This is a genomic window from Aeromonas sp. DSM 116730 (assembly GCF_046581335.1).
GTDB classification, from domain to species: domain Bacteria; phylum Pseudomonadota; class Gammaproteobacteria; order Enterobacterales; family Aeromonadaceae; genus Aeromonas; species Aeromonas rivipollensis.
Genome location: NZ_CP144265.1, coordinates 1,524,306 through 1,637,756, shown reverse-complemented (window position 1 = coordinate 1,637,756; position 113,451 = coordinate 1,524,306). Strand labels below are relative to the sequence as shown.

At 58.1% G+C, this 113,451-nt stretch carries 105 protein-coding genes, 1 tRNA gene and 1 riboswitch (2 of these 107 running past the window's edge); of the genes, 32 read left to right on the top strand and 74 right to left on the bottom strand.

What is annotated here, in order from left to right; genetic code table 11:
- The 3 genes from hda to upp all read right to left on the bottom strand — a co-directional run.
- A protein-coding gene (hda, locus tag Aeroheme_RS07610; protein WP_162520047.1) for a DnaA inactivator Hda crosses the window boundary here: on the bottom strand, positions 1 to 330 show its 5' end (the start). It extends 372 nt beyond the left edge of the window; the window shows 330 of its 702 coding nt (coding positions 1-330); the start codon lies at positions 328 to 330; its stop codon lies off the left edge, out of view.
- Between the two features lie 102 nt (positions 331 to 432).
- The gene (locus tag Aeroheme_RS07605) at positions 433 to 1,461 is read right to left on the bottom strand and encodes a DUF2066 domain-containing protein (RefSeq protein ID WP_168235390.1); all 1,029 of its coding nucleotides are present in this window, start codon (positions 1,459 to 1,461) and stop codon (positions 433 to 435) included.
- A 143-nt stretch (positions 1,462 to 1,604) separates the two neighbouring features.
- Positions 1,605 to 2,231 carry a uracil phosphoribosyltransferase gene (gene upp, locus Aeroheme_RS07600; protein WP_005302745.1) on the bottom strand — a complete coding sequence of 209 codons (627 nt, stop codon included), beginning with the start codon at positions 2,229 to 2,231 and terminating at the stop codon, positions 1,605 to 1,607.
- Positions 2,232 to 2,406: 175 nt separating this feature from the next.
- Here upp and purM point away from each other — a divergent pair, with 175 nt between their 5' ends.
- Positions 2,407 to 3,444: a phosphoribosylformylglycinamidine cyclo-ligase gene (purM, locus tag Aeroheme_RS07595; protein ID WP_106886372.1), complete on the top strand. Its 1,038-nt coding sequence runs from the start codon at positions 2,407 to 2,409 to the stop codon at positions 3,442 to 3,444.
- An 8-nt stretch (positions 3,445 to 3,452) separates the two neighbouring features.
- A complete protein-coding gene (gene purN, locus Aeroheme_RS07590) occupies positions 3,453 to 4,091 on the top strand; it encodes a phosphoribosylglycinamide formyltransferase (RefSeq protein WP_163153701.1) in 639 nt (212 codons plus the stop codon).
- Positions 4,092 to 4,200: 109 nt separating this feature from the next.
- Here purN and Aeroheme_RS07585 read toward each other — a convergent pair whose 3' ends face one another.
- The 5 genes from Aeroheme_RS07585 to Aeroheme_RS07565 form a co-directional block, all read right to left on the bottom strand.
- The gene (locus Aeroheme_RS07585; protein WP_411167011.1) at positions 4,201 to 4,962 is read right to left on the bottom strand and encodes a Nif3-like dinuclear metal center hexameric protein; all 762 of its coding nucleotides are present in this window, start codon (positions 4,960 to 4,962) and stop codon (positions 4,201 to 4,203) included.
- A gap of 142 nt (positions 4,963 to 5,104) precedes the next feature.
- Positions 5,105 to 6,439, bottom strand: a complete 1,335-nt coding sequence (locus tag Aeroheme_RS07580; protein ID WP_025327523.1) for a sigma-54-dependent transcriptional regulator — start codon at positions 6,437 to 6,439, stop codon at positions 5,105 to 5,107.
- A gap of 55 nt (positions 6,440 to 6,494) precedes the next feature.
- The gene (locus tag Aeroheme_RS07575; RefSeq protein WP_163135139.1) at positions 6,495 to 7,529 is read right to left on the bottom strand and encodes a sensor histidine kinase; all 1,035 of its coding nucleotides are present in this window, start codon (positions 7,527 to 7,529) and stop codon (positions 6,495 to 6,497) included.
- A gap of 105 nt (positions 7,530 to 7,634) precedes the next feature.
- Positions 7,635 to 9,056: a sigma-54 dependent transcriptional regulator gene (locus Aeroheme_RS07570; protein ID WP_162627173.1), complete on the bottom strand. Its 1,422-nt coding sequence runs from the start codon at positions 9,054 to 9,056 to the stop codon at positions 7,635 to 7,637.
- A gap of 254 nt (positions 9,057 to 9,310) precedes the next feature.
- Positions 9,311 to 10,159, bottom strand: a complete 849-nt coding sequence (locus Aeroheme_RS07565; RefSeq protein WP_411167010.1) for a DUF2726 domain-containing protein — start codon at positions 10,157 to 10,159, stop codon at positions 9,311 to 9,313.
- A 257-nt stretch (positions 10,160 to 10,416) separates the two neighbouring features.
- Here Aeroheme_RS07565 and Aeroheme_RS07560 point away from each other — a divergent pair, with 257 nt between their 5' ends.
- From Aeroheme_RS07560 to ppx, 3 genes are all read left to right on the top strand, one after another.
- Complete coding sequence (locus Aeroheme_RS07560) at positions 10,417 to 10,929, top strand: glycine cleavage system protein R (protein WP_163153905.1); 513 nt, start codon at positions 10,417 to 10,419, stop codon at positions 10,927 to 10,929.
- Between the two features lie 76 nt (positions 10,930 to 11,005).
- Positions 11,006 to 13,075, top strand: a complete 2,070-nt coding sequence (gene ppk1, locus Aeroheme_RS07555; RefSeq protein WP_106886365.1) for a polyphosphate kinase 1 — start codon at positions 11,006 to 11,008, stop codon at positions 13,073 to 13,075.
- Positions 13,065 to 14,555 carry an exopolyphosphatase gene (gene ppx, locus Aeroheme_RS07550; RefSeq protein WP_411167009.1) on the top strand — a complete coding sequence of 497 codons (1,491 nt, stop codon included), beginning with the start codon at positions 13,065 to 13,067 and terminating at the stop codon, positions 14,553 to 14,555. The genes ppk1 and ppx overlap by 11 nt, the downstream gene beginning before the upstream one ends.
- 58 nt (positions 14,556 to 14,613) lie before the next feature.
- Here ppx and mgtE read toward each other — a convergent pair whose 3' ends face one another.
- From mgtE to Aeroheme_RS07480, 14 genes are all read right to left on the bottom strand, one after another.
- Positions 14,614 to 15,957, bottom strand: a complete 1,344-nt coding sequence (mgtE, locus tag Aeroheme_RS07545) for a magnesium transporter (RefSeq protein ID WP_411167008.1) — start codon at positions 15,955 to 15,957, stop codon at positions 14,614 to 14,616.
- A gap of 124 nt (positions 15,958 to 16,081) precedes the next feature.
- Positions 16,082 to 16,251, bottom strand: a riboswitch (M-box (ykoK) riboswitch).
- Positions 16,252 to 16,405: 154 nt separating this feature from the next.
- On the bottom strand, positions 16,406 to 17,614 hold the full coding sequence (gene flgL / locus Aeroheme_RS07540) for a flagellar hook-associated protein FlgL (RefSeq protein WP_163149759.1): 1,209 nt from the start codon (positions 17,612 to 17,614) through the stop codon (positions 16,406 to 16,408).
- Positions 17,615 to 17,617: 3 nt separating this feature from the next.
- The gene (locus tag Aeroheme_RS07535; protein WP_411167007.1) at positions 17,618 to 19,606 is read right to left on the bottom strand and encodes a FlgK family flagellar hook-associated protein; all 1,989 of its coding nucleotides are present in this window, start codon (positions 19,604 to 19,606) and stop codon (positions 17,618 to 17,620) included.
- A 3-nt stretch (positions 19,607 to 19,609) separates the two neighbouring features.
- Entirely contained in the window at positions 19,610 to 20,710 is a 1,101-nt protein-coding gene (gene flgJ / locus Aeroheme_RS07530; RefSeq protein WP_167402228.1) for a flagellar assembly peptidoglycan hydrolase FlgJ, read from the bottom strand.
- Positions 20,711 to 20,828: 118 nt separating this feature from the next.
- Entirely contained in the window at positions 20,829 to 21,926 is a 1,098-nt protein-coding gene (locus Aeroheme_RS07525) for a flagellar basal body P-ring protein FlgI (RefSeq protein WP_234569703.1), read from the bottom strand.
- A gap of 61 nt (positions 21,927 to 21,987) precedes the next feature.
- Positions 21,988 to 22,659: a flagellar basal body L-ring protein FlgH gene (flgH, locus tag Aeroheme_RS07520; protein WP_111910119.1), complete on the bottom strand. Its 672-nt coding sequence runs from the start codon at positions 22,657 to 22,659 to the stop codon at positions 21,988 to 21,990.
- Between the two features lie 26 nt (positions 22,660 to 22,685).
- Complete coding sequence (gene flgG / locus Aeroheme_RS07515) at positions 22,686 to 23,474, bottom strand: flagellar basal-body rod protein FlgG (RefSeq protein ID WP_033131136.1); 789 nt, start codon at positions 23,472 to 23,474, stop codon at positions 22,686 to 22,688.
- 93 nt (positions 23,475 to 23,567) lie between these two features.
- Positions 23,568 to 24,314 (bottom strand): flagellar basal-body rod protein FlgF, encoded by a 747-nt coding sequence (flgF, locus tag Aeroheme_RS07510; protein ID WP_111910120.1) that lies wholly within the window; start codon positions 24,312 to 24,314, stop codon positions 23,568 to 23,570.
- 146 nt (positions 24,315 to 24,460) lie between these two features.
- A complete protein-coding gene (flgE, locus tag Aeroheme_RS07505) occupies positions 24,461 to 25,819 on the bottom strand; it encodes a flagellar hook protein FlgE (RefSeq protein ID WP_106886358.1) in 1,359 nt (452 codons plus the stop codon).
- Between the two features lie 10 nt (positions 25,820 to 25,829).
- Entirely contained in the window at positions 25,830 to 26,567 is a 738-nt protein-coding gene (locus Aeroheme_RS07500; RefSeq protein ID WP_106886357.1) for a flagellar hook assembly protein FlgD, read from the bottom strand.
- Positions 26,568 to 26,672: 105 nt separating this feature from the next.
- Positions 26,673 to 27,092, bottom strand: a complete 420-nt coding sequence (gene flgC / locus Aeroheme_RS07495; protein WP_005329775.1) for a flagellar basal body rod protein FlgC — start codon at positions 27,090 to 27,092, stop codon at positions 26,673 to 26,675.
- On the bottom strand, positions 27,092 to 27,490 hold the full coding sequence (flgB, locus tag Aeroheme_RS07490; RefSeq protein ID WP_005329774.1) for a flagellar basal body rod protein FlgB: 399 nt from the start codon (positions 27,488 to 27,490) through the stop codon (positions 27,092 to 27,094). The genes flgC and flgB overlap by 1 nt, the downstream gene beginning before the upstream one ends.
- 61 nt (positions 27,491 to 27,551) lie before the next feature.
- Positions 27,552 to 28,376: a CheR family methyltransferase gene (locus Aeroheme_RS07485; RefSeq protein WP_005329773.1), complete on the bottom strand. Its 825-nt coding sequence runs from the start codon at positions 28,374 to 28,376 to the stop codon at positions 27,552 to 27,554.
- Between the two features lie 17 nt (positions 28,377 to 28,393).
- A complete protein-coding gene (locus Aeroheme_RS07480; protein ID WP_411167006.1) occupies positions 28,394 to 29,305 on the bottom strand; it encodes a chemotaxis protein CheV in 912 nt (303 codons plus the stop codon).
- Between the two features lie 237 nt (positions 29,306 to 29,542).
- Here Aeroheme_RS07480 and flgA point away from each other — a divergent pair, with 237 nt between their 5' ends.
- The 3 genes from flgA (at position 29,543) to Aeroheme_RS07465 (ending at position 30,976) form a co-directional block, all read left to right on the top strand.
- Entirely contained in the window at positions 29,543 to 30,148 is a 606-nt protein-coding gene (flgA, locus tag Aeroheme_RS07475; protein WP_411167226.1) for a flagellar basal body P-ring formation chaperone FlgA, read from the top strand.
- Between the two features lie 94 nt (positions 30,149 to 30,242).
- Complete coding sequence (gene flgM / locus Aeroheme_RS07470) at positions 30,243 to 30,563, top strand: flagellar biosynthesis anti-sigma factor FlgM (protein ID WP_163135153.1); 321 nt, start codon at positions 30,243 to 30,245, stop codon at positions 30,561 to 30,563.
- Positions 30,560 to 30,976: a flagella synthesis protein FlgN gene (locus tag Aeroheme_RS07465; RefSeq protein WP_234569711.1), complete on the top strand. Its 417-nt coding sequence runs from the start codon at positions 30,560 to 30,562 to the stop codon at positions 30,974 to 30,976. The genes flgM and Aeroheme_RS07465 overlap by 4 nt, the downstream gene beginning before the upstream one ends.
- Positions 30,977 to 31,009: 33 nt before the next feature.
- Here the strand turns inward: Aeroheme_RS07465 and yfcE are convergent, their stop codons facing one another.
- Together yfcE and Aeroheme_RS07455 are read right to left on the bottom strand one after the other, a co-directional pair.
- Entirely contained in the window at positions 31,010 to 31,564 is a 555-nt protein-coding gene (yfcE, locus tag Aeroheme_RS07460; RefSeq protein ID WP_163135158.1) for a phosphodiesterase, read from the bottom strand.
- 10 nt (positions 31,565 to 31,574) lie between these two features.
- Complete coding sequence (locus Aeroheme_RS07455; RefSeq protein ID WP_411167005.1) at positions 31,575 to 33,212, bottom strand: peptide ABC transporter substrate-binding protein; 1,638 nt, start codon at positions 33,210 to 33,212, stop codon at positions 31,575 to 31,577.
- A 300-nt stretch (positions 33,213 to 33,512) separates the two neighbouring features.
- Between Aeroheme_RS07455 and Aeroheme_RS07450 the strand changes: the two genes are divergently transcribed.
- On the top strand, positions 33,513 to 34,424 hold the full coding sequence (locus Aeroheme_RS07450; protein ID WP_163153919.1) for a DMT family transporter: 912 nt from the start codon (positions 33,513 to 33,515) through the stop codon (positions 34,422 to 34,424).
- A 295-nt stretch (positions 34,425 to 34,719) separates the two neighbouring features.
- Positions 34,720 to 35,709: an IS110 family transposase gene (locus tag Aeroheme_RS07445; protein ID WP_171273969.1), complete on the top strand. Its 990-nt coding sequence runs from the start codon at positions 34,720 to 34,722 to the stop codon at positions 35,707 to 35,709.
- A 110-nt stretch (positions 35,710 to 35,819) separates the two neighbouring features.
- Here Aeroheme_RS07445 and rsuA read toward each other — a convergent pair whose 3' ends face one another.
- Positions 35,820 to 36,512 (bottom strand): 16S rRNA pseudouridine(516) synthase RsuA, encoded by a 693-nt coding sequence (rsuA, locus tag Aeroheme_RS07440; protein WP_368168873.1) that lies wholly within the window; start codon positions 36,510 to 36,512, stop codon positions 35,820 to 35,822.
- 174 nt (positions 36,513 to 36,686) lie between these two features.
- Between rsuA and Aeroheme_RS07435 the strand changes: the two genes are divergently transcribed.
- Positions 36,687 to 37,874 (top strand): HD-GYP domain-containing protein, encoded by a 1,188-nt coding sequence (locus tag Aeroheme_RS07435; protein ID WP_368168874.1) that lies wholly within the window; start codon positions 36,687 to 36,689, stop codon positions 37,872 to 37,874.
- Here the strand turns inward: Aeroheme_RS07435 and Aeroheme_RS07430 are convergent.
- Entirely contained in the window at positions 37,871 to 38,059 is a 189-nt protein-coding gene (locus Aeroheme_RS07430) for a hypothetical protein (protein WP_005331455.1), read from the bottom strand. The two genes, Aeroheme_RS07435 and Aeroheme_RS07430, sit on opposite strands and share 4 nt — an antisense overlap.
- Before the next feature lie 215 nt (positions 38,060 to 38,274).
- Here Aeroheme_RS07430 and Aeroheme_RS07425 point away from each other — a divergent pair, with 215 nt between their 5' ends.
- Together Aeroheme_RS07425 and Aeroheme_RS07420 are read left to right on the top strand one after the other, a co-directional pair.
- Entirely contained in the window at positions 38,275 to 39,168 is an 894-nt protein-coding gene (locus Aeroheme_RS07425; protein WP_005331452.1) for an EamA family transporter, read from the top strand.
- Positions 39,169 to 39,320: 152 nt separating this feature from the next.
- Positions 39,321 to 41,111, top strand: a complete 1,791-nt coding sequence (locus Aeroheme_RS07420; RefSeq protein WP_411167004.1) for an extracellular solute-binding protein — start codon at positions 39,321 to 39,323, stop codon at positions 41,109 to 41,111.
- An 86-nt stretch (positions 41,112 to 41,197) separates the two neighbouring features.
- Here the strand turns inward: Aeroheme_RS07420 and Aeroheme_RS07415 are convergent, their stop codons facing one another.
- Together Aeroheme_RS07415 and Aeroheme_RS07410 are read right to left on the bottom strand one after the other, a co-directional pair.
- Positions 41,198 to 41,590, bottom strand: a complete 393-nt coding sequence (locus Aeroheme_RS07415; RefSeq protein ID WP_005331447.1) for a DUF2750 domain-containing protein — start codon at positions 41,588 to 41,590, stop codon at positions 41,198 to 41,200.
- 94 nt (positions 41,591 to 41,684) lie between these two features.
- The gene (locus tag Aeroheme_RS07410) at positions 41,685 to 42,242 is read right to left on the bottom strand and encodes a hypothetical protein (RefSeq protein WP_041206055.1); all 558 of its coding nucleotides are present in this window, start codon (positions 42,240 to 42,242) and stop codon (positions 41,685 to 41,687) included.
- 248 nt (positions 42,243 to 42,490) lie between these two features.
- On the opposite strand from Aeroheme_RS07410, the gene Aeroheme_RS07405 reads away from it, so the two are divergent.
- Complete coding sequence (locus Aeroheme_RS07405) at positions 42,491 to 42,739, top strand: TIGR02647 family protein (RefSeq protein WP_025327553.1); 249 nt, start codon at positions 42,491 to 42,493, stop codon at positions 42,737 to 42,739.
- Here the strand turns inward: Aeroheme_RS07405 and Aeroheme_RS07400 are convergent.
- The 7 genes from Aeroheme_RS07400 to Aeroheme_RS07370 all read right to left on the bottom strand — a co-directional run bounded on the left by Aeroheme_RS07400 (position 42,726) and on the right by Aeroheme_RS07370 (position 48,635).
- Positions 42,726 to 43,022, bottom strand: a complete 297-nt coding sequence (locus Aeroheme_RS07400) for a hypothetical protein (RefSeq protein ID WP_167402303.1) — start codon at positions 43,020 to 43,022, stop codon at positions 42,726 to 42,728. The two genes, Aeroheme_RS07405 and Aeroheme_RS07400, sit on opposite strands and share 14 nt — an antisense overlap.
- 95 nt (positions 43,023 to 43,117) lie before the next feature.
- The gene (locus tag Aeroheme_RS07395) at positions 43,118 to 43,327 is read right to left on the bottom strand and encodes a cold-shock protein (RefSeq protein WP_005331438.1); all 210 of its coding nucleotides are present in this window, start codon (positions 43,325 to 43,327) and stop codon (positions 43,118 to 43,120) included.
- A gap of 205 nt (positions 43,328 to 43,532) precedes the next feature.
- On the bottom strand, positions 43,533 to 44,633 hold the full coding sequence (locus tag Aeroheme_RS07390) for a dihydrolipoamide acetyltransferase family protein (protein WP_005331437.1): 1,101 nt from the start codon (positions 44,631 to 44,633) through the stop codon (positions 43,533 to 43,535).
- 94 nt (positions 44,634 to 44,727) lie between these two features.
- Entirely contained in the window at positions 44,728 to 45,714 is a 987-nt protein-coding gene (locus tag Aeroheme_RS07385) for an alpha-ketoacid dehydrogenase subunit beta (RefSeq protein WP_411167003.1), read from the bottom strand.
- Between the two features lie 62 nt (positions 45,715 to 45,776).
- Entirely contained in the window at positions 45,777 to 46,874 is a 1,098-nt protein-coding gene (gene pdhA / locus Aeroheme_RS07380; protein ID WP_106886345.1) for a pyruvate dehydrogenase (acetyl-transferring) E1 component subunit alpha, read from the bottom strand.
- A gap of 261 nt (positions 46,875 to 47,135) precedes the next feature.
- On the bottom strand, positions 47,136 to 48,152 hold the full coding sequence (astE, locus tag Aeroheme_RS07375) for a succinylglutamate desuccinylase (protein ID WP_368168878.1): 1,017 nt from the start codon (positions 48,150 to 48,152) through the stop codon (positions 47,136 to 47,138).
- Between the two features lie 273 nt (positions 48,153 to 48,425).
- Positions 48,426 to 48,635 (bottom strand): DUF1127 domain-containing protein, encoded by a 210-nt coding sequence (locus tag Aeroheme_RS07370; protein ID WP_005331430.1) that lies wholly within the window; start codon positions 48,633 to 48,635, stop codon positions 48,426 to 48,428.
- Between the two features lie 523 nt (positions 48,636 to 49,158).
- On the opposite strand from Aeroheme_RS07370, the gene Aeroheme_RS07365 reads away from it, so the two are divergent.
- Positions 49,159 to 50,052 carry a DNA replication terminus site-binding protein gene (locus tag Aeroheme_RS07365; RefSeq protein ID WP_411167002.1) on the top strand — a complete coding sequence of 298 codons (894 nt, stop codon included), beginning with the start codon at positions 49,159 to 49,161 and terminating at the stop codon, positions 50,050 to 50,052.
- A 119-nt stretch (positions 50,053 to 50,171) separates the two neighbouring features.
- Here the strand turns inward: Aeroheme_RS07365 and Aeroheme_RS07360 are convergent, their stop codons facing one another.
- The 21 genes from Aeroheme_RS07360 to rfbB all read right to left on the bottom strand — a co-directional run bounded on the left by Aeroheme_RS07360 (position 50,172) and on the right by rfbB (position 74,485).
- Positions 50,172 to 54,014, bottom strand: coding sequence for a DEAD/DEAH box helicase (locus Aeroheme_RS07360; protein WP_411167001.1), 3,843 nt, complete (start codon positions 54,012 to 54,014; stop codon positions 50,172 to 50,174).
- 217 nt (positions 54,015 to 54,231) lie between these two features.
- Positions 54,232 to 54,885 carry a YceH family protein gene (locus Aeroheme_RS07355; RefSeq protein ID WP_042649459.1) on the bottom strand — a complete coding sequence of 218 codons (654 nt, stop codon included), beginning with the start codon at positions 54,883 to 54,885 and terminating at the stop codon, positions 54,232 to 54,234.
- 171 nt (positions 54,886 to 55,056) lie between these two features.
- A complete protein-coding gene (locus Aeroheme_RS07350) occupies positions 55,057 to 55,509 on the bottom strand; it encodes a glycine zipper 2TM domain-containing protein (RefSeq protein WP_411167000.1) in 453 nt (150 codons plus the stop codon).
- Positions 55,510 to 55,686: 177 nt separating this feature from the next.
- On the bottom strand, positions 55,687 to 57,402 hold the full coding sequence (locus Aeroheme_RS07345; protein ID WP_411166999.1) for a Wzy polymerase domain-containing protein: 1,716 nt from the start codon (positions 57,400 to 57,402) through the stop codon (positions 55,687 to 55,689).
- Positions 57,403 to 57,496: 94 nt separating this feature from the next.
- Entirely contained in the window at positions 57,497 to 58,567 is a 1,071-nt protein-coding gene (locus tag Aeroheme_RS07340) for an LPS O-antigen chain length determinant protein WzzB (protein WP_368168883.1), read from the bottom strand.
- 91 nt (positions 58,568 to 58,658) lie between these two features.
- On the bottom strand, positions 58,659 to 60,629 hold the full coding sequence (locus Aeroheme_RS07335; RefSeq protein WP_368168884.1) for a polysaccharide biosynthesis protein: 1,971 nt from the start codon (positions 60,627 to 60,629) through the stop codon (positions 58,659 to 58,661).
- A 40-nt stretch (positions 60,630 to 60,669) separates the two neighbouring features.
- Positions 60,670 to 61,227 (bottom strand): sugar transferase, encoded by a 558-nt coding sequence (locus Aeroheme_RS07330; RefSeq protein ID WP_368168885.1) that lies wholly within the window; start codon positions 61,225 to 61,227, stop codon positions 60,670 to 60,672.
- Entirely contained in the window at positions 61,221 to 62,162 is a 942-nt protein-coding gene (locus Aeroheme_RS07325; RefSeq protein WP_368168886.1) for a UDP-glucose 4-epimerase family protein, read from the bottom strand. The genes Aeroheme_RS07330 and Aeroheme_RS07325 overlap by 7 nt, the downstream gene beginning before the upstream one ends.
- A 15-nt stretch (positions 62,163 to 62,177) precedes the next feature.
- Complete coding sequence (locus Aeroheme_RS07320; RefSeq protein WP_368168887.1) at positions 62,178 to 63,083, bottom strand: glycosyltransferase; 906 nt, start codon at positions 63,081 to 63,083, stop codon at positions 62,178 to 62,180.
- Between the two features lie 2 nt (positions 63,084 to 63,085).
- A complete protein-coding gene (locus Aeroheme_RS07315; RefSeq protein ID WP_368168888.1) occupies positions 63,086 to 64,216 on the bottom strand; it encodes a glycoside hydrolase family 99-like domain-containing protein in 1,131 nt (376 codons plus the stop codon).
- A 14-nt stretch (positions 64,217 to 64,230) separates the two neighbouring features.
- Positions 64,231 to 65,046 carry a glycosyltransferase gene (locus Aeroheme_RS07310; RefSeq protein ID WP_368168889.1) on the bottom strand — a complete coding sequence of 272 codons (816 nt, stop codon included), beginning with the start codon at positions 65,044 to 65,046 and terminating at the stop codon, positions 64,231 to 64,233.
- Between the two features lie 524 nt (positions 65,047 to 65,570).
- Positions 65,571 to 66,584 (bottom strand): EpsG family protein, encoded by a 1,014-nt coding sequence (locus tag Aeroheme_RS07305; RefSeq protein ID WP_411166998.1) that lies wholly within the window; start codon positions 66,582 to 66,584, stop codon positions 65,571 to 65,573.
- 39 nt (positions 66,585 to 66,623) lie between these two features.
- Positions 66,624 to 67,661 (bottom strand): hypothetical protein, encoded by a 1,038-nt coding sequence (locus Aeroheme_RS07300; protein WP_368168891.1) that lies wholly within the window; start codon positions 67,659 to 67,661, stop codon positions 66,624 to 66,626.
- Between the two features lie 75 nt (positions 67,662 to 67,736).
- Positions 67,737 to 68,987, bottom strand: coding sequence for an O-antigen translocase (locus Aeroheme_RS07295; RefSeq protein ID WP_368168892.1), 1,251 nt, complete (start codon positions 68,985 to 68,987; stop codon positions 67,737 to 67,739).
- Positions 68,984 to 70,087 carry a DegT/DnrJ/EryC1/StrS family aminotransferase gene (locus Aeroheme_RS07290; protein ID WP_368168893.1) on the bottom strand — a complete coding sequence of 368 codons (1,104 nt, stop codon included), beginning with the start codon at positions 70,085 to 70,087 and terminating at the stop codon, positions 68,984 to 68,986. Before Aeroheme_RS07290 ends, Aeroheme_RS07295 begins: the two co-directional genes overlap by 4 nt.
- Complete coding sequence (locus Aeroheme_RS07285; RefSeq protein WP_368168894.1) at positions 70,084 to 70,554, bottom strand: acyltransferase; 471 nt, start codon at positions 70,552 to 70,554, stop codon at positions 70,084 to 70,086. The genes Aeroheme_RS07290 and Aeroheme_RS07285 overlap by 4 nt, the downstream gene beginning before the upstream one ends.
- Complete coding sequence (locus Aeroheme_RS07280) at positions 70,551 to 70,955, bottom strand: FdtA/QdtA family cupin domain-containing protein (RefSeq protein WP_368168895.1); 405 nt, start codon at positions 70,953 to 70,955, stop codon at positions 70,551 to 70,553. The genes Aeroheme_RS07285 and Aeroheme_RS07280 overlap by 4 nt, the downstream gene beginning before the upstream one ends.
- A 9-nt stretch (positions 70,956 to 70,964) precedes the next feature.
- Entirely contained in the window at positions 70,965 to 71,507 is a 543-nt protein-coding gene (gene rfbC / locus Aeroheme_RS07275; protein ID WP_411166997.1) for a dTDP-4-dehydrorhamnose 3,5-epimerase, read from the bottom strand.
- Positions 71,508 to 71,558: 51 nt separating this feature from the next.
- On the bottom strand, positions 71,559 to 72,431 hold the full coding sequence (gene rfbA, locus Aeroheme_RS07270; protein ID WP_411166996.1) for a glucose-1-phosphate thymidylyltransferase RfbA: 873 nt from the start codon (positions 72,429 to 72,431) through the stop codon (positions 71,559 to 71,561).
- Between the two features lie 81 nt (positions 72,432 to 72,512).
- Positions 72,513 to 73,400 carry a dTDP-4-dehydrorhamnose reductase gene (gene rfbD, locus Aeroheme_RS07265; RefSeq protein WP_368168898.1) on the bottom strand — a complete coding sequence of 296 codons (888 nt, stop codon included), beginning with the start codon at positions 73,398 to 73,400 and terminating at the stop codon, positions 72,513 to 72,515.
- Positions 73,400 to 74,485 carry a dTDP-glucose 4,6-dehydratase gene (rfbB, locus tag Aeroheme_RS07260; RefSeq protein ID WP_368168899.1) on the bottom strand — a complete coding sequence of 362 codons (1,086 nt, stop codon included), beginning with the start codon at positions 74,483 to 74,485 and terminating at the stop codon, positions 73,400 to 73,402. The genes rfbD and rfbB overlap by 1 nt, the downstream gene beginning before the upstream one ends.
- Positions 74,486 to 75,440: 955 nt before the next feature.
- On the opposite strand from rfbB, the gene Aeroheme_RS07255 reads away from it, so the two are divergent.
- Positions 75,441 to 76,115 carry a response regulator gene (locus Aeroheme_RS07255; RefSeq protein ID WP_042649691.1) on the top strand — a complete coding sequence of 225 codons (675 nt, stop codon included), beginning with the start codon at positions 75,441 to 75,443 and terminating at the stop codon, positions 76,113 to 76,115.
- The gene (locus tag Aeroheme_RS07250) at positions 76,115 to 77,497 is read left to right on the top strand and encodes an ATP-binding protein (RefSeq protein WP_043131382.1); all 1,383 of its coding nucleotides are present in this window, start codon (positions 76,115 to 76,117) and stop codon (positions 77,495 to 77,497) included. The genes Aeroheme_RS07255 and Aeroheme_RS07250 overlap by 1 nt, the downstream gene beginning before the upstream one ends.
- A gap of 387 nt (positions 77,498 to 77,884) precedes the next feature.
- On the opposite strand, the gene glk is transcribed toward Aeroheme_RS07250, so the two are convergent.
- A complete protein-coding gene (gene glk, locus Aeroheme_RS07245; RefSeq protein ID WP_139744460.1) occupies positions 77,885 to 78,853 on the bottom strand; it encodes a glucokinase in 969 nt (322 codons plus the stop codon).
- Positions 78,854 to 79,198: 345 nt separating this feature from the next.
- Here glk and Aeroheme_RS07240 point away from each other — a divergent pair, with 345 nt between their 5' ends.
- Together Aeroheme_RS07240 and pyk are read left to right on the top strand one after the other, a co-directional pair.
- The gene (locus tag Aeroheme_RS07240; protein ID WP_041204309.1) at positions 79,199 to 80,056 is read left to right on the top strand and encodes a MurR/RpiR family transcriptional regulator; all 858 of its coding nucleotides are present in this window, start codon (positions 79,199 to 79,201) and stop codon (positions 80,054 to 80,056) included.
- Between the two features lie 161 nt (positions 80,057 to 80,217).
- Positions 80,218 to 81,657, top strand: coding sequence for a pyruvate kinase (gene pyk, locus Aeroheme_RS07235; protein WP_106886329.1), 1,440 nt, complete (start codon positions 80,218 to 80,220; stop codon positions 81,655 to 81,657).
- A 66-nt stretch (positions 81,658 to 81,723) separates the two neighbouring features.
- On the opposite strand, the gene Aeroheme_RS07230 is transcribed toward pyk, so the two are convergent.
- The 4 genes from Aeroheme_RS07230 to Aeroheme_RS07215 form a co-directional block, all read right to left on the bottom strand.
- Positions 81,724 to 82,758 carry an efflux RND transporter periplasmic adaptor subunit gene (locus Aeroheme_RS07230; protein ID WP_411166995.1) on the bottom strand — a complete coding sequence of 345 codons (1,035 nt, stop codon included), beginning with the start codon at positions 82,756 to 82,758 and terminating at the stop codon, positions 81,724 to 81,726.
- Between the two features lie 14 nt (positions 82,759 to 82,772).
- Complete coding sequence (locus Aeroheme_RS07225; RefSeq protein WP_411166994.1) at positions 82,773 to 85,835, bottom strand: efflux RND transporter permease subunit; 3,063 nt, start codon at positions 85,833 to 85,835, stop codon at positions 82,773 to 82,775.
- Between the two features lie 162 nt (positions 85,836 to 85,997).
- Positions 85,998 to 88,322, bottom strand: coding sequence for an acyl-CoA dehydrogenase (locus Aeroheme_RS07220; RefSeq protein WP_411166993.1), 2,325 nt, complete (start codon positions 88,320 to 88,322; stop codon positions 85,998 to 86,000).
- Between the two features lie 47 nt (positions 88,323 to 88,369).
- Entirely contained in the window at positions 88,370 to 89,023 is a 654-nt protein-coding gene (locus Aeroheme_RS07215) for a TetR/AcrR family transcriptional regulator (RefSeq protein ID WP_106886326.1), read from the bottom strand.
- 464 nt (positions 89,024 to 89,487) lie between these two features.
- Here Aeroheme_RS07215 and Aeroheme_RS07210 point away from each other — a divergent pair, with 464 nt between their 5' ends.
- Complete coding sequence (locus Aeroheme_RS07210; protein ID WP_103244577.1) at positions 89,488 to 90,228, top strand: phosphatase; 741 nt, start codon at positions 89,488 to 89,490, stop codon at positions 90,226 to 90,228.
- An 86-nt stretch (positions 90,229 to 90,314) separates the two neighbouring features.
- Positions 90,315 to 90,390, top strand: a tRNA-Thr gene (locus Aeroheme_RS07205).
- A 134-nt stretch (positions 90,391 to 90,524) separates the two neighbouring features.
- Here Aeroheme_RS07205 and Aeroheme_RS07200 read toward each other — a convergent pair.
- On the bottom strand, positions 90,525 to 91,016 hold the full coding sequence (locus tag Aeroheme_RS07200; RefSeq protein ID WP_411166992.1) for a hypothetical protein: 492 nt from the start codon (positions 91,014 to 91,016) through the stop codon (positions 90,525 to 90,527).
- A gap of 463 nt (positions 91,017 to 91,479) precedes the next feature.
- On the opposite strand from Aeroheme_RS07200, the gene Aeroheme_RS07195 reads away from it, so the two are divergent.
- A complete protein-coding gene (locus Aeroheme_RS07195) occupies positions 91,480 to 91,983 on the top strand; it encodes a hypothetical protein (RefSeq protein WP_411166991.1) in 504 nt (167 codons plus the stop codon).
- 252 nt (positions 91,984 to 92,235) lie between these two features.
- Here Aeroheme_RS07195 and Aeroheme_RS07190 read toward each other — a convergent pair whose 3' ends face one another.
- The 8 genes from Aeroheme_RS07190 to Aeroheme_RS07155 all read right to left on the bottom strand — a co-directional run bounded on the left by Aeroheme_RS07190 (position 92,236) and on the right by Aeroheme_RS07155 (position 97,978).
- Positions 92,236 to 92,508 carry a helix-turn-helix transcriptional regulator gene (locus Aeroheme_RS07190; protein WP_411166990.1) on the bottom strand — a complete coding sequence of 91 codons (273 nt, stop codon included), beginning with the start codon at positions 92,506 to 92,508 and terminating at the stop codon, positions 92,236 to 92,238.
- A gap of 257 nt (positions 92,509 to 92,765) precedes the next feature.
- Positions 92,766 to 93,719: an ATP-binding protein gene (locus Aeroheme_RS07185; RefSeq protein WP_411166989.1), complete on the bottom strand. Its 954-nt coding sequence runs from the start codon at positions 93,717 to 93,719 to the stop codon at positions 92,766 to 92,768.
- Positions 93,719 to 94,651, bottom strand: a complete 933-nt coding sequence (locus tag Aeroheme_RS07180; RefSeq protein ID WP_411166988.1) for a hypothetical protein — start codon at positions 94,649 to 94,651, stop codon at positions 93,719 to 93,721. The genes Aeroheme_RS07185 and Aeroheme_RS07180 overlap by 1 nt, the downstream gene beginning before the upstream one ends.
- A complete protein-coding gene (locus tag Aeroheme_RS07175) occupies positions 94,648 to 95,232 on the bottom strand; it encodes a Rha family transcriptional regulator (RefSeq protein ID WP_411166987.1) in 585 nt (194 codons plus the stop codon). Before Aeroheme_RS07175 ends, Aeroheme_RS07180 begins: the two co-directional genes overlap by 4 nt.
- A gap of 171 nt (positions 95,233 to 95,403) precedes the next feature.
- On the bottom strand, positions 95,404 to 95,598 hold the full coding sequence (locus Aeroheme_RS07170; RefSeq protein WP_411166986.1) for a helix-turn-helix transcriptional regulator: 195 nt from the start codon (positions 95,596 to 95,598) through the stop codon (positions 95,404 to 95,406).
- Between the two features lie 87 nt (positions 95,599 to 95,685).
- Positions 95,686 to 96,234, bottom strand: coding sequence for a hypothetical protein (locus Aeroheme_RS07165; protein ID WP_411166985.1), 549 nt, complete (start codon positions 96,232 to 96,234; stop codon positions 95,686 to 95,688).
- Positions 96,231 to 97,538 (bottom strand): tyrosine-type recombinase/integrase, encoded by a 1,308-nt coding sequence (locus Aeroheme_RS07160; RefSeq protein ID WP_411166984.1) that lies wholly within the window; start codon positions 97,536 to 97,538, stop codon positions 96,231 to 96,233. The genes Aeroheme_RS07165 and Aeroheme_RS07160 overlap by 4 nt, the downstream gene beginning before the upstream one ends.
- A complete protein-coding gene (locus Aeroheme_RS07155) occupies positions 97,538 to 97,978 on the bottom strand; it encodes a hypothetical protein (protein ID WP_411166983.1) in 441 nt (146 codons plus the stop codon). The genes Aeroheme_RS07160 and Aeroheme_RS07155 overlap by 1 nt, the downstream gene beginning before the upstream one ends.
- A gap of 491 nt (positions 97,979 to 98,469) precedes the next feature.
- Here Aeroheme_RS07155 and Aeroheme_RS07150 point away from each other — a divergent pair, with 491 nt between their 5' ends.
- The 10 genes from Aeroheme_RS07150 to Aeroheme_RS07105 all read left to right on the top strand — a co-directional run bounded on the left by Aeroheme_RS07150 (position 98,470) and on the right by Aeroheme_RS07105 (position 107,259).
- Positions 98,470 to 99,423 carry a DUF932 domain-containing protein gene (locus Aeroheme_RS07150; protein WP_411166982.1) on the top strand — a complete coding sequence of 318 codons (954 nt, stop codon included), beginning with the start codon at positions 98,470 to 98,472 and terminating at the stop codon, positions 99,421 to 99,423.
- An 86-nt stretch (positions 99,424 to 99,509) separates the two neighbouring features.
- Positions 99,510 to 100,490, top strand: coding sequence for a YqaJ viral recombinase family protein (locus tag Aeroheme_RS07145; protein WP_411166981.1), 981 nt, complete (start codon positions 99,510 to 99,512; stop codon positions 100,488 to 100,490).
- Positions 100,487 to 101,431 carry a hypothetical protein gene (locus Aeroheme_RS07140; RefSeq protein WP_270809173.1) on the top strand — a complete coding sequence of 315 codons (945 nt, stop codon included), beginning with the start codon at positions 100,487 to 100,489 and terminating at the stop codon, positions 101,429 to 101,431. The genes Aeroheme_RS07145 and Aeroheme_RS07140 overlap by 4 nt, the downstream gene beginning before the upstream one ends.
- A gap of 264 nt (positions 101,432 to 101,695) precedes the next feature.
- Positions 101,696 to 102,244, top strand: a complete 549-nt coding sequence (locus Aeroheme_RS07135; protein ID WP_270820853.1) for a recombinase family protein — start codon at positions 101,696 to 101,698, stop codon at positions 102,242 to 102,244.
- Between the two features lie 92 nt (positions 102,245 to 102,336).
- Complete coding sequence (locus Aeroheme_RS07130) at positions 102,337 to 104,625, top strand: hypothetical protein (RefSeq protein WP_411166980.1); 2,289 nt, start codon at positions 102,337 to 102,339, stop codon at positions 104,623 to 104,625.
- 85 nt (positions 104,626 to 104,710) lie between these two features.
- A complete protein-coding gene (locus Aeroheme_RS07125) occupies positions 104,711 to 105,289 on the top strand; it encodes a lecithin retinol acyltransferase family protein (protein WP_411166979.1) in 579 nt (192 codons plus the stop codon).
- Between the two features lie 50 nt (positions 105,290 to 105,339).
- Positions 105,340 to 105,765: a DUF2787 domain-containing protein gene (locus tag Aeroheme_RS07120; protein WP_411166978.1), complete on the top strand. Its 426-nt coding sequence runs from the start codon at positions 105,340 to 105,342 to the stop codon at positions 105,763 to 105,765.
- A 114-nt stretch (positions 105,766 to 105,879) separates the two neighbouring features.
- The gene (gene radC, locus Aeroheme_RS07115; protein ID WP_411166977.1) at positions 105,880 to 106,377 is read left to right on the top strand and encodes a RadC family protein; all 498 of its coding nucleotides are present in this window, start codon (positions 105,880 to 105,882) and stop codon (positions 106,375 to 106,377) included.
- Between the two features lie 87 nt (positions 106,378 to 106,464).
- Positions 106,465 to 106,797 (top strand): type IV toxin-antitoxin system YeeU family antitoxin, encoded by a 333-nt coding sequence (locus tag Aeroheme_RS07110; protein WP_411166976.1) that lies wholly within the window; start codon positions 106,465 to 106,467, stop codon positions 106,795 to 106,797.
- A 159-nt stretch (positions 106,798 to 106,956) separates the two neighbouring features.
- A complete protein-coding gene (locus Aeroheme_RS07105) occupies positions 106,957 to 107,259 on the top strand; it encodes a hypothetical protein (protein ID WP_411166975.1) in 303 nt (100 codons plus the stop codon).
- Positions 107,260 to 107,292: 33 nt separating this feature from the next.
- On the opposite strand, the gene Aeroheme_RS07100 is transcribed toward Aeroheme_RS07105, so the two are convergent.
- The 4 genes in view from Aeroheme_RS07100 to Aeroheme_RS07085 are tightly spaced (at most 29 nt apart) and all read right to left on the bottom strand, a layout consistent with a single transcriptional unit that may run on beyond the window.
- Positions 107,293 to 110,133 (bottom strand): ATP-binding protein, encoded by a 2,841-nt coding sequence (locus Aeroheme_RS07100; protein WP_411166974.1) that lies wholly within the window; start codon positions 110,131 to 110,133, stop codon positions 107,293 to 107,295.
- Between the two features lie 2 nt (positions 110,134 to 110,135).
- Positions 110,136 to 110,693, bottom strand: a complete 558-nt coding sequence (locus Aeroheme_RS07095) for a DUF4276 family protein (RefSeq protein ID WP_411166973.1) — start codon at positions 110,691 to 110,693, stop codon at positions 110,136 to 110,138.
- On the bottom strand, positions 110,690 to 111,898 hold the full coding sequence (locus Aeroheme_RS07090) for an AAA family ATPase (protein WP_411166972.1): 1,209 nt from the start codon (positions 111,896 to 111,898) through the stop codon (positions 110,690 to 110,692). The genes Aeroheme_RS07095 and Aeroheme_RS07090 overlap by 4 nt, the downstream gene beginning before the upstream one ends.
- A 29-nt stretch (positions 111,899 to 111,927) precedes the next feature.
- A protein-coding gene (locus Aeroheme_RS07085) for a DUF1156 domain-containing protein (protein WP_411166971.1) crosses the window boundary here: on the bottom strand, positions 111,928 to 113,451 show its 3' portion. 1,377 nt of this gene lie beyond the right edge of the window; 1,524 of the gene's 2,901 nt are visible here — the last part of the coding sequence; its start codon lies beyond the right edge, outside the window; it ends in the stop codon at positions 111,928 to 111,930.

Below are 113,451 nucleotides of genomic sequence, written 5' to 3'. Positions count from 1 at the left end.
ATTGCCGGCGATGGCTTCCAGGCTGTCGAGACAGACCAGGGGCAGGCTTTCGAGGGCGTCGAGCATGCTGGGATCCAGCTGTTCGAACTGATCCAGGGAGAGATAGGCGGCGGCAGCGTCGCGGGCATTGACCTCGGCGCAGGTGGCGTGCAGCAGGTGGGAGCGTCCGGAGCCCTTGGCTCCCCAGAAATAGAGGAAAGGAGCGCCCTGACCGATGGCCGCATTCTTGAGGGCGGTGATCAGATGGGCGTTGTTGCCGGGATAGAAACTGACGAAGGTTTCATCATCCGGTAATTGTACGGCTAAAGACAGTTGGGCCGGTTGCTTCACTCGTTGGGCTTTGACTGTGATATTTGCGGGCAAGTGTATCACCAGAGCGGCAGATAGAGAACCGCCCGGGTCATGCCGGGCGGTCTGGAACTTCCCCTGGGATCAGGGCTGCGACCATTGGTAACGCAGACCGCTCTCATTGTCTTCGATCTGGTGCAGGCGGCTCTCCAGTTGCAGGCCCCTTACCAGCTCGGCCTTGTCCCCCTGAAGCGACAGGTTGAAGGTGACCTTGTCCCCCTCCAGCTTGCCGATCGCCACCTTGGTGACGCTGGCCATGCCCTGCAACATCTTCTGTATCTGGATCATGCCGTCGATGCCGGACAACCCCTCCACCACCAGGGTCTGGCTGGAGACGACCCCGGACAGGCGAGTGCCGTACTGCTGTACCAGCCAGCCCGCCAGAGCATCGGCCATGCCCTGCGCCACCTCGGCCTGGGTACCTGAACCGGCCCCCTTGGTCAGCTCGGTCAGCTCTGCGCCGCCCGAAGCCCCCGGCTTGGCGCCATAGAGCCCCCAGTCGATGCTCCACTTCTCCCCTTCCGGCGTCAGCTTGCCCAGCACCACCATCTCGGCGCCATAGCGCTCGCTCGCCTTGAGGATGGGGTCGGCGAAACGACCCCAGACATCGGTGGCGCTGACCGCCATGTTGTCATCGAGATCCATCAGCGGAATGCTGACCGGCAACCCCATGGCCTGGGCCTGACCGCGCAGGGCGGCGGACCAGCCGTCGCTGGACTGATCCGGCAGTATGCGACGCTCCCCTTCATCTATTACCAGCCAGATCGCCATTTGCGGGCGGACGGGTCCGAGCAGGGGGAACTTGCTCTGGCCTACCAGGGCATTGACCTTGGCCACGTTGAAATCGGCCTTGAGAAACTTGACCGGCCCCACATCCTGATAGCCGTAGTGCTGCACATAGTCACCGGGGGCCGCCAGCGCCTTGGCCACCTCGGGCTGGGTGAGGATGTCGCGCCTGCCGGTCACCTTGACGAGTACCTCCCCCAGAGCCTGGGACTGGGCGGCCGTCATGTCGCCGCTGGTTGGCGCCCTGCCCTGGTAGAGATCGGTCACCTGGGCAGCCGACACCATGAGTGGCAGACAGCAGAGGAGAGTCGCTAAGCGTTTCAGCATAAAGAAGATTCTCGAAATGGGGGATGCTGCTTATGGTAGCGGCAAGGCGCGCATGGCAGCAAGCAGGAGGGCGGGATAAACGACGAAGCCGGCAAGGTGCCGGCTCCGTTTGCGCTCAGAGAGAGCGGCTATGACGTCAGGGGTTACTTGGTGCCGAAGATCTTGTCACCGGCATCCCCCAGACCCGGGACTATGTAGCCCTTCTCGTTCAGCCCCTGGTCGATGGAGGCGCAGAACAGCTCCACGTCGGGGTGAGCGGCTTCCAGCGCCTTGATCCCTTCCGGGGCGGCAACCAGCACCAGCACCTTGATGGACTGGCAGCCCTTCTTCTTCAGCAGATCTATGGTGGCTATCATGGAGCCGCCGGTGGCCAGCATGGGGTCGATGACCAGGGCCAGACGCTCTTCGATGTTGCTGACGATCTTCTCGAAATAGGGAACCGGCTGCAGGGTCTCTTCATCGCGGTAGATGCCGACCACGCTGACACGGGCGCTCGGCATGTGCTCGAGCACGCCATCCATCATGCCAAGACCGGCGCGCAGTATGGGCACGACTGTGACCTTCTTGCCCTTGATCTGGTCAACTTCCACTGGCCCGTTCCAACCATCGATGGTAACTTTCTCGGTTTCGAAGTCAGAGGTCGCTTCGTAGGTCAACAGACTGCCCACTTCCTTGGCCAGTTCACGGAAACGCTTGGTGCTGATGTCGCCTTCGCGCATCAGGCCGATCTTGTGCTTGACCAGGGGGTGTTTGACTTCAACGACTTTCATTATTATCTCCTCGAACCGGCGCCAAAAAATCGCGGAATCATACAACAAAAGCCACGGCTTGTAGAGCTTTTCCACGTAAAAACGCGCAAACGATTTTCTTTCTGCTTTTACCCGCCCGCTGGTAGAATACGCCCCGAATTTTACCCTCCACTTCTCTATATGACGGGGAATACGCGTGACTGACAAAACCTCACTGAGCTACAAGGATGCTGGCGTAGATATCGATGCCGGCAATGCACTGGTTGAACGTATCAAGGGCGTGTCAAAGCGCACTCGTCGTCCTGAAGTCCTTGGTGGTCTTGGCGGCTTTGGGGCCCTGTGTCAAATCCCTGCTGGCTACAAGGAGCCGGTACTGGTATCCGGTACCGACGGTGTGGGCACCAAGCTGCGTCTGGCCATCGACCTGAAGAAGCACGACACTGTGGGCATCGATCTGGTGGCCATGTGCGTCAATGACCTCATCGTGCAAGGCGCCGAACCCCTGTTCTTCCTCGACTACTATGCCACCGGCAAGCTGGATGTGGACACCGCCGCCGCCGTGGTCACCGGCATAGGTGCAGGCTGCGAGCAGTCCGGTTGCGCCCTGGTGGGCGGCGAGACCGCCGAGATGCCAGGCATGTATGAAGGGGAAGACTACGACATCGCCGGTTTCTGCGTCGGTGTGGTGGAGAAGAGCGAAATCATCGACGGCAGCAAGGTCGGCGAAGGGGATGCCCTGATCGCCCTGGCCGCGAGCGGCCCCCACTCCAACGGTTTCTCCCTGGTGCGCAAGATCCTGGAGGTCTCCCAGGCCGACGTGCATCAGCCGCTGGGTGAGACCACCCTGGCCAACGCCCTGCTGGAGCCGACCCGCATCTATGTGAAGCCGGTACTCAAGCTCATCAAGGAGTGCGAGATCCACGCCCTGTCCCACATCACAGGTGGCGGCTTCTGGGAGAACATCCCCCGCGTGCTGCCCGCCAATACCCAGGCGGTGATCGACGAGCAGAGCTGGCAGTGGCCGGCGGTGTTTAGCTGGCTGCAGCAGGCCGGCAACGTCACCCGTCACGAGATGTACCGCACCTTCAACTGCGGCGTCGGCATGATCATCGCCCTGCCGGCGGATCAGCTGGACAAGGCGCTGGCCCTGCTCAAGGCCGAAGGCGAGAACGCCTGGCACATAGGCCACATCGCCAAGGCGGCCGATGGCGAAGAACAAGTCATCATAAAATGACCTCCCCTATGAAACGGATCCTGGTGCTGATCTCCGGCAACGGCAGCAACCTGCAGACCCTTCTCGACCACTGCGCCAGCGGCAAGATTGCCGGTGATGTGGTCGGCGTCATCAGCAACAGGGCCGATGCCTACGGGCTGGTACGCGCCAGGGAAGCCGGGGTGGCCACCGCCATCCTGGCCCAGCAGCAGTTTGCCAGCCGGGCCGAGTATGACGCCGCCCTGCTGGCGCTGATGGCGGACTATCAGCCGGATCTGGTGGTACTGGCCGGCTTTATGCGGATCCTGAGTGCCGATCTGGTGCGTCACTTCGCCGGGCGGATGATCAACATCCACCCCTCGTTGCTGCCGAAATACCAGGGCCTGCACACCCACCAGCGCGCCATCGAGGCGGGTGACAGTGAACACGGCGCCAGCGTCCACTTCGTCACCGAAGAGCTGGACGGCGGCCCGGTGATCCTGCAGGCTCGCGTCCCCATCTTTGAAGGTGACAGTGCCGACGAGGTGGCGGCCCGGGTCCAGGCCCAGGAGCACAGCATCTATCCCCTGGTGGTGCAGTGGTTCTGCGAGGGACGGCTCAAGATGCAGGAGGGCGCCGCCCTCTTGGATGGCGCCGAACTCGGCCCCGCGGGCTATGCCAGCGAGTAACCGCTACTCGCTGCATGCAAAATGTAACAAGGGAGGCTTAGGCCTCCCTTGTCATTTCTACCTATTGCTGCTGTCACGTCCGATTACGCCGCCACGCGGCTAATCGGCCCTACACCGGATTGTCGATATCGATAAAGGTCACATCCAGGCCATGTACGGTCGCAAGCCACTCCCCCAGCGCCTTGACGCCGTAACGCTCGGTGGCGTGGTGACCGGCGGAGTAGAAGTGCATCCCCATCTCCCGGGCCGTGTGTATGGTCTGCTCCGAGGCTTCCCCCGAGATGAAGGCATCTATGCCCTGCTCGGCCGCCTGATTGATGTAGCTCTGGCCACCGCCGGTGCACCAGGCCACCGAGCTGATGAGCTCGGGGCCGCTGTCGCCGCAGTGGAGTGGCTCGCGGCCGAGGCGCTCGGCAATCAGCCTGGCGAAGTCGCTGCCGCTCATGGGGGCTTCCAGCTTGCCCACCATGGCCACGCTCTTGCTGTTCCAGGGCTCCAGGCCGCGGCGCACCTTGATGCCGAGCAGCCTGGCGAGCTGGGCGTTGTTGCCCACCTCGGGGTGCACGTCCAGCGGCAGGTGGTAGGCGAAGAGGTTGATGTCGTGGGTCAGCAGGGTCTTGAGACGGCGCTGCTTCATGCCGGTGATCTGGGGCGGTTCCCCGCTCCAGAAGTAGCCGTGATGGACCAGGATGGCATCGGCATCCAGGGCCACGGCCGCATCGATCAGGGCCTGGCTGGCGGTGACGCCGGTGACCACCCGGCGGATGCGCTCGCGCCCCTCCACCTGCAGCCCGTTGGGACAGTAGTCCTTGATGGCGTGAGGCTCGAGCAGGTGATTGAGCACGGTTTCCAGTTTGCGATGAGAGATCATAGGAGTCCCTTGTAAAGGCGCTGCTCCCCCTTGTCTGCGATCAGGCTCTTGTCTGCAGTCACAACGGGGCCCAGGCTCATGATGCCGAGGGCCCCATGATAATCGAGCCGGGCCGGCAAGGCCATGACACCGGCAACAAGGGCTAGGCGGGCAGCTCTATGCCAGCGTCACGCATCTGGGCCAGCTTGTAGCGCAGGGTGCGCGGGCTGATGCCAAGCTTGTCGGCCACCTCCTTGCGGCTGCCGTTGCACTCCTGCAGGGTGTCCAGGATGATCTGGTGCTCCTGCTGCTTGAGCTCGCCCCCCAGTCCCTCCCCCGACAGGCGCTCGAGAGGGCGCACCAGCTCCTCGTCCGTCTCCTCCAGGATCAGATGCTCGCAACCTATGAGCCCCTCGGGGCAGAGGATCAGAGCCCGCTGCACCACGTTGTCCAGCTCCCGCACGTTGCCGGGCCAGGGGTGGGCCAGCAGGCGCTCGCGCGCCTCATCGGCCAGCTGCGGCGTCGGTAGCCCCTGCTGACTGGCATGGAGCGCCAGCAAGTGCTCCGCCAGCGGCAATATGTCGCCGGGTCGCTCCCAGAGCGAAGTCCAGCGCAGGGGAAAGACGTTGAGACGGTAGTAGAGATCCTCGCGAAACAGGCCATCCTGCACCGCCTTCTTGAGATCCCGGTTGCTGGTGGCGATGACCCGCACATCCAGCGGGATCATCTTGCGGCTGCCGAGCCGCTCCACCTCTTTCTCCTGCAGCACCCGCAGCAGCTTGGCCTGCAGCCCCAGATCCATCTCGGTGATCTCGTCGAGCAGCAGGGTGCCCCCCTGGGCCTGCTCGAACTTGCCCGGGCACCCCTGCACGGCGCCGGTGAAGGCCCCCTTCTCGTAGCCGAACAGGGTCGCCTCCAGCATGTTTTCCGGGATGGCGGCGCAGTTGATGGCGACGAAGGCCTGCTCGGCGCGGCTGGAGTGGTCGTGGATGTAGCGGGCCAGCACCTCTTTGCCCGTCCCGCTCGGGCCTGTCACCATGACGGTGGCCTCGCTTCTGGCCACCCGGGTCGCCAGCTGGAACAGCTCGGCGGTCTTGGGATCCCCGTACACCACGGCGCGCTTCTCCACCTTCTGGGCCGGCACATAGCGGCTGACCTGGTTGAGCAGCACCTCGGGGGAGAAGGGCTTGGCCAGATAGTCGATGGCCCCTTCCCGCATGGCGCGCACGGCCCCGTCGATGTTGGCGTAGGCGGTCATCAGGAGTACAGGCACCTGGGGATATTGCTGGCGGATGTTGGCCAGCAGGGTGAGGCCGTCCATGCCTCCCATCTGAATGTCCGAGATCACCATGTCAAAGCGCTGGCGGGAGAGCGCCAGCAGGGCCCGCTCGCCGCTGTCCACCTCGCGGCACTCGTAACCGCCGAGCAGCAGGGTATCCACCAGCGCCTCGCGCAGACCGTTGTCGTCTTCCACCACCAGAATGCGGGCCTGGGTCATGCCACACCTCCAACCACCGGCCCGCAGGCCTTGCACCACAGGGACAAGATGGGATTCATGCTACACCTCCAAGCTGCACCGCTTGCTGATGCAGGGGGAACGACAGGGTAAAACAGGTCCCTTCTCCGGGGACCGAGGCCACGCTGACCTCCCCCTGATGGGCACGCACCACGGATTGCACCACGGCAAGTCCGAGGCCTGTGCCCTGGGAGCGGGTGGTGAAGAAGGGTTCGAAGATCTGGCTGAGCAACTGGGCAGGCATCCCCTTGCCATTGTCGAGGATGCGCATCTCCACCCGGTTGCCGCTGCGCACCGCGCTCACCAAGAGCGAATCGGCCCCGGCCTGTCTGGCGTTGGCGATCAGGTTGTTGATGGCACCGGCCAGGGCGCTGCTGTTGGCGAGCAGGCAGAGGTCGGGCTCAGGCGCCTCCATGTGCAGCGCGCAGCCCTGCTGCTGGCAGAAGGCCTCGGCACCGGCCTGCACCTCAGCCAGCAGCCCCTGTACCGAGACCGGGGCCACCACCTGGTTGTCGCCGTTGCGGGCAAACAGCAGTATGTCGTTGATCTGCTTCTCGAGATCCTGCAGCCGGGCCATCAATTTTTGCTGGAACTGGGTGCGGGATTCCGGTTTCAGGGTGCGATTCGCGAGGTTGGCCGCATAGAGCATGGCGGCGGAGAGGGGGGTGCGGATCTGGTGTGCCAGGGAGGCCGCCATGTTGCCCAGGGCAGACAACCGTTTCATGTGGTTGACCCTGTCCTGCAACTGGCGCGTCTCGGTGAGATCCGTGATGAACACCAGCTGGCCGGGCTGATCCGGCAGCGGCTGGGTGGAGAGTTGCACCCGGCGCCCATCCCGCAGAGAGATCTCGTGACCATCGTCTTCCCTGGGCTGGAAACAGCGGGCGATGATCTGGCGCCAGGCCTGTCCCTCCAGCGGCTCCCCCAGCAGGGTCAGGGCGGCCGGGTTGGCGCGGGTGATCCGCCCCTCCCCATCGAGCAGCAGCACGCCGGTCGGCAGTGCCGTGAAGATGGCATAAAGCTGACTCACTTCGTGTGACTGGAGCGGATTGTCCTGCTGCGAGATTGTCATAAAGCTGACCTCAAACTGGCGATTGGGTAAGCTTATTCAATTTCCATGCCAGTAAATTACTGGTTATATATCAACACCTTGACTCTGGCCGTCAAAGCATTGACCTCAGTTGTCCTTGCTCATGCCGTATTTTTTCATCTTCTCCACTAGCGTGGTGCGGCGCATGCTCAGCAGGTCGGCGGCCCGGGCCACCACCCCGTCCTGGGATTCCAGGGCCTGACGGATCAGCTCCACCTCGAGATCCGCCAGCATCTCCTTGAGATTGAGCCCCTCCTGGGGCAGTTGCATGGGCAGCGGCGCGGCAAGGCCCGGATCCAGCACAGGAGGCGTCTGGAACACGGCGGCCAGGGCATCCCGCTCGTCCATCTCGGTGAGCCGCTCGTCCCTGGGCTCGCTTGGCAACAGACGGTAGCGACCGGGCAAGTCCGCCACGTCGATGATCTGGTTCGGGTAGAGGATCAGCAACCGCTCGATGAGGTTCGACAACTCCCGCACGTTGCCAGGCCAGGGGTACTGCATCAGGGATTCCATGGCCCGCTGGGTCAGGCGGATGATCCCCCTGTGCTGCTCCGCATGGCGGTTGAGCAGCTCCTGCAGCAGCAAGGGGATGTCGTCGCAGCGCTCGCGCAGGGGCGGCGTCTCTATGGGGAAGACGTTGAGGCGATAGTAGAGATCCTCACGGAAACCCTGGGTGCGGATCATCGCCTCCAGATCCCTGTGGGTCGCCGCTATGATGCGCACATCGGCCTGGATGGGCTTGCCGCCCCCGACCCTGTCGAACAGTCGCTCCTGCAGCACCCGCAGCAGCTTGACCTGCATCGGCAGCGGCATGTCGCCGATCTCGTCGAGGAACAAGGTGCCCCCCTGGGCCAGCTCGAAGCGGCCGCGACGGGCGGCGATGGCGCCGGTGAAGGCCCCCTTCTCGTGGCCGAACAGCTCGCTCTCCAGGAGCTCCGCCGGAATGGCACCGCAGTTGATGGGTACGAAGGGGCCGGCGCTGCGGGCAGAGAGTTCGTGGATGGCGCGGGCCACCACCTCCTTGCCGGTCCCGGATTCCCCCAGGATCAGCACGTTGGCGTCGGTCTGTGCCACCTGGCCTATGAGGCGGCGCACCTCCTGGATCCCCCGCCCCTTGCCCACCAGCAGTCGCAACAGGGTCTGGCCCTTGTCGTGCACCTGCTGGCGGGGATGGAGGGAGATGAAGGCCTGACAGAAGTGCAGGTGACGTGTCAGGGACTCATAGGTATAGGGCTCGTCGCTGCCGCCGATGAAGTTGCTGTTGGGGTGATCCGCCTGCATCAGGGAGAGGAAGGGGATGCGGGGGAAGGCGGCCAGCAGCTCGCCGAGGGAGCGCTCCAGCAGCTTGCCCGTCAGTATCCCTTGCAGCGGGCCGGAGGATTCAATGGCCACATCGAGATCGGCTTCCACCACCTCCTGCCAGGGGATCCCCATGAACGAGAGCACGGTACCCAGTTGCTGACGCCGCTGTTCATCGGCATCAACGATCAACACCCCCATAGCCATCATAATTTATCTTCCTTACACACCTGACGCCAAGTTATTGTTTTTTAAGTGCTTATGATATTGAGCTATGCACTGTGTTGCAGAGGGCACAAAGTGCCAAAATTCTGGCGGTTTGTCAAAACTTGTCGCGATCAGCGCGATCCGACCGGGATGGGGATCACACTCAGACAGCCTCTGTCGGCCAGACGCCCTGGGACGGAGTGGAACGCGGTGCAGGAGGTGCAAGGCGCCGACCGCAGCCGGCGCCAGAGAGGGGATCAGTGCCTGGCCTGCTCCTGGGGGGCGGCGTAACGGCACTCGGGGAAACGGCTGCAGGCCAGGAACAGACGACCGGCATGGGGACCCTTTTTCGCTTCCCGCGCCACCAGGGGCGCAGCGCAGCGGGGGCAGTGGGGCGCCGAGGTGGAGGCGCCCTCCTCTTCCTCGTCCGGACCGATGAAGGGGTTGTCCATCAGCACCGGCTCCTGCTCGTCAAGCTGGGGCGGCTCGGCCTGTGGCGCCCTGGGCATGCGCCCCCCGTGGTGGGAGGCACTCAAGTCCACCCCATCGAGCAGCAAGGGATTGAAGGTCGGCTCGCGGCGCTCCCCCGGCAACAGATCCTCCACCGGAAGGCTCGTCTTGACCAGCAGGGGCAGCAACTGCTCGCGCAGCTCGTCGACCTGGTAGTGGCTGCTGGCCGGGATCTGCAGCAGCGGCAGGCCAGCACTGTCACAGGCGGACTTCAGCAAGAGATCCCGCACCTTGCGTTTCTGGTGGCGATGGGCGCTGTCATCGAGTTCGACGGCGCAGAGGAAGGAGAGATCCGTCGGGTGGCAAAGCAGATAGTCAAAGCGCTTGGCGCTGATCATGTCGAACGCCTGCTGCCACTTGCCCTTGCCCAGGCGCGCCTGGGGGGTCAGCACATCCGCCACCCTGACCTTGGCAAAGACCCGGGCCTGGTCGCCGACCGCCAAGTCCAGCACCCCGAGGAAGGCGCGCTCCGCCGGACTGAACAGGGTCTCCTGCAACTCATAGGGCTCGGCCTTGCCCCGCTTGCTCCTGCGCCAGAGGATCACCAGCAGGAGCAGCACCAACAACACGGATCCCGATACGACAAGGCTATTCATAAACACATACCCCGTTCACAAGACATATCCAGTTCATCAAACACGAAGGGGCAACACTCTACCACGGGGGAACCCCGGCAGGCAGAGCTGAAATCACCGCTGCTCCGGCATTCGCGTTTTTTCACTAAATTTGCGTGGAGCGGGCTTCATATGGCCTGTCGCAGCAGGCACAATGCTAGAGCCTATGGACGTTTCGGCGCACAGAGTCGCAGCCAGACGTCAACCGACCCCAGGCAGTCCCATTCAAGGAGAGCAGGATGCAAAAGCAATTGGTCGTCACCGTGATCGGCGCAGACAAGCCCGGCATAGTCGAGAGCCTGGCCGACACCATCACCCGGCAGCAGGGCAACTGGCTGGCCAGCTCCATGAGCGAACTGGCGGGGCAGTTTGCCGGCATCCTGCACGTCGCCGTGCCGGACGAACACTACCGCAGCCTGTGCGAGGCGCTGGTGATGCTGCCGGGTCTCACCGTGAGCTTCGCCGAAGGCCAGCTCAGCCCCGAGCCCGCCCACCAGCTGATGCTGAGCGTCACCGGCAACGACAGGCCCGGCATAGTCCACGAGGTGGCCAGCATATTGCGTCAGCTCAACATCAACGTCGCCGACCTCACCACGGGGTGCGAGCCAGCCCCCCACTCCGGGGCCCCGCTCTTCTATGCCCATGCCCTGGTGGCCCTGCCGCCCCTGCTCGAACTCGACGATCTGATCACGGCGCTGGAGTCCCTCTCCGACGATCTGGTGGTCGACATCGATCACGATCTGACCGAATAACGCGGGTTGTCATAAATTTGTCATGGTTTGACGCCATAACTTCCGCGCAGACGCAACCTGAGTACAGAGGCACCAGATGAGCACCGACAAGCAGTATGAAGAGAAAGAGCTTAGCTGGCTCTCATTCAATGAACGGGTGTTGCAAGAGGCAATGGACAAGACGGTCCCCCTCATCGAGCGGGTCCGTTTTCTGGGGATCTTCTCCTCCAACCAGGATGAGTTCTTCAAGGTACGGGTCTCGGACGTCAAGCGCCGCATCCTCATCAACGAGGTGCACGGTGGCGATGACGAGGCCAAGGTGTTGCTGCGCGCCATCCAGCAGAAGGTGATGGCGCTCGGCGAGGCGTTTGACAACACCTACAAGGAGTTGCTGATCGCCCTGGCCCGCCACAACATCTTCCTGGTCAACGAGAACCAGCTTTCCGAGTCGATCCAGCAGTGGCTGCGGGTCTTTTTCAGGGAGAAGGTGCTGCGCCACATCATCCCCATCCTCCTCAACAAGGAGGTCAACCCGGTCAAGTTCCTCAAAGACGAGCACACCTATCTCGCCATCGAGATGAAGAAGAACGGCCAGGTGATCCAGTACGCCCTGGTGGAGGTGCCGACCGACGATCTGCCCCGCTTCTTCCAGCTGCCGCCGGAGGGGACCCGCCGCAAGAAGCAGATCATCATCCTGGACAACGTCATCCGCTTCTGTCTCGACGAGATCTTCAAGGGCTTCTTCGACTACGACGAGATAGCGGCCTATGCGGTCAAGCTGACCCGGGATGCCGAATACGATCTCTCAGACCAGCTGGACCTCAGCCTGGTGGACAAGATGAGTGATGGCCTCAAGCAGCGCCTCACCGCCATGCCGGTGCGCTTCGTCTATGAGCGGGAGATGCCCGCCGCCATGATTAGCTTCCTGAAACTCAAGCTGCAGATCAGCTCCTACGACGCCATCATGCCGGGTGGGCGCTATCACAACTTCAAGGATTTCATCGGCTTCCCCAACGTGGGCCGGGACTATCTGGAAAACCCCAAGCTGCCGGCCCTCGATTGCCGCGATTTCGACGGTTTCGTCAACGCCTTCGACGCCATCACCAAGCAGGACATACTGCTCTACTACCCCTATCACAAGTTCCACCACTTCACCGAGCTGGTGCGCCAGGCGGCGTTCGATCCGGCGGTGAGCGCCATTCGCATCAATATCTACCGGGTCGCCAAGAAGTCGCGGATCATCCACTCCCTCATCGACGCCGCCAACAACGGCAAGAAGGTAACAGTGGTGGTGGAGCTGCGCGCCCGTTTCGACGAGGCGGCCAACATCGACTGGGCCAACATCCTGACCGATGCGGGGGTCAAGGTGGTGTTCGGGGTGCCCAGCCTCAAGATCCACTCCAAGCTCTGCCTCATCACCCGCCACGAAAATGGCGAGGCGGTGCGCTACGCCCATATCGGCACCGGCAACTTCAACGAGAAGACCGCCAAGATCTACACCGACTTCTCCCTGCTGACCCGCCACCCAGACATCACCGCCGAGGTGGAGGGGGTGTTCGAATACATCGAGTACCCCTATAAACGCTACAAATTCAACCACCTGCTGGTCTCCCCCATCAACAGCCGCCGCCAGCTCTATCGTCTCATCGACAGCGAGCTGGCCAACGCCAAGGCGGGCCAGCCCAGTGGCATCACGCTCAAGATCAACAACCTGGTGGACAGAGACCTCATCAACCGCCTCTATGCGGCCGGTCAGGCGGGGGTGCCCATCCAGATGATCATCCGCGGCATGTGCGCCCTGCGTCCCGGGGTGCCGGGCCTGAGTGACAACATCCAGGTCATCAGCATCATAGACCGCTTCCTCGAGCACCCCAGGGTGATGGTGTTCCACAACAAGGGCAACCCCCAGCTGTTCATCTCCAGCGCCGACTGGATGAGCCGCAACATCGACGGCCGGATCGAGGTGGGTACCCCCATCTACGACGATCGGCTGAAACAACGCATCCTGGACATCCTCGAACTGCAGCTGAGCGACACCTGCAAGGCGCGGGTCATCGATGCTGACCAGAAGAACGAATACGTGAAGCGGGGCAACCGCCGCAAGATTCGCTCCCAGGTTGCGATTTACGACTATCTCAAACGTATCGAGTCAAACAATGGACAATAGTCTGTACGCCGCTGTCGATCTGGGGTCGAACAGCTTCCACATGGTCATCGCCCGCCTCAACGAGGGGCGGATGCAGATCGTCGATCGCATCAAGGAGCGGGTTCGCCTCGCCGAAGGGATGGATGAACAGCGCCGCATGTCGGCGGAAGCCATGGCCCGGGGGCTCGACTGTCTCGCCCTGTTCGCCGAGCGGCTGACCAACATCAAGCCGGATCAGATCCGCATCGCCGGCACCTACACCCTGCGCCGCGCCAGCAACGCCCGCGACTTCGTGCGCGAGGCGGCCGAGGTATTGAACCATCCCATCGAGATCATCAGCGGCCAGGAAGAGGCGCGCCTCATCTATCAGGGGGTCGCCCATACCCAGCACATCGAAGGCCAGGTGCTGGTGGTGGATATCGGCGGCGGCAGCACCGAACTCATCATAGGCGAGGGCTTCGAACACAAGGCCCTCACCAGCCGCAAGATGGGCTGCGTCAGCTTCACCCAGAGCTTCTTTGGCAACGGCAAGCTGAGCGAGAAGGCCTTCAACAGCGCCGTGCTGGAGGCGCAGCACCAGCTCGCCCCCATCATCAACCAGTACCGCAAGCTGGGCTGGCAGAGCTGCCTCGGCAGCTCGGGCTCGATTCGCACAGTGCGCGACGTCTTGCAGGGGGAAGAGTGGACCGATGGCGCCATCACGCTGGCGGGACTGGAGCGGCTGAGAGAGGAGATGCTGAGGCACAAGCGGGTCGACCAGCTCAAACTCGCCGGCCTCACCGAGGAGCGCCAGGGGGTCTTTGCCGCCGCCGTGGCCATACTGCTCGGGCTCTTCACCTCATTGCCCATCGATCGGATGGAGTACTCCGACGGCGCCCTGCGCGAGGGGCTGCTCTATGAGTTCGAGGAGCGGCTGCAGCACCACGACATTCGCGAGCGCACCGCCCTGGCCCTCAGCTCCCACTACCACATCGACAAGCGCCAGGCCACCCGGGTGGAGCAGAGCGTGCTGGCCCTGTTCGATGCCCTGAGCGATCCCTGGGAGATGCCCATCGAGCCCTATCGCGCCATCCTCGGCTGGGCGGCGCGGCTGCACGAGATTGGCCTGGCCATCAACTACAGCGGCATCCATCGCCACTCCGCCTACATCCTGCAGAACACGGATCTGCCCGGTTTCAACCAGGACGATCAGGCTCTGCTGGCGGCCCTGGTGCGCTTCCAGCGCAAGGGGCTCAAGCTCTCCGAGCTGCCCGCCCTGCCCAACCACGACGAGCAGACGGTGCTGCGCTGCATCCGCATACTGCGCCTCGCGGTGGCCGCCCACCACAGGCGCCAGGACAACCTGCTGCCAGAGTGGCGAGTGCAGGCCGCCGGGGATCAGCTGGTGGTCACCCTGCCAACCGACTGGTGCGAGGAGAACCGCCTGCTGATCCAGAACCTGGAGAAGGAGCACCGCTATTGCCAGGAGCAGGGCTGGCCCCTGCTGTTCCAGCTCGGGTGATCGTTCACCTCAAACGAAAAAAGGCAGCCGATGGCTGCCTTTTTGCTTTCTGTCGTTGTCACTGCAGCTCGGGCAGCAGCCACTTGGCGATTTCAAAATAGATGATGAGGCCGGTGCCATCCACCAGGGTAGAGATGAAGGGGGCCGACACCACGGCCGGATCGATGCGCAGCCGACGCAGCACCATGGGGATGATGGAGGCGACCGTCGCGCTCCAGAGTACGATGGCGATGATGGTGAGGGTGACCACCATGCCGATCTCGGGACCGACCCCCAGGCTCCAGGCCCGCACCCAGGCCGCGATGGCGATGGCCACCGAGATGAGCAGACCGGTGGAGAGCTCCTTTTTCAGCACTGTGCCGAGGTTTTTCAGGCTCACCTCCCCCACCGCCATGGCCCGTACTATGGTGGTGGTGATCTGGGTGCCGCTGTTGCCGCCGGTGCCGATGAGCAGGGGGATGAAGAAGGCCAGGGCGATGGCCGCCTCCAGCTGCTCCTCGAAGGCCCGCAGCACTGTGCCCGTATAGGCCTCCGCCACGAACAGGATGAGCAGCCAGCCCACACGCTTGCGCCACAGCTGCCAGGGAGTGGCCTGCAGATAGGGGGTATCCAAGGGGGATGAGCCCCCCTGCAACTCCGCATCCTCGGTGGATTCGAGCTCCAGGATGTCGGCGGCGTCATCCACGTGGAAGACCCCCACCAGACGTCCCTGATCCTCCACCGGCAGGGTCGAGATGTCGCGATCGATCAGCAGACGGGCGGCCAGCTCCTGATCCGCCCGGGCATTGATCCGCACCGCCTCCCGCTCCATCAGCTCGCTCACCGGCCGCAGGGGATCGGCGATCAGCAGGGACTTGAGGGAGACGCTGCCGAGCAGGCGCCGCTCGCCGTCGACCACATAGAGGTGCTGAAACAGCTGGGCCTTGTCCCAGGCGTCGTGGATCAGCCGCTTGGCGCTCTCCACCGTGGTCCCCTGGTCGACGGCCAGGTACTCGTGGCGCATGTTGGCACCGACCGACTCGCTCGGCCAGTCCAGCAGGGAAGCGTAGATGGCCTGCGCCTGGGTCGGGAAGCGGGCCAGCAGCCTGGTGCGATCCTGAGAGCCCAGCTTGCGCAAGATGGCCACCATATCGCGCCGGGGAATGGCCTCCTGCAGCACGCCCACTATGCTGCCATGCAGGCGCAGCAGCAGCTGGCCTGCGCTCTCCGCCGACAGGGAGGCGAGCAGGGCGGCCCCTCGCGGCGCAGGCAGGGTATCGAAGACGCAGTTGAGCTCTTCCGGGCGCAGGGTCAGCAGTTGATCGGCACGCTGCACCGGGTCCAGGTTGTGGTCTAGCCAGCCCTGCAGGGCGGCGAGATCGAGCAGTTGATGACGGTTGAGCAGGGTGTGTGTTTTCTTCATCACAGATATCCTCATGTGATTTCAGGCAGGGCCTGAAGGCAACCGGCTCGCACCGGTCGCTGTCGACAAGAAAACAGCAATTTGATTGACGAGTAACAGGCAGGAAATGACGCCGTCCGGCGTGTCTTCATCCCCACGTACCAGCTTTAGCACTGCATAACGTATCCGGCACGCCGGAAGCCACTTGGGTTGACACCTTAATCCGATGAAAACTGTCCTGATCTTGGGCGTCTCTGGACGTCGTGAGATCAGTGGCCTGTGTTTATGCAGGAGCCTCGCCTAACGAGATGCTGCGAAAAATGCGCGCCACCTGGGTGGTGCGGGCGGCATCATCTGTCCGGGGCCTCCCCGAGTCAAGGCCATTGGGCTGCTGGCAACGGGTTGTTACAAATTGGAGGGGGAAAGGGCAGTAGGTAGAGCGGACTCCCCCTGCCGGGGGAGCCAGCCATCAGCGGATGTAATCGAACAGGGTCAGCTTGCTTATCTTGCCGAAGGCGAGCTGGGAGGCGCTCATGGCCGCGTCCTCCTTGGAGAGCGCCGCAATCACCTCGTACATGTCCGCCTCGGAGACCTTGGCCCGCGCCTGCTGGTTCAGGGTGCTGAGGCCATCGTTCGACCCCATCACCTGCTCCAGGCTGTTCATCCGGCCACCCAGCTCGCCGAGCCCCCTGTCTATCTTGGTCCTGGCGTTGTTCATGTGGGTGGTGGCATCCGCCACCGCCAGCTGGAAGCCGTCAGCCGAGAGGCTGGGGTCGCGCAGGGCGGTGAGGAAATCGGACATGCCGTTGAGCACGCTGTCGTTCTTCGGCTTGTCCAGCACTAAGGTCTGATCCGCGCCCCCTGCCGGCAGGTCCAGGGTCAGCTCCAGTCCGTTGAAGGCTATCTTGTTGCCCGCGCTGTAGTCCCCGTCCTGGATCAGACCACCGCCGCTGTCCCGGATCTCGTACCTGTCCGGCGGTCCCACCTGAGTGCTCACCGTGAACTGGTTGCTGGCAAGAGACGAATCGTAGTTGTTGCGATAGAAGCTCTCGAAGTTCCCCTGATCCCCCACCCCTACCTTGATGTTGGCGCTGGTGCCACTGGCGGTGCGCCGGGTCGCCACCATCTCGAACAGATCGAAGCCGGAGTCATTGGCCGGGATCTGCACAGTGGAGGAGACCTGGATGCTGCGCTGCCCGGTGTCCCCCTGGAACACATAGTTGCCGCTCGCATCTTTCACGAAGGGCTGGGTCTTGCTCTGGTTGCCGCCGAAGATGAACTCCCCCTGGGAGTTCTTGCTGTTCATCAGATCGAACATCTGCTTTTGCAGCCCCTCCAGCTCGCTCGCGATGGCGTTGCGCTCCTCCGAGCCCATGGCCGAGCTGTTCGCCTTCTGGATCAGGGTCTGGGCGCTCAGCATGGCGTTGTTGAGGGAGGTGAGCACAGTCTCCTCGTGGCCCAGGCTGTTCTCCAGCAGGCTGCCGTTGACGCCGTATTGCTTGAAGAGATCGATCTCCTTGGTCAGCGCCAGCTTCTGGCTCATGCCGGCGGGGTCTTCCCCCGCCCGGGAGAACTTGTCCCCCGAGATCAGCTGCTCATAGGCGGTATTCTGGCGCTCGCTGACCTTGCCCATGGAAGCAAGGTTGCGGTCATAGATCATGTTGGTGGTGATGCGCATGACTTACCTCACGGAAGACAACAGGGTATCGAAGATGGTCTTGGCGGTATTGACTATCTGGGCCGAGGCCGCATAGGACTGCTGGAAGCGGATGAGGTTGGCCGCTTCCTCCTCCAGGTTGACCCCGGAGACGCTCTCGAAGATGGCGGTGCTCTGGGTCAGCTTGGCCTCATTGGCCTGCAGCAGCGTCTTGGCCTGGCTGGCCTTGTTGCCCACCCCGGTCACCAGGGCGCTGTAGGCGTCGTTGAAGGTCATCTTGTCGTTGCTGGTGGCGGCGTTGTTGTTCTTGCGCACCAGCTCCTTGTTCTGCAGCTCCGCCAGCGCCAGCCCGTTGCCGTTGTCGGCAAAGCCATCCTTGTTGTAGCTCAGGGTGAAGCTGTCGTTTGCTTCCACCTTGCCGGTGATGCTGAAGTCGTAGCCCGGGGTCAGGGCCGGCACTATGGGCGTCCCCAGCGGCATCTCGAGGGCGGACATCAGGTTCTGCCCCTTGCTGGAGGCAGGGGCCACCCCGAGCAGGTTGTTGTTCTTGTCATAGACCTCGTAGTTGCCGCTGCCGTCGATCTTGATGACCTGGGGAGCGTTCGGGTCCAGGGCATTGGTGCCAAAGCCAGACCCAGTGCCTGTGTTGTAGACACTGTTCACCTTGATCTCGCCCGAGCCCAGGTTCTGGGAATTCTTGTCCGCCTTGATGGGGGATGCCAGGGCAATGTCTTCCGGCCTGGTAGCGGCCTGCTCCATGCCAGCGGCGGCGTGCTTGGTGGGTTGCAACACTATCTTGTCGCCCCCGACCGGGGTGCCGGACAGGTCGATCTCGATGCCGTGCCCCGCCACCTCGAACTTGGCGGGGGGGGTGGTGCCAGTCGCCACCGAGGTCCGCTGGCCTGAGCCGTCGATGGAGAAGACCTCATAACCGGTGGCGCTGTTGAACTGCACTTCGTAATCGAAGGTGGTCACCTCTGAGCCCTTGCCGGGCACGAAGTTCACGCTGGCCGCCCCGTTGCCCTGGTTGCCGGCATAGGGGAGCCCCTGGCTCCCCTTGAGGGAGAAGAGATCCCCCCCCAGCTCGTTGTCCAGATCCATGCCGAGGCGGTTCTGCTGGTTCATGGCATCGGCCATGGCGACCGCCAACTGGCCCAGCTCCCGCTTGGCGGGCTCCAGATCGTTGCGCGCCGTGAAGAGGCCGCCGATGGCGCCCCCCAGATCCTTGTCATTGATGTTGGCCTGGTTGGCCCCCAGGGTGAGTTGCAGCCTCGCATCCCGGGAATCCGGGCTGCCCGGCACCACCTTGAACTGGGCCACGCCGCCGTCCAGCACCAGGGAGTGCCCCGTGCTCATGTTGACCAGCATGCTGCCGTTGGGCTGGGTCACGGTGCGGACTTCCATCTTCTCGGAGAGCTGGCGGATCGCCTCGTCACGCTGATCGAACAGCATCAGGTTCTCCTCCGGCGAGCCCTGGGTGCGGACTATGGCCTGGTTCAGATCGTTGATGCTGCTCAGCAGGCTGTTCACCCTGTCCGTCTCGTCCCCTATGGTGGAGTTGATGGTGTCGCTCTGCTTGTCGAGCTGGGCGGAGAGGGTGTGGAAGCGATCAACCATGCCGCTGAGCTCGCTCAGGGTGGTCTTGCGCCCGCCCACTTCCGCCGGCGATTCGTTGGCGGTGTGGAAGGCCTTGAAGTAGGAGGTGATGGTGGTGCCCACGCTGTTGCTGGCATCCCCCAGCAGGCTGTCGAGCTGGAACAGCTGATCGTAGCGCGAGCCTGCGGCATGGTAGGCGGAGGTATCGCGGCGCACCTCAGCCTGGGCGTAGGCGTTGATGACCCGCTCGCTCACCATGTCGCCCGTGCCCAATCCGACGGAATTGGTGTAGATCAGGGTGCGTTCACGTACATAGCCCTGGCTGTTGACGTTCACTATGTTGTTACTGGTGGTCTGCAGCAGTCGCTGCTGGGCCAATACACCCGAAGTCCCGATTCCAAGCAGATCGCTTGCCATAGCTTACAGCTCCATCTCTGTGTTCCTGGTCGCAGCGTTGCCGGGCATCGAGTAGCCGGCGATGGCATCACTGCGCAACACTTGTTTAAGTTTGCTGGCGTACTGGGGATCGGTGGCATAACCGGCCTGCTGCAGCGCCTCGAAATAGCGATCCGGACTGTCCACCTTGGCCAGCGCCCCCTTGTAGCGGGTCCCCGAGGTCAGGAAGTCCACATAGTCGTTGAAGCTCTCTTCAAACGACTCGTAGGAGCGAAACGCCGCCTTCTGGCGCGACGCCACCCCTTGCTCGTACTCCAGGGTGCTCACCACGGCCTTGGGCCCTTCCCAACGGGGATCGGCCTTGATGCCGAACAGGTTGTGGCTCATCTGCCCTTCCCCATCCTTGATCACCCGCTTGCCCCAGCCGCTCTCAAGGGCTGCCTGGGCCACCAGTACCGCCGGGCTCAGTCCCAGCTTGTCCGCCGCCTTCTTGGCCAGCGGCATCAGGCGCTCGACAAACTCCTCCGGACTGTCGAACACCTTGGCGCTCTCATCCAGGGCCGAGGCCCGCGGGCTGCTGCCCATGGGAGGCACGGTACGATGGGGGCGTCTGGGCAGGTTCAACGGAGACTCGGCCCCATTCATCTCGCTCTTCATTTCGTTATCAGCAAAATCTTTGCCAACTTTGGAGGCTGCGATCAGATCGTTGGAGGCGCTGGGGGCTTCATAGGGTTTGTAGACCCGCTCGGTGCGCTGGGGCAGCTTGAGAACCCGGCCGTCGTTATGGGTGAAGGTCTTCTCGGGAGAGAACTGCTTGGCCACCATCTCGGCGATGCCAAGCCCCCCCTTGCTCGACATATCGGAGACCCGCTGCTCGTCCAGCATCCCCTCGTAGAACTGGGTGTAGCTGCTGTTCATCGGGTTGTCCTGGGTCAGCACCGAGTTGGCCTGGCGCATCCCCTTGAACAGGGTCTGGGTGAAGATGGACTCGAACTGGCGGGCCGCCGCCATCAGTGCCTCTTGCTTCCCTTCCTTGCTGTGGCTCATCTGGCGCAGCTTGTCCAGGTTCTGAACGTCCTGCACCATGCCAAGATTGATACCACTTTGGGTGTCGAACTCTGCCATAACCTTCCTCTTTGCCGCCCGTGGCAACCTCTTGCCGCTCAAGAAATGACTGTTTTACCTATTGGCTCTCTGGGCTGGCTGCTGCGCCGCCAACCCAGAGACTCGCCGGGACAGCCTGTTACAAGATGACCAGCTGTCCCTGAATGGCGCCCGCCTGCTGCAGGGCCTCCAGGATAGCCATCAGATCCCCCGGGGCTATCCCCACCTGATTCACCGCCCGCACCAGATCGTCCAGGGTCGCCCCCGTGTCGAGCTTGAACATACGCCCCGGATCCTGCTGCACGTTGATGGTGGAGTTGTTGGTGACCGCCGTCTCGCCCCCCGCCAGCGGATTGGGCTGGGAGACCTGCTGGTTCTCGGCTATGGTGACCGTCAGGCCCCCATGGCTGATGGCGGCGGGCCGCAGCTTGACCTCGCTGCCGATGACTATGGTGCCGGTGCGCGAGTTGACGATGATCTTGGCGGACTCGGTGGCCGGATCCACTTCCAGGTTTTCGATGGTCGCGAGGTAGGAGACCCGCTGGCTAGGATCCCGCGGGGCAAACACCTTGATGGAGGTGGCGTCCAGGGCCTGGGCCGTATTGGGACCCACCAGATCGTTGACCACGTCGGCCACCCGGCGGGCCGTGGTGAAGTCGGGCCGGTTCAAGTTGAAGGTGATGGTGTCCCCCTGGGAGAAGGAGTTCGGCACTTCACGCTCCACTGTCGCCCCGTTGGCGATGCGCCCCACTGTCGGGGTATTGACCACCACCTTGGAGCCATCCGCCCCCTCGGCCCCGAGACCACCGACCACCAGGCTGCCTTGAGCCACCGCATAGACGCGGCCGTCCAGCCCCTTGAGGAAGGTCTGGAGCAGGGTGCCGCCCCGCAGACTCTTCGCCTCGCCGATGGCGGAGACGGTGACGTCTATGGTCTGCCCCGGCTTGGAGAAGGGGGGCAGATCGGCGTGAATGGCCACGGGCGCCACGTCCTTGATCTTGGGCTTGATGTTGTCCGGCACCTTGATGCCGAAGTTGTTGAGCATGGTCCTGAAGGTCTGCTCGGTGAAGGCGTTGTTCTTCTCGCCCGTGCCGGGCAGACCCACCACCAGACCGTAGCCGATCAACTGGTTGCTGCGCACCCCTTCCACCGAGCTGAGATCCTTGATGCGGGAGGCGTGCGCCAGCCCGAGCGGCAAGATACAGCACAGCAGGCCGAGCAAACGGAGTCGGTTCATGACATCTCCTAACTAAACCATTCCGGCCCCGGGTCGCCACTGACGACCCGGGGCCCGAGTATTAAATGGGCCACCAGGGACCGTTGAAGAAGCTGGTCAGCCACCCCTGTTCCTGGGTGTTGGCCAGATCGCCGGTGCCGCCGTAATGGATGCGCGCATTGGCGACCCGCTGGGACGAGACGCTGTTCTCCGAACTCACGTCCTCCGGGCGCACCAGACCGGTGATGCGGATGTATTCGTTGCCGTTGTTGAGCATGATCCACTTCTCGCCGCGCACCAGCAGGTTGCCGTTCGGCAATACCTTGATCACGCTGACCGAGATGTTGCCCTGCAGGCTGTTGCTCTGATCAGCCTTGGCCTGGCCCTTGAACGCGCTGCTCTGGCCGATGGAAGCCGACAGATCATAGGCGCCTGCCGTCACCGGCACCCCGCCCAGAGTGACGGGTTCCAGCTCCATCTTGTTGTTCTTGCCGCTCTGGGTATTGGCCTTCTTCGACGCCGAGGTCGATTCCGCCAGCTCTATGGTGATGATGTCACCCACTCTATGGGCCTTGATGTCCGAGTAGATGCCGTTGACCTGTTCGGGCTGGAAGATGGCCCCGGTCGGGCGCACCGACACCGGCTCCGACTCGCCATACACGGGGGCGAATTCGGGGTCGTCGGGTCTGGCGGTATTGGGGGTGCTGGTACAGCCTGCCAGTGTCAGCAGGCCCAGCATCCATAGGGCTTTCATCATGGGCCTCCGCTTATGTTTCAGGATTAGGTGCGCTGGGTCAGGAAGGACATCATCGAGTCTACAGCCGAGATGACCTTGGAGTTCATCTCATAGACGCGCTGGGCCTGAATGAGGTTCACCAGCTCCTCGGTCACGTTGACGTTGGAGGTCTCCAGCATGCCCTGCTTGACGACCCCCAGGCCGTCCGCACCGGCTGTGCCCTGGATGGGGGCGCCGCTCGACTGGGTCTCGAGGAACAAGTTCTCCCCCATGGGTTGCAGGCCGGTCGGGTTGACGAAGTCGGTGGTGTTGATCTGGCCCACCACCTGTGACTGACCATCCCCCTTGAGCTGGACGGACACCTGACCATCCTCCCCCACCGTCACGCTCTGGGCATTCTCGGGGATCTGGATTTCCGGCTGCAGCGGGTAGCCGTTGCCCGGGGTGACTATGGTGCCCTCGTCATTGAGGGTGAACTGGCCGTTGCGGGTGTAGGCCGCGCTGCCGTCCGGCAGCTGGATTTCGAAGTAGCCGCGGCCGCTTATCATCAGATCCAGGGAGTTGTCCGTGGTCTGGACGTTGCCCTGGCTGTGGTTTTTCTGGGTGGCGACCACCTTGGCCCCCGCCCCCAGCATCAGGCCGGAGGGCAGCTCGGTATCCGCCGAGGAGCGACCACCCGGCTGGTTGATGTTCTGATAGAGCAGATCCTCGAAGATGGCGCGGGCCTTCTTGTAGCCCACAGTGCTGGCGTTCGCCAGGTTGTTCGAGGTGACCGAAATGTTGGTCTGCTGGGCATCGAGGCCGGTCTTGCTGATCCAGAGTGCAGGATTCATTTCATCTTCCTTAATTAGCGGATCTAGGGTGCAGGGTCATGTCATCTTTTGATGTGCGAATCCAGAGTGCAGAGTTCATGTCATGCTCCTTGATTAGCTGATACGCAGCAGCTGGGTTTGTGCCTCGTCATTCTCCTCGGCGGTCTTCATGATCTTGACCTGAGTTTCGAACTGACGTTGCAAGCGAATAAGGTTGGTCATCTCGTCGACCACGTTGACGTTGCTCCCCTCGAGGGAGCCGGCGATCAGGCCCACCTCGGCAGAAGCGGCCTCCTTCTGGCCATCCTTGCGACGAAACAGGCCATCCTGGCCCTTCTCCACCGCATCGCTCGGGGGATTGACCAGCTTGATGCGCTGGAAATCCTCCGGCAGGTTGGCGGCGGCCCCCTCGGGACGGCCGCTGATAGTGCCATCCCGGTTGATCTCGATCTTCTCCATGGGCAGCGGCAGCACTATGGGCTGACCGGCGTCATCCACCACGTTGAGCCCGGTGGAGGTCTGCAGATTGCCGGTAGCATTGAGCTGCAGATTGCCCATGCGGGTATAGGCCTCTGCCCCATTGGGATCCTGCACCGCAATCCAGCCCTGGCCGTCGACGGCGACGTCAAGATCCCGCCCCGTGGTCTGCAGCAGGCCGTGCTGCAGGTTCTGACCCGGCCGCTCCGTCATGGCGAACACCCGCGTGGGCAGTCCTTCGCCAAACGCCTGCATGCTGCGCGCCTGCTCGAAGTCAGACTTGAAGCCTATGGTGTTGGCGTTGGCCAGGTTGTTGCCACGCACAGCCAGGCTGTTCATGTTCTCCTTGGCCCCGGACATGGCGATATAAAGCAGGTGATCCATGGGATCCTCCGTCAAACAGATGACTCTCGCAGGACAACTGCAAATTGAGTGCCAAGAGATATGGGAAGGGCGAAACAGCGGAGGAAAAAGCGCCGCATCGGAAACGACAAGGGGCGCATGAGCGCCCCTTGCAACCGCGAAAAACCTTAGCGGATCTGCAGTATGTTCTGCTGCAGTGAGCTGTTCACTTCCAGCGAACGGGAGTTCGCCTGGAAGTTGCGCTGGGCGGTGATGAGGTCCACCAGCTCAGTAGTCAGATCCACGTTGGACTGCTCCAGGGCCGACGACTTGATGGAGCCGAAGGTGCCGGAGTTCGGGGTGCCCGGCAGGGCATCACCGGAGAGCAGGGACTGGCGCCAGGAGGTGTCCCCCACCTGGGTCAGCCCCTGGGAGTTGGCGAACTTGGCCATGGCCACCATGGCCACCTTGACGGTGGTGGCATTGCTGTAGGTCGCCGAGACTATGCCGTCTGCGGTGATTTCGACCTTGGTCAGCCGGCCGACGGTGGAGCCATCCTGGGTCAATTTGTTGACCTCGAACGGCGAGGCGTACTGAGTCACTGTGCCGAGCTTGAGCTCGATCTCCTGGGTGCCATCGGCACCATTGTTGATGATACCGGCGCCCGGGGTGCCCAGCGGCTCTGTCTTGATGATGGCTGGCGTGGTGGGAGTCTGCATCTTGCCGGAGGCATCGAAGGTGACGCGGGCGCTCAGAGGGGCCTGGCTCAGGCCGGTGGCCATGGTGGTGGCGGCACCACCCACGACGTCGATGGGCTTGTCCCCTTCATACATGTACATGCGCCAGGCCGTCGGGCTCGCAGGCTGGGTCAGGTTCGCGGGATCCGCCTCCTTGACGAAGTACTGGGTGATGGTGTGCGGCTCCCCCAGGGAGTCGTAGACCACCACAGAGGTGGAGGAGGAGTAGGTGCTCGAATCCTTGGGGTCGAACTTGGAGGCATCGGCGGCGCCATTGCCCGCTGCCAGCGGCGAGGCGGTGGACGGCAGGTTGAAGCTGGCCTCTATCTGCGAGGTCTGGACCGGCTCACCGGCCTTGTCCGGGATCTGGATGGGCTTGGTCGCGTTGATGCTCACCGCCTTGGGAGTGCCATCAGAGTTGATCTCGTACCCCTGCAGGTAACCGCCGGAGTTGCTGACCATGTAGCTGCTTTCGTTGAGCTTGAAGGCGCCGGAGCGGGTGTAGCTGCGATCCAGGTTGGTCAGGCCATCGGAAGTCACGAAGAAGCCATTGCCCTGGATGGCGAGATCCAGCGCGTTGTTGGTGAATTGCAGCGCCCCCTGATGGAACTGCTGCGCCACAGCCCCCGTCGCCACACCGTTGCCGACCTGGGTCTTGGCATTGACGAAGATGGAGTTGGCGTAGACGTCGGCGAACTCGGCGCGGGACTCCTTGAAGCCGGTGGTGTTGACGTTGGCAATGTTGTTCGCGGTGACGTTCAGGTCTTTTTGAGCCGCATTGATGCCGCTGAGGGCATTGTTGAATGACATGTCTTTCTCCTTAGATCACTGCGTTAGGGGTCGGCGTCGGTGTCGCAGTCGACTTGCCGGTCGTCCCGCCAATTTCCAATACGTCGGTCAGATAGATGCCACCCAGTCCCTTGAGCTTGAGGGTGCTGGGGTTGGTGCTGGTGCCCAGGGTGACGCTCTCCACCTTGGCATAGGTCAGGGCCGGCACGCTCTCGGACTTGCCATTGACGGTGGCGTGCGCCTCTATCGAATACTTGCCGCTCTTGGCCAGGTTGCCGTCCTTGTCCTTGCCATCCCACTCGAAGGCCACATTCCCCTTCTGGTCCCCTTCGATGGAGAACTCCTTGATCACCTGACCGCTTTCGTCCTTCACCGTCACCTTGACGTTGCTGCCACCGTCCCCGGTGGCGATGACGCCGGAGAGGGTGCTCCCCTTCTCCAGATAACCGGTGTTGGAGGGTATGAGCACGTTCTGACCCACCAGGGCCGAGGCCTGCAGCGCCTGGCTGGAGGTCATCAGGCTGTTGAGGCTCTCCATCTGGGTGGAGAGGCTGCTGATCCCCTGGGACGTCGACATCGAGGTCATCTGGGAGAGCATCTGGGCGTTATCCACCGGCTTGAACGGATCCTGGTAGGAGAGCTGCATGGTCAGCAGCTTCAGGAAAGACTCCTGATCCAGCTCCTTCTTCTGGGTCGGGGTGTTGGTGGTATTGGTCTGGGCGGACGACGTCCGGTTGACCCCCAGCAGGCTGTCATAGGTATCTGCCACTTATGATTCCCCCTCTGTCCGGGTTTGCCGGGCGCCATACAGGTCGAACCCATGGTCGCGGTCATGCAGACCGTCACTGCTCTCTCTCATCCGGGTTCACCTCTATCAGGACTTGCCAAGGCCGAGCGTCTGCTGCAGCATCTTCTTGGCCGCATCCGCCACCTGGACGTTGGTCTGGTAACTGCGGGAGGCGGCTATCATGTCCGCCATCTCCTCCACCATGTTGACGTTGGGCTTGAAGATGAAGCCATCCTTGTCCGCCATGGGGTGGTTCGGGTTGTACTCCTTGAGCAGCGGCGCATCGCTCTCGACTATGCCCTTCACATCCACCCCTACCGAGGCCTGCTTGTCTGACATGGCCTGATCCAGCTGGGCGGCAAAGACTGGCCGCCTGGCATGGTAAGTTTTTTCCACGCTGGAGCTGACGCTGTCGGCGTTGGCCATGTTGCTGGCCACCGTATTGAGGCGGACGGACTGCGCGCTCATGGCAGAGCCTGCAATGTCAAAGACCTTGAACAAACTCATTACTGATCTCCTTTCAACGCCTTGAGCAGGCCGCTTATCTTGCCATTCATGAATTCGAGGGAAGCCTGGTACTCGAGGCTGTTGCGCAGGAACTCGCTGCGCTCCTGTTGCACATCCACGGTATTGCCGTCACCTGTATCCGGTTGCAGGGGGTTGCGATACTGGGTCGACCCGGGGGCATCCATCTGCAAGGCGAAATGCTTCTCGCTGGTGGTGGACAGCCCGAACCCTTGCTGGCTCTGGGCATCCTGCAACGCCTGGGAGAAGTTGATGTCACGGGCCTTGAAGCCCGGCGTATCCGCGTTGGCGATGTTGCTCGATAACACCTCCGCACGCTTGGCGCGAACGCTCAGCGTGTACTGGTGAACACCGAATGCCTTGTCGAATGAAATTGCCATAGCGCACCTCCTGCTTCACGAATGTTTAGCAAGAGGTGTGCCAAAGAGGGACGAGGGGGAGTTATTTGACCTTGTAGACGATGCCGGGGTTGCAGCGGATCATCTCGAACTTGTCGGTGAGGCCCGCCAGGGACTCCGAGGCCCCCAGCATCAGATAGCCGCCAGGATTGAGGCTGCTGGCAAACTGGTTGAGGATCTTGGACTTCACCTCAGGCGCAAAGTAGATGAGCACGTTGCGGCAGAAGATGATGTCAAACTTGCCGAGCAGGCTGTAGCTCTCCAGCAGGTTCAGGGGCCGGAAGCTGGTCAATTTTCTGACACGCTCCGATACCCGCATCTTGTTGTCGCCGCAGGGCTCAAAGAACAGCCGCTTGCGCTCGGGTGACAACCCGCGAGCCAGTGCCAGGCTGTCGTAGACCCCTTCCTTGCACTGGTTGAGCATGGTGCTGGAGATGTCGGTCCCCACTATCTGCACCCCGCCCGGCAAGGTGCCGGGACGTTTGACCTGCTGCTCCAGCGCCGTCATGGCGATGGAGTAAGGCTCCTGCCCGGAGGAAGAGGCCGCAGACCAGATCTTGATGGGACGACCACTCTTGCCGAGCTCGGGGAAAATCTTGTCACTCAGCAGCTGGAACGGGTAGGTATCGCGAAACCACAGGGTTTCATTGGTGGTCATGGCATCGACCACGGCCATCTTGAGCTCCCGTTCACGCACGTTCATCGCCCGGGTCACCAGTTCAGACAAACTCTCGATACCAAACTGAGTCATCAAGGGCGACAGACGGCTCTTGACCAGATACTGTTTGTTGTCACCCAGCACTATGCCGCTCTGCTGCGCCAGAAAATTGCTGAATTGCCTGTATAAGTCGTCCGAAAGTGTCTTCATGCAGTTGTTCTTCTTTATTAGAGAGCGCCTTGTACGGCCTTGGCCAATTCATCAGGCTGGAATTTGGCAATGAAGTTGTTCGCGCCAACTTTCTGCACCATGGCCTGATTGAACACCCCACTGAGGGATGTGTGCAGGATAACATGCAAATCCTTGAGGTTGGGATTGTTGCGGATCTCGGCGGTGAAGGTGTAGCCATCCATCTCCGGCATCTCGATGTCGGAGATGACCAGGGCAATCTGATCGAGGATGGGGCCCTGCTTGGTCATCTCCAGCAGCATGTTGAGGGCCTCCCGTCCATCCTTGGCCAGCACGCACTGCACCCCTATGGCCTCCAGCGCCCGCTGTACCTGCTTGCGCGCCACCGAAGAGTCGTCGGCGACCAGCACAGGACGGCCGTGGGGATTGCGCTCCACGCTGGCTTCCACCAGCTCGGCACTCACCTCGGTGGAGACAGGCGAGATCTCGTTGAGAATGCGCTCCACATCCAGGATCTCCACCAGCTCGCCATCCACCTCGGTCACCGCCGTCATGTAATTGATGCGACCGGCGCCCTTGGGGGGCGGCAGTATGGACTCCCAGTTCATGTTGATGATGCGCTCGACCGAATGGACCAGGAACCCCTGAACGGATCTGTTGTACTCGGAGATGATGATGAAGCACTTGGAGATGTCCTGGATGGGACGCTTGCCCATCGCCATGCTGAGATCGATCACCGAGATGGTCTGGCCGCGAATGTGCGCCACACCGCGAATGCAGGAGTTGAGCTTGGGCATGACGGTCAAGGGAGGGCACTGCAGCACCTCACGTACCTTGAATACGTTGATGCCAAATCTTTGACGTCCGTTGAGACGAAACAGCAGCAGCTCCAACCGGTTTTGTCCCACCAGCTGGGTCCGTTGGTTGACCGAGTCCAGAATACTCGCCATAAACACTCCCTAAAAAAACGCTTGGCACTGATCGTGCATGTTGTGTGTGCATGCACATTGGCTTGCATCAGACTATCGATGTCTCGACAACCGAAATCTGCAGCAAGCATAGTTAACTGCGATGGTGTACGTGAACAACTTATCGACCGGTAAGCAAAAATGATTAATAGACTTTTCCTCATCTTACTGCCGTTTTGCAGTCTCTCTCACGCCCTGGCATCCGAGGTGACGGACTATCTGCAGGAGCAGGCACAGACGTTCGTCCTCGACCAGCTGGATGTCGCCCTCGATGCCCAGGCCGAGGTGACCGCCGGTACCATAGATGAACGCCTTCCCCTGAACCACTGCGAAGAGGGGCTGACTATCTCCCTCCCGGCCAAGATGGAGATCCGCCGCAACACCACCGTCTACCTCAAGTGCGAGGGAGACAAACCCTGGGATCTCTATCTCCCGGTGCGGGTCAGCATCCAGAAACCCTATGTCACCGTCGCGGCTCCCGTGGCCAAGGGGGACATACTGAGCGAGTCCATGCTGACCCTGGCCTACCAGGATCAGACCCTGATCCGCGGTGACTATCTCACCGACCCGGCCGCTCTCATCGGGGTGCGCAGCAAGCGTGAACTCAAGCCGGGCCAGCCCATCAGGCTCACCCAGGTCTGCGTGGTCTGCAAGGGGGACCAGGTCACCCTGAGTGCGGAAAACAGCAGCATGCAGATCAAAACCATGGCCCGAGCCTTGCAAGATGGCAGCTTCGGAGACATGATCAGGCTCGTCAACATTCGTTCGGGCAGAGCGGTGCAGGGCCAGGTGAGTGCCGTTGGCTCTGTGGTGGTCACATTCTGACTGCTTTATTAATGCAGCAATTTTTTTCTAAAGTTCTGACCGCCGTCACCGATAAACAGGTAAGCGAACAGCAAAGCAGACGAAGGTAAACCGTATGGCTATCAACAATATCAACAACTTGGCAAACAGCCGGTTGCAAAACAGTGGGACCAGTCAAGGTGTAGCCACCAAGTCCGCGACCTCTGCCGAAAGCAATCGCGCGGCGACCGTCAAGACCGACTCTGTCTCCTTGACCAGTGAGGCGCAGCAATTGCAACAGATGCAGAAGTCCCTCAACACCGCCTCCACCGGTAACGAGAGCCGCGTCGAAAGCCTGAAGAAGGCCGTGGCCAGTGGTGAATACAAGGTCAACAGCGAAGCCGTGGCCAGGAAGATGTTCAGCTTCGAAGCGGATCTGGACAAACGGCTGGGATGATGGAACTGCCTTCGCTGCTGCACGCCCAGGACGACAACCTCTCCCAGATGCAAGGTTTGCTGGCAGAGGAATTTGACCTGCTCAAGGCACACCGGGCCCTGGCCTTGCCGGCGCTGGCCGAGCGCAAGCAGCAACTGCTTGAGGCCATAGAGACCCTGGACAAGAGATTGGCCGAGCTGCCCGATCTGCAGCAACAACTCGGCGCCTTCCCGACCCAGTTGCAGGCCCTGCAAGCCAAGCTGGACGCCTGTCAGGAGCAGAACAACCTCAACGGTCGGCTGCTCGAGCTCAGCATCATCTCCAATCGCCGCCTGGCGAGCTTTCTCAGCAAGTTGCGAGACAGCAACTCCCTGACCTATGACGCCAAGGGCAATACCCGCTCCGGTACCCGCTCCCTGGGGATCAAGGCCTAATTCTCTCTCCTTCCTTCTCTTGATACCCTGCCGTCAGAGCACCAGTTCCATCAGCCTTGCTCCATCGCGGCAGGCATGAATGCTCATGACGCCATCCTCATAACGGCCATAGCTGGCCGCCCATTCTCCCCTCGGAAAGCAGATGGAACCCGGGTTCACCAACACCAGTTCCCCTTCTTGCCGCGCTTCTCGTCGCAATACGGGCAGGTGGGTATGGCCGCTGATGAAGAGGCTGCCCGCCGGCAGGGGCACCGCCTCGGGATCATAGAGATGTCCATGGCTGACGAACCAGCGCCGCCCGTCCACCAGCAACTGGTTGTAGGGGGCCGTGATGGGGAAGTGCAGCAGCATCTGATCCACTTCGGAATCGCAGTTGCCCCGCACCGCCATGATCCGGGGGGCCAGCTGGTTGAGCCGCGCCGCCACGGCGGCAGGATCATAACCCGCCGGCACCGGATTGCGCGGGCCGTGGTTGAGCAGATCCCCCAGCAACAGATAGTGATCCGGCTGCCAGGGTGCAAGCTGCGCCAGTACCTGCTCCAGGGCAGGCAAGCTGCCGTGCAGATCGGAAATGATGGCTATCTTCATCGCACACTCCTCATGGCTGGCTGAAGTAGAGATCCTTGGTGGCGATGGCCCCCTTCAGGTTGCTGCTCGGCAAGCCGCGCAGGGCGGGGTCCACCAGCCTCATCTGGTTGTAGTGATAGACGGGGATGACGGGCATCTCCTCCATCAGCAGCTGTTCGGCCTGGCGGTAGAGCCCGGTTCGGGCGGCGCCATCCAGGGTGTCCGCCGCTTGCTGCAACAGGCCGTCGAAGGCCGGGTTGCAGTAGCCGCTCTCGTTCTGGGGATCCTGACAGCGGAAGCTGCCCAGCATGGACGAGGGCTCGACATAGTCACCAAACAAGAAGGAGCGGGCCAGCATGAAGTCGCCGCTGTCCTTGGCCACCTGATAGGCATTCCACTCCATGTTGTTGAGGCTGACCTCCACCCCCAGCGGCTTCCACATGGCCGCGACCGCCAGGGCCAGCTTCTTGTGGTTCTCCGAGGTGTTGTAGGTCAGCGTCAGCTTGAGGGGGTGGGCACTGTTGTAGCCCGCCTCCGTCAGCAGGGCGGCAGCCCTGGCCAGACGGGTCGGCATGTCCTCCAGGGCCAGCGCCGAACCCAGCTCTTCGTAATCCGGCATGCCGGGCAGCAGGGACCAGGCCGGCCGCTCCCCCTGACCGCTCACCTTCTCGGTCAGCAGGCGGCGATCTATGGCCATGGAGAGCGCCTGACGCACCCGCACATCCTGCAGCTCGGGGCGGCGCAGGTTGAAGGTATAGAGGTAGGTGCCCAGCAGCGGCAGACCCCAGATCCGCTCCGGGGTCTCTTCCATGGTCTTCTGGTAATACTCCAGCGCCACCTTGTTGGTGAGCTGGATCTCCCCCGCCTCGTAGCGCAACCGCTCCGCGTGCTGGGAAGCCAGGGGCAGATAGGTCACCCGCTGGATCCGGGTGTGGGCATCATCCCAGTACTGGGGGTTGCGCTCGGCTTCGATACGCTCGTTCGGCACCCAGTTCACCAGCCGGTAGGGGCCATTGCTGACCAGCTTGCCAGGCTGGGTCCACTGCTTGCCAAACAGGGTGATGGCCCGCTCGTTGACCGGCACGAAGGGGCGCTGGCTGATGAGCTGCAGGAAGTAGGGTACGGGCCGCTCCAGGGTCACCTTGAGGATCTGATCGCTCTCGGCCTCCACCCCCAGGGCATCGAGATCGAGGGCACCGGCATAGATGGACTGGGCGTTGTTGATGCCGGTCGCCAGCAAGAGACCGGCGGAGGGCGAGGCCTGCGCCGGGCTCAGAAGACGCCGCCAGGCGTAGACGAAATCCCGGGCGGTGAGCGGCTCGCCGTTGGACCATTTGAGCTGCGGACGCAGGAAGAAGCGCCACACCAGGCCATCCTCGCGCGTCTCCCAGCGCTGGGCCTGCGCCGGCACTATCCTGCCCTGCCCATCCTCGCTGACCAGCCCCTCGAACAAGTCCACCAGCACCACCTCCCCCGGGAAACCGGAGCGGATCTGGGCAGGGTCGAGGGACTCGGGTTCGGCGCCGTTGCCCTTGACCAGGGTCTGTCTGTCGGAGAGGGCAGGCTGCTGCACCACTGTGGTCGCCTGCAACGGCGGCGCCAGCATTAGTCCGAGCAGCAAGGGAGAGAGCCAGCGACGGGCTGGCCGGGCGGCGAAACGGTAAAGCATGACATCAACCTCGTTCAATTCACTTTATTTCAAGAAGGGGAAGGCCGGCGGCGCGCCTTAAAACGAATGCATGATGCCGCGCTTGTTATCCCCGAAGACGCCCCGTATTGTATCGGGCTTGCCCGGCAGATGGAGTCTTTCGGGCTATTTTTTTCAGGGGATTTTTCCCAACTATCAGCCATGGGTGCGCAAGATCGCCTGAGGGCCCCCTCGACTCGCCTCGCATGAAGGTCAGTCAGGCCGCCATGGCGCTCGATACTGGCATCAGCCCGGCTGATTTTTACCGTTTCAGGGGTCTTTATGGGGTATGAGTGGCTGGCGCTGGCTGCCGCCAGTTTATGGGCCGTCGCGGCCCTGATTTCCGTCAAACCGGCGCGCCATCTGGGGGCCTTTGCCTACAGCCGCTGGCGGATGTTTCTGGTCAGCCTGATGCTGGCCAGCGCCAGCCTGATCACGGGGGGCTGGCAGACACTCACCGAGAGCGCCCTGCCACTGCTGGCGTTGTCGGGGCTTATCGGCATCTTCGTCGGTGACACCGCCCTGTTCGCCTGCATGAACCGGCTTGGCCCCAGGCGCAGCGGCTTGCTGTTCTCCTGCCATGCGCTCTTCTCCGCCCTGCTCGGGCTCTGGCTGTTCGGCGAACAACTCGGTGGCTGGCGTCTGGTGGGGGCCTTGCTGGTGCTAGCCGGGGTCATGCTCGCCATCCTGTTCGGCCGCCGTGGCAACCCGCAGCAGGCCCAACAGCACAACGAGTGGGAGCAGGTGCGCGGCCACCTCGCCGTCGGCATCGCCCTCGGCCTGACCGCGGCTCTTTGTCAGAGCCTGGGGGCCATCATCGCCAAACCTGTGATGATGGCTGGCAACGTGGACGCGGTGAGCGCCTCCGGCATCCGCATGGGGAGCGCCCTGCTGGCGCACTGTGCCCTGCGGGTGCTGCGGGTGCCGCTGGCCATGCCGCACAACCCCATCAACCGCCAGGTGCTGGGCATGATAGGCATCAACGGTTTCCTGGCGATGGCGCTCGGGATGACGCTCATCCTGGTTGCCCTGCGCCAGGGGGACGTGGGCATGGTGGCCATCCTCTCCTCCACCACCCCGGTCATACTGCTGCCCCTGCTGTGGTGGCACTCAGGGATGCGCCCTGCCCTGCCCGCCTGGGCCGGTGCCCTGCTGGCCACCCTGGGCACGGCCATGGTATTGGGAGCGGGGTAAGTCGGGGGTTGATGTTGGGCTTAGCTCCGCTTCGCGCCAACCTACACCCAATCCTCAGGATCGTCCGAACAGGCTTCGCTATTCGAATCTTGTATCTTACTTGCGTGATGATTAGCTCTCATCACATGAGGCTGAGGAAGCCAGATTCGAACCTTAAGGAACTAAACCTTGTGCCGTAGATATGGCCCTCATCCTCACCTCATCGCCAAACCCGACACTGAACGGTAGCCAAGGGCTCAGACCCTGTATGTACAAGGCAAGTGGGCGATTTGGTCATTAACATGAGGAATTTGCCATGCACTATCTCGGTATTGATGTGGCCAAGGCCAAGTTGGATTGTTGTCTATTGCTTGAGCTCTCGAGCTGTAAGCGAAAGACAAAGTCCTTTTCCAACAACGACTCTGGTTTTACCGAGTTAGTCCATTGGCTTGATAAGCAACGGATCTCGGCTTCTGATACCCATGCGGTAATGGAAGGCACTGGGGTTTATCACGAACGAGCTGCCATCGCACTACATGACGCGGGGATGCAGGTATCGATCATCAATCCCGCACAGGCTCGCGATTTTGCCAAAGGATTAGCTATTCGAAGTAAAACGGATGGGCTCGATAGCTTGGTGCTGGCGCGCTACGGCGCATTAGTCCAGCCCACCATTTGGATACCCCCAACGCCACAGGCTCGAGCCCTGCAAGCTTTGCTGTCTCGAGTTGATGCAGTCCACCAAGACCTGCTGCGTGAGAAAAATCGGCAGGAAAAAGCCGACGCAACAGACACGCCAGAACTGATTCGCCAGTCACTGGCTGACTCAATTATGTTCCTGCAAACGCAGCTCAAAAAGCTTCGGCAAGACATAGATGATCACATTAATCGTCATCCGGAACTTCGTGACGATGCCGCATTGCTGATCACTATTCCGGGCGTTGGAATAAAAACAAGTCAGCACCTCTTGTCAGTCATACACCTCCACCACTTCCATACAGCTGAACGCCTCGCGGCCTATTTGGGCGTGGTGCCGATACAGCGGCAGTCTGGCAGCTCGGTACTTGGCAGGCCCAAGCTATCCAAGACTGGGCCTTCGCATATCAGAGCGGTGCTCTATATGGCAGCCGTGGTTGCAAGCAGACATAACCCCCATGTAAAAGCACTTTACGAACGGCTGATCGCGTCTGGAAAAAGCAAAATGTCGGCATTAGGTGCTGCAATGCGCAAGCTGGTACACCTGTGCTTTGGCGTCATTAAAAACCGTCAGCCGTATAACAAAAACTACAGCCAGGAATCTTGCTAACACAGACGGTATCTACAAAATTCAATTGGTTCTGCAGGTTCGATTAGCCGCGTCGCGGCGTAATCGGACGCGGTAACATCATTGCGAACGTTCGCCGTCGGATGGCGCGATTAAAACTGGGCCACTTCCTCGGCGGTCAGCTCCCGGTATTCCCCCGGTGCCAGCTGGTCGTCCAGGCCGAGCGCCCCGATCCGCTCCCGATGCAGCCCTATCACCTTGTTGCCGATGGCGGCAAACATCCGCTTCACCTGGTGGTACTTGCCCTCGTGAATGGTGAGGCGCGCCTCGCACTCCCCCAGGATCTCCAGCTGGGCGGGGCGGGTCTTGTCGGTCTCGTTGCGCAGGTAGACGCCATCTTCAAACAGCGAGATGGCATCCTCGCTCACGGGGTCGGCCAGCCAGACATGATAGGTCTTGGCACACTCGTGGCGCGGCGAGGTGATGCGGTGGGACCACTTGCCGTCGTCGGTGATCAGCACCAGGCCTGTGGTGTCGAGATCGAGCCGGCCCACCACGTGCAGCTTGCCCATGGCGGGCTCATCCAGCAGGTGGAAGACGGTGGCGTGATCGGGGTCCTCGTTGGAGCAAACGTAGCCTTCCGGCTTGTGCAGCATGAAGTAGCGATTCTGCTGATTCAGGGTCAAGGTCACGCCATCAAACTCGATCAGGCTCTGCTCATTGATGTGGAAGGCGGGCTGCTTGACCAGGATACCGTCCACCATCACCTCCCCCTGACGGATCAGCTTGCCCGCCTGGGAACGGGTCAAATCGGAGCAATCGCAAAGAAATTTATCGAGCCGCATGCACAAAACCTCGGAATCCAACGTTATCAAGGGGCGTCATTATATAGGCCGAACCTCACAACGCCAGCACTAAGGGAGAAGTTAGGCAGATGGCGCCTGACGCCATGATGTGCCAGTGATAGACTGCCGACAGAGCGCCGACACCACGCATAATAATAATCCCAGGAAGCCCCCATGAAGCCGACTCAGCCTCATCCCGTCATCCCCGTCAACCAGTTGCAACCTGGCATGTACGTACTAGCCATCGCCAGCCAGACCGGCGCCATGGAAATCGCCCAGACGGGGTTGGTGACCAACCGTCAGCAGGTGGATGCGCTGATCCGGCGCGGCGTGCTGACGGTGAGGGTGGATCTCGCCCGCAGCAAGCTGCCCGGGATAGAGCAGGTCGTCTCCCCGAGCCCGGCCCACAGCGCCGGCTCGGCGCGTCCCGCAGGCAGTGGCGAAGGGCGCGAGCTCAAGATCCGCCGTCTCTATCAGGAGGCCCGTGAGCTGCAGGGCAAGTTCATTCGCCACCTCAAGGCGGGGGAGCCCATCGACATCACCCCGCTGGCGGCGGTCGCCGAGGAGATGGTGGACACCATGTTCACCCATGGCGACGCCATGCTCTGTCTGGCGCGGATCCGGGCCAAGGATGCCTACCTGATGGAACACTCCATGAACGTGGCCATCCTCTTGGCGAACTTCGGCCGTTATCTCGGGCTTGAGCGCAACGTGCTCAAGGAGCTGACCCTGGGCGGCCTGCTCCACGACGTGGGCAAGATCATGACTCCGGACGAGGTGCTCAACAAGCCGGGCAAGCTGACCGACGAGGAGTTTGGCGTGATGCGTCAGCACGTGGTGCACAGCTACGACATCCTCAGCAATACCGCCGGCATCACCCCCACCATGCTGGAGGTGGCCGCCAACCACCACGAGCGCCTCGATGGCACCGGCTATCCCCAGCGGCTCAAGGGGGAACAGCTATCCCTCTATACCCGCATGAGCGGCATCGTCGATGTCTACGATGCGGTGACGGCAGACAGGGTCTACAAGCAGGGGATGCAACCGACCCAGGCGTTTCGCATCCTGCTCAAAGGCATCGATCAGCACTTTGATGCCGAGCTGGTCACCAAGTTCATCAAGTGCATGGGGGTCTATCCGGTGGGCACCCTGGTGCAGCTCTCCAACCAGCGGCTGGCGGTCGTGATGCAGCGCAACGAACAGCAACCGCTCAAGCCGGTGGTCAAGGTGATCTATCACGCCACCCAGCGCCACTACCTCGAGGTGCAGTGGCTGGATCTCGCCAGAAACGGGGGGCAGGAGAGCATAGAGAGCACGGTCGATCCCAAGGAGTTTGGCATCAACCTGGCCAACTTCGTCTAGCGAGCCTGGGACTCAGGTGCCTGCTCGCGGCAGTAGCGGAGAAGGAACTCTTCATCCAGCGGGGAGAGATCGAAGCGGACGCAGGCCTCTTCGATGGCCCGGATGTCGTGTTCATGGTGTTCGCTGAGCCAGCGTACGGCGCGGCGCAGATCCTCACCATGGGGCAGCAGGGTATGGTCGCTCATGGTACACCTCCAGTCAGCCATAGATACTCGCCCGTCACATCGAGCGCTCTCCTACTAGCTTAGTCCTCCCCCGACATGCCGCCCTCTCCTCCCGAACCACCCGGCGCGATCGCACGCCACCCCGCTTGCGGCTTGACGCCGACCACCCCATCGAGGGTATGCTCGTTCCCTTCCGGCGCCATCTCATGGCCCTGCTTCTCACACAAGGACGCTGTATGCAAGCCAAGGACAAGTGTCTGGCCGCCCTGGTCATTCTCTGCTGGGGACTCAACTTCGTGGCGATCAAATGGGGGCTGGAGGGCATACCGCCGCTGCTGCTGGGAGCGCTGCGCTTCGTCGGCGTTGTCTTCCCCGCCATCTTGCTGGTGCCCAGACCCGCCATGCCCTGGCGCTGGCTGCTGGCCTATGGCGGTGCCATCAGCCTGGGGCAGTTTGCCTTCCTGTTCTGCGCCATGAAGTTCGGCATGCCGGCGGGCATGGCCTCCCTGGTGCTGCAATCCCAGGTGGTGTTCACCCTGCTGTTCGCCATGATCTGGCTGGGGGAGCGCTGGCAGCCCCACCACTGGGTGGCGCTGCCGCTGGCGGGGGCCGGCCTCTATCTCATCGCCACCAACGGCGAGGGCAACCTGACCCTGCTCGGCTTCGTGCTGACCCTGTGCGCCGCCGCCTGCTGGGGCCTTGGCAACGTCATCAATCGCCAGATTGGGCTACGCTATCAGACCTCATTACCCAGCCTCATCGCCTGGGGCGGCCTGGTGCCCATACTGCCCTTCTTCGCGCTCTCCTGGCTGTTCGAGGGGCCCGATGTCATTGCCACCAGCCTGCTCAACTTCAGCTGGCAGGGGCTCTTGTGCGTGCTCTATCTGTCGCTGGTCGCCACCTGGCTTGGCTACGGCCTCTGGGGGCGGCTGCTGATGCGCTATCCGGTGGCCCAGGTGGCGCCACTCTCCCTGCTGGTGCCCTGCGTCGGCATGGTGGCGGCCGCCCTGCTGCTCGATGAACACCCCACGACCCTGCAGTGGCTGGGCTCGGGCCTGGTGCTGCTCGGCTTCGTGGTTCATCTGCTGGGCGGAAAAATGAGGCTGTTCAAGGCACAAGCCGAACATTGACCTCGATGGGGAAACTTCCCATGATGGATCAGGCCCTCACGGGCCTCACAGCTTGACCCCGGCAGGACGCCAACCATCAGGAGAGCAAGGACATGCTGCACAGTTCACCCTCGGTCATCCCCACTTTGCCGCGTGTCATACGGGTCGCGGCCATGATGCTCCCCCTTTGCTGGAGCGCCTTCAGCTGGAGCGCCACCCTGCCGGCGGATCTCAAGTGGGAGAGCAACGACACAGACCCCGTCTATGCCGATCCACAGGCCAAACGGGGCGGCACCTTCCGTGACTTCATGTCGAGCTTCCCGCTCACCTTGCGCAAGTACGGGCCCGACTCCAACGGCAGCTTCGCCGGTTACGTTCGTGAAACCAATCTGCCCCTGCTCGCCACCCATCCGGTGACCGGCAATCCCATCCCCATGCTGGCCAACCAGTGGGCCTTCGGCGCCGATCACAAGACCCTCTATTTTCGCCTCAACCCCAGGGCGCGCTGGTCGGACGGCCAACCCGTCACCGCCGATGACTGGCTCTTTACCCTCAAGATGATGCGCAGCAAGGAGATAAGCGACCCCTGGTACAACAACTACTACAGCACCCAGATAAGCGAGGTGACCAGGTTCGACGATCACACCCTCGCCATCACCAGCGGCACCGAGAAGAGCCGGGAGGATTTGCTGGAATCCCTGCCGTTCAGCCCGGAGCCGAGCCATGCCATCAAGCTCACGGCCAACTGGGTCAAGGAGTACAACTGGAAGGTGCTGCCGGTCACCGGTGCCTACCAGATTGGCGAGCTGAAGAAGGGCAAGTCGGTCACCTTCAACCGGGTCAAGGATTGGTGGGGTGACGGGGAGCGCTACTTCCAGCACCGCTTCAACCCGGACCGGATAGAGATCAAGGTGCTCAGGGATCAGAACATCGCCTGGCAGCACTTCCTGCGTGGCGATCTCGACACCTTCCCGCTGGTCATGCCCAACTGGTGGCACGACAAGAGCAAGACAGCCGAATTCGAGAAGGGCTATATCGAACGGCTCTGGTTCTACAACCAGACCCCGCAGTCCCCCATGGGGCTTTACCTCAACACCGCAGACCCGCTGCTCAAGGATCTCAATGTGCGGCTCGGCATCCAGCATGCCCTCGCCTTCGACAAGATGATCGCCACCCTGCTGCGGGGGGACTACCAGCGTCTCAACAGCTACGGCTCGGGCCAGGGGGCCTTCACCAACACCGATATCAAGGCACGCCCCTTCGATCCCAGGCTCGCACGGGACTACTTCGCCAAGGCGGGCTTCACCACGACGGGGCCGGATGGCATCTTGCAAAACGACAGGGGTCAGCCCCTCTCCCTCAGCATCACCTACACCACGGCGGAGCATGCCCAGCGCCTGACCCTGCTGCGGGAAGAGGCGAAGAAGGCGGGCCTCACTCTGGAGCTGAACCTGATGGATGCCTCCGCTGGCTTCAAATCCATGCTGGAGAAGAAGCATCAGAGCGCCTGGATGGCCTGGAGCAGTGGCCGCTATCCCGCCTACTGGGAGCACTTCCACAAGGTCAACGCCAACAAGCCCCAGACCAACAACATCATGAACCTCGATGACGACGCCATCTCGGCCCTGGTGGATCAATACGACAAGGCCTTCGACTTCGGCAAGAAGGCCGAGCTCTCACGCCAAATCCAGCAGCGGCTCTATGAGCTGGCCAGCTTCGTCCCCGCCTATCAGGTCCCCTATACCCGGGCAGGCGCCTGGCGCTGGATAAAACTGCCCAAGATTCCGGCAACCCCCCAGAGCGATCTGCTCTACTGGCCCCTGGATGGCGCCAACTCGGGCTACAGCTTCGGCGGCCTGCTCTGGATTGACGAGGAGCTGAAAGCGGAGACAACAGCCGCCATCAAGCAGGGCAAGACCTTCCCTCCCGTCACCCTGATCGACACTCGCTATCAAAAGCCCTGAGCCCTCTTCACGCTCTGGCTCGGCACAAACAAAAGACCCCGCACTGTGGCGGGGTCTTTTTTGTGGCAGCAGCGCCTGGGCGGGACTTAGCCGCGCTTGGCCTGCTTTTGCGCGATGGCGTCGGCCACGTCGGCCGGATCCAGCACTATGCCTTCCTGCTCCGGGGTCGGGAACACGGCCACGCAGAGCTCGTCCTGTTCCATGCCGTCGACCCAGCGATCCAGCCACACCTTGAGGGTGATGGACTGCGGCTTGCAATCTGCCCACTCGCCTTCGGCCCACGCCTTGGCGTATTCCGGATGCGGCCAGACCGGGATGCAGTCTTCGTCTTCGGTGGTCAGCATCATGACGCCGTGCTCGTCGGTCAGAACAAACAGCTCTTCGTGCTCGACCAGCTTGCTGATGAAGTGATCAAAGCGGTAGTCGGCGTTCAGTTGCAGCGCGGCATTGCGCTCGGTGTCGCTAAGTTCATAGCTCATTGGTCAAGTCTCTCATTCAATAAAGGGCGACATGTTCACATCTTGCTGGCGCCTTGTCCAGCAAGAGTGCTCAGTCGCTCCTGTTTCGGTTATCTCAGCCCAGCGCCGGGGTCACCAGGGTGATCTCCGCCGTCTCGCAGAAACGCTGGCGCAGCCAGTAGGCGGACTCCACCTCCACGAAGCAGAGCTGATCCCGACCGGCCCAAACCCCTGCCATGATCTGCTCGAAGCGTCTCTGCTGCTGCTGCTCCCAGGCGACCGCCAGCTTGGAGCCATGGGCTTCATCCACCACCCCACGGCGCAGCTCGAACAGGTTATCGGTGATCGGGCTATTTATCTTGCCAGGGCTGTGCCAGTACATCAGCAGGTTGTCCAGCATCTCTTCGTCGTAACTCGCCAGCGCGTCCAGCTCGGGCGTCTCACCCTGGCCGCCGGCCCCGAAATCGCACCACCCCGCCGCCAGAGGAGCCAGACTCTGGGCCTCGCGCCCCTTGGCATGCTGGCGCAGGGCGGTGACATCGGCCCCCTTGATGGATGGCAGCCAGAGATCCCCCTGATGCTCATCGAGCAAGGGGAGCAACAAGGACGGTGCATAAACAGGAAAGCGGGGACCTAGGGTGTGCAGCAGAGATACCAGTGTGACAGTGATCATGAGACGCGCCTTGAGCTGGAAGACCTGGGTTCATACCTGGCCAGGAGGACAAAAGAGAGACTATTCTACCATGTTTGCCGGCACGCAGACTCTGCTCGTCCAACCAGCCGGGGCATGACGCTTCCGGCCAAAAAAGCAGCGTTCAGGCAAAGCCGGCCCAGAGAAAGCCCAATACTTTGAGCCAGCGCCCACTAAAGTCAAACCGGGAATGCTAGTTTGCATACATCTTTAGCGTAAGGAGTGCATCCATGAGTGGGATCGACCAGGTTTCTGACGATTTTGTGAATGAGCTGAAAATACTGGCATGCTTTGATCCGGCGAACATGAGTCTGGGGATCAAGTTACGCAGCGACATGTCTGAAGAGTTGTGCCTCGCGGCGCAGCGTCTGCATCAACAAGGCATGATCAGTGCCGTCGATGGCGGCTATCTGACCCCCTTCGGCATGACCATGCTGGAGCATCTTCAACACCTGCTGGTGGCGCTCAAGCCGAATTGAGTTCCTGCGGCGCCCAGAGCGAGAAGTTGAGCAATTCCCAGCGCTTTCCCTGCCGCAGCAGACAAGCAAACAACAAAGGACCTTCGGGTCCTTTTACCTTGCCATCGATCAACCACTCCCCCGCCCGCTTCGGGACAGGCTGCGCCTTGATCTCCTCGGGCTGCTCAGCCTTGCCCAAACGGACCTGCACGAATTGCTGGCACACTGTCACGGCCTCGTTTGCCGCGGGATCCGGCACGGTGGTATTGGCAAGCGCCACTGTCAGCAAGAGTGATGGGATCATGATGATGGTCATTGGCAAACGTGGTTTATGAATATGCCATAAAACAAAAAGCCGTGGCACCAGAGGTACCACGGCTTTCTTAAATTCTGTAAGAATTACAGAGCAGTTACGTTCTCAGCCTGCGGGCCTTTCTGACCTTGGGTCACGGAGAACTGTACGCGCTGACCTTCAGCCAGGGTACGGAAACCGTTACCGCTGATAGCGCTGAAGTGAACGAAAACGTCCGGGCCGTTTTCTTGCTGGATGAAGCCAAAACCTTTGGTTTCGTTGAAAAACTTAACGGTACCGGTGATCATGTTAGACATATCTTTAACCTGTATTCAAAATAATTACTTATGCTTTTCAGCGGATAAAGCTCAAAAACGGGATTAACTTATGAACAACAGGAAAAGATGCAAAACATCATATTCATTGACATAACTAACGCCCTTTCAAGCTGGTTTAGATTATACGTGCCTTTGTCGATTACGCAACCAAATTTGCACCCCGCCGGGGGCAGGGTGCAATCACTTACGCATCCGCCGCTTCCAGTGCCTGAACCAGGGCTTTGAGGAAGCGCGCCGCCTCTCCGCCGGTACAGGCTCTGTGGTCAAATGTCATCGACAAGGGCAGTGCCCGGACCGGCCGTGCCTCCCCATGGATGAAGACCACTTTTTCGAACAGCTTGCCCGCCCCTATGATGGCCACCTGGGGTGGCGTGACTATGGGGCTGGCATAGCGGCCTGCAATGGCGCCAAAGTTGGTGAGGGTGATGGTCGCCCCCTGCAGCATCTCCCGCGGTACGGCGCGCGCCTTCACATCGGCGATCATCCGATCCAGTCCGTGCCGAATGTCCGCCCTCTCCCGCTCAGCCACGTTCTCCATCACCGGCACATAGAGCCCGTGTTTGGAGTCGACGGCAATGGCCACATTGACCTCCCTGAACAGCCTCCTCGACAGGGTATCACCGTCAAACCAGGCATTCATGGAGGGCTCGGCACGACAGGCCACCCCGATGGCCTTGATGAGGCGTACCGTCACGTCTTCGTCTGCCCGCCAGTGACGCAGGTCCACCTCGTCGGTGATGCTGACCGGCACAACAGTCTGATGGGAGTGCTCCATCGCCTTGGCCATGGCCCGGCGCGAGCCCTTGAGGAACTCGTTGCCGCTGCTCTGCAACGCTTCGAAGGCGCTCTGCACGTCCTGCTCGGTCACCATGCCGGCGCTGCCAGTGCCTTTGAGTCTGTCGATGTCCAGCCCCAGCTTTTGCGCCAGCAGACGCACCGCCGGCATGGCCTGCACCAGGGCGCCACCGGGCGCCATGGCACCTACCACGAAGTGATCCTCGATGTGCTGTTGATGGGCGCTGACCTTGCCCACCACGGTGCCGTCGTCCTCACCCCCCTCAAACTCCACCAGGGGAGCGCCGATGTGGAGAATGTCTCCCTCCTGGCCGCACAGCCTGGCGATCACCCCCGCCACTGGCGAGGGCACATCCACCAGCGCCTTGGCAGTTTCCACCGACAGCAGCACCTGATCGACACTCACTGTGTCGCCAGCACTGACCTTCCATTCGACTATCTCGGCCTCGGCCAAGCCTTCGCCCAGATCCGGTAATTTAAAAAATTTCATGACCAGTTCTCCATACACGGGAACATCACCAAAGGTTGACCGACTTCATGGCTCTTCCTTGCTCGTGCGCCTGGGCGCCGACAGTTGAAAAACGTCATAGCCACTTGTTCTCCATCAGTTGGTGAGCCGCATCCGCTATATCCTGCTCGGTGATGAGGTAATACTCCTCGTTGCGGTAGTAGGGAACGGCGGCATCCACCCCGGTGAGCCTTCTTGGCGGCGCCTTGAGGGAGGTCAACGCCTCCTCGGTGACCCGCGCCACGATTTCGGCACCCACCCCGAAGCTGCCACAGGCCTCGTGCACCACCAGCAGACGCCCGGTCTTGCGCACCGAGGTCAGGATGCTCTCCATGTCCAGGGGTTTGATGGTCGCAAGATCCAGCACTTCGCACTGGATGTCCTGCTCCGCCAGCAGGGCGGCGGCCCGCATCACCTCCTGGATGCAGGCCCCCCAGGCGACCACGGTGAGATCCCGTCCGGGCCTCAGGGTGAAGCAGACATCCAGCGGCAGGCCGACGCCGTCATCCACCACGTCCGACTTCATGGAGCGATAGATGCGGTCCGGCTCGAAGAACATCACGGGATCCGGGTCGCGAATGGCCGACAGCAGCAGGCCATATGCCCGCCTCGGGCTCGAAGGGATCACGACCCGTAGCCCGGGGATATGGGCAAACAGGGCTTCGACGCTCTCGCTATGGTGCTCGGGCGAATGGATGCCGGCCCCGTAGGGGGAACGATAGACGATGGGACAGGAGAGCCGGCCACGGGTGCGGTTTCGCATCCGCGCCGCCTGGCAGATGATCTGCTCCATGCCGGGGAAGATGAAGCCCTGGAACTGGAATTCGGCCACGGGCTTGAGTCCCTGGGTCGCCATGCCGACCGCCACCCCGGCGATCAGCCCCTCGGCGAGCGGGGTGTCTATCACCCGCTTGAAGCCGAACTTGTCGCGCAGGCCCACGGTGGCGCGAAACACCCCGCCGTTGACCCCCACATCCTCGCCGAGCACCACCACGTCAGGGTCTCGCTCCATCTCATGATGCAGCGCCAGATTGATCGCTTCGAGCAGCGTTATTTCACTCATGCAGCCTCCCCAGACCCATCTCGTGATGCAATGTCAGGTGAATCGCTTCGCGCAGTGTCATGTCACTCATGGTGTGTCTCCCCGCCGCGCTGCTGCATGCCCTTGGCGATGATGCGCTGACGCTGGGCACGGTACTCCCTCGGCAGCTCGGCAAACTGGTAATCGAGCAGGGTTTCCGGCGCCTGCGGTGCCATGCCTTCATAGGCGGCCACGGCACGCTCGACCTCCCGGCTCGCCTCCGCCAGCAACGCCTGCTCCTGATGCTCGTCCCACCAGCCCTGATCGGCCATGAACTGGCGTAGCCGCTTGACCGGCTCCTTGGCCCAGGCGGCTTCCACCTCGGCGGCCTCGCGATAGCGGGTCGCGTCATCGGCAGTGGTGTGATCCCCGAGCCGGTAGCTGACGGCTTCGATAAGCGTCGGTCCCTTGCCGCTGCGGGCCCGCTCCATGGCGGCGCGGGTCGCCTCATAGACGGCCACCACGTCGTTGCCATCGACCTGCAGGCTGCGCACTCCGGCCCCTATCCCCTTCTGGGCCAGAGTAGGCGCGCTCGACTGCAGCTTGCGCGGCACCGAGATGGCCCACTGGTTGTTGTTGATGATCATCACCATGGGGAGGTGCCAGACACCGGCGCAGTTGAGCCCCTCGAGAAAATCTCCTTTGGAGGTGCCGCCATCGCCTATGGTCACCACGGCAACCCTGGGCTGGTTGCGCAGCTTGAAGGCGGCCGCTATGCCAGCTGCATGGGTGATCTGGGTGGCGATGGGGACGCAGATGGGCAAGTCTTCCGACAACTCGCCATCGGCCTTGTAAAAGACACTGCCCCGCTCATCCCCGCCCCAATATTGCAGGTTCTGCTCCATGGGCACGCCCCGCACATAGAGGGTGGGCATGTCCCTGTAGTAGGGCACATAGACATCCTCTGGCCGCATGGCGAGACCGACCCCGATTCCCACCGCCTCAGCCCCCAGATGGGAGGGAAAGGTGCCGAGCTTGCCGGTTCGCTGCAGTGCTATCGCTTTCTTGTCGTAACTGCGCACCATCACCATGTTGCGGTAGAAGGTGTGCAGCATCGCCTTGTCCAGCCAGGTCGGCAGTGTCGCGACCGGGCGCCCCTCCTCATCGAGGTAACGAAGGAAGGGGATGTCGACATGGGTCATAACTGGCTCCTTGCCGTTGTCAGCGTCACCACCATGAGGTGACACTTAGAATGTAAATAAGATGTTAAGCAAAGGACAAGGTGATTCAGTCAGGTAAGACCAGTAGAAACTTCTTTAATTTCAGAAAGAAGATGAGATTTTCGGCGAGCAGAAACGAAGAAGGGAGCCCTTTCGGGCTCCCTGTCAGGGTGAGTTCGGGATCACGTCCATCCTGGTCACGCCGCCTGGGGCGCAGGGTTGACGTGAAAAGATGGGTTCAGATCACTCCCACAGACGGGTCGGCACCACCAGCAGCATGGTCCGCTGGCCGATGGCCACGTTGGCATTGGGGAAGACCACCGCCTCCCGCGCTTTCTCTACCCTGTACTGCCGATCCCCATCTTCCGCCAGCACAAACCCCTGGGGAAATTCGGTGAAATTGTCCACGTCGCTGGCAAACAGGAAACGAAACGCGGCCGTTTGCTTGTTGATCACCCGATCGATGGCAAAAATCGTGAAGTCATCAGCCCGCCAGGGCTCGAGCACCACCTCATCCTGGGTCACCAGCTCCTGCAACGCCTGACGCGCCTCGATGAAGCGGGTCATGTCGTTCTCGCCAAAGGGGCGCACCTTGCCGAGCTCCACCGTGAAGGCATGGGCGCCATGCTGGTGCGAGCTGTAATAGCTGAAGGTGGTGGTCGGGCCGCTCGAGAGCAGTATGGTGCGCACCCCGCAGGCCCCGAGGAACTGCACCTGCTCCTTGCAGTGCGGCCGCTCGTGGGGGAAGGGGTAGACCGCAAACTTCTCGTGGCGGGAGCCGCGAATGGCGGTGTGCAGATCGTAGTGATAACGGGGCCGGGCGGGATCGGCAAAGAAGCGGCTCACATACTGCTCCAGGCGCATGGCGCGAATGCGCTCCCTGTTGCACAGCCCCTCCCCCTTGCTGTGGGCTCCAGAGAAGAGCCGGTTCATGTTCTCCTCCACCTCGCGCGCCCCCTGGTTCATGGCGGCGGGGTTGCCAAAGAGGAAGAGCACCCGGTGGCGAGCCTGAAGCTCCCCGCCGAGCAGCCGGGTCAGCAACTGGTTGCAGATCTCGATGGGGGCTGTCTCGTTACCGTGAATGCCGCAGGAGAGCACTATGTCCTTGCGCCCGCCAGGCAACTGACCCATGGGCTCCAGGCAGAGCACGCCGGTGTCCCACACGCTCACCCGGGTGCCGTTGGCCAGGTCGAAGGCAAAGGGCTCGAGCTGCCACTCATGGCGGCGGGTCAGGGCCAAAAAGTCATGCTGGGGAATCATCCATCTCACCCTCTTGTCTGGAATGCTATGGCCGGATTATACGCAAGGCAGGCGGGCTTAAAATCAATTTTTAAACAAATTCAAACAGTAAGGATACAAAGTTGGCGAGGGATGATGACAACTCATGCCACAGGGGGCAAACAGAAGGAAAATCAGACAAGGGGAAATGACAGGAAACGGCAACAGGGAAAAAGTGAGGCCCGTTTGAGGGCGAAAAACATCAGGCAGAGCAGTTCAGATCAGCAAGAAAACGAGGCATCCATGCCCGGTATATCAACCACGCCAGAACGGCTTGGTGGTCTCTTGATAGCGGTCAGCTTCGTTCAGACCGATGTCCTTGAGCAGGTATGCGGGCAGCTCGGAGAGCTGGCGACGGCTGCGGCTGCGTTCCAGCCAGGTCAGGACGGTCATCTTGACGCGAGCAACCAGATTCGATTCGCTGGAATCCTGGTAACCGGCTTCGGTATAAGTCATGTTGGCCATGATATGGCTCCTCTCTCTAGTTCTGCGCAAGGCTCGGATTTGATGCGCAAAGCTTAGTCAGGGCGAGGAGGCGCCTCAATTGACGAATTTTGATACATGAGATTAGTAAAAGTAATGGCTGATCTCGCCATGGGGTAAAATACAACCTATTGATTTATATGTGAAATATTAGCTAGAGATTCCCTCCCCCAGCCGTGCAGCATTTTCTCCTGCCCCATCGGCTTCTAACTATGCAGTTTCCCACGTTAGCTATGCAGAGCCCGAGTTCGAGACAGGACGCTGCCGCCCCTGCCGCACCGCCAATTGTTAACCATTGGATCACTTAAAGATCGTTATTTAACAGGATGATACAGACAGGCAACCCCCGAAAGACGGCCACGGCAGCCGCTCTTGCACGGCACTTGAAAGGCGGCACTTGGCGCCTTCCCGTCATGCTGGTATGGTTATTTATACAGTGGTTTAATCATGCCCCCCGATCGCCACCTTTAGGGCGACGGATTGGGGGAACACACAGGATATGCCGATGGACACCTTTACCCCCACCGCCGCCCTGCGTCAACAGATGGACGCGCTGGAAGACGCCCTAGCCCGTCTCGCCAGACTGCTCGGCCAGCTCGAGTTGCTGGAGGCCCATGTCTATCCCCTGCCCGCCGTACCGCAAGGGGAAGAGCATGATCCCATCGAGGCCATCGAGGTGGGTTATCTCTCGGGGGAGGCGGCACTGGCCGCGGCCGTGACGGCCTTTCAGGATCACAGCGCCCGCCCCGGCTGCTCCACCAAGGCGACTCACCGGCTGCCTGGCTGGTTGCGCTTCCCCGCCGCCAGCGCCCCCTTGCTGCAGCCGCTGCTCGACGAGATCAACGGCCACAAGCTCGCCTTCAAGGCCCTGGTGCAGGCCGCCGGCGGGCGAGACGAGAAGTTCGAGCTGGTGCACAGCGCACTGCCCGGGGTCATCACCCTGCAGGTCTATCGCAAGCTGACCCTGCTCACCGGAGAGCTCCATTCCCTCGGTTTCACCTGGGCCGACAAGCAGAGCATCAGCCGCCTCAGCCGCGAGCAGGTGCTGGAGATGCTGGAGCGCAGCCGCCGCTATGTGCCGGCGCTCTCCAGCAACGAGGAGTGGAGCAAGATGGTGGATCAGGAGGTGTATGACATTCGCCGCCTGCCGGCGGATGCGCAGCTGCGCATCCGCCGACCGGTCAAGACCCACCCCATGATCAACCTGCTCTGGCTGGACAGGGAGCCGCGCAAGCAGCAGCTCAAGGCGAGCCTGCCCCTGCTGCTCTGCTCGGACAACCCGCCCAGCGTCACCCACCTCGGCCACTATCCGCCCAAGCTGCGCCAGGCGCGGCGGGATCGCAAGATTGGCGGCGAGGCCATCATAGAGCGGCTGCACCTCTATCGCTATCAGGGCTAGCGCCTCTTAACCAGACCCATGAGAGGGGCCCCAGACGCGGGCAATGAGTCCCTGAAACAGAGAAGGGGGATGGCCACCAGGACCATCCCCCTCTCGCACCCAGGCAGGCAGCACCGCTCCTAGCTCATCAGCAGGGCGCGCAGGCTCTCCACGTCCAGGCCACGCACCTCGGACTGGCCGCTCAGCAGGCCATCGGCCAGGGCCCTCTTCTCGTCGTGCAGCGCCACTATCTTCTCCTCCACCGTCTGCTCGCACACCAGTCGATAGACTGTCACCGGCTGGGTCTGGCCCATGCGGTGCGCCCGATCGCTCGCCTGATCCTCCACCGCCGGGTTCCACCAGGGATCCAGGTGCAGCACGGTATCGGCCTGGGTCAGGTTGAGGCCTGTGCCCCCCGCCTTGAGGCTGATGAGGAACAGGGGAACCGGTTCATGACGAAAACGCAGTATGGACTCCTGACGGGACTTGGCGGAGCAGCCCCCGTCCAGGTAGCAGTAGTCCCATTTTTTGAGCTCGATGCGGGCTCGCAGCAGGCTCAGCAGATCGACGAACTGACTGAACACCAGCACCCGGTGGCCGCCATCGATGGCTTCTTCCAGGAGTGCCATGGCCTCGTCCAGCTTGCTGCTGGTCTGTGACCACTCCGGCATCACCAGCTCGGGGGAGCAGCAGAGCCGCCGCAAGCGGGTCAGGCCGCTCAGCACGTGCATCAGGGCGCGGCCATCGGCGCTTTGCACCTGCTGCACCACCTCGCGCCTGGTCGCCTCGTAGAGCTGACGCTCTTCGGGGGAGAGGCTGATGTGGTGGATGATCTCGGTCTTGTCCGGCAGCTCGGTCAGCACCTGCTGCTTGAGGCGGCGCAGGATGAAGGGGCTGATCACCGCCCGCAGCAGCGCCATGTGCTGGGGATCCTTCACCGCCTTGCCGAAGCGACGCTTGAACTCGCCGAGGCTGCCGAGCAAGCCCGGGTTGATGAAGGTAAACAGGCTCCACAGCTCCCCCAGGTGGTTCTCGATGGGGGTGCCGGAGAGGGCCAGGCGAAAATCCCCCTCGAGCTGGAACAGCAGCTTGGCACGCTGGGTGCCGGCATTCTTGATCTGCTGCGCCTCGTCCAGCACCATGCTCGCCCAGCGGCGGGACTTGAGGGACTGGGCCAGGCTGCCGAGCATGCCGTAGTTGACCAGGATGATCTGGCCCGCCTTGGCCTCCTGGATCAGGGTCTCCCGCTCGGCGGGATTCTCGAACACCACCACCTCCAGCTCGGGGGCAAACCGGGTCACCTCCTCCTGCCAGTTGGTGACCACGGACTTGGGCACTACCACCAGGGCGGGGCCGAGGTGCTGGCGCATGCGCAGCACCATGAGCGCCTGCAGCGTCTTGCCAAGGCCCATGTCATCGGCGAGACAGGCGCCAAAGCCATGGTGGGCCAGGGTCGCCATCCAGCGCACCCCGTCCTTCTGATAGTCCCGCAGCGCCGTCAAGAGCTCGGGGGCACACTCCACCTCCTGCTGCCACTCCTGCTGCAGGGAGTGCCAGGCATCATCCCCGGCCGTGGTCACCGCCGACAGCAAGCGGGCCAGGGGGTAGGCCAGCTTGTTGTTGATGCGCTGCTCGGTATCCAGCATGGCCCCCAGCATGGTGAGGCGCTCCACCAGCTTGTCGCTCAGCATCAGGCTGGTCTTCTCGTCGAGCTGAACGGTGCGCTGGCCCGGGGTCAGCTGGCGCAGGATAAGGCGCAAGTCGAGGATCTGATGTTCGTCCAGTGCCAGTGCCCCCTCCACCTGGAACCAGTCCTGGCGACGCTCGATGCGCAGGCTCAGGGCCGCCTCGTCGAGGCTCTTGAGACGGGCGCTGTCCTGATGCCAGTGAACGACCACTCCGGCGTCCACCAGCTCGGGCAGCGCATTGACCAGGGTCAGTGCCTGCTCACCGTCCAGCTTCCATTCGTTGCCCGGCAGACCTATGGGCAGCTGGTTGCGCAGCAACTGGGCCTCGGCCTTCTCGGCAGCCAGATCCCGTTGCCAGTAGTGATAGTCCCTGACGCCCTGGCGCACTATGGCCTCCCCCTTGCCAAGGGGCAACGGCGGCAGCTCCCCCTCCCGGGTCACCAGCTGGACCAGCAGCTGACCATCCTGCCAGTCCAGCTGGACCGAGGGCACTCCGGGCCAGGGGGTCAACTCGGCATTGCCGCTGAGCCCCTCGACCTGGCTGTGCCAGGGCAGCTCGGGAATGGCGTCCAGGGTGCGTTGCAGCTCGGCGAGCCCGCCCGCTGGCAGCAGCGGGATGGATTCCAGCGCAGGCAGTCTGTCCAGCAGGGCCTGCGGGGTCAGGATGAGCTGCCACAGATCCTGGGCAAGCGGCACTATGTGCGCCCCTCGCGCTGCGGCGGCCGGGCTCAGGACGGCGCTCATGCCCTGCTCGGTGGCGACCACCTGCAGCAAGGGGGCGCTGATGGCCAGTTGCAGCTTCTGCCCCTTGGCGTTGAACAGGCGCGGATGGCTGGCCAGAGGGGCCCAGGCGTCCCGCGGCAGCTTGCTCATGCCCCGTGGCAGGGTGCGCACCAGGGCCCAGTCCGCCTCGTCGAGCAGGGCGGCATACTGGGTGGAGAGCAGGGCAGGATCGACCCGGCGCCCGGCGGTCCACTCCCCCTTGGTGCTCTGCTTCTGGATCTTGCACTCGAGCTCGGGCCCTTCCGCGTGGAGCAGCCATACCAGCCGCTCCTGCGCCTTGCGCACGCCGCTGGAGCGCCCCAGCCCCTGCAGCCAGTTGAGCCAGCTGGCCGAGGCGGGGGTCTTGTCCTCATCCTCTGCGTCGCTGGCCGCCTCGGGGGCCGGGGTGGCACGCAGTTGCTGCAACGGGGGCCGCTCGGCCCCCTCTCCCAGCAAGAGGCGCAACAGATCCTGGCAGAAGGCCATCAGGCGATGACGGGGCTCGGCCTCCAGCACATGGGAGAGATCCCACTTGTGCAGTATGGCGACCTGGGGGCTCTGCTCGCCGTGGCGCGCGAGGGCGCAGAGATCCAGCCAGAGGTAGCCCCAGTGGAGCTCCTCCAGCGGCAGTTGCAGGGTATCGAACAGGCCTATCGCCTGACCGTGGCGATCACCGGCCCACTGTCCCAGCAGATCCGAAAGCAGGGGGAAATGGTTGCCGAGGCTGCGCTGCCACTTCTTGCGCTGCTCGCTGGCGAGCACGGGATCGGCCTGCTGCAGCCAGCCAAGCCAGAGCAGGGCGCTGAACATCCTGGGCCAGGGCTCTTGCTGCACCGCGGCCTGCCACTGCCCCAGCGCGCCGAGCAGCCGCTCCGCCAGGGGCTGTTCATCCCCCTGCTCGGCCAGTTGTTGCAGGGCCGGCCAGTGAGTGGTCACCTCGCCGGCCAGCGGGCCGCAGAGCCACTCCCACTCGCTGGCCAGCGCCTCAAGCCGGCTTGCCAGCGCAGGGGCGCAGGCCGCGGTCACGGACGTCAGCGGCCAGTGCGCTTCGGGCTCGGCATCGAGCAGGGTCTGCAGGGCTAAGTGTTCCAGCAACAGTTGTTGCCAGGCGGGGCTTGAGCCCGGCAGCAGGCGGTGGGCATCGGGCAGGTCCAGCAGGCTCAAGAGATCCGCGCTCTGGTAGTAGGCGGGGATCTGCCCCGCCTCCCCCAGGCAGAGTTCGCGCACCACCCCTTGCGCCATCTCCTGACCCGTGACCGAGGGGACCCGGGTCCAGTCCGGCATGGGGCAGGCTCCTCCCCGCACCGCCAGGATCAGGGTCAGGGTGCCCTCCGCCGTCAGGCTCCACTGCTGCTCGTTGCGCAGCCGTATCAGTCCCTGTTGCTGCAACTGGTTCAGCGCGTCCGTCAGCGCCTGCCCGGGCGAGCGCTGCGCGTACAGCGTGTCTTGCAAATAACGGGTACTGGCGGCGCGCTGCAGTTGCAGCTCGCTGAGCAGGGCATGGCAATCCGAAGAGAGGGTAAAGGCTGACATCAGAACTCGCGGGCAGGTGCAAAGGCGGAATTTTAACGGGAAAGCGGCGGCGGCTCGACCCTTAACCGCGAATTAGTACAAAAAAAGCGGCCAGGCTCATAAAAGCGGGGACAGGGGGCCGGCGGACCATCCTCTGCGAGGCGCTCTGCGGGCGGGCAACGGGCCATGAAAAAAGGCGCCGCAGCGCCTCTTGATAGGGTAAGCAAACTCGCAGGATTCAGCCTTCCAGGTGCGCCAGACGGGCCTCCAGGGCCTGCAACTGCGACTTGAGGCGCTCAACCTCCTCTTCCAGCTGGCTCAGGCGATCGGCGGCAGGAGAGGCATAACTGCTGGCAGGGGCGGCCTCGGCCAGGGCTTCCAGATCGATCTCGCCACCAAACAGGTGGGCATAGCGGGATTCCCGCTTGCCCGGCTCCCGGGGCAGCTTGACCACATAGGGGCCGCGCTCAACCAGCGCGGCCAGCACCGCATCCACCTCGGTCACATCGTCGAAGCTGCACAGCCGGTTGGTGCGCGAGCGCAGCTCACCCGGGGTCTGGGGGCCCCGCAGCAAGAGCTCGCAGATAATGCCGAGCTCCTGGGCGCTGAATTTCAGTTCACCGAACTCGGTGTTGCAGAAACGGTGCTGATAGCGCGGCACCCGGGCATTGAAGCCGGCGGTGTTGACCACCAGACGACGGCGGATCAGCTCGTCGATGACGGCGCGGATATCCAGCTCGGCGAGCTCGAGCACGGGTTCGCGGTTGCTCTTCTGGTTGCAGGCATTGACCAGTGCATTGAGAGAGAGAGGGTACTGATCCGGCGTGCAGATCTCTTTCTCTATCAGGCAGCCGATCACGCGAGCCTCTAATGGGCCTAGTACTATCTCCATTTCATACTCCCTTGCCAAACAAGACGTTAAGACGGTTATCTTAGCCAAGGCGCTCTCGCCGTCCAGCACTGAACCGCATTTTTGCGAGCCGATGAAACCCTTGATGAAACATCGTACAATCCGGCCGCAACCAGGTGGCTAGCCCCTGGCATCATACCGCCAGGCAGCCCCCTAGACGGACTTGTCGACCCGGGTATCCGTTCCCGTGGTCAGGATGCGCACCTTGTCCCCCTTGTTGAACGTGAGCACGGGATCCTGATCCTGCACGACGTTGAGCAGTTTTCCCGCCTCGGTCTTGATCAGCAGCTCGACCGTCTGCTTGCCCTGCACGCTCTGTTGGTTGCCCTGACGGCGACGGGAAGCCTCGGCCCCCGCCACTGCCCCCACAGTGGTGGCGACTGTCTGGCCCGAGCCACCACCAAATTGGCTGCCGACGGCCGCCCCCAGGGCCGCGGCCCCTATGGTGCGAAGTGGCCGGGTTCCGCCCTGCTGGGGCGCCGCCTCCTGGGTCAAAATGCGGCTCTCTTGCACCGTGCCGTATTCCACCTGGGCGCTGGTGCCTGCGAGGGCCGGTGTGCCCATCAGAATGAGCAGGCTGGTAACCATGAATGCAATCTTCTTCACTATGTCGACTCCGATGATGACTGAGACCCGATGGCGCCGGCACCGCGCCTGCGCAGCCCCGCCATCCCCATTCGGGAGACTACACCGCCGATCCTGACTGTGAGCTTGCCTGAGGTGGAAATGATCACGGCCGCAAGGCGGCCGTGATGGGAGAAGAGAAAGCGGTGCCCGGCCTGCTCATGAGGAGGGCTTGGGCTCCAGGGTCGCGGCGACCGACTTGGCCGCCGAGGCGGTGAGCAAGGGCTCACCCGGATAGAGCATCAGCGCCTGGGTCCGCAGGCGGTCGGCCTCTTCGGTCCGCCCCAGTGCATTGAGGGCAATCACCATGTTGGCGTAGATGTTGGCCCTGGGGGTATGACGCACAAATGCCTGTCCCCAGTCGAGATAGGCTTCCAGCTCGGCCTTGTTGTTGGCCTGCAAGCCCACCATCAGGCGCACCGCGTTGACGTCGAACTCCACCCGGGTCAGCCAGGCCATGGGGTTGACGATGTCGAGCAGCAACGCAGGCTGCTTGTAACCACCACGTTCATACTTGGTCACCACCCAGGCGGTATGCAGAGCCGTCAGCATGAAGGGGACGACGATCAGGGGAATGCCAATGGCCAGGAAACGCAGCAAGAGCCAGGGGCGGTAGACATACTCCCGCCAGTTGGCGTGGCCAGCCGTTCCCCCCTCCTCCACTTCCGCATCCAGCACATGGATGAGCAGCAGCAGCGCCCACCACAGGGCGATGGCGTGGTAGAAGGGATACTCGGTCTGGGTGTGCAGCAGTATGGGGATCACCAGCGCCAGCAAGGCCGTCCCCTTCACCCAGCCAGCCCTACCCAGTCGCCACAGCAGAGCCCCGCCCATCAGCACCATGCCGAGCATGGGGGCAAGCCCTCCCTCCACCGCCCAGTAGAGAAACTCGTTGTGGGGGTGATCCAGGTTGTACTCGATCTGCACCATGGCGGGATTGAGCGCCTTGTCCGCCATGTAATGCTGGAGGAACACGGACTCGAAACTGCCATAGCCCCAGCCGGTCCAAGGCGCCTCAGCAATCAGCCTGGCGGCATAGGGCCAGTAGATGGATCTCATGCCGCCGGACTGATACATCTCCAGCCCCCGCCTGGCCCCCGCCATCCAGTACTGGGATGCCAGCCCGAGCGCTATGCCCAGCCCAACCAGCCCCAACACCCGGCCCAGCTGCCGCTCGCGATGCAACTGCGGCAGCAGCAGGATCAGAGCCAAGGCCCCGCCCAATTGGCCCACCCGGGACTGCAGTACCACCAGCAGCAAGGCGGTCGCCAGGATCACGGCATGACGCAGCCCCTTGAGCCAGTGGTTGGCGTGCCCCCGCATCTGAAGCCAGATCGCCAAGGCAAGCCCGGTCGCCATAAAGGTCGCCATCACGTTGGGTTGCTGGAAGATGCCGTAAGGGCGATTGGTCCGGGTGTCGTAGCCTATCCAGTTGCCCGGTACCAGCAGGTAGTACTGTACCAGGCCGAGCAGCGCCTCTATGGCTACTGCCCCCAGCAGCAGGTAGAGCAGCCGATCCCGCATCTGACGGTCCAGTCGCCATTGATAGAGGCAAGCGAGAAACAGCAGACCGGCAAACAGCCCCAACAGGCGGGGGATGGCATAGTCCTTGAGCTCGAAGCCCGGATAGGCCACGGGCAGCAGCAGCAGCAAGGCCCCCAGCCACAACGCCGTCAGCAGCGGAGAGACCACCAGCCGCTGGCTGAGGGTGACCTGCCACAGTCCCAGCGCCATCACCAGGCTCGCGAATATCCAGCCCCAGGCGTTGAAGGGCAGATAGAGCCCGGCCCCGCCCGGGTTGTGCATGAAAAAGTGCATGCCCAGTAGCCAATAGAGGATGCTGAGCATGCCGAAGATCCCTGTTGTTGTCCTCATCGTCCCTGATCCCTGCAGTGTCATTTCCATGTGTCGTCACCAAGCAACCAATACGTAAAAGGGGGCAATCGCCCCCTTGTTCACTTCCTTGCCATCATGCCGACTCTGGCCTACGAAACATATGACGCACCAGCACTATGCCCACTCCCAGCATGCCGCCGAGCAAGGTAGCCAATACCACGACCAAGGGACGCTTGGGCTTGTCACGGCTCAGGGGTTCACTCGGCGAAGCCAGATAGGCGAAGGACTGGAACGGCAGCGCCTCAAGCTTGATAGCCTGGAGACTGCTCAGTTGCAAACGCAGATCGCCGATCCCTGGATTCATGAACTCAGGGTTCTTGATCTCCTTGAGGATCTTGAGCTTCTCCGCCAGGGCGCGAGCCCCCAGATCGATGGCCAGGCTGCCCTGATCCTGCAGGTTCTGCACCGGCGCCTCCAGCCCGGCCGCCTGAGTGATACGCAAGCTGTATTCGGTACGCAAGATGTCGTCTTGCAGCTGTTTGAGGGTATCGGCACGCGCGCTCTCATACTGGGTCTGCAGCGTCTTGAGACGGTTCTGCCAGATAGTGTTTAGCTCCTTGCCCTTGGCCGCCGACTCCTGCAGCTGGATGAAGGCGATGTATTGCTCCAGACGCTGTATGGCATCCTCTGCCGTGCTGGCAGCAAAGGAGAGGGTGATATTCTCACTCAGCTTGTCCAGCACTTTTGCGCTGATCCCCTCTGTCATTTTCTTGAGCAAGCGCCGCTTGTCTTGCGCATCCGTTGCCCCGGACTCCACCGCCTCGGCATCCAGATAGCCTTTCTCCATCAGGAACTGTCGCTTGTTATTGAAGCTGTTGAAGCTGTTTACAAAATCACCGTAAAGTGCCTTCTTGTCAAAGGAGGTAAAGGCTGTCGCCGGTATCTGAGCGTTGATCAGCTGGTTGATATTGAGCTCGAGTGATTCTACCTCCTTGAGGGTGGGCTGCTTGATCTCGGCTTGGCTGACCCAGACCTGGGAGGCCAGCAGGGCATAAGCGATACCTGCCGCGGCAAAGACGCCTGCGACCAGCAGGATCATGAGTTTCTGGCGCCATAACACCAGAATTAGCTCGCGTAGATCAATCTCATCGGATCCAGCGGGCTGTACCCACTGAGATGGTACATCTGGGGTTCTCTCTTTCATTTGCTATCTCTTATCTATTAAATGCAAAAGCCAAAAATGAATTAAAGTTTTAACTACACGAGAAAGTCACAACTGATTTTATAAATGAGCATTAGTTCAGTTGATTGGGAGCGTTATCAGCGTCAACTGTTAAAAAATTAATTCCATGAGAATGAACTTTTGCAGTGTTAAGATTGCCCTCCTGACGCGCATGCCAAACAAGATCACAAATACCATCAGTAGGGCTAAAGCCTGTTGGTGCAGTTAGCAAAATTCGCCGTATTTCATCATGTTCAAAAGAGTGGCAAGCCTTATCAAGTTCAAGAAGAATTTCGCGAAGTTCTTCCCATGGCAGCATGCCTTCATGAGCAGTCATGATTCGGGGATGGTCTGTCCCTTGAACATCATCACCAATGAGTAACTCTTCAAACAATTTTTCTCCTGGGCGTAATCCAGTAATTTTTACTGCAATATCCCCATTGGGATTTTTCTCATTCTTTAATGTTAAACCGCTTAAACGAATCATTCGATGGGCTAGATCCAAAATTTTGACTGGTTGCCCCATATCTAGCACAAAAACGTCACCACCATTGCCCATTGCCCCGGCTTGGATAACCAATTGAGATGCTTCAGGAATAGTCATAAAATAGCGAATTATATCTGGGTGGGTGACTGTGAGTGGCCCCCCATCCAGAATCTGTTTACGAAATAAAGGGACGACAGAACCAGACGATCCTAGTACATTACCAAAACGAACCATACAAAAACGAGTTTTATTTTGAGCAGATGCTAAGGCTTGTAATACGAGCTCAGCCAAGCGTTTGGTCGCCCCCATTGTATTAGTCGGGCGTACCGCCTTATCCGTCGAGATCAGTACAAATGTCTCAACACCGCTCTCAATAGCGGCCTGAGCACAATAGAGTGTTCCAAATACGTTATTACGTACCCCTTCCACCACATTATATTCAACCAATGGCACATGCTTATAAGCTGCGGCATGATAAACTGTTTGAATCTGGAAATTACTCATTACTGCACTTAAGCGGTGCTGGCGCTGCACCGAACCCAATAATGGAATTATTTCCAAATCAATATTTTCACGTAAACAAAGCTCATTCAGCTCTTTATCAATGGCATATAAGCCATATTCTGACAACTCATATAATACTAGCTTAGCTGGCTTGCAACACGCGATCTGGCGACACAACTCAGAACCTATTGAACCACCAGCACCGGTAACCATCACTCGCTTACCACAGATATTGGCATTGATCAGCTCCGGAATGGGGTCAACGGGATCCCTTCCAAGTAGATCTTCAATAGAGACCTCCTTGAGTTCGTCGATCAGAGCCCTACCACCAACCAAGTCAGACATACCTGGAATCGAGAGAACCTCGCATGGAAAATGCTCCAAGCGGTGAATCACTTCCTGGCGCACTGAACGTGGTGCACTGGGCATTGCCAGCAAGATTTTCTTGAGACCAAAGCGAGCGACTAGTTCACCTATCAGATCCGGACTGTAAACATTGATTCCTTGAATGACTGCCTTACGAATTGCAGGATCATCATCCACAAAAGCAACAGGGAAAAATTCATGACCTTGATTAAGAGCAAGCTGTAACTGACGACCAGATGAGCCTGCACCGTAAATTAATACAGGAATCCGGTTATGATTACCACGATTGACCAGCATTCTAAAAAACAGTCTGGCTCCACCCACTAGTAATACAGCAAAAGCAAAATAAATCACAGATACCGTTCTTGGTAATGGGGCTTCCAAAAAGAAGGCCAACATAACTAAAAACATGGTGGAAAGAGACACACCAAGCATAACTGTCCATAACACTTTAAACCCGACATAACGTAATACTGCTCGATAAAGCCCCAAGCGCATAAAAATGATGATAGTAACTGGAATTAATAAAAGCAGTGTTTGCCAATGCAATACACTCTTAATAGGAATTGCGGCATCCAGCCGAACCCAGAACCCTCCCCAGAATGCCAGTGAGAGCAGTACACTATCGACAAGAACACTAATGATTCGTTTGTATAAACGAGGAATGCCAAGAAATGAAGTGAACATTATCACACCATGATGATTATGAAATTTAAATGGTTATAAACTATTTTGGTCTAACAGCATCACCACTACCACTACCACTTATTGTCATGATGATATAACTAAAATAGCTTCGCACATTCAGGGAGTCGATCATGTCACGATCTGTTTTAGCTAAAAGTCTAGGAGTAGACATATCGATATTCTGAATTTGAGCAAGCCCGGTAATTCCAGGTAAAACATCATATACACCCAAGGCATCACGCTCGGCAATAAGTTCATCTTGATTAAATAAATTTGGACGAGGTCCAACTAAACTCATATCTCCTTTCAGAACATTGATCAGCTGCGGCAATTCATCAATCTTTGTTTTACGCAGAAAAGCGCCAAGCTTTGTAATAGAAGCTGCGCTAGCCAAATGACTTGCAACCGACTTGGTATCAACCGCCATAGTACGGAATTTAATGAGCTTGAATGGTTTCTTATGCTTACCAACTCGAGTTTGTACAAAAATAGGAGAACCAGTGTCAAATTGACCAATTATTATAACAACCAACAGAATAGGACAAAGCAATAGTAAACCAAAAAAGGCAGCCAAAAAATCTAGTAATCGAATCAACATGATTTATCCTCGAAAAAACAACGCCCAATGCCTTCTTCCAGCGAGATTGGCGGTAGCCAACCCAAAGTCTCTTTAGTATGTGTAATATCTACCTGCAAGTTACCACACAGCCTATCGATCACCGCCTGCTTACCTGTAAGTCTGCCAGCCAACCTTAACCACCTTACGGGTACTGGCAACAACCGTGGCACTTTCCCTGCCGCTCGGGTCATAAACTCTAGCAACTCAGTGGTAGACACATCACGATCATCACTGACCAAAAAAATTTGATTAGCTGCTCTGGGATGATCAAGACAGGTGATAATCAAATCGACCAGATTATCGAGAGCCACTAAACTACGCTTATTGTGTATCGCACCAAAAGGAAGAGGTAAATTTTTCTTAGCTAAATTCATCATCGCGGAAAAGTTAGCTTTGACGCCCGGTCCGTATACCAGTGGAGGGCGGATGATTACAACCTCCATTCCAGACTCGATAGATATTTTCCTCAACCCAGCTTCAGCTTCAGCTTTCGAGACACCATATGGATCGTTGGCATGGATGCAGTCAGTATTTTTAAATGGGGCATCAATCTCTGTCGATTCACCATTTACTTTAATACTGCTAATGAAAATAAAGCGTCTAACCCCTGAATTCACCGCCTGCCGCGCCAAATTCAATGTTCCAGCCACATTGACATTACGGTATGCAATCAATGGGTCAGTTTCAACGTCATCCATTACATGAGATCTAGCCGCAGCATGAATAATTACATCAACACCAGTCAAAGCCGATGAGTAATCCGTTACAGCATCAATTGTCCCCATCACATGTGATATAGATTGACCATTTATTATTTTGCGGCCATAAGTACGAATGTGCGTGCCAGAAGTACCACTTAAACGCTTCAAAATAGCACTACCAATAAACCCAGTGGCCCCTGTCAATAGAATCATATTGGTTCTCAACATTCAGAATAAATTAAACAGCAATGCGATAGCTAAAGCCAACCTATCGCGTCCCCGCCTTCGCAATTCGTTAATTTTTGTCAGTAAGTATAAATTACCTAAGTAATTGCCAGATAAACCATACTTTATGATAGCAATATCATGTAACTCCAATAAGCCTGCAATGTTTACAACCTGTTCTCTGTACCAATGGCTTTTAATTAATTGCAATCTTTTTTTAGCTGCAAGCCAATTACTATTCGTGCCTACCTGATTATTAGCATGCTGGCGATAGCGCATACTCGGCTCAGAATCTATAATCCAACGATAGCCATGATAACGTGCAAAGGCATACAGTAACCAATCGTGCAACGATACTTTACTTACGACTTCATCATGATTTTTTATAAGCCATCTTTGAAAGACAATAGCCAAGTCACGCTTAAATACATAGGTACAACCCGGTCCAGCAGCTTCAAATAAGAAATCCCATTTTCGCTGCGATTGAGCCTTGTCAATGAGTAACTCTCGGTCGTCATCCCAAAAGGCGATTACGTTAGAGGAATAGCAATCATATCTGTCTAACTTCCTCACAGCACCAATCAACTTATCCGCATGCCAAATATCATCCTGGTCACTAAAGGCTATAAAATCATATCTATTGAAATCAACATCCATAACTAATCTGAAAAAATTCTGCCCTGCACCACCGAATCTCTCTCCATAAGGCAGCAAGGTGATATTATCATACTTGGACGCATAAAAAACACACAACTCCAGTGAGTCATCATTGGAATGGTCAAGGCTAATATATATATGAATATCAACTTGCTTTTGCACTAAGATGCTATCGATCTGCTCCGTGAGCCACTTTTCACCATTATAGGCAGCCAAAAGAACAGCAATACTATAATTGTTGCGACTATCCATAACTAAGATTCACATCTAAAGACATCATTAACAGCTTCGAGATATTTATGCCCGTTGACTGTGTCAGGTTCAAGATAAGCACCTTCAGACCATTCATTCCACGCATTAATAAAGACTATTTTTTCATCATATTCATTAAGCTGTGATTTTATAATCTCTAGTGCCTCAACAAATTTTTCAAGCTTCACATTATAAAAAAACGTTGCGCGCTCATTATACCTAGGAGCATTATCCCAGTCAGGGAATGCGACTTGATATACAGGTTTGTCAAGGAAATTCAAGTCAGAGCGAACTTTCAATGTGTCTAGATATGAATCATAGGAGAATTCACTATACGTCTTATTCTTTAACATTGTTGCAATATTTAATTGCATAGATTCAGGTAAACGCCTAGCTATCTTTCCCAGTACATTTTTTACAACACCATTCTTTTTAAGGTATTTGTTGATGGCATAACGAGGTTGAAAATTAACGATTGCACTGAAGTTTTTATACAGATTCTCTGCATTAATTACATCATATGCTCGGAGTGCAATAAAATGAACACCGTCAAACCCTGACTTTATAGCTTCATCGTTAAAAAAAGACATAAATTTATCTAAATTATTTATCAGCTCAGGCCTATAAATACAAAAAACTGGTTTATTTGAAACCTTAAGATATCTTATATCTTGGAAGTGCTGATTTAAATATTGATAATGTGCTTTCCAAAGTTCAGTGTCGACTATATGCTGCTGTTTTATTAGAATATCTTTTGGCTTACCTACCCACTGACGGGTCCATGTTTCATTCGCCCAAGTAAAAAAGTACTCGATATCAATATCTTTATTTTCCAAAAGATTTTCCGCTGGTTTTTCCAAGATTAATTTCCCATCAAACCAATAATGGTAAAAATTGAATCCAGAAATACCATAACGCTTAGCGAGAGCAGCTTGCTCTGATAAAGTCATAACTATTGATTGATCGTAAAAATCCGTTCCATACGGTATCCTAGGCTGCCTTTGCTTTGTTGATACTGCTTTAGCATTCTCCACCAATTGCCAATCAGTAAACCCCTCACCCCACCAAAGATCATTCTCCGGGGTCGCATAAAACTGGGGAAAATAAAAAGGAAATACTTTACATTTATTCATACTGCTCACCGAGATTATATTTTTGCCATGAAATTTATAAGTTTTTTATTTTTCACTGATTCTCTAAAGCTTAAATAAAATAGATAAGCATACAAAATAATCAAATGAAAAATATTTTTCCCATAATGGGATTTCCAAAAACGAACAACGTTAAACAGAGCTCGATGATACTGCTCTGAGTTTCCTTTAGGATGAAAGGATAGCTCATGCTGAATGCGTGAATCCATAACAACAACTGGTATATCAGCACTGTGGACATACTCAAAAAGAACAGTATCTGTACCATAAAAGCTGACATAAGGGGGATAACTATAGTTTTTTATCTCTTTAATATTTGGCAAGAAAACACCACTATTTATTGCATATATATTTTTACATGTGCCATGAACAAGGTCACGAATAGCCCGAGAGAAAAACAACCATGATTTATATGGACTAACTAACTTATCGAAAACGATAACTTTTGGTACAAAAATACTTTTCGTACCAAATTCTTGTTGAGCCTGATGAAACTTATCAAGATAATCATAGGGAAGTGATGTATCATCATCCAATATCAATATATAATCACTGTCGAAATTTTTAAATTCAGCTTCATAAATCACATTCAAACCATTATTATTTCCATCATGGATATAACTTACCTTTAGCTCCCTTCCAATTTCAGATAGTTCATTATCATTAATCATCGCCAATGGACTATTATCATGAATTGACAGTGACACGCAGATATTATCTTTCGAGTATTTCTGTTTTAGAATACTGTTAATTGATGCACTATCAACAATTTTTTTATTATACAAAACTATTACTATTTTAATAGAAGTCATAGCGACTCCTAAATGCATATCCAAACATGGTAATGATTCCTAATGGCACGGTTCCCTCATTTGCTCATGAGTAATGTAGCTGCGCTACATGATGTCCTTTCATCCATAAATCGTCGTATCACTTACGTTTAGCCCTATCACCGACTGAACTTGACCTGGATGGGTGGATGTCTATAGGTCAAACTTGATGATGGCAAAAAGGTGAGGTAACAACTGATGGCGGTAGTGATTTTATTACATTACCTGAGGTCGGCTATTGAAGGGTCTTGTGGTCATACTCAGGGCAGATAAATTTTTGTAGAACGCGCTAAAGCAGAGCATTCTCACACCGGGACTGTATCTTGCTCGTGACCATGACGCCCCCTCGTAGGTGTAGCGTAACAACCGATCATAACCAATTAAGGTAATTGAACCTGATTTAATATATCACTTTTTATTTATTCTTTAACTACCACAAAAAACTGCCAACATAATCGCTTTAAATTTTCAATTTACTGAAACTAACATTGACATAAGAAGAGTTTTCACGAGAAGAAAAAGTAATAGTCATTTAGCAAATTGCCTTTATAAAGAAAAGCAATAAACCCTAGCAGACTGTATATGGACGAAATGATAAATGTTTTTCCTGTCATTTTCAATGAAATATATGGAACTACAAATACAATCGAAAACAAAAATATTTGACTAATCCGTCCGGACAATACTGGAATTGCTGACATGGAAAACCATATTATTTGTGAAAGTATCACATACTTCATCATCAGTACAATCCAAGGATCGTTTACACCTCTATTTCTAATACCATAATAACCTACTACCAATGCAATGCTGACATTAAGGAGAGGGAACAGTCCAAAAACATTGATAATATTAGCACCTTCATTGGCCAACCCCTGATACATTAATAGTATAGGGATGTTGGTAAATGTAATAAATGAATTTAAAACCAAATCAAACAAATCAAAATAACAAAAAACAACACTGACAACCAATGCAATAGTCAAGAATGAAAACGAAACCCCTCTTATAAACAAACTAACTAAACATAAAAAAATGAGTGATGGATGAACCATGGTACTGACTGCTAGGAGTATTAAAGCGCTCTTTCTTCGTTTTAATACAACCATTAGATAAAGTGCGAAATAGGCTATCGCTATTGCCAGGCTAACTCTTATTTGCGTAAAGTCGTGTAAATATACAAAAAAACCAACATACACTAAAAAAACAGAACCGATATCAATTCCAGCCTTATAAAACAAAGCCACTTTAATTGGTAATGCTAAAGCATAAAACACGAAAACCATAACTACTGGAATACCAAGAGTAAATGTTATAGTAACCAGTGAATCAAAAAATGCACCTCCTAATGTAGGAACATTTCCATTTTTAATATTATTAATATACTCTAAGTAAGTTAGATAATCTCTATCAACAGCATCTCCACGTAATATAATCAACATAAAAAACAAGAGAGACAAGATAAAAACAAAACAACTCTTTATAGCTTTCGAGTATGCTAATGTATTTAAGAAGGTCACACACCACAATAGTATATATACCACAACGGTCTAATCCCTTTAGCGTTCATTCACAATGTCATTGAAGCTGCGTGATATATTATCCCATGAATATTTAAGCATTGCATTTTGATTTCTTTCAATCTCAAAATACTCCCCACTTAAATAGATATTCATTGCTTTATTTAGTTTCTCAATAATTTCATTTTGTGAAAAACCAATTATTTTCAAACAACTATCAGTATCTGTCAGCGGTGCATAATTAGATATCGTCAAACAACCTGCCACCATCGATTCAGCACATGGATAATGAAATGCTCCATACTCAACCAATCCTGTAGCAACAAAAATATCATTCAACTTGTAAAAGCCAGCCAATTCGACATCATTATTAACTTCGTGGTATTTAATACCCTTTGATTTATACTCATCTGCTAAATATACAGCAACATTAATGACAACTTTATTCTCTAGTTTATTATATTTTATATATTTTAAGAGGGTATCCAGAACCTCCTTTGTTCCTTTATACGGCTCCTTTCTACCTATGATGCCAATATTGATTGGCCTAGATCCACTAGTTGCGTTTCGACGCTCGCCAAAAAATAAATTGTAGTCTACTCCTGCGGGAATGCATGCGCGATAATTATTGATAAAACGAGGTAATATACATTCAGAGTTAACAATTTTTTCAAATGGCATCATATATGTAAACCCAGCAAAAAACTTACCAATAATATTGGTGTAAAAATTAACCTCATATGCTTGAATATAATAAATTCGTCTCATCTTTCGAGGCAGAAAAAGTGCTATATAAGCCATCTGATGATATGTAGCTATTACAGCATCAGCATTTACATTTTTGCACGACACTAGCATATTAAAATAGTTACTTATCCACCTAAATATTTTAAAATGCGACTTTGAACCTTCAAAAGTAATTATTTTGGCAGTAGTTGCATAATAAGGAACATCATTTCCTTTAGGAACAATAAATGTAACATCATGCCCCTCTGAACTCAAACCAGAAGCTAATTTTGATATTACACGCTCACCACCAGAACGGCCAAAGCGAAGAATAGGTATTACAATCCTCATATAGACCCTTGAACATTAAAACTAAAGCATATGAATGCATGGCACTACAAAATACAATGTAAACTGTCATTGTAGTTATTTAGAAAACTTCTTTATATTTAAAAACACAAAAGAAAAATACAGTGTATAGTTAATCGCATATGCTATAGGAGCACCTTCTACACCATACATAAAAATAAAATAATAGCTCAAGCCAATTAATATAGCAGAGAATATAATTTCGGTAGACACATACCAGCGAACAGCCCCACGAGATAACATTGGATATGCATATAGCCAGCTAACAACTTTAATTACATCACCACACAACTGAACTAGGAATAAATCTCTAGCCGCACTGAAATCTTTAGTGAACAGTAGTAATATTGCAACATCTCGCAACAAATAAACCCCTAATGCCATAGCGGCAACGATTGGGATGATAACCATTACTGTTTTATGGATTTCATTAACTATAGCATCAACACCGACCAAAGATGACAAACGAGGTAAATAATATGTCCCTAGCGCCATCGTTATGACGCCTAAATAGACTTCTGATATCTTCCATACCGCTTGCCACTGTCCGGCAGCATCCCAACCGACTTGCTCGATCAAAATAGTACGAACTATAATCTGTGATATTGGTACGGTCAAAGCACTGGTGATGGCCATTACCATATAACCACCAATCGCCTTCCTAGCCTCTTTATCAGTTCCTCCCCACCAATAACGCAATCTCAGCCAGGGTTGACGAAGGTTGGCAATAAGCATTACCACTCCGACCAAAGCCCCCTGCAATGCGGCTGCAAGTAAAGCACCTTGAATATTCGCCTTTACTATCATGGCTAGCATCAACGCCCCAGATATCAAAACAGATAGCATTCCAAGGCACACATAACGACGATAATGTTGCAGACCATTTATCACTGAATTACATAAAGTGCCCATGGCTGCTAGGGGTAATACGCAGATCGTTGCCATCACAATCCAAGCCAGCTCTTTATCTTGGAATAACCAAATAGCGATATGATCTGCCAACAGCAAGCCAGCAGGAATGATTATAGCAGAGATGATCAATACCCATTGAAGGGCGGCTTTCCACCATGGGGAACAGGCATAAAAACCTTCGACCTGCTTTTCTGCGGTGTATCGTACAATACCGTTGCCAACTGGGGCATTAATAATCCCATTGAGACTAGCTACCATACTTTGTATTTGCCCGAGCATGGCCATTCCGGTGGGGCCGGTATACACGGCCACCACCTTGGCAATAACAAACCCCATCGCCATTCTCAGCAAAGTCAGTAGTCCAGTCATGGCTGTGACTTTAAGTAAACGCTTCATTCATTGAAATCATTTATTGCAGTGATAACTTTCTCAATCGCGTCATCAGACATAGTTGGATATAATGGCAATGAGATAACTTGTTGATGGATTAGCTCCGTCAACGGCAAATATTTATCTGCATACTCGCTATAAGCGGGTTGTTTGTGTGGAGCCACAGGATAGTGGATCAACGTCTGAACTCCTTGGGCGGTGAGCCATTGCTGTAATGACTCACGCAACTCGCAACGTACCACAAACAGGTGCCATACATGCAACTCTTCTACTGCTACTTGTGGCAAAGTAACCAACGGATTGTTGATGCCTGAACGATAACGCAAAGAGATTTGCTGTCGACGCTTCGTTTCAGCATCCAGATTGTTCATTTTTACCCGAAGCATAGCGGCTTGGATTTCATCCAGACGACTATTGCTACCTTGGTACAAATTTTCATATTTTTTGTGAGAGCCGTAATTACGCAGTGCTTTTAGGGTTTCGGCCAGTTTATCATCATTCGTTGTGATTGCCCCAGCATCACCCAATGCCCCCAGGTTTTTACCAGGATAGAAGCTGAAGCCTGCTGCATGCCCCCAATTCCCAGCACGCCGACCTTGCATTTCAGCACCATGTGCTTGAGCACAATCTTCTAGCACCAATAGGTTATGTTCTGAAGCAATCATCATTAACTCAGGCATAGAGGATAGCAGCCCATAAAGATGCACGGGCAATATTGCCTTTGTTTTAGGCGTAATGGCAGCACGAACAACTTCAGGATCGAGATTATAAGTGGTCAGGTTTGGTTCAACCAATACCGGAACCAGATCATTTTCAGTAATTGCGAGAATGGATGCAATATAAGTATTTGCCTGTACGATCACCTCATCGCCAGCTTGCAACTTGCCAAGTTCTTTCCATGCCCGCAGCACCAATATCAGAGCATCCAAGCCATTAGCCACGCCAATAGCATGTTTAGTGCCACAGTAGGCCGCAAACTCGGTTTCAAATTCTGCCAACTCATTACCCATAATATACCAGCCAGAATCAATCACTCGGGCACATGCATCTTTCAACTCTTGCTGGCATTGGTTATTAATTGACTTTAAATCAAGAAAAGGAATCATTTATCTGTCTCAACATAGCGAACTATCTTTGCGGGGTTACCAACAACAACCGCATAATCTGGTACATCTTTGGTGACAACTGCACCGGCACCTACCATTGCGTATTTACCAATGGTTATACCAGGTAATAAGGTAGCATTTGCACCAATCGAAGCATTGTGCTTAATGAGAATTTTAGAAAACTGCTCAGGGTACAACTTGGATCTTGGCTGCTTATCGTTTGTGAACGCGACACAAGGGCCAATGAAGACATCATCTTCTAGCGTGATGCCATCCCAGATATAAGCACCTGACTTTATTGTAACGCGATCCCCAATAATGACATCATTTTCAATCAGAGTGTGTGCACAGATATTGCAGTCCTTACCTATCTTTGCACCTTCAAGTATCACTGAAAATTGCCAAACTCGGGTGCCCGCACCAATATCAAGAGATTTCACATCGCTTAGTTGATGTATGAACATCATGCACCAACCTTACTAGCAGCAATGAATTCATCATAATTTCTGATGTAATCAGACTCATCGTAGATATCACTTGCCAGTACAAGTAATACACAGTCATGGCTGAAGTCATACATTTCATGCCACTGCATAATATCTATTAACAACCCTTGAGCTGGCGAGTCCAGTACGACACTTTGTTTATTTGAACCGTCATCCATCACAAACCGGCAAGAACCTGTTAAACATATTGCCACTTGCTTGACCGCTTTGTGGGCATGAAAACCACGGGCCACATCGAGTTTAGTATCAAACAAATAGTAAACACGTTTTATCTCAAATGGGACATGTCGATTTTCTTCAATCGCGACTAGATGCCCTCTATCATCACCGAGAGCATTAAAATTTATAAGATTGATCAACATTGCAATACCTCAAAATAAATCTGCATCATTTAGACTTTTTGCCAATTTATCTTTATCTGATAACAATACGTTATTAAATGGCCAATCAATATTTATCTCAGCATCATTGAATGATATTGCACGTTCACAACTCGTATTGTAATAACCAGTAGTTTTATATAAAAATTCTGCAGTCTCACTTAAAGTCAAAAAACCATGAGCAAAGCCTTCAGGGATCCATAATTGACGCTTGTTTTCACCAGAAAGATGTACACCAACCCATTGACCAAATGTCGGGGAGGTTTTTCTGATATCCACCGCCACATCGAACACCTCACCCGCAATGCAGCGCACCAGTTTCCCTTGGGCGTGAGGAGGAAGTTGATAGTGTAAGCCGCGCAATACACCTTTGGATGACTTGGAATGATTATCCTGCACAAACGTCACTTGATGGCCAATCGCCGCTTCAAATTGCTGGTGGTTAAAACTCTCAAAGAAAAAACCACGCTCATCGCCAAATACTTTTGGTTCGAAAATCAACACGCCGGGGATATTGGTTTGGATCACATTCATCATTAATACCTGATTTAAAAATTGGGCAGATAACCCCATGGTAAATTGTTATTACTTGATGATTTTCAGCAGATATTGGCCATATGCATTCTTGGCCAGCGGTACGGCTAATGCCCTTACTTTGTCTGCGTCGATAAATTTCTGGCGATACGCGATCTCTTCTGGACAGGCCACCTTCAACCCCTGACGAGTTTCGATGGTCTGAATGAAGTTGCTCGCCTCAATCAGGCTTTCATGAGTACCGGTATCCAGCCAGGCATAGCCACGGCCCATCATGGCTACCGACAGGTTGCCCTGCTCAAGGTAGATACGGTTAACGTCGGTGATCTCCAGCTCGCCGCGGGGGGATGGCTTCAAGCTCTTGGCGATCTCGACCACGCTGTTGTCGTAGAAATAGAGGCCAGTCACCGCATAATTGCTCTTGGGCTCCAGCGGCTTTTCTTCCAGCGAAATAGCCGTTCCCTTGCTATCAAACTCCACCACGCCATAGCGCTCCGGGTCATGAACGTGATAAGCGAAGACGGTAGCACCACTTTCTTTGGCCGCTGCACCTTCCAGCTGCTTTTGCAGGTCGTGGCCGTAGAAGATATTGTCGCCCAACACCAGTGCACAAGGGTCTGAGCCGATAAATTCTTCGCCCAAAATAAAGGCTTGTGCCAGACCATCCGGGCTCGGTTGCACTTTGTATTGCAGATTCAAGCCCCACTGGCTGCCATCACCCAGCAGTTGTTCAAAGCGAGGGGTATCTTGCGGGGTGCTGATGATCAAGATATCGCGGATCCCCGCCAGCATCAGGGTGCTCAGCGGGTAATAGATCATCGGCTTGTCGTAGATAGGCAGCAGCTGCTTGCTCACCGCCATGGTTACCGGATAGAGACGGGTGCCTGAACCACCGGCCAGAATAATGCCTTTACGTTTGGTCATGATGCTTATTTCTTATTTTTAAACTGCAAAAGAAAAGGGTGGTTTGATGGCTAACCTTTACGTTTAGCCCTTGCCACTGATTTACTTGCCCAGGATCTCGGTCAACATACGCTCCACACCAACGGTCCAATCTGGCAGTACCAGATCAAAGGTGCGCTGGAATTTGCTGGTATCCAGGCGTGAGTTATGTGGGCGCTTGGCTGGTGTCGGGAAGGCGTTAGTTTGTACGGCATTTAGTTGCGTGACCGCCAGTTCAACACCTGCTTCCCTTGCTTTGGCAAACACTAGCTGGGCGTAATCAAACCAGGTGGTGGTGCCAGAGGCGATCAGATGATAGAGACCCGCCACCTCAGGCCTACTTTGCGCAGTACGGATCGCATGGGCCGTGCAGTCGGCCAGTAACTCCGCGCCGGTCGGCGCACCAAACTGGTCATTGATGACTGACATCTCGCTGCGTTCCTTGCCAATGCGCAGCATAGTCTTGGCGAAGTTGGCGCCACGGGCGGCATACACCCAGCTGGTACGGAAGATAAAATGGCGAGAGCAAAGCGCTGCCGCCTGTTCCCCAGCCAGCTTGGTTTCCCCATAGACGTTGAGCGGTGCAGTCTCATCGCTCTCGACCCAGGGGCGATCGCCACTGCCATCGAATACGTAATCGGTAGAGTAGTGGACTAGCCAGGCGCCCAGCGCTTCGGCTTCTTTGGCAATCGCAGCCACGCTGGTGGCGTTGAGCAGTTCGGCGAATTCTCGCTCGCTTTCCGCCTTGTCGACGGCGGTGTGGGCCGCTGCATTGACAATCACATTCGGCTTGAGCAGGCGTACCGTTTCAGCCACGCCAGCCGGGTTGCTGAAATCGCCGCAATAGTCGGTGGAATCGAAGTCGACTGCGGTGACGAGCCCAAGGGGCGCCAATGCCCGCTGCAACTCCCAGCCTACTTGGCCATTCTTGCCGAACAACAGGATATGCATCAGGCACGCTCTCCGTAGTTCTGCTTGATCCAGGATTGATAAGCCCCGCTCTTGACGTTGCCGACCCACTGCTGGTTTTCCAGATACCACAGTACGGTCTTGCGGATGCCGGATTCGAAGGTCTCTTGTGGCTGCCAATCCAGCTCGGCACTCATCTTGCTGGCATCGATGGCATAACGGCGATCGTGACCGGGGCGGTCGGTCACATAGGTGATTTGATCACGATAGGACCCGGCTTTCGGCACCATCTCATCGAGCAGATCGCAGATGGTGTGTACCACTTCCAGGTTCTGCTTCTCGTTGTGCCCACCGATGTTGTAGGTCTCGCCCATCACGCCAGTGGTGACCACGGTATAGAGTGCACGGGCATGGTCTTCCACATAGAGCCAGTCACGGATTTGATCGCCCTTGCCATAGACAGGCAGCGGCTTGCCATCCAGTGCGTTCAGGATCACCAGCGGGATCAGTTTCTCGGGGAAGTGATAGGGGCCGTAGTTGTTGGAGCAGTTGGTGACCACGGTCGGCAAACCGTAGGTACGACGCCAAGCGCGCACCAGATGGTCGCTGGAGGCCTTGGACGCAGAGTAGGGGCTACTGGGGGCGTAAGGTGTAGTTTCGGTAAAGAGCGGCAACGCCTCACCGGGAGCCACTTCATCGGGATGGGGCAGGTCGCCATACACCTCGTCGGTGGAGATATGGTGGAAGCGGAAGGCCGCTTTGCGTGTCTCGTCCAGGCCGTTCCAATATGCACGGGCGGCTTCCAGCAGCATATAGGTGCCGACGATATTGGTTTCGATGAAATCGGCAGGTCCGGTGATGGAGCGATCGACGTGGCTCTCTGCCGCCAGATGCATCACTGCATCGGGTTGGTGGGCGGCAAAGACGCGATCCAGCTCGGCGCGGTTGCAGATATCTACCTGCTCGAACGCATAACGAGCGTTGGCTGAAACCTCTGCCAAGGACTCCAGATTACCCGCATAGGTCAGCTTGTCGAGGTTGACCACTGAGTCGTGGGTATGCTGGATGATATGGCGAACCACGGCAGAACCAATAAAACCGGCACCACCAGTCACAAGGATTTTCATTTAAAGGTTCCTGATTTCAATATAATAACGAAATGAAAAGACAATATTTTGTATTTTACTACCGGGAGTACGAGAGTAACTTCGCTTCATTTTTACTTTACGTATAAAAAACGCGCAGTCATGGTGGCAATTGGTCATAATCTGGTGAAGGAATATATAGCAGGCTAAGTTTGCTTTCTCTTGCTACAAGAGAAACCAATATCGCTCAAAACAAGATTAAGACCGGCAAAAAGTTACGCTACCGCCCTTGAGTTACAGCTCCCAACATACTGCTTTTAACCTGATTGTGCGCGCTGTTGGTCATCATATCCTCCAGCTTCTTGTTTTACTTGATGTTTGACAATGGCGTCACATCACATTGCTCACTAGGTATTCCTGGTGCCTGCATTGCCCACATCTTGGGCAGTTAACCCGATTTTGGGCCAGATTCTATCTCGTTTGGCCTGTGAATGAACAGTCAAAACATCACAGGCTTCATATCCACGACGGACTCATTGATATCTTTGTAGCTATTGTTAACGCTCCACCAAAGAATCCTAATCCCAACAATGGGAGACATAGACTTACCTAGCCGTAACTATTATAGAAGAGAAAAGTCACTTGTTTTCAAATTCTTACAAACGATGTGAGTGGACATGACATCAGAACCAAGATTGTGTTGCCAGGCATGGCCTCCACGCTGTAAACCGCCTAAAGCATGAGGATTTCTCGGCCCCGGCCCGTGCGATAGGAACGGTCGCAACCCTTGGTACTGAAGTGCTGGGTGAGCCCAAGGTTGCCGATAGCTTTGGTTGAGGGGTCATGGATCTGCCTGGTCACGGAGTGAGGCGGAGCGATGATAATAAAGGCAGACACGATTCAGTCCCGATACAGGGGGGTTATGTAGGATCCTCGTTGACTCTCCCCCTTAGACACCCTCTAATTGACAGCCTGGACCCTTATCATCATGCATCTTATGAAAATCCTACTGGTCGAAGACGACAAGCTGCTCAATCATCACCTCACCACGCTGTTGACCGAGGCCCAGAATCAAGTCCACAGCACCGACAGTGCCCAGGTGGCGCTGCACTATGCGGCCGACTACCCCATCGATGTGGGCATCATCGATCTGGGTCTGCCGGACATGGACGGCCTGCAACTCATCAGCCGGCTGCGCGAACAGCAGATCCCCTTCCCCATCATAGTCCTGACGGCCCGGGGCAACTGGCAAGACAAGGTGGAGGGTCTGGAGGCCGGCGCCGACGACTATCTGGTCAAGCCGTTCCAGAAAGACGAGCTGCTGGCCCGCCTCAATGCCCTGGTTCGCCGCAGCGCCGGTTTCATCTCCCCCAGGGTGAAGGCGGGTGACTACGAGCTGGATCTCTCCCGCAAGGAGCTCACCGTCGCTGGCGAAGTCACTGTGCTCACCAGTTTCGAGTATCTGATCCTGGAATACCTGATGCGCAACGCCCGCCAGGTGGTTTCCAAGCAACAGCTGCTGGATCAACTCTATGGCGATGGCGAAGGGGATCCGAACACCATAGAGGTGATGGTGAGCCGACTGCGCAAGAAGCTGGATCCGGAAGGGGTCATATCACCCATCTCCACCATCCGCCGTCAGGGTTACATCTTCAACCTCTCCTGCAGCTGATGCCCCGTTTCATGCTGCACCCCATGCAACTGATCCGCCGCTCGCTGCACCTCAAGCTGATGCTGAGCGCCATGCTGGTCATCGCGCTCATCATGACCTTTTCCGTCTATATCCTCTATCTTGGCCACGCCGAGGAGCAGGCGCAAAAGGCCAGCATCCGCATGCAGGAGAATCTCTCCAAGCTCTTCTCCTCCAAGCAGCCCGATCCCCATGCCATCACGGATCTCGGCAACATTACCCCGGATGCCATCGACCCCAATCTCGACACCCTGATCTGCCGCTCCGACGGTGAGCTGAGCTGGTCCAGCCTACACATGCCTGAGGTGATCACCATGAAGGGGACCATCTGCCGGGATCTGATGAAATACCTTGGCGGCCTGGATCAGGACTATTTCTTCAAGCTGCACACCATCAAGAATGGTGAGAGCTACTTCATCTACAGCCTGCGCTTCCTGCGCAACCATGGCGACGGCCCCACCACCTACTACGTGGTCATGGTCGATTCCGCCAAGCGTTACCAGGCCCAGACCCGGGAGTATCTCTACCGCTGCATTCGTCAGGCGCTGCTCTCTTATTGCCTGCTCGGGGCCCTGCTGCTGCTCACCAGTTTCTGGAGTCTCTCCTCCCTGCGCACCATGGCGCGGCAGATTGACGAGATCCGCGCAGGCTCCCGAGAGTCGCTCTCCAACGACTACGAGCGGGAGCTGACGCCACTGACCGAGTCGGTCAACCAGCTGCTGGAGAATGAACGCCAGCAGACCCAGCGTTATCAGCACGCCCTGAACGATCTGGCCCACAGCCTGAAAACCCGGCTGGCGCTCATCCAGATCACCGCCCAGGAGCTCAAGCTCGGCCACGATATCCATGACAACATCAGTGAGCAGATCACCACCATGGATCAGATCATCCAGTACCAGCTGCGCCGGGCCGTCACCGGACGAAAACGCCTTGCCAGCAAGGGTACCGAGCCGGTGCCCCTCATAGAGAAGCTGCTGGCCAGCCTCACCAAGGTCTACCGCCACAAGAAGCTGCAGACCGGCTTCCAGTTTGATGACGACGTCTTCTTTCACGGTGAACAGGGCGACCTGATGGAGTTGATGGGCAACCTGCTCGACAACGCCTGCAAGTTCGCCATCAGCGAGATCCAGGTGCGGGTCAACCGCCAGGGCAGCGGCCTGCTCATCGTGGTGGAAGACGACGGCCCCGGCATAGACCCCGGCAAATCGCAGCAGATCTTCCAGCGCGGCGTGCGGGCAGACAGCTCCCCCGGCCAGGGGATAGGACTAGCGGTGGTGACCGAAATCGTGCACAGCTATGGCGGCAAGATCCGGGTGGACGAGTCACCACTCGGCGGCGCCAGGTTCCATATCACCCTCCCCTGATACTGCGATAAGGGCCCATGCCATGGGCCCTTCCTTACCTCTATCTCCATGCAGGCTCTGCCCTGTCTGGATCCAGCACCTTCTAGATCCTTCCATCATTCCCAGACCACTTTATGAGGGTTCACCGGCCCTGCCACATCCTCCTGGATACGGCGTCGCCTATGGTTCCCTCATAGGGGGAATGCCACGACATCAGGTGGACAGACATAAAAAAACCGGCCGCAAGGGCCGGTGAAACAGTTCAGGCTTGTCAGGTGACAATTCGCACCCAGCGGATGAAGACAGCTTCCAATTCCCTGTGAAACCCTGCCCTCTTGAGTACGTGATGTCACTCTACGCCAGGGTCACTGAATCGGGACTGAACCATTTGTGCATTCTTTATCCGCCTCAGAGGCGTATCCCGAGGGACTGGCGCAGATAGGCGCCCGCCCCCAGCAGGCCTGGGCCCTCATGGGTGATGAGGAACACCGGGATGTCCTTCAGATAAGGCTTGAAACGCCCCTTATCCTCGAAGGCGACCCGAAAGCCGGAGCCGATGAAGAACTCCTGGAAGCGGGGCACTATGCCACCGGCGATGTAGACGCCGCCGAAGGTGCCCATATTGAGGGCCAGGTTGCCGGCAAAGCGGCCCATGAGCACGCAGAACAGGCTCAGGGTGCGGCGGCAATCGAGGCAGTCACCCGCCAGCGCCCGCTCTGTGATATCTTTGGGGGCAAAGGGCTCGGGCTCGCGGCCGTCGGATTTGACCAGGCCGCGATAGAGGTTGACCAGCCCCGGGCCCGACAGGAAACGCTCGGCAGACACATGGCCCAGCTCGCCACGCATCACCTGCAGCACAGCATCTTCCTCTTCCGTGTTGGCGGCGAAATCCACGTGACCGCCCTCCCCCGGCAGACTGAGCCACTGCTCGCCCGCCTGCACCAGGTGCGCCACCCCAAGGCCGGTACCTGCGCCATAGATGGCGATGGGCTTGCCGGCCACCGGGGCGGCGCCGCCGAGCTGGATGCGGTCACTCTCACCGAGCACGGGCACCGCCATGGAGACGGCGGTGAAATCGTTGATCACCTGCAGGCGATCCAGGCCCAGGTTGCTCTGCATCTCGCGGATGGAGAACTCCCAGCTGTGGTTGGTCATGGCGACCCAGTCGCCGTTGATGGGACAGGCGATGGCGATGCAGGCCTCGCCCACCTTGACGCCATGCTCCTCCAGATAGAGGCGCACCACGGCCTCGAGGCTCGGGTGGGCCAGCCCGGAATAGGTCTTTGCCTGGGAAATGGCGCCGGTCGCCAACTCGCAGAGGGCCAGCCGGGCATTGGTACCGCCTACGTCGCCCACCAGCGCATGGGTATGCTGCATAACAAACTCCTTCGTTACCGACTCGGGGCGGCCCTTACCGTCCCGACATTGTTATTTGGTTGCAATACTACCCGAGCCCCTTCCCTTGCGGCGCGTCGGATGAATGCAACTGTGCGCCCGCTCACAGTGTTGTTGCTTTGCAACATTTGTAAGCGTTTTCAAGGGTCGGATGGAAGTTTGTAACCAAAAGCACGAAATAATTAGACATGAGTCATACTTTGTGGGGACGAGATTAGTTCCGATAAGCGCTTGTCTTGTATAGTCATCAAGTAGATTGGAAACCTGCTTGAGCTGTGAATTTAGTGCACAGACACTGAAGTTAAATTACAAAAATGCCTGGTGGTAATGATGAATACCCTCGATAAAATTACGAACAATTTGGAAAGTTTCAGTAAATCAGAGCGTAAGGTGGCTGAAGTGATCCTGGCGTCGCCCCAGACCGCCATTCACTCCAGCATTGCCACCCTCGCCAAGCTGGCCGATGTCAGCGAACCGACCGTCAATCGCTTCTGCCGTCGTCTCGATACCAAGGGCTTCCCCGACTTCAAGCTGCACCTGGCCCAGAGCCTGGCCAACGGCACCCCTTATGTGAACCGCCACGTGGAAGCGGAAGACGGGCCCGACACCTATACCGCCAAGATCTTCGAATCCACCATGGCCTGTCTCGATGCCGCCAAGAACAGCCTGGACATCTCCGCCATCAACCGCTGCGTCGATATCCTGACCCAGTCCAAGAAGATCAGCTTCTTCGGCCTGGGCGCCTCTTCCGCCGTGGCCCGCGATGCCCAGAACAAATTCTTCCGCTTCAACATTCCCGTGGTGAGCTTCGACGACATCGTCATGATGCGCATGAGCTGCATCAACAGCAGCGAAGGGGATGTGGTGGTGCTGATCTCCCACACCGGCCGCACCAAGGCGCTGGTGGAAATCGCGGCCCTGGCCCGTGAAAACGATGCCACCGTCATCGGCATGACCGCCAAGGATTCCCCCCTGGCCCGGGAGTGCAACCTGGTGCTCTCCATGGACGTGCCGGAAGACACCGACGTCTATATGCCGATGGCGTCGCGCATCGCCCAGCTGGCCCTGGTGGACGTGCTGGCAACCGGCTTTACCCTGCGCCGTGGCATGAAATTTCGCGAAAACCTGAAGAAAGTCAAAGAAGGTTTGCGCGAATCCCGCTTTGATACCCCGCATAATTCCTGAATCATTCGGGGGTCCGCCCCCGACTGTCTATGCCACCGGGCTTGGTGTAGTATCGTAATTTAATAACACAAGGCCACCCAGATGGCCTGCAAGCAGGCGCCATGCCACATGCTTGACGGGGCAGTATTTCAAGTCATATCAACTTCACATTGGAGTCTTTCATGCCAAGACGTACAAAGATTGTAACCACACTCGGTCCGGCGACCGATCGCGACGGCATCCTCGAGGGGATCATCCGCGCCGGTGCCGACATGGTGCGGATGAACTTCTCTCACGGCACTCCTGAAGATCATATCCTGCGCGCCAACCAGGTGCGTGAAATCGCCGCCAAGCTGGGCCGTCATGTGGCCATCATGGGGGACCTGCAAGGCCCCAAGATCCGCGTTTCCACCTTCAAGGATGGCAAGATCTACCTCGCCATCGGTGACAAGTTCATTCTCGATGCCGCCCTCGGCAAGGGTGAAGGCTGCCAGGAGCAGGTCGGCATCGACTACAAGAGTCTGCCAAACGACGTGGTGGCCGGCGACATCCTGCTGCTGGACGATGGCCGCGTGCAACTGAAAGTCGAGCAGGTCGAAGGCACCCGCATTCACACCACAGTCACAGTTGCCGGGCCTCTCTCAAACAACAAGGGCATCAACAAGAAAGGGGGCGGTCTCTCCGCACCGGCCCTGACCGAGAAGGACAAGGAAGACATCAAGACCGCCGCCCGCATGAACGTGGATTACCTGGCCGTCTCCTTCCCCCGCAGCGGCGATGATCTGCGCTACGCCCGCGAACTGGCCCGCGAAGCCGGATCCAACGCCAAGATAGTGGCCAAGGTCGAGCGTGCCGAAACCGTCGCCAGCGACGAGGCGATGGAAGACATCATTCTCGGCTCCGATGCCGTCATGGTGGCCCGTGGCGATCTCGGCGTCGAGATCGGCGACCCAGAGCTGGTGGGCGTGCAGAAGAAGCTCATTCGTCACTCCCGTCGCCTGAACCGCGTGGTCATCACAGCGACCCAGATGATGGAGTCCATGATCAACGCCCCGCTGCCGACCCGCGCCGAGGTAATGGACGTGGCCAACGCCGTGCTGGATGGCACAGATGCTGTGATGCTCTCCGCCGAGACCGCCGCCGGCCAGTTCCCCATAGAGACGGTCACCTCCATGGCCAGCGTCTGCGTGGGCGCCGAGAAGCACCCTAGCCTGAACGTCTCCAACCACCGCATGAGCTACACCTTCACCTCGGTGGAAGAGGCCGTGGCCATGTCCACCATGTATGCCGCCAACCACCTGGAAGGGGTCAAGGCGATAGTGGCACTGACCGAGTCCGGCACCACACCGCTGCTGATGTCCCGCATCAGCTCCGGCCTGCCGATCTTCGCCATGTCCCCCCACAACAAGACCCTGGCCTGGACCAACCTCTACCGCGGTGTCACCCCTGTGCTGTTCGACGGCGACGAGAGCAAGCCGGTCTACGAGGTGTGCCGCGAGGCGCTGGACGTGCTCAAGGCCAAGGGCCTGGTCCAGAGCGGCGACATGGTGCTGCTGACCCACGGCGACAAGATGGAAACCGTGGGCAGTACCAACACCTGCAAGGTGATGATGGTCGAGTAATCCCTCGCTTGGACATCGACAAGAACGGCTCCCGCGGGAGCCGTTTTTTATGGCGCCAGACCAGGTTCAGCCACGAAATAGCTCCACCTTGTCCCCATCCTGCAGGCTGCCGGCGCCGCGTACCACCACCCTGTCCCCCTGCTTGAGGGCCCCGCTCACCGCCACCTGCCGGTTGTCCCCGAACAGCACAGTCACCGGCACCCGGTTCACGGTCAGCACCTCGCCGCTCTGCTCCACCTGATAGACCACGCTCCCGTCGGTGCCGAGCACCAGGGCATCCCGCGGCAGCAACATGGTCTGCTGCTCCCCGAGCGGCAGCGCCACCCGCACCGGCGAGCCAATGATGAAGCGGCCCGGCTCTGGCCTGAGGCGCAGCTCGATGAGGCGCGACTTGGGATCCGCGCTCGCCGCACGCTGGTAATAGACGGCGTGGCCGCTGAGCTGCTCCCCCTCTACCCGCAGTCGGGTTTGCGGCGCCAGCTGCTGGGCCCAGAGAATGGGGGCCTGCAGGCGGATATCCGGCTGATCCGGGTTGACCAGCTCCAGCGCCTGTTCGCCCGCATCCACATGCTCGCCGGGCTGGATGAAGTGGTTGTTCACCACGCCATCGAAGGGGGCGAAGATGTGGGTCCTTTGCAACTGCGCCTCGATCTGGCGCACCTGTACCCGGGCCAGCTGGTCGGCCAGCTCGGCCTGCTCCACCTCATAGCGCGCCTTGTCGTACTGGCTCTGGGAGGCACTCTTCTGCTGGTGCAGCCGCTCGAGCCGCTGGAACTCGGCGCGGGCATAGCGCAGCTTGCTCGCCTCCCTCCCCTGCACGGCCCGGGACTGCTCGAGGGATAGATGCAGGGTGGCGGCGTCCAGGCGCAGCAGCTCGTCCCCCGCCTTCACCCGGCTGCCGAACTCGGCAATCCACTCCACCCGACCACTCACCTCGGCGCTGAGCGCCGCCTGCTGGCGGCTCGCGACAGTGCCGCTGACCCAGATGCTGGCCCCCGCCTCCCCCTGGGTCACGGCCGCCAGGGTCACCACCTTTGCCCCGGCAGGCCCTGCTGCCAGCAGGGCCAGGGTCATCATCATCCTTGTGAACATCTGCATCATCGATAGGCTCCTTCTCAGGCCCGCTGCCGGATGGCGTGGGGCGCGTCGACCCGCTCACCCAGCCGCAGGAAGGCGGGTAACAGGATCAGGGTAAACAGGGTGCTGCAACTCATGCCGCCAACGATGACGGTGGCGAGCCCGCGGTAGATTTCGCTGCCCTCGCTCGGGCTCAGCATCAGCGGCAGCATGCCGAAGATGCTGGTGAGGCTGGTCATGGCAATGGGCCTCATCCGGCTTTGCAGGGCATCGGCCACCGCCGACTGGCGGCTCATCCCTTCCCGCTCGGCCATGCGGGTCTGGTGCACCAGCAGGATGGCGTTGTTGACCACCAGCCCCAGCAGGATCACGAAGCCGATGATGGTGAGCAGGTCCATCGGCAGCGGCACCAGCAGGCCACTCAGGTGCAACGCCAGCACGCCGCCCACTGTGGCGAGCGGCAGGGTCAGCAGCACCAGCACGGCATCCTTGAGGGAGGCGAAGACCCCCCACAGCAAGATGAGCAGTATCATCACGGCGAACAGGAAGATGCCGCCGAGGTTGTCCAGGGCCTGCTGCAGGCTGTCGGCGTTGCCGGCAACCCGCAGCTCGCCCCCGACTGGCAGCAGCGGCCGGATGGCGGCGAAGCTCTTGGTCTGCAGGGTCTCCAGCACCTGCTCCATGCTCATCCCCTCAGGCGGGGTGATCTGCAGGCTGATGCTGCGCCGCCCGTCGGCCCGGAAGATACTCTCAGGCCCGAGGCCAGGCTCCACCCGCAGCAACTCGCCGAGGGGGACTATGCGCCCGGACGGGGTGGCGAGCGGCACCGCCTTCAGCTCGTCCGGGTTGGCGGAGGCCTGGCCCATCAGCAGGATGTCGAGCCGCTCCTCCCCGTCGAAATACTCGCCGACCCGCAGGCCATCGCCGAAGGTCTGGATGATGGCGGGCAAGGGGCTGCGATCCCAACCCACCTCGGCCAGACGCCTGTCTTGGGGCACCAGCCGCAATTCGGGGGCGGTGAAGTCGAGCCCGGGCTCAGGCCTTATCTGGGCCCCCGGCAAGTCGTGCTGCACCATGGCCATGCTCTCTCTGGCCGCCTGATAGAGCGCCGGCAGCTCGCCCCCCTGGATCAGCAACGAGATGCCGTTCTCGCTGTCGAAGCCGCCAAACAAGGAGCCCTGGCCGCCGAAGACCCGGGTATCGGGTATGCCCACCAGCAGCTGTTTCATCAGGAGCTGCTCCAGCGCCTTGATCCGGGTCTCGTCCCTGGGGCGCACCCCGATCTGGGCGCCGCCCGGGTAGCGCAATATGTAGTAGTTCTTGAGGGCCGGCTCCTGCTCCCCCTTCATGTAGGGATCGAGGCGGGCGATCAGGGTATCTATCACCTCCTCCCGCTGGGCCTTGAGGTTGACCCCGGGGGTGAAGCTCATCCACACATCGATGGCATCCCGCTTCACGTCCGGCAGGTAGTTCATCTTGGGCAGCAGCAGCCAGCTGGCCAGCACGGGCCCGCTCATCATCAGGACGATGAGGGTCCAGCGCCGGGGGGCAGTGCCGGTCCAGCGGATAACATGGCGGGTAGTGCGCCGCCAGAGCCCGTCATAGGGATCGACCAGCCGCTCGCGCCCCATCCAGCGCGCCGCCACGGCAGGCAGCACTGTGACCGCCACCACCATGGAGACGGTGACGGCACAGGCGATGGTGAGCGCCAGATCCGCAAACAGCTGCCCCTCCACATCGTTGAGCAAGAGCACCGGCAGGAAGATGGCGACAGTGGTGAGGGTGGAGGCCACCAGGGCGGTCCACACCCGGCTGGTGCCTTCCAACGCCGCCTCGGCCTTGCTCAGATCCCCCCGCTCATGGCGCCGGTAGATGCTCTCCAGCACCACTATGGCGGCATCCAGCACCATGCCGACGGCGAAGGCGATCCCCGCCAGGGAGATGATGTTCAACGTCCTGCCCATCACCTTGAGCAGGCAGAAGGTGAGCATGATGCTTATGGGGATGGCGACAGCTATCATCAGGGTCGCCTTGAGCTGGCGCAGGAAGACCCAGAGGATGGCGCAGGAGAGCAGCACCCCCAGCCCCAGGTTGGCGGTCACCATGCCCACCGCCCGGTTGATGTAGAGGGAGGCGTCGAACGACTGCTCCATGTGCAGACCGACCGGCTCCAGCACCTCGCGGTTGAGCTCCTCCACCCTGAGCTTGATCCCCTCCAGCGCCGCCAGGGCATTGGCCCCGCTCTCCTTGAAGATCTGCGCCGCTATGGCGGTGTTGCCGTTCTGGATGCGCAGCACAGGGTTCTCCTCCCGGGCCAGCCGCACCTCGGCCACATCCCGCAGGTAGATGGGCAGACCATCGCGCCAGTCCACCACCTTGTCCCCCAGCGTCTCGACATCGTAGCGACCGGCGAAGCGCAGCTTGTACTCCCAGCGGCCTATATCGAGGGTGCCGGCCGACACGTCCCAGCCAGTGGTTGCCCGGCTGGCGAGCACGGGTATCTCCACCCCCAGTTCGGCGGCACGATAGGGGTCGAAGCGGATCTGGATTTGACGCTCGTTGATCCCCTCCACCTCCACGGTCGACACCCCGGGGATGCGCTCAAGCTCAGGCTTGACCCTCGCCTCGATCAGCGCCTGATGATCGTCGATCGCCCCCTTGGCACCCGGCAATTGCTGGATGAAGAAGAAGGTGAGGGTGTCGTTGCTGCTGTAGTTGTTGACGTAGGGGCCGCCGATCTTGTCCGGCAGGCCGGAGACCCGGTTCAGGCGCGAGATGACGTCGAGCTGGGCCCGCTGCATGTCGGTGCCGAGGGCAAACTCCATGTCGATTTCGGTAAAGCCGGGATAGCTGTTGCTGGTGAGGTTTTTCAGCCCCTGTACCCCCTGCATCTCCTGCTCTATGGGGTCGGTGATTTCCGACTCCATCTCCTGGGGCGAGGCCGAGCGCCAGTCCACCGAGATGTTGAGGTGAGGACGATCGATGTCGGGAAACAGCTGGACAGGCAGTCCCCGGATGCTGAGCAGGCCCAGCAAAAAAATAAGCACGACCGAGACCGCCACCCAGATGGGGCGTTCGATCGCCGTTTTGGCGAGGTTCATTCACTCTTCCTGAGTTGTTGTTATCGGCCATTCCGCTGGCCTTGCTTCCTGCCCCAAGGGTGGGGGCCATTGCATTTAACTGGAATTAATCGAGGTTGTAAATGCCTGGTTAACAAACAAAAAAACCGGCCACATGGGCCGGTTGTCGGTTCACTCTCGGGGTCAGGCGGCGTGCACAACCGGGTTCGGTTGAGACAACCCTTCCAGCTCGCCGGGGGCGAAGTTGTCCACCTGGATCGCCTCGTAGCGCAGGGCATCGGCGGCCAGCAGCTTGTCCGCCTCCTCCTTGCCGAGGATGGACTGGGACAGGGCCGCGGCCACCAGCTCCGGCAGGGCCATCTTGCGGGGCAACTTGCCCTCTTTCTGGGCCTGCACCAGCTTCTTCTCGATGGGTTGCACCGCCACCATGGCCTGGAAGGCGCGCTCCATCAGACCGACCGGATCAGCGTCATCCTTGCCCACGTAGCAGAGCGCGGTCAGACGGTCGCGGAACTCGCCCGGGGTCATCATGGCCAGACAGATGGCGTGGCAACGCTCGTCTGCCGGCATCTTGTAGCCCACGCCGAACGGGAAGACCACGCGTTTGAGCACGGCCCCCACCACCTTGTTCGGGAAGTTCTGGAAGAAGCCCTCGAACGCCTTGCCGATGAGATAGAGGTTGCGCTCCACCGCGTACTGCACGAACGGCAGATCCGAGACCATGCGGCCCTGATCCTCGTAGTGCTTGAGGGTGGCGGAGGCCAGGTAGAGGTGGCTCAGCACGTCGCCAAGACGGGCGGAGATCATCTCCTTGCGCTTGAGATCGCCACCCAGCATCAGCATGGAGACGTCGGCGCACAGGGCCAGCCCTTTACTCATGCGAGAGAGCTGCTTGTAGTAGCGGGCGGTTTCGCCAGCCACAGGGGCATTGTTGAACTGACCCAGGGTCAGCCCCTGGAACAGGGCGCCGAAGAAGTTGCCGGCGCCGAACGCCACGTGCTTCATCAGCAGGGCATCGAACTTCTCGAGGCCGCGCTCCACGTCGGTGTCGGCGGCGGCTTCCAGCTCGGCAAACACATAAGGATGGCAACGGGTGGCCCCCTGCCCGAAGATCATCAGGTTGCGGGTCAGTATGTTGGCCCCTTCCACCGTGATGGCGACCGGAATGCCCATATAGGCGTAGCCGGTGTAGTTTTTCGGGCCGAGCTGAATGGCGCGACCGGCGTGGATGTCCATGGAGTCATCCATGATCTGGCGCGCCATTTCGGTCATGTGGTACTTGGAAATTGCGGTGACAATGGCAGGCGCCTGACCCAAGTCCAGCGAACCTGCGGTCATGCGACGGGCCCCTTCCAGCTGATAGGTGAGGCCGCCGATGCGGGCCAGCGCTTCCTGCACCCCTTCAAACTTGCCGATGGACATGCCGAACTGCTTGCGCACGTAGGAGTAGGCCCCCACGGTACGGCTCGCCATGTGACCGCAGGCGGTGCCGAGGGCAGGCAGCGAGATGCCGCGACCGGCGGAGAGGCATTCGACCAGCATGCGCCAGCCACGGCCAGCGTAATCCGGGCCGCCGATGATCCAGTCGAGCGGAATGAACACATCCTTGCCGAAGGTCGGGCCGTTCAGGAACGCCAGCCCCATGGGGTAGTGGCGATCACCAACCCGCACGCCCGGGTGGCTGGTGGGGATGAGGGCGCAGGTGATGCCGAGCTCTTCCTTGTCACCCAGCAGTTTCTCCGGGTCATAGAGCTTGAACGCCAGCCCCAGCACGGTGGCGCGGGGCGCCAGGGTGATATAGCGCTTGTTCCAGTTCAGGCGAATGCCCAGCACCTCTTCACCCTTGTACATGCCCTTGCAGACGATCCCCTTGTCCGGGATGGCGCCCGCGTCCGAGCCCGCTTCCGGCCCGGTCAGGGCGAAGCAGGGCACTTCCTTGCCGTTGGCCAGCCCCGGCAGCCAGAAGTCCTTCTGGGCCTGGGTACCGTAGTGCATCAGCAGCTCGCCCGGGCCAAGGGAGTTCGGCACCATGACGGTGACCGCCACGCTCAGGCTCTTGGTGGCAATGCGGGTGACTATGGTGGAGTTGGCAATCGCAGAGAATTCGCGGCCGCCGTAGGATTTCGGGATGATCAGGGAGAAGAAGCCTTCCTTCTTCAGATAGTCCCAGACCGGCTCTGGCAGGTCTTTGGTTTCGTTGACGATCTTGAAGTCGTCCACCATGGCGAGCAGGGTCTCGACCTGATTGTCGATGAAGGCCTGCTCCTCGGCGCTCAGTTCGGCCTTGCCGTAACCGTGCAGTTTCTTCCAGTCCGGGTTGCCGCGAAACAGCTCGCCATCCCACCAGACGGAGCCGGCTTCCATGGCCTCCCGCTCGGTGGCCGACAAGGGCGGCAGTATCTTCTTGAAGATGCCGAACACAGGACGGGTTACCACCTTTTTACGGATGGCGGGCACGCCGAGCACCACGGCTATCGCCAGCACCAGCAGGACAAGCAATGTGATCATACCGAAGTTCCTTCTATTTCACTGTTTCCGTTGATTATTGTTAGGTGTTACACGGCCAGGGAGAGCCTGGTCGACTCCACGGGCGCCCCGACACCGGACGCCAGATAAGGAATAACGTTGCGCACCAGCCCTTCCACATCGAGCTGCTGGCCAAAATCGGCCTGGGCGATGTCACGCAGGGCATCGGCGGAAGCCATGGTGAACACCACTGTGCCCAGGGTGAAGTGCAGGCGCCAGAAGAGATCCGCCGGCGACAGGGCCGGGTTGGCCTTGGAAATCGCCTGGGTGATCCCGTGCAGGGTCGCCCCGTAGTGGGTGGTGATGAAGCGACGCAGGTGGCCCTGGCTGTCGATGTAGCCGCGCCCCAGCAACTGCATGAAGAGCGCAGGGCCGTTGGCCCGCACCGCCACCAGCTTCATCAGGGGGTCGACGAAACTTTCGAACACCTGCAGCAGGGTCAGCTGCTCCTGCGCCATCAAGGTCTGCAGACGAGCATCCAGCTCAGGCATGAAGATACTCAGGTAGCGATCGAGCACCGCCTGGATCAGCTCCTTTTTGGAGCCGAAGTGATAGTTGACCGAGGCCAGGTTCACATCGGCCTCGCTGGTGATCAGACGCAACGAGGTATCGGCGAATCCCCGCTCGGCAAACAGCACCTCGGCGGCATCGAGAATACGGTTTTTGGTATCGATTTTACTCACTGGACACCTCACTTAAACGAATGTTTAAAAAGTACGTTTCACGCCCAGTCATGTCAAGAGAATGTGAACGGGTGTTGGCGAAATGTTTTCAACCAAAAAAAGCGGGAACAAGATGGGAACTTAGCGGCCAGGCAGGACTCTATATCTATGCCACTGCAATTAAACATTAAGTCTCGCCCAACTTGCGCCATGCTAGTTGGGCATTTTTTTATCCGGATGGCGGCAAAAATTGCGGGCGAAAAAAAACCGTCGCAGGGGCGACGGTGGGGAAAAGTGAGTCGAATCATCCAGTTTCGACTCATCGATGAGAGTTCAGGCTTGCATCGATGGGGCTATGCTCGCAGACAAAGATGGTCAGACTTTGTCAGTCCTGGCGTAATTTGTGACAAAGTATGGCAGGCCGCCGCATGGCCCGACTCCGCCAATCTTGCTATGCTGGCGCCTCATGCCAGAGGGGAGAAAAGATGAAGTACCAGGTCGATACCCACACGCACACCGTCGCCAGCACCCACGCCTACAGCACCATCCACGATTACCTGCCCATTGCCAAGGCCAAGGGGATCAAGCTCTTTGCCACCACGGATCACGGTCCCGACATGGCCGATGCGCCCCACTTCTGGCATTTCGTCAATCTGCACGTCCTGCCACGGGTGGTGGACGGGGTCGGCATACTGCGCGGCATCGAGGCCAACATCAAGAACATAGACGGCGAAATAGACTTCCCCGAACGCTACGAGTCGCGCCTCGACATGATCATGGCCGGCTTTCATGAGCCCGTGTTCCCCCCCTGCGATCAGGCGACCCATACCCAGGCCATGATCAACGCCATCCGAAGCGGCCGGGTCGACATGATAAGCCACCCCGGCAACCCCGCTTTCCCCATCGACATCCAGGCCGTGGTCAGGGCTGCCGCCGAATACAGGGTGGCGCTGGAGATCAATAACTCCTCCTTCAGTCACTCCCGTCCGGGCAGTGAAGGCAACTGCCGCGCCATCGTCGAGGCGGCGAGGGATCTGGGTGCTTACCTCACCTTCGGCTCAGACTCCCACGTGGCCTTCAGCCTGGGGAATTTTGACCACTGCCACCGGCTGGTGACAGAGGCTGGCTTCCCCGAGGAGCGGATCCTGGCGCGCTCCCCCCGTGCCCTGCTCGCGTTTCTCGAGAGCCGTGGCCGCGCCCATATCCCGGAATTCGTCGATCTCTGAGGTGTACCCGTAACTCCATGAGCAGGCTCATAAAAGCAGTCCTGGCTCATTGACTTGCCAGCACATTTTCGGGAATCTAGGGACAAGCCGGTGTAGCTCAGTTGGTAGAGCAGCGCATTCGTAATGCGTTGGTCGGGGGTTCGACTCCTCTTACCGGCACCATATAAAACAAATGGTTAGCTTCATGACGAAGCTAACCATTTGTGCTTTTTGGCTCACAGGGCCACCACTGGGGCCACCGGGGATGCGGTGCTAGATTTGTTTGCGGTGTTACCTGGGCATTATTACAGCGGTCGCTATCCCGCCCGCTTCATCCTCAGCCGCAACCGCAACCGCCTAGCCTCATACCCTCGCACCAGAGGCAATACCCGTTCCAGCTCCCGCAGTGTCAGCCAGACGGCCCCACCCTTGGCGATTGTTACCCGGTCACCGGAATCGGTCAGATCGAGCCAGGGCGTGGCAGGCTCCACCCCGGCCAATGGCAGATACATATCCAGGAATACGGGCAGGGTTATATCCGGGGCCGCCAGTAGATGAAGCTCACGGGCGTCTACACAGGCTGCGCCGTTGGCCCTCTCCGGCCTCTCCACGGCCAGCACACCACCAACTAGCCGGGTAGGCTCCGGGGCAATCCTGGGGGCGCTGTGGGGTTCAGGCTGCCAACTCGCCCCCAGGTGAGCCAGGAACGACGATTCAACAAGGGAGGCGCGGGTAGCAGCAGCCAGGGAAGCAGGACGACCAGCCACCAGGGCAGGCGATACAGGGAACGGGACAGCAGCGGCGAACATAGGCAATGCTCCTTGGAAAAAGGGGCACTAGGCCCCGACAACTTGCTATCTTTTCACGTAGAAGCGCAATAAACGGCGGCAAACCTTCTGCATAACGGCCCCCGCAATCGGTTAAGCTGAAATGCTTGGCAACTCATAGACGACACAATTTCCCAGCTCGCCAAGATTCGCTCAAGCGACGGGGATGCTAGCAATATGGGGGGCGTTCCGTGATGGTGACACCGGAGCAAGCTGGTGAGCTCTTGCAAGCTATCCACACCGCCAGCAGGAAGCAGCGAACCTCTGACCCCTTACACCCCATGCAGATGCGCTATTTGGGGGCTCAAGGCGTCTTGGCGTACCCCCAGAATATGAGCCTGCTCACCCACTTGCCGAGCGTTATCGGTTAACTTTGGCGTTATGTCTGAAGCATCGAAATGGAGGTTGATGTGAGATCTGCACTGGTACTGATAGGAGATGGGTGATGCGCTTCAGTTACGCCACAACGCTTGCCTATGAGAAGTACGGCATGATCGTGCTGTTATGGATTCCTATTTTGTCCTGTGCGATTGCCGATAGTTTCAATCCTTTTTTTCACAGTTCAGAAATCCTGTATTACGCAATCAACATAGGTGCATTTCTGTTCGGTTATTCGGCAGCGTTGGTGTTAAACGGGAATCTAGTGGAATGGATGAGGGAGCGCACTATTTGGAGCTCAGAGTGGGAGAGTGAGTACGGCGAATGCCAGCCCTTCATAGAAAAACCTACTAAAGAAAAGGTTACTGTAGTCATCGCCGTCTTAAAGCTAGTCGGCATAAAAATTGGAAAAGCACTCAAGGTGATCTTGCGTTATGTAACCACCGTGGTCGTACTTACCTTCTCAATAGTTTTCAGATTGGTGATCAGCTGTATACCGCTTGCCCTTGCGATAATAGGTTTAGGAGTTTTAGGACTGATTATTCATTGGCTAGGTTGGATAGGTGGCTAACCGCTCAAACGACGGAGGAATGAAAGGTGCTCCGTGGATAACGTCCCCGCCCACAGTCCGAACAGATTGCCTATGGACGGCCTACGGTTCGGATGTTCCCCACCTCGCAACGATCCCCTCTCTCGAATGACCATTGAAACTCAAAAGATTCCCATTGACGCTGTTATCTGAAATGGCTTGTTACGCTTACCAGCGATGCCAGTCGGCCCAGCTTGATGGTGTCCTTGTTCAGTGCGACTACCTGCTTGCGAGTTATCGGCACTTCCTTATCGCCGCCGCCACGAAAGGCTGCTCTTGTTCGAGTTTGGCCTTCTTGGCTGCCAGTTCTGCACGCTCTCGGGCTGCCCTAACGTTGCTCTGCTGGCTGCTTAACCAGCGGGTCAGCCAACGTTCGTTCCACAGCTTTGTTTGACCCAGTACCGCGTGTGGAGGCGGGAGCTTTCCATCTGCCAGCCAGCGACGAAGAGTCGGACGGGATACCCCGCACCGCTCGGCGAGCTGCTCGGCATTCAGCATACCTTTCATCGAAAACCCTTATCGTTTCAGTATATGAAATATATAATGATAAATTGATGCGGAAAACGCAACAACATGAGCACCTTTTGACCGTAAATAATTCAGTTCTGAGCGGGTAGATTCTGGGGCACAAGTCAGGCGGGATAAGGCGCGGTGCGGGGTTCTGGGCGGAAAACATCAAAAAAATGGGCTGAATGTTAACTTTTGTCTACATCTGGAGGGGGCCGCCCTGTGGGATTGAGTTCGCCCCCTCTTCGGAATAGCTCCTATGCGGCGTTCCCTTCGCATGCCGCCGCTTTCGCCGTGCTGCGCTGGTCATCTCCATTGAATGCAATCACTTTGCCGCCATCCTGGCGCAAGCGGCTCATTACGCGCTCGCCCAGGTAGAATTTCAGCTCCTCAAAGGGCAGGTTCGACAGAAAGACGGTCGGCTTCACGTTGCGGTGCCGTCCATCCAGCACCTCAAACATGAGTTGCATCTCGTTTTCGCTGCCTGCTTGCACCCCCATTTCATCAATGACCAGCAGATCCAGGCTGGTGAGATAGTCGAGCACCTGCCCCTCGGACTTCTCGGACTTACGATCCCAGGTGGCACGGATCTGGCGGAACATGCCAGACGCTGTGGTATAGCCAGCGGTCGGGCGGTTGTACTTCTCGCCCTCCAGGGCCAGGGCGGTCGCCATGGTGGCCGATGCAATCAGACTCTTACCGGTTCCGGGCTTGCCCAGCATCACCAGGGACGGCGCCGGGGTGCCCTCCTTGATGGCCTTGATGATGGTCTGCCCTTGGTCAATGGCCTTTTGCTGCTCAGGGGAACGGGCCACCAGCCCGCCCAGAGTCCAGCCCAGCTCCCGCTCGGAGATTCCGGCATGTTGGCAACGGGTCAGCCAGTTGCGCCCAGCACGTTGGCGCTGCACCTCATCGCGGTGATCACGATCCAGCTTGCTGGCGTTCTGGCGGGCCGCATCTGCGCAGGCTTCGCAGCAATCCACCTCCTCGACCATGCCCCTGGTGTTCTGGTCACGGTAGCGGAAGCGGCCCATCAGGGGGTCTATCCTCTGGATGCGGGTCAGGTACGGGCCATGGGTCTGACAGACCACCTCACGGGGATGGCTACCCTCTGCCACCAGCACTGTTACGCTGCAGCTCTCAGGCTTGATACCCTCACCGGATTCCAGGGCCTTGATCTGCTCGTTGGTCATGAAAACAAGTTTGCTCATTACAGCTCTCCAGATTGGTATTCAGTGTTTGCGTAGTTGGTTTGCGTCGGCAGCTTCTTGGCCGGGGCGCTGGTGGCGGTGGAGTAATTCCCCTCCATCACCTTGATCATGTTCTTGGGCTCCAGCAGCCAATCCAGGCCACATCCCTTCCAGCCTTGCAGGAATGCACTGGCGTTCACTTTGTAGAAGAAAGCAGCCCAGGCTTCCAGGGTGTTCAGCTCCAGCTCCTTGTCAGCCCACCGGCGCTTGATGGCGTTCTGCCGGGTCGTGGTCATCTTCATTACCTTGGGCAGGTTGCCGCGTTTCTCGTTGAACAGGTCGATGATGGCTTGGCAGGGGATTGCGTTCTTCTTCTGCCCGGCGCCCTGGCCCTTGTCGCTGTCCATATCAAGCAGACTAATTTGCTGATCGCCCGCGCCATCGCCAGATGGCAAATAGCTCTTTTCCTGGTAGAGGGGTTCAGGTATCAGGGTTCTGGAATCAGGATTCAGGAAGAGGGAATCAGCAGGAGCGGTTCCGTTCTCCTCGCGATTACTCTCGATTACTCCAGATTTATCGCGATTAATCGTGGGGGCTTGCGAATCAACAAGTTGCAAGGCCCCATCCCAGGCCGGAATATCGCTGCCTTTCTCCCTCTCGTTTTTGTGCGGGTTCTGGTGCTTGATGAAGTTGCAGACGGCAAGGCACTCCCGCCCCCCTGTCGTGTACCTCCTCACCACCCCCGCCGATACCAGTTCAGCGGTCAGGGCTTCCACATCGCACAAGTCATAGGGGAGCAGTTGGGCCTTGAGACGCTTCGGACGCCACTCCAGATCCCCCTTGTAATCGGCCTCCGTCCACAAGCCGATGAACAGCAGGCGGGCCAAGGGGGAGCACTCCCCCAACTCCTCATTGGCAAAGAAGGCAGGCTTGATGTTGCGGGCTCGACTCATGCGCCCCCCTTCTCGCTGGTGGCGATCAGGGCGCGAACCTTGGGGGCGTCAAACCCCATGCCCTCAAACACCATTTGGGCAGCCCCGGCAATCACCTTCTCCTGCTTTACCAGGTCGCGCTTGGCCTTCTTGCGGGCTGCCAGACGACGCCCGGCATCGCTGCCATCTGCCACGCTGGCCCGCTCCTGCTTGGTGTGTTCATCCATCATTACCTTGAGGCTGGGCAGGGTGGCGATATAGAGCGCCATCTGGTTAAAGGCGCCGATGTAGCGTTCAACCAGCGTGGCGGCCTGCTTGCCTCCCAGGCGACCGGCCAGCATAACCAGCCCGTCCTTTGTTACCTGGTAAGCCCGTTGCATCTTGCCGTTGGCACCCCGGTAGGAGTAGCCCTCAAAATTGAGGGCCTTAGACTCGTTTGAGGCCTCTAGCTTATCTATGGCTCTCAGCACGTTGTCATGCCGCTTGCCGAATACCTCGGCGATCTTGAGGCTGGTGGTAGTGGCCTTGCCGTGCGGGCCAGCGGTGATCTGGTCAATTTCAGGAAAAGCGGCGGCTTCCGGGTGGATACGGTCTTTGTTCATTTGGGGCTCACTTTATTGTTGAGTGCTTCCCGGTTGGTGGCCCTGGTGGTGGCCCTTTTGTCGGTCGGCGTTGTTCTTGTTGCTCAGCTCATGGCCAAGCCTTTGATCTTGCTGACTGGTGGCTTATCAGGCCCCGGTCAGTCGTTCGCATTACGGATTCGGTGCTGGGTCTTAGGCGCTCGCGGCGGCGGCGATAAATGCCTCAATGTCGGCGCGGCGGTAACGGACAGCACGGGGGCCAATACGCACGGGAGAAGGAAAGTTAGGAACGTCCTTGCGCCATCGCCACAGAGTCGGCCGGGACACGCCGAACAGGGCGGCGGCCTCAATGTCGGTCAGAAGGGGGGACTTGTTTTCGGTAGTCATTGCAGAGCCTCTTAATAATGTTGCGTTCGGTTGCATACATTATTGAGAGGTAAGAGGATGGGGCGTTAGGGGGTTAAATATGGGATTTTATCGGGTCTTGTGCTCGGCCAGGATTTCGGCCATCAGCTCGGCGTCCAGGCCGGGGGGCGCCATAAACGTAAAAGTGAAGCCCTTCACGCGAGCCACCAGCTCGGGGACGTCCCTTGCCTCAATTCCGGTCCCCAGCTTGACCGCCACAACCTCCAGCGCGAGCCCTTGGTCTCGCAGATAGGCCGCCATCAGCTCCCGCTTGCGACGTTGGCGAACGGACATCCGAGCAACTGGCCGCCCCTTGGGTCGCGGGGTAGCCTTCCCGGCAAGGTCAGCTTTACCAGCCTGCACCAGCGCGGACAGATCGCCATGGGTGAGTTGTCTGCCGCGCTCATAACGCCAGATAGCCGCGGCAAGCCGATCTCTGTATGCCTCCTCGTCCCAGTTGGGGATCACCAGATCGTCAGCAACCATGTCCCACATCTCCTCCCAGAACTCGCGATCAGGGGCCTCCAGCCACATCGCTTCCTGCTCGGTTTCCCAGGCTGCGTATTCTTCGTCGGACAGGTCGTCAATACTCCACGGTTCCGGCATCATGCTGCTCATACTCGGCCCCCAAACTTCACTCTAACCACGTTATCCGCCACGGCGGCGGCCTTGGGCTCCTGAGCCACGTTAGCAGCCATCCAATCCCCCCAGTCTAGCCACAGGCGCCGCAGCTTCTCGGCCTGCTCGCCTGCCTGATAGGTGCGCACCAGGCGATCTTGCACCTGGTGGTTGAGCAGCTTCTCGATCAGACGCTCGGGCGCGTCCAGGTACTCACCACATCCGGTTGCCACACTACGGCGCAGATCATGGACATGGAACGGCTCAAGCTCGGCGAGGTGCTTTACTCGGATGCGATCCAGGGCTTTGGTCACGGCGTCGGCGGTGACAGCCACCATGGGGTTGCTGGTGGAGGCGAACACCCAGGCACCGGCAGACAGCTTGCGCTGACGCACCAGGATATCCATGGCAAGGGGGTGCAGGGTCACGACATGAGCTCGCCCATTCTTTGTTACCGGGATAGTCCAGCGGTCGCCCTCGATCTGGTCGAATCGCATCCCGGCAGCCTCAGCGCGTCGGACGCCGGTTAGCATGATCAAGCGCAGGCAGTCGGCCACGGCCAGGGATGTTGCGCTGGCCTCAGCATCCCCCAGGATGCGCCACAGCATGGCCAGCTCGTCCACCAGCAAATGACGCTCACGGGGCTGACCCATAGTGCCACCAACTGCGGCGGGTTTGATGGTGCGGGCAGGGTTCAGCTCGATGTGCTCCAAGTCCACGGCGCGATCCAAGATCTGGTTCAGCAGGACAAGCGATTTGCGGGTCGCCTCCTGTGCACCTGTGTTTTCCAAGAATGAGAAGATCACCGACCGGGACAGGTCACAGACCCGAACCTTGCCGAGCTTCTTACCCAAGTGGCCGTCGAACACTCGCTGATAGTCGAGCAAGGTACGGGCCGAGATCGGGGCTCCGCGCTTGGTCTTGGTCTTTGCCTTCATCGCCAGCCACTCGGCAAACAGCTCGGCCAGAGTGGGCATAGCGATGTTCTTCACCTTGGCGGCGTTCAAGGTGGCTTTGGGGTCGATGCCATCCTTCACCATGGCGACCGCTTCGCCGTGCTTCTTCCTCGCGGTGGCCAAGCTGGTGCTGGGGAAGTAGCCGAGATCCAGATCAGGACGTTTGTCCCCCAACCGGTAGCGGTAGCGGAAACGCTTGGCGCCGTCCTTCTTGATCTCCAGCCAGAGCCCGGCACCATGCTTGGACTTCACCGGGTACTTGTCGATGGTCTTGCCTTCACGGATGGAGGCGGCCTCTATCTCCTTGTGGCTATCGAGCGGCACGGCCTTCTCGATGCTGGTTGTCATCACTTCGCCGCCTTGGACTTGGCGACGATCCAGCCGGTGTCCTTGCTCCACGTGCGGGCCATCCAGTCACAGAAGCCGGACTCGCCACCCATTCCATTCTCCACCCCGGTCATAAAACCACTGGCCCATGAGCGGATAAGCCTGTAATCGTCATCAAGGGTCTCCCGACTCTTGCCAGCAGCAATACCAAGGCGGTCTGATGCTTCGCCCAGCTCGATTGCCCGAGCTACCCATTGGCTTTCGTACTGGGGCTGAATCTTGATGCAGATGGACGCCCACGCTGAATAGCGGGTGGCCTGCTCATAGGCGTCTGCGGTGGCGGCGATCACCGGGCTGGTGGGGAGCGCCAGCAGGGTGATCAAGGGGATGATGGCAACCTTGCGAATGGTGCTGGTCACTCGGGCAAGGATGGCATTATCGAAAGCATGGAAGTCGGGCATCAGGACTATCTCGCTGTTTGGTGTGCGTCGTTACAGGGCCACCGCAGGGGCCACCGGCAACGATGAGATAGCGACGATAGCTCATGAAACCTTAATGGCAGCTAGATGAGGGTAAAACTCAGGCTGGGCGTGGGGCTCAGGCAATTTATCAGGGCCACCATGAAACAACCTGAAATGTGACGGAATGGAATTCGTAATGCGAAGGTCGCAGGTTCGACTCCTGTTTCCGGCACCAGGTAAAACAAAGGGTTAGCTTCGTTCAGACGCTAACCCTTTGTGCTTTTTAGCTCTATACCCCTCCCCATACCCCGCTTTTGTTCTTCATTACCCTCCTGTCCTTCACTTTCTGATCCGGCTACGTCCAAAATACACTTCCCCTTGTTTCAAGTACTGAATACGTCTCATTACATTATTTTACAGATATATGTTATTTCCATGAACCTACCCAAGGGACTGCACAGAGCAGTCCCTTTTTTATTGGAGATTTTTCTATGGCTCATCTGATCAACACCATGGTCTACACCGGCCAAACACCCTGGCACGGCCTCGGCAATATCTTGCCCCCACAACAATCTCTGGATATCTGGCTGCAAGCTGCCGGGATGGCTTGGACCATAGAGCAGAGCGAGGTGATGTTCAACGTCGCCTCCAATGCGCTGCATATCAGGCCCTATACCGACAGCAAGGTGCTCTACCGCTCCGATACGCTCGAACCGCTCTCGGTGGTCTCCCCGCGCTACAAGGTGGTACAGCCGCACGAGGTGCTGCATTTCTATCAGGATTTGGTCGAGGCAGGCGGCTTCGAGCTGGAGACCGCCGGTTCACTCAAGGGCGGCCGCAAGCTGTGGGCCTTGGCCAAAACAGGTCAGGACATGCGTCTCAAGGGCGGGGATGTGGTCAAATCCTACCTACTGCTGGCCACCAGCTGCGATGGCACCCTCTGCACCACTGCACAGTTCACCTCCCTGCGGGTGGTCTGCAACAACACTCTGCAAATAGCGCTGCGGGATAGCACCGGCGCTATCAAGGTCCCCCATTCCACTCAGTTCGATGCTGCTGCGGTGAAAGAGGCGCTGGGGCTAGGGCTTTCTCACTGGGATGAGTTTGCCGCCCAGACCAAGGCCTTGGCGCAGCGTCCTGTCGCGCCAGAAGAAGCATTGCGCTTCTTTAGCGATCTGCTGGCCCAACCGCTGGACGCCGATAACCAGATCATCCTTACCCGACCCGTCCAACAGCTCCACGAACTCTATCAAGGCGCGGGCATGGGCTCGGATCTCGCCAGTTCCCGCAATTCCGCCTGGGGACTGGTCAATGCGGTCACCGAATACGTGGATCACCATCGCCGTGCCCGTAGTCAGGATTATCGCCTCGATTCTGCCTGGTTCGGCCAAGGATCCCAACTCAAGTCCCGAGCCCTCAATCAAGCGCTCACCCTGCTGCAATAGCTCACCGCCCTATTTATATCCAGACATACCACCCCGACCCGGCCATTAGGCCGGGCGGGGATTTATGCCGTCAACAAGGAGCCTCTATGAAAGCAAAAGCCAGATACGGCCAAGCCATTCGGCTGGCCTCTACCACTGAACTGACCCGCGAGCAGTGGCTGGACATCCGCCAGCAGGGCATCGGCTCCTCCGATGCCGCCGTGGCCGTCGGCCTCTCCCCCTACAAGTGCCCGTTGACGTTGTGGCTGGAGAAAACCGCCCGCAAGGCGCCGGAGGATATCTCCCAAAAAGAGGCGGTGCTGTGGGGTGTCGAGCTGGAGCCGGTATTGGCACAGGTCTACGCCAAGCGCACCGGCTACAAGGTGCGCCGGGTCAATGCGGTACTCCAGCATCCCGAGCACACCTTCATGCTCGCCAACCTCGACCGCGAGGTGGTGGGTCACCCTGATGGTCCCGGCATTCTGGAGATCAAGACCGCCAGCTATCACAGCGCCCCCCAGTGGGAGGAGGGCGTGCCGGTGGCTTACCAGTGTCAGGTACTGCACCAACTCGCCGTCACCGGCCATGCCTGGGCCGAGGTGGCGGTGCTCATCGGCGGTCAGGATTTTCGGATCTACCGCATCGAGCGCGACGAGGAGAAGATCGGCGATCTCATCCGGCGGGAAGCGCACTTCTGGCAACAGGTGCGGCAAGACTGGCAACCCGAGCCCGACGGCTCCAGCGATGCCGCCGCCGCACTGGGCTGGCTGTTCCCCCGCGACGACGGCCAGACGGTCGATCTCTCCGACTCCAACCAGTTGTTTGGGCAACTGCTGCAACTGCGGGAACAAAAGGAAGTGGTCGAGCAACAGGAATCCCTGATCAAGCAGCGACTGCAAGCCACCCTGGGTGAAGCCACCGCCGGGCTGTTCGCGAACGGCAAGATCACCTGGAAACGCAGCAAAGATAGGTTGGCACCGGATCTGGAGCGGCTTGGGCAGGATCACCCCGATCTGCTCAGCCATTACGTCAAACCGGTGCCCGGCATTCGCCGCTTCACCATTCAATCCCAGAGGCAAACATCATGATCAAAGGACTGGCTATTACCCCACCCGTGATCGGGCGGATCTGCATCGGCAAGCTGGTGCAGAAAAACGATAAATGGGTGCCGGAGAAGGACGACAGCTTCACCCTCACCACACAGGTACAACAAAAGGGGGGATGGTTACTCCATCCCTTACACCAACAGTTTGCTCAGGGACATGAGCACGCCAAGATCCGTGCAATCCCAGTACGGGTGCTGTTCAACGACAGCGACCTGAACCTGAGAGCAGAGTACAGCGCCTTCGACCGCCAGAGTGGGCGACCGCTTTGTGTCGGCAATGGGGAGGCCGCGAGACGCGTCGGCGCACAGGGGATGGAGGAGGTCGGCTGCCCCGGCCCGGAACGCTGCGCCTATGGTGGGCTGCAGGGCTGCAAGCTGTATGGGCGACTGAACCTGTTTGTGGAGGGACAGGGGGATGAGCTGGGCAGCTTTATCTTTCGCACCACCGGCTACAACTCGGTGCGCACTCTAGCGGCGCGGCTCAAGTACCTGGAGGCGGCGAGTGGCGGCCTGACCCGCTATCTGCCGCTGACACTACGGCTGCGGGCCAAGAGTACCACCCAGTCCTATCGAACACCGGTCTACTACGTGGACTTGACCCTGCGCGATGAGCTGACCCTGACCGAGGTTGTCGGACAAGCGAAGGAGGCGGCACTACGTGATCATGAGGCAGGGCTTGATATCGAGCAGATGGAGCACACGGCCCGCGAGCTGCTGCGCAACGGCCAGTTCGAAGAGATGGATGAAGAGGTGCCGTCTCTGCTGGAGGAGTTCTATCCCGAGCCAGAGGCGGGCGAGGCATCATCAGCCTCACCGCCGATGGCAACAGCGGTGGTAACGACGCCAGCACGCTCCCGCCCTCGCCCCTCCCCCTTGACCAACAAGCTAGGCAGCGGTGCTGACCCTTCGTCACCCCATGCCTGAACTCGGTACTACCGACCGTTAAATCCTTTCAAATCAATTCGTAGCGATGCGTTCGGCTGCGACCTCACGACGGGACGTCTGTCACAAAACGGCCCGTCGCGTATTCCCATCACTGGTTTGGGGTCAATAGATCAAGCCCTATTGCCCCTCACGAAATAGGCACCTTTTTCAGCTATTCCCCACCCATTTCAGGTCAATAAGGTCTCTTTGAGGCTTTTGACCAGGGGTGTCAGTGTACCTTGCCCTATTGACCGGGAGGAGACCATGGCACTGGTAGGTTATGCACGCGTGAGCACGGTAGGCCAGAGCCTGGATACCCAGCTTCAAGCGCTGGCCGAGTGCAGCAAGATTTTCCAGGAGAAGGTGAGCGGCGCCAGCGATGACCGGCCCCAGCTCGCCCTGCTGCTGGATTGTGTGAATGCAGGCGACGTGGTGATGGTGACCAAGCTCGACCGTTTGGCACGCAACACCCGCCACCTGTTGGAAATTTCGGAGTACCTGCAACAGCGGCAGGTGGCCCTGCGCATCTTGAACCTAGGCGTCGACACCTCAACCCCGACCGGCAAGTTGATGCTGACCATGATCGGCGCCATCGCCACCTTCGAGCGGGAGTTGATGCTGGAACGCCAAGCCGAGGGGATTGAGCTCGCCAAACGGCGTGGGGCCTACAAGGGCCGCAAGCCCACCGCGATGGCAAAGGGGCGCGAGGTGCTGGCGCTAGCCAAGCGCGGGTTACCCAGGGCCGAGATCGCGAGGCAGACGGGGATCAGCATTTCCAGCGTGCAACGCATCCTCAGGACAACAGAAAAATAATGCCGGGGTATCTCCCGGCGCATCGGATTCGTATTCAACACAAGGAAGAAAAATAATGAAAAAAACATCATCATCTCTCGTTAATCGCCGCGTTGGTCCTCAGTGCTTGCGGCGGTGGCAGCGACAGCAGCAGTAGTGATAATGGCAGCAATGGCGCTCCCGCCGATATCACCCTAACCGGTCGCGCCCTCTCCGGCGACTATCTGGCTGGGCAAGCCGTCTGCCTGGACCTCAATGCCAACCAGCAGTGTGACAACGGCGAACCGCAGACCACCACCGACAGTCAGGGGCGTTTCAGCTTCACCTTGCCAGAAACGCAGCAGGCCGACGCCAGCCAGGCATGGGCCATTCTTGCTTCTCCTGCCACCTCGCCAATGGTTGCGGCTCGGGCCGCCACCACCCCAACCCTGCTCGGTTACGTTGACGGCAGTGAGTTTGTGGTCAGCCCCTATACCCACCAACTGGTCACCAGCACCGACCCTGAGCAGCGCAAGACCCACTATCAATCCAGCATCGCCACCAAGGAGAAACAACTGATTGCCAGCGAGCTGGGGCTGACGACGCAGGAGGCCAGCGAACAGAAGCTGTTTGGCGACTATCTGGCGGCGGGTGACGAACACAGTACGGTTCTGGCTGAAGAAGCAGCAACCAAAGAGCAGCAGCTTGTTGAGGCAAGCACCCTGCAAGTCGAACTGGCGGCGACCCTTGCCACCGACAACCCACAAGGATGGCAATCGGTCACGGTCAGCATTCGCAACCTGCGCGAGTACAACCGCAATCAGGACATCTGGCAGCAAATCCGCCTGCAAGAGGTTGTCTACACCAAACGGGTTGAGGCCATCGAGATGACCCGCACCGAGAGCACCCGCTGGCTGCTCGATGGGCAGGGAGGCTACGATGCCCAGCAGCCACTGCGCCGCTTTATCGACGAGGAGCACAAGAACTGGGACAGCAAGCAATATAGCCTGCACTCCGCTTGGGACTGGACCTACAACGAGAGCGGCAATGCCACCGTCAAGGGCGAGAGCATCAGTAGCGGCACCTTCAGTCAGGATGCGAATGGTCTCTACAGCTACCACACCACGGAGTTCACCAACGAGGGCACGCCCGTTCCCCAGGACACGACCCCGTTGCCTGAGGAGAGTTATTGCGAAGGCTTCGATATTCAGGCCGAGTTCGCCCGCTGGCAAGCCAACCCAAACCTGACGGCACTCGACCAGTGTGTCGGCAATGTCCTGCAAAGCGATGACCAGGAGAACCTCGACAGCCAGGGCGCATGGACACAGCGCCGCGCCCTGACTTTCTGGCTCAGAGGGGAAGACCCCATCAATCCCAATGGCCCGCCCAGCAGCTACGAGACCCGCACCAGCGTTGTCACGGCGCAAGGGGACACGCAGTTTGTGAACCAGCAGGATAACCAAGCCCTGACCATCAACGCTCCGGCGCTGGGTCAGTCTCCCTTCAACCTCACCCGCGATGACACGCTGAGCCATACCGGTGACAGCGCCATCAAACTGGCACAGCCGGTTTGTGGCGGGTGCGCGGCGACCGAACTCGACAGCAGCATCCCCGGCTTTGGCAAGGTCGAGCTGCAAAACTACAACCCGACCCGCTGGCGCTCGCTGGCCGGGGCCTATCTGGAGCAGGATCACCAGAAGCAGGCGAACGGCTTCACCCTCGCTAATCGCTTCTACCAGCTGGATGTACAGCAGCCTGATGGGCTGGCCAAGCCATTGTTCTTGAAATACGCGGGCAATAGCACGCCATTTATGACTCAGGACTGGCAGTTTGATAGTGCCAGCCAGACCCTGACTGCCACCCATCACTACACCCCCGTTGCCGACCTTGCCGATGTCTGGCCACTGCCACACCAGGTCATGCAAGGTGACGCGTTGGAACTGAAGGCAACCGTCACGCTCGTGCAATCCAACGGCTTGCCCAGCGCCACGCAGACCATGACAGTCGATGGTGGTAATGCCATCAGCACGCCCACTTTCGCAGAAGGGCTCTTCAGCTCGCCGCTGCGCTGGAGCGTGCAGAGCAGCGATACCAGCCCAGATGGCCAAGAGTTCGCCGAACTGCTGTTTGGCACCGCGCCGCTGAGCTTCAAGGCCAGCCGTGAGGCGGGTATCAGCCAGGGTATCTGCGGCGGCGACCCCGCCACCGTGCGTCAGGAATTGCTGTTCGCACCGGTTGGCGGGGACATGGTAGTGAGCGTGGTCTGCGATGGTGTCGATGTGGCGCAGCAATATCTGTTGCGCGTGACCACACCGTTCAACGGCACAACCTTCCAGGCAGAGCTGCAATTCTTTGCCGATGGCGCCAACATCTACCGGGAGGCCCCATTCGAGCGTACCCAGCTCACCTTCACCAAACAGTAAGCCTCACTCGTTCAACAACATAAATCCCACAGGGCGTCACCACATGGTGACGCCCTTTTTCATTTTCAGTTCATAAGGAACCGCTATGACCATGCCCCCTCTCACCCTCGGCGACCACCTCGCCGTCCAGCGCCTCGGCTACAGCCACCACGGTCTCTATGTCGGCGACAGGCTGGTGATCCACTACCAGGGACCGTTTGTCAACGATGGTCAAACGGGCCAAATCGTGCTGTGCTCGCTCGATGATTTTCACGGCGAGCAGCCGCTACAGGTGATCTCTCACCAAAGCCGTCCGTTCAGCCTGGAAGAATGCGTGGCACGGGCGTTCTCCCGCTTGGGCGAGCAGGACTATCACCTGCTCTTCAACAACTGCGAACACTTCGTCCTGTGGTGCATCGAAGACCGGCACAGCTCACCCCAGGTGAACCAGGCCACCACCGCCCTCGCGGCCACCGGCAGCCAGTTGCTTAAATCCAGCCAAGGCAGTCAGGCCGTCACCAGCGCCTTGATGGGGGCCTCCGCCAGCTTGGCCAGCGTTCCGGCGACCAGCGGCACCATCTTGTCTGTCACCGCCATCAGCGCCCCGGCATGGGCACCGCTGGCCGTGGGCGTTGCGGTCGCCTATGGCACACACCGGTTATTCAAATGGCTCACCGATGACTAACCCCTTCATTCGTCGCTCAACCACTTCATCACCACGCAAGGAACAATCCCATGACCATCATCTTCAGCCAGGACGGTATCAGCCTGCCCGTGAGTCAGGCGCTGCTGATCCTGCTCAACCAAGAAGCAGAGCGTACCAACCTCGACCTGGTGCGTTGCACCCAGCTCACCTTCAACTTCCGCAACCCCGGTTACAGCGCCGAGCAAGGTGGCGTTCACCCGGTCGAGATCCGCCTGGTGCGTGGTCTCGACGACTGGCTATTCGATTACGTCACCGACTTCAGCTACCAGGGGCTGGGGCAGTATGCCGAGTTGTGCAAAGAACTCGATTTCAACTTCATCGACGGCGAGCACAGCATGTTGGGCTGGGGACCAATACGGCTAACAGAGGCGCGAGAGCTGTTTGAGCTGTGGCAGAGCAACTTCATCGCCTACTGCGGGCTGGAGTGTTTCAGCGTCACCGTCAGCGGGAACTAGGAGGTATCGGTAATCCGTTGACCACCTACCGACCCACTCACCGCCCTTTATCGCAAAAAAGCACACCCCACTGGCCGATGGGCCAGTGGGGTGAACGCATTTGGAGAAATCACTATGTTGCATCAGAAATTGATCGCAGGAGAACAACCCGACACCTACCGGGTGACTGACCTTGTCACCGACGACGACTTGCTCACCATCGCCCAGGCGGTTGCCCGCCAGAAACTCGCCAAGGGTGTCGCTATCACCGATAAACACTTGGCCCATCAGGCCCTGCAAGGGTTACTGCAAGCACGGGATCGCGAAGTGTTTGCCGCGCTATTCCTCGACACCCAACACCGGATATTGGCCTATGAAGAGCTGTTTCTCGGCACCCTATCTGCTGCAACCGTCTATCCCCGCGATGTGGTCAAGCGGGCACTGCATCACAATGCCGCAGTGCTGATGCTGGTGCACAACCACCCCTCGGGTTACCCGGAGCCAAGCCGAGCAGATATTGAGATCACCCAGCGGCTGCAAAGTGCCTTGGCCTTGGTAGATATCCGCACTCTGGATCATCTGGTGGTCGGGACGGAGGGCGTGGTGTCGCTGGCAGAGCGGGGGCACTTGTAACAGTCACGCCGGTCAGTTTGGAAAGTAATAAAGCATGGTCAGCAGCGATCAATGCAATGACTCACCATCATTCGGAGTAAACAGAGTATGAGCACAATAGGCAGCTGGGGATTACATACCCAAGTTCAACCACGTTTTGGCGCACGTGCCATTGTCGAGCGCTGCGGGGTCTCACTGCTATGGGATCGCAGCGGCGTCTATGGCAATGCTGACGAGCAGTGGCTTACCGATATCGACACCGTTTTACCGGGGTTTATTGAGCGCCTTAGCAAGCTCTTTCAACAAGGAGAACTACTGAGTGACCAAGATAAATTGGTGACGTTGAGGCAGGGGGATTGGGTCTGCCTGGCCAATCCAAGGGCCAGTTACGGCTATCTCTATCTGGATATATACCGGCAAGAAGACGCGCAAACAAACTGAGGCAGAGGGCGAGCATCGCTCGTCCTCTGTCTGTTACTTCTTTTTTATCTGACTACTGAACTCCTAATGCTCGCCAGTACCTAACCACAAAACATACCCGTTTTGCCGGGGGCTCCCGTGATAAACTCTGCCGCCCATTCATCGAACGCTAAGCCTCTAATGAAACTTCTCAATACCTACGACGACAAAGACGAAGCCGAATTGGCGCTGACCAAGATCACCGGCGAAAAACGCCTTGCCAGCGAGCGCGATAGCACTGTGGTGATCTACAACTTGTTTGGCCAGCCCACCTGGGGCAATTTCTACCGACTCGGTATGTTTAACCTACCAGAATTGCAGGAGATGCTAGATCTACGCAAGGCTGGGCAGCCTATCAATGCCGCTCGGCATAGCGAGATCCTGGGCATGCTGCGCTATGTAGCCCGATCCTTTGAAATATCCATCCCTGCTCATTGGTTATAAAAAAGGCCGGATATTCCGGCCTTTTTTTGCTTTTTACTCTTCAAACTCGGCATTGCCAAATTTCAGCATGCTGCAGTTCTCTTTGATGGCACGTTGCAGATTGGCATCAAATCCTTTACTGGAACGGGCACTAATCTCAATTGAGACCTCCACATCGACACCAAATTGGCTGGTAAAGTTTTGCACCACTTCTTCCATTAGGGTTGCAAACTCAATCTTGGCTTTGATCGGATCAAGCCGCACCGAACCATAGAAGCGAGTTTTCTCGGCACCTGAAAGTGTTGGTTCTGGTTTAGTCTCAGTTCCCGCTTTATCTTTATCCTCTTCAGTCCCTGCTTCATCCTTCTTGTCTTTATCATCGCCTGTTGAGCGTTCATCGATGAACTTGACTCTTTCTCTCTCTCGTTGCTCTTCATCAAGCCTGGCTTGATAACGCAACGCGGCATCACGGCTGATCAACAGGCTGTTTTCATCCAAAAACACAGTCGCAGACCGGCCAAAAGCAAATCCCTCGAAGCGATCCTCACGTTGGCCAGAAGCAAAGGCAAAGAAGTCGGTACTCTTGATGGCCTCTTCGATTGTGCTACGTAGTATCTGGTCATTCACGAGGCGGTCCATATAAAGATACTGACAGGTATCTTGCCACACCTTGAGCGCGCTTACTGTCTCATTGTTTTTGAAGTAGTAGCGCTCCAAGGCATTGCGCAAATGCACAGGAGACCATGCCTTGATAAGCCACTCCTCTTCAACCAATTGGTTTTCGATCTCCTGAGCCAGTTTGGGTGCACTCGACGATATTTGGGCGACCTCCCACTCAAGCTGCTGACCCGGCTCCTGGTGCGGTGCTATCAACCATTTGTAGGTGTCTCTGAGCAAACCATTGAACTGCTGTAACGCCCCGTCTCGATTGCTCTTGGCCTGAGTTAGGTGTGCCAGATCCTGGTTCAATACTCCGCTCTCGATATCCGTCACAATCGAGTGCCAAGCCAGATAGGTTCTGACTTGCTCCTTGAGCCGGGTCAAGCTGTCGTAGTCTGCGGCTAAGAAGAACAGGCGATTTTGTTTCACTCGTGGCTGCTCGCCACGCTTAAGCAGAATGAGCTCAGCGGCCTTAAACGCCTGATTCGTGCTGTGGCTTCGGCTATAGGCGGCCATGGTGTTTGGCTCAAGCACCACTAACCTTGGCCCGTTACCAAATTCATCGGGAACGTCGTTTGCTTGAGTGAATACATGGATCCCGGCAAAGCAATGCTGGGAGCCAAAGCAGCCGGTCACAGACTTTTTCAACAGCGGGATCAACGCCTCACGCTCATTGATATTACCCTTGCGGGTTTCCATCTCCCGCCGCAGGTTGGGCTTGGTATCGAGCCACAACCGCTCTTTATCGCCATAGAGATACGTCAGCCGATCACGCAGACGCGACAGCGCATCTTCAAAGGTGCCGACCGTCTGTTGTGGGGAGCAGGCCCCCAGCAAGACGCGCTCCATCTGCAAACCACGGTGCATCTGGTCGCCACTGCTGGGCGCACTGCCCAAAAACAGTGTGCGCATCACCCGGCGGGCAGCATGATACTGGCCAAAGCGAGTATCATTTTTATCCAAATCGGCGGCTTCTGAACGATGACCGTCCACCTCTTTCTCGATGACCGGCTCCCAACCCTGCGGCAAATAGTGGATGCTCTTAGCACGCACATTGCTGTCATCGAGTGGCAATGAACCGGGCATGATCAACGCATCCCGGTTATCCGCCACCCACAGGCGATGGATCACAATGGCCATATACTGCAACACACCACGGGTACGCTGGAACTTATCCAGGGTTGACCAATCCTCATACAGCCGGTCAAACACCTCGGGGTGGATAGGGTATGAGTGGCACAGCCGCTCGTAGTAATGACTAGATTGCGTTTCGTTCGGGAATTTCTGCGCATGTTGGCGATAGAAATCGGCGTACTGCTGGGCAATGCCCTGCACCTGTGCCATGTCACCTGCGTGCTCAAATAGACGGCGACGCACAATTTCAAATGCCTCTTCGGTAGCAACTGGCTTCCAGACCGACTCCACCCGCGCAAAATACTTCTCAAGAGAATCAAGGGCCTTCTGGCCCATGGTGCCGCCCACTTCCAATGCAGACTCGGGCAAAGACGCCAGCAACATGGCATTAGGTACGGCTTTGAGTGCCTCGGTCAGCGCCTGAATAAAGGTGATATTGGAATCGAAGGTGCCTGCATTGAACTGCTTACCCACCTCCAACTGGCGCAAGAACGCGACCATCTCATCCATCAGGATCACGCAGGGGGCCGCCTTGGTGAGCAGGGCAACCAATACCTCTTTACCCGGTGAGGTGCCATCGCTGTCGCTCTGAGCTACCAGCTCATAGCCTTCGTCACCCAGCAGTTGCCAAGCCAGCTCACCCCAAAGGGTGTTAGCGGCAATAGCGCCATGGGGCCGTGGCTGACTCGGAGAGAGGTTAATACCATCCATGACAGCTACCCGTGCATGGGGTAACTCATCAATATCGGCATTGTCGAGGATGGGGGGGATCCCCTGCAACTTATCGGTACTGACTTTTCGGGAAGCGAGGTGATACACCGCCAGCATGGTGTGGGTCTTACCACCACCAAACGCAGTTTGCAGTTGGATCACCGGGTCGCCGCCTTTGCCAGCTAGGCGCTCAGCCACAGAGCCCAGCAGCAAGCGCATGCCTTCGGTAATAAAGGTGCGAGCAAAGAACTGCTCGGCATCCTGATATTCGAGAGGGGCCTTGCCGTTGGCCACCTGGGTGATATCGGCAGCAAATTCAGATTGCTTGAAGGTGCCTTCCAGCACATCGCGATGAGGGCGCGCAATCTCGCGCCAGGGCTTAAGACTCATTTTTATGCCTCGTGCGTTAAACGTTGTAGCCCTGTAATCAGAGCTCTAAAACTGGTAGAGCAGTGCCCTGCATCCAAACGAAGATGAGGTGCGATACCTCGGGAGCCACTCAGCTTCTGGTATTTATTTTTTGTAAGTTTTTTCAGCTCTTCAGCAGCATTAACCAATCTATCGGGATCACGAAATTTTTGACTACCTTGCTGCTTTATAAGTCCAGACAGAGCCAGCCCCTTTTCTACTGCAGCAAGATCGCCCAGGTAAAAGCTTTCCAATTCACAGCATGCAATTCGGATCAAGGCACCGGGTCGTCCGGCCTGTTCACACAAAGTTCGTAGCTGAGCCTTTATTTCTCTACAATTCCCAGAGTCTTGATCGCGCATCACGACAAATGTGGCCTCTCCCTGCCAGCCTCGTAATCTCATCACCAACCGCTTATGCAGATCCTGTTTCCCTTCAAAAACGATATATCGAGCCTGAATATCTGGGAATAAGCGGGGTAATACACCTTCCAACATGGCCCTGGCAGAGGGCTCTTCCAAGCAAAAAACCAGCGTCGTCATTGAGGGTCAACTCCCTCAAAGAAACCATGCTTCCACAAGTAACCTAACTGATCTCCTTCGGCCATATAAGCAGCAACTTGCTGATTGTCTCTGGCCCTAACAATCTCTGTTGCTCCCTGTTTTTTTACCAACCAATAAACAGAGTCGAGCTCGACCGCATTGAGAAAATCAGGTGAATGAGTCGACACAAAGACTTGCCCGCCGCGCTGGGCATAGGCGCTAAACTCTTCGGCAAGCTCCCACAACAGGCCTGGATAAAGCTGATTTTCAGGCTCTTCCACGCACAACAAAGGATGAGGAGCTGGATCGTAAAGCAAGATCAGATAGGCAAACATCTTGATCGTGCCATCCGATACATACCGAGCCAGGAAGGGGTCTTCAAAAGCCCCATCCTGGAAACGCAGTAACACACGGCCCTCTTCCGTTGTCTTGGCATCCACCTTGGTGATACCCGGAACTCGGTGGGTCAATTTATCCAAAATTTGATCAAAAATGGCCGGATATCGACTATGCAAATACTGTGTTACTAGTGAGAGGTTATCGCCCTCTCTGGACAGATGTTCTGCATAGCCAGCCTCTTGTTCTGGGCGAGCACGATTGATATGAAAGTCAGAAATATGCCAATTTTCAATCAACGAGCCCAAGGTCACCACTGCAGGAAATTGTGCAAATTGCGCCAACCCTTTAATTGCAAGAATATCAGCAGACTTCAGCTTTTGTGGTTCACGTACCAGTTGATTAACGTCCAGAACTTTCTCAATTTCGTTAGTAACGGCCACACCTTCACCGCGAGAGAAATCGAGAAAATGCCAGGGCTGACCACCACTGCCTCGACGGTATTTTAAAATTTCCCGCTCAACGATAGGCCGACCATTCTCCTCACCGACCTCCAGAAAATAGGTGACTAACGGCGCTGTATCATGTTCACGAAATTTCAATTCAATTTCGATATTGCCAGTCGAACCACGACTGCGCACCTCTTGAAAGCCACGACTACCACCTGCCTTGACCAAGGCGGTATGTAGATTACTGGAAAGCGCCTCGCGCAAAAAATCAAACACTCCAAACAAGGTGGATTTCCCTGTGCCATTGGCACCGACTAGCACACAAAACTTAGGGATCCCTTCCATTTTCGCATCACGAAAACTTTTGAAATTTTTCAGAGTAATTGACTCAATATGCATAGCGCTTTCCTGCTCAGTCATGGTCTGTGTTCAGTGATGAACAACACCTATCAAAAATCAAACCCTTGCTGGTCACCCGCCTGGCCGCTCTCGGCCATAGCCGTTTGCATCGCATCCCAGGAGGTTACCAACTCGTTATAGGCGCGGGCATCGCTGGCCCAACCTTTGCGCTCGCACAGGGTATAAAGGCGATAGGCCAAGGAGCGGATCGCGTCGCTCTTACTCGACATACGTGCCAACATGGCTCCGGCGGCGCTGGCACCCTGGCTATTCAAGATGCGGATAAGCTGATGCAAGCCTTCCCACACCGGGGTACGGCTATCGCGCTCCGGTGCCCAGTCGATGGGTAACTCAGCCCATTTGAGCAATCGCAGATCGCCCTGACCGGCTTCGACTACCCCGGCATCGACCAAACCTGCCACGCTGGTGCCCTTAGCGCGAGCCAACACATCGGCCTCGCCGAATTTACCGATACGCCAGTCCTGCTGCTCAAACCAGTGCAGGCAGAACTGGGTGTCTTGGTCGAAATCATCCTCAGCGAGGAAACGGTTGATCAATTGCAGCGCGGTTTTGACGCTCATCTTGCTGCCGTCTGCTTCCAGCACCGCCGCATATTTGCTGAAGATGCCCATACCGGGGCCGATAATGGCTTGCGATAAATCCACCGGTGCCACCGGCGAGTTGATACCACCTTGAGTCATCTCATCGAGTGCCTCTGGCAGCACGGCATTAAGCTCACGAATAAATTGGCGACGGCTAATGGTTTCGGCACTGGCGAGGCGTTTATTGCAGACGAGAACGATGCTGGAGGCCAGGGCATTGGTGCCGATGCCAATTGATCGCGCATCCCGTTCGGTGCGCATCGGCCAGGTGCCACTGATGGCAAAACCGGCATCGATCACTGCCTGTAAGAAGGTCTCCCAGCCCGCGCTGGAGGTGCCATCGGCCTTGGTCTCGGACTGCTTAAAGGCGTAGTAGATGGTGACCGGGAAGGCGGGATGCGCCTGCTCCGCTAACTGGTGGATCGCCTTGCCCATACCATTGAGGAAGAAGGCCTCGGCTCCCTCTTTCCCACCATGGCGATAGGGGGTCGCCACCAACTCCTCGGCCTTGGGTACCGCCATAGTGGCGTAGAGACCGGGGAAGATAGGGCGCAACGACTTACGTAGCCAAACGTAAAAGAAGTCCGACAGATCGGCGTAGCCGATGTTGTCGTAGTACGGTGGATCAGTGGATATGACCTTTGCAGCGCTGATCTTTTGAGTCTGTGCGTCGCCTTGGCTTACCCTACCGACTCGCCCGGTGCTCAACCCCCCCATAGCACGGCAGATACCCGAGAGTGAGATGTCGAAGTCACCAGCAGCCCCCGCAAAGGCATTGATTTCAGCGTAATCCCAAATCATCGGCAAAGCTTGACGCCCAAATGTCGTCTTGGCTTGATCGCGGGTAGGACTCCAAGCGACAAGAGAACTGCTGTAGTCAGTCATCTTGTCTACTGCAATGCCCAAATACACTCCCACAGCCTGCGAATAGGCCGTTGCTTCTATTCCCCCGGCATCCAGGCCAATCCCATC

What these genes read in the sequence shown, in the direction of transcription:
- Aeroheme_RS07465 (WP_234569711.1), top strand. Translation starts at nt 30,560, where the DNA reads ATGATGGAACTGCCTTCGCTGCTGCACGCCCAGGACGACAACCTCTCC.
- Aeroheme_RS07210 (WP_103244577.1), top strand. Translation starts at nt 89,488, where the DNA reads ATGAAGTACCAGGTCGATACCCACACGCACACCGTCGCCAGCACCCAC.
- Aeroheme_RS07310 (WP_368168889.1), bottom strand. Translation starts at nt 65,046, where the DNA reads ATGACTTCTATTAAAATAGTAATAGTTTTGTATAATAAAAAAATTGTT.
- Aeroheme_RS07535 (WP_411167007.1), bottom strand. Translation starts at nt 19,606, where the DNA reads ATGGCAAGCGATCTGCTTGGAATCGGGACTTCGGGTGTATTGGCCCAG.
- Aeroheme_RS07200 (WP_411166992.1), bottom strand. Translation starts at nt 91,016, where the DNA reads ATGTTCGCCGCTGCTGTCCCGTTCCCTGTATCGCCTGCCCTGGTGGCT.
- Aeroheme_RS07365 (WP_411167002.1), top strand. Translation starts at nt 49,159, where the DNA reads ATGGACACCTTTACCCCCACCGCCGCCCTGCGTCAACAGATGGACGCG.
- Aeroheme_RS07340 (WP_368168883.1), bottom strand. Translation starts at nt 58,567, where the DNA reads ATGAAAGAGAGAACCCCAGATGTACCATCTCAGTGGGTACAGCCCGCT.
- Aeroheme_RS07415 (WP_005331447.1), bottom strand. Translation starts at nt 41,590, where the DNA reads ATGAGCTATGAACTTAGCGACACCGAGCGCAATGCCGCGCTGCAACTG.
- Aeroheme_RS07300 (WP_368168891.1), bottom strand. Translation starts at nt 67,661, where the DNA reads ATGAGGATTGTAATACCTATTCTTCGCTTTGGCCGTTCTGGTGGTGAG.
- Aeroheme_RS07450 (WP_163153919.1), top strand. Translation starts at nt 33,513, where the DNA reads ATGGGGTATGAGTGGCTGGCGCTGGCTGCCGCCAGTTTATGGGCCGTC.
- Aeroheme_RS07255 (WP_042649691.1), top strand. Translation starts at nt 75,441, where the DNA reads ATGAAAATCCTACTGGTCGAAGACGACAAGCTGCTCAATCATCACCTC.
- Aeroheme_RS07485 (WP_005329773.1), bottom strand. Translation starts at nt 28,376, where the DNA reads ATGAAGACACTTTCGGACGACTTATACAGGCAATTCAGCAATTTTCTG.
- Aeroheme_RS07390 (WP_005331437.1), bottom strand. Translation starts at nt 44,633, where the DNA reads ATGAAATTTTTTAAATTACCGGATCTGGGCGAAGGCTTGGCCGAGGCC.
- Aeroheme_RS07435 (WP_368168874.1), top strand. Translation starts at nt 36,687, where the DNA reads ATGAAGCCGACTCAGCCTCATCCCGTCATCCCCGTCAACCAGTTGCAA.
- flgE (WP_106886358.1), bottom strand. Translation starts at nt 25,819, where the DNA reads ATGTCATTCAACAATGCCCTCAGCGGCATCAATGCGGCTCAAAAAGAC.
- glk (WP_139744460.1), bottom strand. Translation starts at nt 78,853, where the DNA reads ATGCAGCATACCCATGCGCTGGTGGGCGACGTAGGCGGTACCAATGCC.
- rsuA (WP_368168873.1), bottom strand. Translation starts at nt 36,512, where the DNA reads ATGCGGCTCGATAAATTTCTTTGCGATTGCTCCGATTTGACCCGTTCC.
- Aeroheme_RS07585 (WP_411167011.1), bottom strand. Translation starts at nt 4,962, where the DNA reads ATGATCTCTCATCGCAAACTGGAAACCGTGCTCAATCACCTGCTCGAG.
- Aeroheme_RS07355 (WP_042649459.1), bottom strand. Translation starts at nt 54,885, where the DNA reads ATGGAGATAGTACTAGGCCCATTAGAGGCTCGCGTGATCGGCTGCCTG.
- Aeroheme_RS07335 (WP_368168884.1), bottom strand. Translation starts at nt 60,629, where the DNA reads ATGTTCACTTCATTTCTTGGCATTCCTCGTTTATACAAACGAATCATT.
- Aeroheme_RS07165 (WP_411166985.1), bottom strand. Translation starts at nt 96,234, where the DNA reads ATGAGCAGCATGATGCCGGAACCGTGGAGTATTGACGACCTGTCCGAC.
- yfcE (WP_163135158.1), bottom strand. Translation starts at nt 31,564, where the DNA reads ATGAAGATAGCCATCATTTCCGATCTGCACGGCAGCTTGCCTGCCCTG.
- flgH (WP_111910119.1), bottom strand. Translation starts at nt 22,659, where the DNA reads ATGAAAGCCCTATGGATGCTGGGCCTGCTGACACTGGCAGGCTGTACC.
- Aeroheme_RS07135 (WP_270820853.1), top strand. Translation starts at nt 101,696, where the DNA reads ATGGCACTGGTAGGTTATGCACGCGTGAGCACGGTAGGCCAGAGCCTG.
- flgJ (WP_167402228.1), bottom strand. Translation starts at nt 20,710, where the DNA reads ATGGCAGAGTTCGACACCCAAAGTGGTATCAATCTTGGCATGGTGCAG.
- Aeroheme_RS07090 (WP_411166972.1), bottom strand. Translation starts at nt 111,898, where the DNA reads ATGACTGAGCAGGAAAGCGCTATGCATATTGAGTCAATTACTCTGAAA.
- Aeroheme_RS07285 (WP_368168894.1), bottom strand. Translation starts at nt 70,554, where the DNA reads ATGATGTTCATACATCAACTAAGCGATGTGAAATCTCTTGATATTGGT.
- flgG (WP_033131136.1), bottom strand. Translation starts at nt 23,474, where the DNA reads ATGAATCCTGCACTCTGGATCAGCAAGACCGGCCTCGATGCCCAGCAG.
- Aeroheme_RS07120 (WP_411166978.1), top strand. Translation starts at nt 105,340, where the DNA reads ATGACCATCATCTTCAGCCAGGACGGTATCAGCCTGCCCGTGAGTCAG.
- rfbA (WP_411166996.1), bottom strand. Translation starts at nt 72,431, where the DNA reads ATGACCAAACGTAAAGGCATTATTCTGGCCGGTGGTTCAGGCACCCGT.
- pyk (WP_106886329.1), top strand. Translation starts at nt 80,218, where the DNA reads ATGCCAAGACGTACAAAGATTGTAACCACACTCGGTCCGGCGACCGAT.
- Aeroheme_RS07605 (WP_168235390.1), bottom strand. Translation starts at nt 1,461, where the DNA reads ATGCTGAAACGCTTAGCGACTCTCCTCTGCTGTCTGCCACTCATGGTG.
- Aeroheme_RS07565 (WP_411167010.1), bottom strand. Translation starts at nt 10,159, where the DNA reads ATGAATAGCCTTGTCGTATCGGGATCCGTGTTGTTGGTGCTGCTCCTG.
- Aeroheme_RS07345 (WP_411166999.1), bottom strand. Translation starts at nt 57,402, where the DNA reads ATGAGGACAACAACAGGGATCTTCGGCATGCTCAGCATCCTCTATTGG.
- Aeroheme_RS07230 (WP_411166995.1), bottom strand. Translation starts at nt 82,758, where the DNA reads ATGATGCAGATGTTCACAAGGATGATGATGACCCTGGCCCTGCTGGCA.
- Aeroheme_RS07385 (WP_411167003.1), bottom strand. Translation starts at nt 45,714, where the DNA reads ATGAGTGAAATAACGCTGCTCGAAGCGATCAATCTGGCGCTGCATCAT.
- Aeroheme_RS07105 (WP_411166975.1), top strand. Translation starts at nt 106,957, where the DNA reads ATGAAACTTCTCAATACCTACGACGACAAAGACGAAGCCGAATTGGCG.
- Aeroheme_RS07280 (WP_368168895.1), bottom strand. Translation starts at nt 70,955, where the DNA reads ATGTTGATCAATCTTATAAATTTTAATGCTCTCGGTGATGATAGAGGG.
- Aeroheme_RS07315 (WP_368168888.1), bottom strand. Translation starts at nt 64,216, where the DNA reads ATGAATAAATGTAAAGTATTTCCTTTTTATTTTCCCCAGTTTTATGCG.
- astE (WP_368168878.1), bottom strand. Translation starts at nt 48,152, where the DNA reads ATGATTCCCCAGCATGACTTTTTGGCCCTGACCCGCCGCCATGAGTGG.
- rfbD (WP_368168898.1), bottom strand. Translation starts at nt 73,400, where the DNA reads ATGCATATCCTGTTGTTCGGCAAGAATGGCCAAGTAGGCTGGGAGTTG.
- Aeroheme_RS07370 (WP_005331430.1), bottom strand. Translation starts at nt 48,635, where the DNA reads ATGGCCAACATGACTTATACCGAAGCCGGTTACCAGGATTCCAGCGAA.
- Aeroheme_RS07220 (WP_411166993.1), bottom strand. Translation starts at nt 88,322, where the DNA reads ATGATCACATTGCTTGTCCTGCTGGTGCTGGCGATAGCCGTGGTGCTC.
- flgB (WP_005329774.1), bottom strand. Translation starts at nt 27,490, where the DNA reads ATGGCAATTTCATTCGACAAGGCATTCGGTGTTCACCAGTACACGCTG.
- flgC (WP_005329775.1), bottom strand. Translation starts at nt 27,092, where the DNA reads ATGAGTTTGTTCAAGGTCTTTGACATTGCAGGCTCTGCCATGAGCGCG.
- Aeroheme_RS07425 (WP_005331452.1), top strand. Translation starts at nt 38,275, where the DNA reads ATGCAAGCCAAGGACAAGTGTCTGGCCGCCCTGGTCATTCTCTGCTGG.
- radC (WP_411166977.1), top strand. Translation starts at nt 105,880, where the DNA reads ATGTTGCATCAGAAATTGATCGCAGGAGAACAACCCGACACCTACCGG.
- Aeroheme_RS07430 (WP_005331455.1), bottom strand. Translation starts at nt 38,059, where the DNA reads ATGAGCGACCATACCCTGCTGCCCCATGGTGAGGATCTGCGCCGCGCC.
- Aeroheme_RS07100 (WP_411166974.1), bottom strand. Translation starts at nt 110,133, where the DNA reads ATGAGTCTTAAGCCCTGGCGCGAGATTGCGCGCCCTCATCGCGATGTG.
- Aeroheme_RS07455 (WP_411167005.1), bottom strand. Translation starts at nt 33,212, where the DNA reads ATGCTTTACCGTTTCGCCGCCCGGCCAGCCCGTCGCTGGCTCTCTCCC.
- Aeroheme_RS07575 (WP_163135139.1), bottom strand. Translation starts at nt 7,529, where the DNA reads ATGACAATCTCGCAGCAGGACAATCCGCTCCAGTCACACGAAGTGAGT.
- upp (WP_005302745.1), bottom strand. Translation starts at nt 2,231, where the DNA reads ATGAAAGTCGTTGAAGTCAAACACCCCCTGGTCAAGCACAAGATCGGC.
- Aeroheme_RS07405 (WP_025327553.1), top strand. Translation starts at nt 42,491, where the DNA reads ATGAGTGGGATCGACCAGGTTTCTGACGATTTTGTGAATGAGCTGAAA.
- Aeroheme_RS07225 (WP_411166994.1), bottom strand. Translation starts at nt 85,835, where the DNA reads ATGAACCTCGCCAAAACGGCGATCGAACGCCCCATCTGGGTGGCGGTC.
- mgtE (WP_411167008.1), bottom strand. Translation starts at nt 15,957, where the DNA reads ATGAAGAAAACACACACCCTGCTCAACCGTCATCAACTGCTCGATCTC.
- Aeroheme_RS07295 (WP_368168892.1), bottom strand. Translation starts at nt 68,987, where the DNA reads ATGAAGCGTTTACTTAAAGTCACAGCCATGACTGGACTACTGACTTTG.
- Aeroheme_RS07290 (WP_368168893.1), bottom strand. Translation starts at nt 70,087, where the DNA reads ATGATTCCTTTTCTTGATTTAAAGTCAATTAATAACCAATGCCAGCAA.
- Aeroheme_RS07180 (WP_411166988.1), bottom strand. Translation starts at nt 94,651, where the DNA reads ATGAGTCGAGCCCGCAACATCAAGCCTGCCTTCTTTGCCAATGAGGAG.
- rfbB (WP_368168899.1), bottom strand. Translation starts at nt 74,485, where the DNA reads ATGAAAATCCTTGTGACTGGTGGTGCCGGTTTTATTGGTTCTGCCGTG.
- Aeroheme_RS07570 (WP_162627173.1), bottom strand. Translation starts at nt 9,056, where the DNA reads ATGATGGCTATGGGGGTGTTGATCGTTGATGCCGATGAACAGCGGCGT.
- flgM (WP_163135153.1), top strand. Translation starts at nt 30,243, where the DNA reads ATGGCTATCAACAATATCAACAACTTGGCAAACAGCCGGTTGCAAAAC.
- Aeroheme_RS07395 (WP_005331438.1), bottom strand. Translation starts at nt 43,327, where the DNA reads ATGTCTAACATGATCACCGGTACCGTTAAGTTTTTCAACGAAACCAAA.
- Aeroheme_RS07095 (WP_411166973.1), bottom strand. Translation starts at nt 110,693, where the DNA reads ATGACGACGCTGGTTTTTTGCTTGGAAGAGCCCTCTGCCAGGGCCATG.
- Aeroheme_RS07445 (WP_171273969.1), top strand. Translation starts at nt 34,720, where the DNA reads ATGCACTATCTCGGTATTGATGTGGCCAAGGCCAAGTTGGATTGTTGT.
- Aeroheme_RS07110 (WP_411166976.1), top strand. Translation starts at nt 106,465, where the DNA reads ATGAGCACAATAGGCAGCTGGGGATTACATACCCAAGTTCAACCACGT.
- Aeroheme_RS07325 (WP_368168886.1), bottom strand. Translation starts at nt 62,162, where the DNA reads ATGATTCTATTGACAGGGGCCACTGGGTTTATTGGTAGTGCTATTTTG.
- Aeroheme_RS07160 (WP_411166984.1), bottom strand. Translation starts at nt 97,538, where the DNA reads ATGACAACCAGCATCGAGAAGGCCGTGCCGCTCGATAGCCACAAGGAG.
- Aeroheme_RS07250 (WP_043131382.1), top strand. Translation starts at nt 76,115, where the DNA reads ATGCCCCGTTTCATGCTGCACCCCATGCAACTGATCCGCCGCTCGCTG.
- Aeroheme_RS07480 (WP_411167006.1), bottom strand. Translation starts at nt 29,305, where the DNA reads ATGGCGAGTATTCTGGACTCGGTCAACCAACGGACCCAGCTGGTGGGA.
- Aeroheme_RS07420 (WP_411167004.1), top strand. Translation starts at nt 39,321, where the DNA reads ATGATGCTCCCCCTTTGCTGGAGCGCCTTCAGCTGGAGCGCCACCCTG.
- Aeroheme_RS07190 (WP_411166990.1), bottom strand. Translation starts at nt 92,508, where the DNA reads ATGAAAGGTATGCTGAATGCCGAGCAGCTCGCCGAGCGGTGCGGGGTA.
- flgF (WP_111910120.1), bottom strand. Translation starts at nt 24,314, where the DNA reads ATGGATCACCTGCTTTATATCGCCATGTCCGGGGCCAAGGAGAACATG.
- Aeroheme_RS07170 (WP_411166986.1), bottom strand. Translation starts at nt 95,598, where the DNA reads ATGACTACCGAAAACAAGTCCCCCCTTCTGACCGACATTGAGGCCGCC.
- Aeroheme_RS07175 (WP_411166987.1), bottom strand. Translation starts at nt 95,232, where the DNA reads ATGAACAAAGACCGTATCCACCCGGAAGCCGCCGCTTTTCCTGAAATT.
- Aeroheme_RS07320 (WP_368168887.1), bottom strand. Translation starts at nt 63,083, where the DNA reads ATGGATAGTCGCAACAATTATAGTATTGCTGTTCTTTTGGCTGCCTAT.
- Aeroheme_RS07560 (WP_163153905.1), top strand. Translation starts at nt 10,417, where the DNA reads ATGCAAAAGCAATTGGTCGTCACCGTGATCGGCGCAGACAAGCCCGGC.
- Aeroheme_RS07580 (WP_025327523.1), bottom strand. Translation starts at nt 6,439, where the DNA reads ATGACCCAGGCCCGCATTCTGGTGGTGGAAGACGACAACGGTCTGCGC.
- Aeroheme_RS07240 (WP_041204309.1), top strand. Translation starts at nt 79,199, where the DNA reads ATGATGAATACCCTCGATAAAATTACGAACAATTTGGAAAGTTTCAGT.
- Aeroheme_RS07195 (WP_411166991.1), top strand. Translation starts at nt 91,480, where the DNA reads ATGCGCTTCAGTTACGCCACAACGCTTGCCTATGAGAAGTACGGCATG.
- pdhA (WP_106886345.1), bottom strand. Translation starts at nt 46,874, where the DNA reads ATGACCCATGTCGACATCCCCTTCCTTCGTTACCTCGATGAGGAGGGG.
- ppx (WP_411167009.1), top strand. Translation starts at nt 13,065, where the DNA reads ATGGACAATAGTCTGTACGCCGCTGTCGATCTGGGGTCGAACAGCTTC.
- Aeroheme_RS07185 (WP_411166989.1), bottom strand. Translation starts at nt 93,719, where the DNA reads ATGAGCAAACTTGTTTTCATGACCAACGAGCAGATCAAGGCCCTGGAA.
- flgL (WP_163149759.1), bottom strand. Translation starts at nt 17,614, where the DNA reads ATGCGCATCACCACCAACATGATCTATGACCGCAACCTTGCTTCCATG.
- Aeroheme_RS07150 (WP_411166982.1), top strand. Translation starts at nt 98,470, where the DNA reads ATGGCTCATCTGATCAACACCATGGTCTACACCGGCCAAACACCCTGG.
- Aeroheme_RS07330 (WP_368168885.1), bottom strand. Translation starts at nt 61,227, where the DNA reads ATGTTGATTCGATTACTAGATTTTTTGGCTGCCTTTTTTGGTTTACTA.
- Aeroheme_RS07145 (WP_411166981.1), top strand. Translation starts at nt 99,510, where the DNA reads ATGAAAGCAAAAGCCAGATACGGCCAAGCCATTCGGCTGGCCTCTACC.
- Aeroheme_RS07525 (WP_234569703.1), bottom strand. Translation starts at nt 21,926, where the DNA reads ATGAACCGACTCCGTTTGCTCGGCCTGCTGTGCTGTATCTTGCCGCTC.
- Aeroheme_RS07410 (WP_041206055.1), bottom strand. Translation starts at nt 42,242, where the DNA reads ATGATCACTGTCACACTGGTATCTCTGCTGCACACCCTAGGTCCCCGC.
- ppk1 (WP_106886365.1), top strand. Translation starts at nt 11,006, where the DNA reads ATGAGCACCGACAAGCAGTATGAAGAGAAAGAGCTTAGCTGGCTCTCA.
- Aeroheme_RS07400 (WP_167402303.1), bottom strand. Translation starts at nt 43,022, where the DNA reads ATGATCCCATCACTCTTGCTGACAGTGGCGCTTGCCAATACCACCGTG.
- Aeroheme_RS07155 (WP_411166983.1), bottom strand. Translation starts at nt 97,978, where the DNA reads ATGCCCGACTTCCATGCTTTCGATAATGCCATCCTTGCCCGAGTGACC.
- Aeroheme_RS07140 (WP_270809173.1), top strand. Translation starts at nt 100,487, where the DNA reads ATGATCAAAGGACTGGCTATTACCCCACCCGTGATCGGGCGGATCTGC.
- Aeroheme_RS07360 (WP_411167001.1), bottom strand. Translation starts at nt 54,014, where the DNA reads ATGTCAGCCTTTACCCTCTCTTCGGATTGCCATGCCCTGCTCAGCGAG.
- Aeroheme_RS07125 (WP_411166979.1), top strand. Translation starts at nt 104,711, where the DNA reads ATGACCATGCCCCCTCTCACCCTCGGCGACCACCTCGCCGTCCAGCGC.
- rfbC (WP_411166997.1), bottom strand. Translation starts at nt 71,507, where the DNA reads ATGAATGTGATCCAAACCAATATCCCCGGCGTGTTGATTTTCGAACCA.
- purN (WP_163153701.1), top strand. Translation starts at nt 3,453, where the DNA reads ATGAAACGGATCCTGGTGCTGATCTCCGGCAACGGCAGCAACCTGCAG.